The following is an 89325-nucleotide window of genomic DNA, read 5'->3' as shown; positions in this document are numbered from 1 at the left end:
GGCAATAGCGCGGTGGTCCCACCTGACCCCATGCCGAACTCAGCAGTGAAACGCCGTAGCGCCGATGGTAGTGTGGGGTCTCCCCATGTGAGAGTAGGGCACTGCCAGACATTCAATGCGTCAGGAAAGCCTCCCGTCCCCGGGGGGCTTTTTTGTGTTGGGGATTTCATATCAGCTTATTACTTTATTCTTCTTAATTATCTTCTTTATTACTCTTTTCTATTTCATAAAATAAAATGAAATAATTTCATTTTTAGTTCAATTACTCGACTTCCACCTTTCCTTTTGGTTAAATTTAGCTATCTAGAAGTCTAAATTTTTCAACTAAAATGATTGAGGTTTCGAGCAATGCCAATTCGTGTACCAGATGAATTACCTGCGGTGAACATTCTCCGCAATGAAAACATCTTCGTTATGACGTCAACACGGGCTAATATTCAGAATATTCGTCCATTGAAGGTATTGTTACTTAACCTAATGCCAAAGAAAATAGAAACAGAAAATCAGTTTATTCGGCTATTATCTAACACACCACTTCAAATCGATATTCAATTACTACGTATTGATAGTCGCCAATGTAAAAATACCCCTGCTGAGCATTTAGATACTTTTTATTGTGATTTTGATTCAATAAAAGATCAAAACTTCGATGGCTTAATAGTAACAGGTGCCCCTTTGGGACTTGTTGAATTTGAAGATGTAATTTATTGGGACGAAGTTGAAAGAGTCGTAGCTTGGGCAAAAAAACATGTTACCTCGACACTTTTTGTTTGCTGGGCGGTTCAGGCTGCATTGAAAGTTCTTTACCATCTTCCTAAACATACCCGAAAAAATAAACTATCAGGTGTTTATCCTCATTCAACTTTAGATCCTTTGGCATTATTAACACGCGGATTTGACGAAACATTTTTTGCACCTCACTCGCGTTTTGCTGATTTTCCTGAGTGGCTAATTCGGGAACATACGGATTTAGATATTTTGGCCTGTTCAGCAGAGGCAGGAGCCTATTTATTTGCCAGTAAAGACAAAAGATTAGTATTTGTGACAGGGCATCCTGAATATGATGTAGGTACATTAGCCGCAGAATACACGCGTGATTGTGTCGCAGGTTTAGAACCGGAATTGCCTGTCAATTACTTTCTGAATAACGATCCTGAGAATAAACCTATTGCAGCCTGGCGTAGTCATGGTCATTTACTATTTTCAAATTGGTTAAATTATTATGTCTATCAAATTACACCATATGATCTGGCTTTTATGAACCCTTCTTTAGATTGAGTCCAATTTGAATTTTAGATAGAAAAATGAGAGATTGCTGAAGCGAGCCATTTCTCATTTTGTTAATTTTCCTTTCATAACTGTTGTTCAATAGTCATCCATTATTTCTCATGCATAACAAAAACTTAATATTAATGAATGTAGTTTTTTAGAATTTATTTCCCCATTTTTTTTGCTTTTAAATATCTTTAATTATTTGATTTTTATTAGTTAATTATAAATTTCAAAAATAATGGAAATGGGTTTTGATTTATTTTTTTAATTGGTTAACCTTAATCAGGTGATTGTTTAAAAGTGAGAATGAGTGTTTAAAAGTAAACAGTGGGGAGATTATGCAGCAGGTATCAACAACCAAACTAACCTTTGTTAGGCCTTTTGGAGAGGAAGAAAATCAGGTGTTATCTTCTGAATCTATTGAATTTTTAGAAGATCTAACCATCGAATTTTCTGACAGACGTACAAAATTATTAAATGAGCGTGTGCATTGGCAGAAAAAAATAGATAACGGATTATTACCTGATTTTATTTCAGAAACCACTTCCATTAGAAGTGGTAATTGGAAAATCCAAGGGATACCTGACGACTTAAAAGATCGTCGAGTTGAAATAACAGGCCCCGTAGAACGTAAAATGGTCATCAACGCCCTAAATGCAAATGTAAAAGTATTTATGGCAGATTTTGAAGACTCATTGGCGCCTGAATGGGATAAAGTCATTAATGGGCAAATTAACTTATGGGATGCTGTCAACGGCACGATCTCATACACTAATGAGCAGGGTAAACGCTATGAGTTGAAAGCAGACCCCGCAGTATTGATTGCTCGGGTTAGGGGATTACATTTGTCGGAAAAACACGTCCTCTACAAGAATGAACCAATTTCTGGGGGATTGTTTGATTTTGCACTCTATTTCTACTTGAATTATAAGAAATTACTGCAAAAAGGCAGTGGGCCTTATTTTTACCTGCCAAAAATACAGAGCTACTATGAAGCACAATGGTGGAGTGATATTTTCAGTTTTACTGAGTCACGCTTTAATTTGCCAAAAGGCACGATTAAAGCAACGGTTTTGATTGAAACATTACCCGCCGTATTCCAGATGGACGAAATTCTGTATCACTTACGCCATCACATCGTTGGTTTAAATTGTGGTCGCTGGGATTATATTTTCAGTTATATCAAGACATTGAAAAACCATGCTGATTGTATTTTACCGGATCGTCAATCAGTGACGATGACACAACCTTTTTTGAATGCCTATTCTCGCTTGCTGATTAAAACCTGTCATAAACGTGGTGCGTTTGCGATGGGAGGAATGTCGGCATTTATTCCTAGTAAAGATCCTGTGCAAAATCAGCAAGTAGTGGACAAAGTCAGAGCGGATAAAGAACTGGAAGCAAATAATGGTCACGATGGGACATGGGTCGCACATCCAGGGCTTGCAGATATTGCCATGACAGTTTTTGACACAAAGCTGGGAGAGCATCAAAACCAATTGACGGTTTTGCGTGAAGAAGATGAAGAGATTACAGCTGAACAATTGCTCGCACCGTGTTCGGGAGAAAGAACAGAAGAGGGTATGCGCGCAAATATTCGTGTTGCAGTCCAGTATATAGAAGCTTGGATTTCTGGGAATGGATGTGTACCGATTTATGGCTTGATGGAAGACGCAGCTACAGCGGAGATTTCCCGTACTTCTATTTGGCAATGGATTCGCCATGAAAAATCACTTTCTAATGGCAAGAAAGTGACAAAAGAGCTGTTCAGGGAAATGTTGAAAGAAGAGCTGGACGTTATTAAACAGGAAGTGGGTGAGCTACGCTTTAATCAAGGGCGGTTTATGGAAGCGTCTAATTTGATGGAAAGAATTACTACTCAGGACGACTTGATAGATTTCCTGACGCTACCTGGTTATCAGTTACTAGACTAATTAAAAAAATAATAATGGCAGAAATATCCGATTAATTAAGAATAGGAAGTAGAACATCATGACCATTTCCCGGAAACAACAAATTGCTCAATTGGAACAAGAATGGCAACAACCACGTTGGAAAGGTATTACTCGTCCGTACAATGCTGAAGATGTCGTTAAATTACGCGGTTCAATCAATCCTGAACACACTTTGGCGCAAATAGGGGCAAAAAAGTTGTGGGCATTGCTGAATGGCAGCTCGAAAAAAGGCTATGTGAATGCTCTTGGGGCACTGACAGGAGGTCAGGCACTTCAGCAGGCTAAAGCCGGTATTGAGGCGATTTACCTTTCCGGCTGGCAAGTGGCAGCAGATGCAAATAGCGCATCTAGTATGTATCCAGATCAATCATTATATCCTGTCGATTCTGTTCCTAACGTGATCAAACGTATCAATAACAGCTTTCGTCGTGCAGATCAGATCCAATGGTCAAATGGTATTGATTCAGGCAGTCAGGAATATATTAATTATTTCTTGCCGATTGTCGCAGATGCCGAAGCTGGATTTGGTGGCGTACTCAACGCATTTGAACTGATGAAAGCGATGATTGAAGCTGGTGCTGCCGCAGTTCATTTTGAAGACCAACTGGCTGCGGTGAAAAAATGTGGGCACATGGGTGGCAAAGTATTGGTTCCGACTCAGGAAGCTATTCAGAAGCTGGTAGCTGCACGTCTGGCGGCCGATGTATCTGGAGTGCCAACCTTGTTGATTGCACGCACTGACGCAGATGCAGCCGATCTACTGACATCTGATTGCGATCCTTATGATAAGGAGTTCATTACCGGCAAGCGAACCAGCGAAGGTTTCTATTGCACACGTGCAGGCATTGAACAAGCGATCAGCCGTGGGCTGGCTTATGCTCCTTACGCTGATGTTGTCTGGTGTGAAACCTCTACACCGGATATTGAAGCGGCTCGTCTTTTTGCTGAATCTATACATGCAAAATATCCGGGTAAATTGTTGGCTTATAATTGTTCACCTTCTTTCAATTGGAAAAAGAATCTGGATGATAAAACTATCGCCAATTTCCAAGAGCAGTTATCTGCCATGGGATATAAATTCCAGTTCATCACATTAGCGGGCATACACAGCATGTGGTTTAACATGTTTGATTTGGCCTACGATTATGCACGTGGTGAAGGAATGAAACATTATGTTGAAAAAGTTCAGGAGCAAGAATTCGCTGCCCTTGAGCGTGGTTATACATTCTCTTCACATCAGCAGGAAGTAGGAACGGGATATTTTGATAAAGTGACTACTATTATTCAAGGAGAAGGTTCTTCTGTTACCGCACTGACAGGATCGACAGAAGAGCAACAATTCTAAGTTCATTATATTGATAGAGGCTGAATTATTAGGGGATTCCAAAAGGAATGCCCCTTTACGTGTCGGATAAAGGTGGCCAAAGATGGGAATAGATCTCGCACACTTAATTGCACAAACCATTTTGCAGGGATTTGATGCGCAATATGGTCGATTTCTGGAAGTCACTTTAGGTGCTCAGCAACGTTTTGAACAGGCTGATTGGCATGCTGTACAGCTGGCTATGAAAAAGAGGATTAACCTTTACGATCATCATGTTGGATTAGTGGTGGAACAATTGAAGCACATTCATACTTCATTACAACATGATGAAGATTACATTGCTGAAGTCAAAGCTGTTTATACTCGTTTACTGCCTGACTATCCACGTTTTGAAATTGCAGAAAGTTTTTTTAATTCAGTTTACTGTCGTTTTTTTCAACATCGTAATTTGAAGCCAGAAAATTTATATATCTTTTCTTCTCAACCACCTTCCCGTTTTCGTCATATTTCTCGCCCATTATCACGGGATTTTTTTCCTGATAATAACCTCACATTAATGTTGCGAACTATCTTAAATGATTTGCCATTACGTCTTAAATGGGAGGATTTAGATCGAGATATTGGTTATATCACGCAATATTTACAGAATATATTTTCAGAAGGTGATTTATTACACTCCACATTCCAAATTGCTAATGAATTATTTTACCGAAATAAAGCAGCCTGGCTGGTGGGGAAAATCAGAATGGGAACGACCGTTTATCCATTCTTGTTGCCGATTCATCACAATGAATCAGGAAGAATTTTTATTGATACCTGCTTGACCAGCCACGATGATGCCAGCATTGTTTTTGGTTTTGCCCGCTCTTATTTTATGGTTTATGTCCCCCTGCCTGCGGCTTTAGTTGAATGGTTGCGTGAAATTCTTCCTACGAAATCTACGGCAGAATTATACATGGCAATAGGTTGTCAGAAGCATGGTAAGACAGAATACTACCGTGAATATCTGACATTCATTAATATTACTCAGGAACAGTTTACGATCGCACCGGGCGTGAAAGGCATGGTGATGCTGGTTTTTACTTCTCCTTCATTCGATCGCGTATTTAAAATTATTAAAGATAAATTTGCGCCACAGAAAGAAGTTTCTCAAGAGCGTGTTCAGGAGTGTTACCGTTTGGTAAAAGAGCATGATCGCGTTGGGAGAATGGCTGATACACAAGAATTTGAAAACTTTGTTATTGATAAGCGTCATATCAGTCTTGAGTTAATGGAAGAACTGCAAAAAGAGATATCAGAGAAATTAGAAGATTTGGGAGATAAGATTTTAATAAAGCATCTTTATATGGAACGTAAAATGATGCCGCTGAATATTTATATGGAACGAGTCAATGAAGCGCAATTGAAAGATGTGATTGAAGAATACGGAAATGCCATAAAGCAATTAGCGGCTGCGAATATTTTTCCGGGTGATATGTTGTTTAAAAACTTCGGTGTTACACGTCACGGAAGGGTGATTTTCTACGATTATGATGAAATTTGTTACATGACAGAAGTAAACTTTCGAGAGATTCCTCCGCCACGTTATCCAGAAGATGAGTTGGCTAGTGAACCTTGGTACAGTGTAGCTGGTAACGATGTTTTTCCAGAAGAATTCCGGCATTTTTTATGTACTGACAAGCGTATCAGGTGCTATTTCGAAGAGAGTCACAGTGATCTATTCAAAGCAGATTACTGGCGAGCATTGCAAAATCGCATTAATAACGGACATGTCGAAGATGTTTTTGCTTATCGACGTAGGCAGCGATTCAACCAACGTAATGAATTCAATGGTGAAGCAAATGAAATAAAAAGTTCGATATAGTGCCTATCATAGATAAAAATAATGTTTTATTGAATGATAAATAATAGGGATGACATAGTGCTATTTAAAAATGACTGGCTATTCATTTATTGATTTTCGATGATATGATCTGATGGGTCGCGATGAAATTTGGTTGAATAAATATAGTTATGTAATTTAATAACTATAATATTAAACATTAATGGAGTATCCCCATTCATTTTTTATAATACTTAGGGAGGAAGGAATGGCTAATATCATTTTATACGGTGATATTTTGCATATTAAAAACATGTATGCTAATGGCAGCTACCTTGACACTTGTGGGCATGCAACTTCACTAGGCGAAAAATATAATGTCCTCACTTCTGCTTCTCCGAATCGTGATACAGGCTCCGGTTCATGGCAGATTTTATCCGCAGAAGGTAAAAGTTTAGGCTCAGAAGTTTACAGTGGTGATACTATATTTCTATTGAATTTCTATCAGAATAATGGGGGATATCTGAGAGTCAGTGGTAATGCTCCATCACCTGAACTTTATAATGTTTACACCGCAGACAGGCCCGTACACGCTCTTGATACCGCGATATGGCATCTTTTTTCAGATACGACTCATGAATTTGATGGAAAAGTTCGCGAAGGTAATATCATTCATTTACTGAATAACTTTAACAACGTTCATGGTGGGTTTCTTGATACCTGTGGGCATTCAAATCATCAAGGAACAGCATATAAAGTTTATACTTCGTTGCTATCAAATCGAGACAATAACAGCGGTACATGGACATTATCAAAAGCCATTAGTTAATGGTAATTTTTTAATATTGCTTTATTAACAAATTAATTGTAGTCACATTATCAATTATCTAAATGACTTTTTAAATGGAATTTATTTATTTTTCAGCGCGGAAATTAGCGATTACGTAATTTCCGCGTAAAAAATATTTAAACAATGGAATTATGCTTTTGCATCTGCAATGGCAGTGCGTGCCAGTTCTGTAATCTGGGCATAATCACCTTTGCTTAATGCATCACCCGGTACAAGCCATGAGCCACCAATACACAGAACGCTATTTAATGCCAGATAATCACGATAGTTTTCAGGAGAAATACCACCCGTCGGGCAGAAACGTATTTGCGGGAATGGGCCTGCGATGGCTTTCAGTGCCTTAACCCCACCGTTTGCTTCTGCGGGGAAGAATTTAAAGCATTTCAGGCCATAACTCATCCCCAACATTAATTCAGAAACAGTAGAGATCCCCGGAATAAGAGGTATCGAACCCGCAGTTGCTGCTTTTAACAGCTCATTAGTCAATCCTGGGCTAATGACAAATTGAGCACCGGCTTCAGTGACAGCAGCCAATTGTTCAGGATTAATAACAGTACCTGCGCCGATAATTGCTTCGGGAACTTCTTTAGCGATCAGACGAATGGCTTCCAGCGCATATGCAGTTCTTAATGTCACTTCCAAAACACGAATTCCACCGGCAACCAATGCCTTTGCCAAAGGAACAGCATGTTCAATTTCATTGATAACAATGACAGGGACGACTGGGCCGTCGGTCAGGATATTTTCTGCGGTTGTTTTCCAATTATTCATGAGCAGTTTCTCTCGTTAATTAAGAACACAAGGGATTTAAAATCCTTCACTTATTAAAATGTAATGCAACATAAGGCTTGTGAGTGGAGAGCATATCGTTGTAAGAGGTGATAATGGCGATGTCATTATGCACCATATTTTTCAATATGATTTTTTCATTATTCTGACAGGCGGCAAAACCATAAGCCTGATTACCGCATTCAATTTTTAAAGCTGAAACGTAACGGCTTGTCAACAAATCAGCTTTTAGATGGGGTTTTGTCAAAAATTACTTAATTCCACCGTATTCCCGGCTAACTGCTTTTGCAGCCCGCATAACAAGGGCCCCGAGTTCAGTAACTCGATCATCAGAGATGCGTGATATCGGGCCAGAGATAGAAATAGCGGCAAAAGCTTCATGATGCTCATCATAAATACAGGCAGCAATACAGCGTAATCCCAACGCATGTTCTTCATCATCAAACGAAAATCCTTGCTTACGGATCTGTTCAAGATTTTCTGTCAATGCTGCTGAGGTGGTACAGGTATGTTGTGTATAAGCTCGCATTCCTTTCTTATGCAGTAATTGGAGGCGTTTTTGCTCAGATAACGTAGAAAGTAGTGCTTTGCCCGCTCCGGAAGCATGCATTGGTAATTTTCCACCGATGGGAGCAGACATTCTCATCAACGCATTGCATTGCACTTGATCGACAATTACAGCTTCGTATTCATCAAGATTAAGAATGGCAAGATTGACGGTTTCACCAGAATCCTCCATTAACTGACGCAATATTGGATGAACCAATACCATCAGATTGCGGCTTTGCAGAAAACTACTGCCAACCACAAAAGCATGGGAAGCAATCACCCATAATCCCAGATCACCTATCTGGCGGACAAAACCATGTTGCTGCAAGGTAGTCAGAAGACGATGAGTGGTGGAATTAGGGAGGCCAGCTTGAATTGCCAGATCGGTCAAGGTAACGCCGACAAGTGAATCGGAAATATATTCCAAAAGGGTTAGTCCTCGACTTAAAGATTGAACCTGACCGCTTGCAGCGGCACTGTTTGTCGTTATTTTAGTTTTTTTTGTGCGTTTGCTGGCAACGGCTGTGCTCATAAGATGCCCTCTGAATAATCGTCTGTTTGCAGCAATGGTTGCTGCGATGGATACAAAATGGAATTTATTTTCGTTTTCTTATTATGGATGATAAAGAGGGGAAAAACACATCCGATGTGTTAGATGCTCTCTTTCAGCCGATTTTGCATCGAAAACTTCAGATAGCTTAGTGCTGTTGGTGGGATAAAAGAATGGGCTGGAGTGATAGATGTCAATGTATTGGGTATTGTTAATACTGTTCAGGTCTTCTTACCTGTATGCTTGCCAGATGAACATCAAAATTATATTTCCTCAGAAGAATGGGTGAGGTATACCGCAGATTACATCATCAATGAGATTTATTAAGGAGATGTAACCGGTAGTGCGACGGTTCCTCATCCCGGTTTATAACTGATATAAGGAAAACTAACACTATGTTAAACGGGCTGAAAGGTAAGCGAGTTGTAGTGACAGGTGGAGGCCGAGATTTTGGGCAAGCCATTTCTGTCTGGTTGGCACGTGAAGGTGCTCATGTCGATCTCTGTGCGCGTCAGTTGGAGAGTGCAGAAACCACCTGTGAAATTATTCACAGCGAAGGAGGCATTGCAAGAAGCTACCTATGTGATGTCAGTGATGCACAATCAGTGAGCAGTTTTGCCAATCAATTACTGCAAGACAGCCAACCTATCGACATTCTGATATTGAGTGCGGCACAATGGCTAGAAGGTCATCTGGGCGATGATGATAGTGATGCCGATATTATCAGTACAGTGAATTCAGGCGCGACAGGGGCCATGTTACTGACCAAAGCGTTATTACCGAGCCTGCGTCAGTCACAAGGCGCCGATATTATTGCAATGGTATCTGTCTGTGGTATTCCGAACTTTACGCAATCTGTTGCTCATCCGGCATTTTTTGCTGCCAAACATGCCATGAGTGGTTTTTGCCAAAATATTTCCCATCAGTTAAGCAAAGACAATATCCGTGTAACAGGAATTTATCCGCCTGATTTCGAAGTCAATGGATTTGATGAGGTACTTGATGACCATAAAACAATGGGCCAATAATTACTTAATGGTCGTTCAATATGGGAAACCATACGATTTGTTCTTACTCAACCTCGTAGTTGCCATATGAACGCAATTTATTTCCAAGGCCCGACGCGTGAGGACTTAAAATAATGAATGGCAGCTATGCCACAAAATATCGCGGCAGGGTATTTTCGTACTGATTGCACCTCCAAAGTCTTTTGTGCTCGAATTACGTCGTATCATGCTAGTAAAAACTTATGCTCCATGATTGCACGAAAAGATAGGTTATACACCGCATAAGGATCTAGATATTCATTTGTAATGAATGATATTTATATGCAGGATCTTTGTATTGGTATTGCCGGGCTTGATGCCCGGCTCAATCATTAATACTGTGCTTTGGTTAAATCTTTGGGATAAATAAAGAAGGCAAACCAGAGTTATGTGTCATTGCAACTGATTCTGGCGTGATGGTGAATTTATTTCGTCATACCTCAAATAAACTCCGATGCAATGTCTGAATCACTTGCTCCGCATTTTTACTGGGAACGAGCAGACAGATATTATGGCTGCTTGCACCACAGCTGATCATGCGAATATTAAATGATTCCAGCACCCCAAAAACCCCTTTTCCCAATCCTTTGGCCTGTGAAAGTTCATTGCCAATAATCGCAACTAGCGCCATATCTTCTTCGACTTCCACACGGCATAACGTAGCAAGCTCAGTTAGCAACGCATTGGTCAGCAGGCTGCCATTAGTGCTGGTGGAACCTGTGGTATCCAGCGTCAGGGCGATGCTCACTTCTGATGTGGTAATCAAATCCACCGAAATATTATGACGCGACAGTAGGGTAAAGACTTCCGCCAGAAAGCCCCTTGCATGGAGCATTTTCAGACTATGTAGTGTCAGCAAAGTTTGTTTGCGGCGTAATGCTAATGCGCGAAACAGCGGGGGATTTTCTGTTTTATCACAAACTACTGTCCCGCCCGTATTTGGATCTTTGCTGGAGCCGACAAATACTGGAATACCGCAGCGAACCGCAGGTAACAATGTAGCGGGATGGAGGATTTTGGCACCAAATGTCGCCATTTCTGCCGCTTCATCAAAGGCAATTTTATCAATACGCTTAGCCGTAGGGACAATCCGTGGATCAGTAGTGTAGATACCCGGAACATCAGTCCAAATATCAACGCGCTGTAAGCCAAGAGCTTCACCCAGCAAAGCTGCGGTATAATCACTGCCACCCCGCCCCAGTGTAGTTGTGCGGCCTTTTTCTTCTCTGCCAATAAAACCCTGAGTGATAACAATTGTATTGTTCAGGCGAGAATGAAGATGCTCCATCGCTAAAGTATGGAGCTGAAGAGTATCCGGCTCTGCCCGACCAAAGTTATCATTGGTTCGCATGATCCGGCGGATATCAAACCATTCGGCATCAGTATTGCGTTGGCGCAGTAGCTCCACAAACAATAAAGTAGACATTACTTCACCGTGGCTAACCAATTCATCTGTCAGTGCTTCTGAGGTTGCGAGTGATGCTGCTTCCGATAGCATCTCAATATTTTCCAGCAGACGATCAATTTCTTCGCGAATCACCGCAACTTCGCTCAATCGGTCAATAACGGCATATTGAATGTCACGGATCTGTTTCAGGTAATTCTCCCGCTTGTCGCTATCGCAGCCAGCCGCCAATGCAACCAGCAAATTGGTCACGCCAGCAGACGCTGACAGAACGACCACACGGACATTTGCGTTTGCCAAAATAATATCGGCGCAGTTATTCATGGCATCAAAGTCTGCCACACTAGTGCCACCGAATTTTGCTACAACATACAGCGATTTAGGAGATGAAACAGCACACATGGATGATAACCTTTTGTTCGGAGAATAGACTTTTAGAAATATCGGGTTAGGCGCATTGAGTCAATGCTTGACCATGAAACATAAATAAATTTCATGATGGAAATGAAATTATCGTTTTTGCCTATCTCAATAATTAGGGCTGGAAATTGCTGACTATTTTGACCAATATCAGCAATCACAAGGAAAGGGAGAACAATCACAGAATTAACCCGTTACAATCTGTGTATTCCTATTTGTTTATTGGCATTGTTTATTGACAGTTGATAGAGAGTATTATTCATGAAAAACATCAATCCTAGCCAGACTGAAGCTTGGAAAGCATTGCAACAACATTTTGAGCAAATGAAGAACGTGCATTTGCGGGAACTGTTTGAACAGGACAAAGAACGGTTTACGGTATTTTCTGCGACATTTGATCAACAGATTCTGGTGGATTATTCCAAAAACCGCATTACCGCGGAAACATTGGCAAAGTTACAAACTTTGGCGCAAGAAACTGAGCTGACCGGTGCAATTCGCAGCATGTTTTCTGGTGAGAAAATCAATCGCACTGAAGATCGTGCTGTACTGCATATTGCTTTGCGCAATCGCAGTAATACCCCGATTATGGTGGATGGGGAAGATGTGATGCCGCAAGTTAATGCAGTGCTGGCGAAAATGAAATCATTCAGTGAACGCATTATTGGGGGTGAGTGGAAAGGCTATACAGGCAAAGCCATTACAGATGTCGTCAATATTGGAATTGGTGGCTCTGATCTTGGCCCTTATATGGTGACAGAAGCATTGAAAGCATATAAAAATCACCTGAATATGCATTTTGTTTCCAATATTGACGGAACCCACATCACTGAAACATTAAAAATCTTGAATCCAGAAACAACCTTGTTCCTGATTGCTTCCAAGACTTTTACTACGCAAGAAACGATGACCAATGCACATTCTGCACGTCATTGGTTCCTGCAAAGTGCTGTTGATGAAACGTATGTTGCAAAACATTTTGCGGCATTATCAACCAACGAACAAGAAGTCAGCAAATTTGGTATTGATCCTCAAAACATGTTTGAGTTTTGGGATTGGGTCGGGGGACGTTATTCACTCTGGTCTGCAATTGGCTTATCCATCGCACTTTCCATTGGTTATGAAAATTTTGAACAATTGTTGAGCGGTGCTCATGCGATGGATAAACACTTTGAGCAAACCGCCTTTGAACAGAACATTCCTGTTTTGCTAGCACTGATCGGCATCTGGTACAACAATTTCTTTGGTGCGGAAACTGAAGCGATTCTGCCTTATGATCAATACATGCACCGTTTTGCTGCATACTTCCAACAAGGCAACATGGAATCGAATGGTAAGTACATCGATCGCAATGGCAATCCGGTGAATTACCAGACAGGGCCGATTATCTGGGGTGAACCGGGCACTAATGGTCAGCATGCTTTCTATCAGCTTATCCATCAGGGAACCAAGCTGATCCCTTGTGATTTTATTGCTCCAGCAGTTAGCCATAATCCAGTTAGCGATCATCATAGCAAACTACTATCGAATTTCTTTGCGCAAACTGAAGCGTTGGCATTTGGTAAAACGCAGGTTCAGGTGGAAGATGAATTTGCGCAAGCAGGAAAAAATGCTCAAGATGTGGCGAGTGTTGTGCCATTCAAAGTGTTTGAAGGGAACCGTCCAACCAACTCCATTTTATTGCGCGAAATTACGCCATTCAGTTTGGGCGCGTTAATTGCCATGTATGAGCATAAAATCTTTGCTCAAGGCGCAATTCTGAATATTTTCTCATTTGATCAATGGGGCGTAGAACTGGGTAAACAATTAGCGAACCGTATTCTGCCTGAACTGCACGATGCAGAAGTGGTAAATAGCCATGACAGCTCCACAAATGGTTTGATTAACCGATTCAAAGAATGGCGCTAATCTGAACCGTCATCTTATTTGATCTCTACTCCCCTCAATAAATATTGTTATTGGGGGGAGTTTTTTTATAATTTACATAATTTGTTATCAACTTTTTATTTTATTAGTCTGCAACATGATATCCTCACTCTCCATTCGTTGTGCTGTCGGGGAAATTGATATACCCCCGCAATGGGAAAATGACATGGCAGATGACACTATATTAACTTCAACACCCCACATATTAATTTCACCTTCTATTGACTGGTTATCGGCTGATGAGACCGACCTTCCCGAAGATATTTTAGATTGGCTGATGGAAGTAGGCTCAATGACGTGCCGCTTTGAACAATATTGTCAGCAGGTATCGGTTACCCCTTTTCGGGAGTGTTTTATCACAGCGGAAGAGTTAGGAGATGAAAGTAAGCACTTGCCTTTAAGTGAAAAATATTGGTTGCGTGAAATTGTTCTATATGGAGATAACATCCCTTGGTTGTTGGGGCGTACCGTTATTCCGACAGAAACACTGACTGGACCGGATAGGCAATTGGTTGATGTGGGGACAGCGCCGCTCGGACGCTATCTTTTTAGTGGTAATAATCTAACTCGAGATTATATTCAAATAGGTCGGCAGGAAGATCGTTGGGTACGACGTTCTTTACTGAGATTATCGGGTAAGCCATTGTTGCTCACGGAAGTTTTTCTGCCTGAATCACCTGTATATAAAATAAACAAAATAAAAAGGGAGAAATAGATTGGAGGCCAGCATGATGCAAAGTAAATGGCGTGCGTATTGTCGTTTAATGCGTATTGATAAACCCATTGGTGCGTTATTATTGTTATGGCCAACATATTGGGCATTGTGGATCGCCGCAAAAGGCATGCCGAATTTGCATGTATTGTTAGTCTTTACTATCGGTGTATTTTCCATGCGTGCTGCGGGATGTTGCATTAATGATTTTGCAGACCGAAAATTTGACGGGTATGTGGAGCGGACAAAATCTCGTCCTCTTCCTAGTGGCGACATCACTGAAAAAGAAAGCAAAATCTTGTTTGCCACACTGGTACTCATTTCTTTTGCGATGGTGCTGACACTGAATAAAATGACGATTGCACTGTCGGTCGTTGGTTTAGCATTGGCGTGGGCTTACCCTTTCGTCAAGCGTGTCAGCCATTTGCCACAAGTTGTACTGGGGGCCGCTTATGGCTGGTCAATTCCTATGGCATTTGCCGCAGTAAGTGAGTCCTTACCTTTAGAATGCTGGCTGTTATTTTTGGCTAATGTCATATGGTCTGTGATTTATGATACACAGTATGCCATGGTGGATCGTGATGATGACCTGAAAATCGGTGTGAAATCGACCGCTGTGCTCTTTGGACGCTTTGATAAATTGATTATTGGTATTCTGCAATTCATCATGCTGGGCCTTTTGGTTGTGGTTGGCAATATGGTGAATCTGGAAGGGATATATTATTGGACGATATTGTTGGCAACAGCACTATTCGTTTATCAACAAAAATTGATTGCAGATCGGGAAAGATCATCCTGCTTTCAGGCATTTATGAACAATAACTACGTCGGTTTAATTTTATTCCTCGGTATCTTTTTCAGCTATGTCTAGCATGATATACCTTTGATATAACGGGCGGATTACCGCCCGTTGATTTATTATTTTCCATGACCAGCTTAACGTCGTTATTGCTGCTCTTGTACTACCTGTGCAGGTTCATTTTGTTCTGGTGGCATGCTGACACTTTCAATCGTCAAACGAATTTCAGGTGACATCAGCTCACTTAATACATGATATAGTTCCTGAGCGCAGGTAGTAATTATGTCGCCGCTGTCTTGAATATAGCCTTCTTCGCGCAGCGTATTGACTGAGCTGGCAAAAACCGCCTTGTCAAAGAACTCTGGTGCATTGATACCATGTAGTACAGACAGACGTTGAGCTAACATCCGGCTCTCTTTTTCCAGTACACCACGGCTGATTTCAGGTGTGGCATTCAACAAAGAAAGCGTGATGGCATAACGTTGCAGCGTTTCTCTGATACCTGCCGCCAGTAATTGCAATGGGCGAATGCGTGCAGGATTCAGCACCAGCATTTCTTGCTCTTTGTTACAGATAAGGCATTGATGCGTCAGCTCATCAACCAGAGTACTGACGACATCAGAGAGCGTTTCTTTACTATAACGCATGAAAAGCTCTTGCTTGATCAGCGGATAAATCAACGCTACTTGTCTGAGCAACTCACTGCGACTAATGCGGCGGTGATGCATAACAATACTGGCAATTAGGGATGGCAGGATCAACAAGTGTTGGATATTGTTGCGATAATAAGTCATCAATACCGCGCTTTCACGTGGCAGGATAATAATATCCCCTAGACTATCTTTTTCGACCTCGAACTTATTCATCAGCAAAGCATGATCCAACAACTCTTCCGCTGTTTTGTTTGGCACCGTGATATCGTTAGTGTAAGGCACATTACGCAGTAATTGCAGATAGCAATCCAACTGCTCAATAAGCTGTTCGCGAGTAAGTGCTCTCTGGCGTGATGATAATAATGCCGTGGTGCATAAATTGATAGCATTGGCCGCAGCAGCATTATTGATATTGACCATAATATTGTCAGCCAGTTTACTGACTGTTGGAGCCAGCCATGTTGGACGCTGGGATTCGATTGGGTCAATGGAGTCACGCCATTCTGGAGCATGTTGGTTCAGGTATTGTATCAATGGGATCGGCTCACCAAAGTTCACGTAACCCTGCCCCAGATTACGTAATTTGCGCAGTCCCCGCACCATCTGGAAAAAACCTTCTTTTTCTTTGGTTGCACCACGCAGTTCTTTGGCATATGTCGCCACTTCCATCACATGTTCATATCCGATATAGATAGGCACAATAGTGATTGGTCGAGATTCTCCTCGAAGCATCGCTTGCAATGTCATAGAGAGAGTTCCGGTTTTTGGATCAAGCAAACGACCAGTGCGGGAGCGTCCCCCTTCGACAAAGTATTCAACCGAATAACCACGGGCAAACAGCTCACCGAGATATTCACGAAAGATGGTTGAATAGAGCTTATTGCCTTTAAACGTACGGCGGATGAAAAATGCGCCAAGACGACGGAATATCGGGCCGGCAGGCCAAAAATTCAGGTTAATTCCCGCGGCAATGTGCGGTGGAACCAGCCCTTGGTGATAGAGCACATAAGAGAGTAAAAGATAGTCCATATGGCTGCGGTGGCATGGTACATAAACCAGCTCATGGCCATCCTGCGCCAACTGGCGAACACGTTCGGCATTATGAACATTGATACCTTGATACAAACGGTTCCATGTCCAACTCAAAACTCGGTCGGTCAAGCGTACTGTTTCATAGGAGAAATCCGCAGCAACCTCTTCCAACATATTGATGGCATTCTGTTTTGCCTTTTCTGGAGAGATTTTTTTGCTGCGTGCTTCATCAGCAATCGCTTTTTCTATTGCCTTTGATGCCAGTAACTTATTGAACAGATCCTGTCTGGCAGGCAAGCGAGGCCCAACTGCCGCAAGACGTTGACGGGAGTAGTGTATCCGTGCAACACGGGCAAGTTTATTGGCGATGATATTATCCGTACCATGTTCGTCGGCCATACGGCGTAGAGACACAGGGGTGGAGAAACGCACGAAACTATCACGTCCAAGCCATAGGATTGCAAAAAACTTTTGCACGCCATTTAGTAAACGTAATTGCGGAGCTGTATTCCCTTCTTGCCCTTCGCGCCCTGGAGAACGACCAAACATGACAGAAACAGGCACCATCTGGATATTCAAATCAGGATTATTGCGATGCAAATCCAGGTAAGAATGGAAAATCTTTACAGATTCATATTTTGGAGCATAGCAACGGAACACACGGGGACCGTTATCGATAAAAACACAACTGGGAAGCTGTGTGTCACCAATTTCCAAAGGATTCAACGGATCCGGCAAATCTTGCGCCAGACATTGTTGACGCAAGGTCAATAAGTCTGTTTTTGAGTAGTACGGTAATACGTACAAAATGGGCCGAGTCGTATCAAGACGCAGCTCCGCAATGGGATCCGTAGGGATTAGTTTACTTTTTACTAATAATTTTAGTGGTAAATTCAATAACTTATAGTATATTTTACGCCAGCCTGACATAACTGCTTTAAGCCTCTTGTTAGCAACGCGTCGCAAGGATACCAGAAACAGATTTTGAGATCTGTGGAAATAAGACAATAATAAGAGCTAAAAGTTATATAAACATACAAATATTAAGTTCACTGAAGAAAGTTCTTATGGCAAATCAATCAACAGGTTTGATCCGCATCATTAAAGCGGCTGAGTATTCAGCGAAAGGAATTAAGGCGGCATGGCAGAATGAAGCGGCATTTCGGCAGGAAACAATTGCTGCCATACTTGCGATCATCATTGCATTTTCTTTAGATTTTGGCTTATTCGAGAGGCTCCTTCTCGTTGGCTCTGTTATGCTTGTAGTTATTGTCGAAATCCTCAACAGTGCTATAGAAGCGGTAGTGGATCGTATTGGCAGTGAATATCATGAATTATCGGGTCGGGCGAAAGATATGGGGTCTGCGGCAGTATTGCTTACCATACTTCTGGCGCTGTTTATCTGGGGAATGATCTTTTGGTCATATTTCATGCGTTGAGATGGTGTGTTTTTTCATCAAAGCACGTTATTTAGTTGCTTTTACATGCTGACAGGTTCCCAATTCGAATTTACCTGTATATACTCACAGTCGGACTGTATAAACAAACAGGGGGCGAAATGAAAGCATTAACTGCTAGGCAGCAGCAAGTTTATAACTTGGTGCGTGACCATATTTCGCAAACGGGTATGCCACCAACACGAGCTGAAATTGCAGCACGTCTTGGTTTTCGTTCACCTAACGCAGCAGAAGAGCATTTAAAAGCACTTGCGCGTAAAGGGGTGATAGAGATGATATCTGGTGCATCCAGAGGTATCCGTTTGCTTCTTGAGGAGGAAGATGAAGGTGCGGGATTGCCGCTGATCGGTCGTGTTGCTGCTGGGGAACCACTATTAGCTCAGGAACACATTGAAAGTCATTATAAGGTTGATCCTGAATTATTCAAACCAAGTGCTGATTTTCTGTTGCGTGTGAGTGGGATGTCTATGAAAGATATCGGCATTATGGACGGGGATTTACTGGCTGTGCATAAAACACAGGATGTTCATAATGGGCAAGTCATCGTGGCGCGTATCGAAGATGAAGTCACAGTAAAACGCTTCAAGCAAACAGGAAACAAAATCGAGTTGATTGCTGAGAATCCAGAATTTCAACCAATTGTTGTCGATTTAAGCGAGCAGAGTTTCACTATTGAAGGGTTGGCAGTAGGCGTTATTCGTAACGGGGACTGGGTCTGATTGTAAAAACAGATAATTGTACTTTGCCATTCTCTGGGGCGGTCATCTTCCCCAGTACCCGTTAAACTTGAGTTTAGCGGGTACATTGAAAAATATGTGATTATATTCAGTTATGACCGCCTTATTGCCTAATCCGGCATCAATCGTTCTTTTCTTATTTCTTTTTATTCTCTTCAACTGAATGATTGTGCTGGCATGTATCACGCTCCATGCAAGATTCAATCTCATAGCAGGAAGAACATATACCATGGACTTCTATCACGCTATTTCGCAAATGAAACCCTGTACCTTGAGCTAACTGCTGAATAGCGGACTCAATATCTTTTGCATCTTTCTCGGTTACTGCATTACAAACTTCACAGATAAACATAGCCGAAGTATGGCTGGGTTCTTCAAAATGATGACAAAGAACATAACTGTTTGTAGATTCTATTTTGTGAATAAAACCTTGTTCCAGTAGAAACTCCAATCCACGATAAACCGTTGGAGGCTTTGCTTGTGGTTCTACTTCACGCAATAAATCCAGTAAATCATAAGCGCTTATTGCACCAGGTTGCTCTGTAATTAAGCGAAGAATTTCAAGGCGTTGAGGTGTCAAACGAACCCCTCTTGACAGACAGATTGCTTCAGCCTGTGCCAGTAACTTTTTTTGATTGATAGTTTTCATTACACCTCTCACACCTACATGATGCTAATAACTTTAATGTTACCATTTTTTTGGAGTTGGGAGTGGAATCCATATAATGTTCAGTTCTCTTCTGGTATGTAATATACCTGTAAAGAAGAGTGGTTATCTTGCCATTATGAGACACTTGATTTACAAATACACGTTGATTGGAAATAAAAGTAATTCGTGGATAAGAACAATAAAATGGGCTAAAAAACGGAGAAAATAAAACTGGAAATATTGGATAATATCTGAAGGTTTGAGTTGGTTTATCATGATAATTATATTGGTAGTTAAAATCGTGATTTTTTTAAATATAGCATTCTAATTGTTTCGTTTGGAAAGGACAAAACTTCAGCATTAAAAACATTTGAAATACAGCTTACTTGATTAATGGATTAAAAATGAAAGAATTACTGCAAAACCACCCCAATAATAGAAGGTTTCCTGTTAATGGTTTTCGGATAATCAAAAATATCCTCAAGGAAAGAAAAGGAGTGGCATTCCTCAAGCCTATTCAGGCAGTTGGTTTAACCATTCTTTGGGTTGCAACACTTTTGCTGAGTGTATTATCGCTCGGAATAACGGTATTGATCTTTAATACCCCTAATATATCTTCAGAGGGGTATCTGCTCTGGGCTGGCTTGGTTGGTTTGAATTCACTTGGTATATATCTCTCCATTTGCAGTCTCCAACGCATCAAAAACCTTCCTATTATTGAACAAAAAAGCTATTACTCACAGGCAAAGTGTTCTGTTTTGTCGGAAGAAAAACGTCAGGCATTACGCTTGCATATCGTCAGCTGCTATTACGACGGATTTTGGACAGAAACATTAGAACATTACCCTTTGGAAAGCCGTGTTTCTCACGATAATTATCAATATCGTATTTTACCTCTGTCTGATGCAAAGCCTCATCAATCCGAAGTTTACAAAAGTTGGGGCATTCTTAATGAAAAAGATTATTGGGAAATATTGCATGAATTATGGGCAGGGATGCATTCAGAACGTTTTGCGGTTGATGCGGTTTTTACCGATGGAGAAATGTTCAAGGTGCTTGGTAGTTTGATTGAAGAACAGCCTGAATATGTACAGCAATGTTCTCGTTCAATTGATGGACGTCCTCCCGCTTTACTTTGGGGATTTGATCTTTGGCGAGCAATTGTACTGAGTCGAAACTGTTTTTCTGCCGGTTATATCAGTGAAGAAACAGCGTGGAAAAATATACTTAAAACAGCCGATTATGTTTATGAAATTTTTGGCAGTTTTGATGAATTCCACACAAATTACCGACTAGGAAATGCTTATTGGAGTCGTGATTTTGACACTGTGAAAGAGCGCCTGAAAGAATTTTTGTTTTACAAAGAACATTGTGACTGGCCGATAGCCCAATTACCTTGGTTAAATGCGAAAGGCATTTTTATAGAACAATATATGAAAGACGGTTTTGCTGATGTAGTTAATTCCATATTGCGAGATCAAATGGAAGATTCACTCGATGATGAAATAATGGATGAGGATAGTAGCCATACTGAAATTCGAGTTTTGCACTAATACCCTACAGGGATAGGAATTTACACTATATAGTAAAAGGAAAAACATGATTAATCATGCTTTCACCGTTCGAGACAAATTGACTGAAAGCGAAACTGTCATGAGCTAAATAGCGAATAATACATGTGAATAGGCTATGTTAGGTGATTTTCCTCAAGCCATTGATGATGCAATTTTAAGTAGTAGTGCAACGCACCAAAATCAAATGATACAACGTCTCTCTGACTCAGAAAAAACGCGCCAATTTGCACTGGTAATTTTTGATATGTTGAGTGGGTATAAGGGAACTTAAGTGGCAATATATGAGTTAACACAAGATACGCTAGTAAAAGTTGAGATGACTTCATTTGAAACGGAGAAACTGAAGGAGCGACAAGATATTCAGCGTCTTTTAAAATCACAAATTGAAGCCATTAGCCCTGACACGTTAGTGATCGCAGAAGAATATAGTCATTTTGTTGGTTCCAATCGTCGTCTTGACTTACTTGGTATTGATAAGTCCGCCAATCTCGTCGTTATAGAACTTAAGCGGGATGATGATGGTGGTCACATGGAACTTCAGGCGATTCGTTACGCAGCTATGGTTTCGAATCTAACTTGGGAACAGGCCGTTAGTGCCTATAAGGAATTTTTGAGTCAAGCAAGACAGGATATTGATGCTGAAAGCTCGATGTTAGATTTTTTGGCATGGGATTCTCCACAAAAAGATAATTTTGCTAAAGAGACACGCATTGTTTTAGCTGCTCGTAACTTTTCTAAAGAGATTACGACATCGGTTTTGTGGATGAATGATATAGGAATGGACATAACTTGTGTTCGCCTGCAACCTTTTCGAGTAAGCGAAAAACTTTTATTGAATATTGAGCAAATTATCCCGCTTCCTGAAGAGATGGATTACCAGATAGAGGTACGTTCCAAAAAGCGAGAAAAAAGAGCTGCTCGTAATAGTGAAAAAAATCACTCATCACTTAATCTGTATGTCAATGGGAAACTTTATCGGCAAGGATTTCATAAGTCAGACATTGGTTTTTATACAATTAAAGCACTTGAGGATCATAAACTAATTGATGAATCTGGTTTTCATTATCTCCGAAATAATAAAACTTGTTCGTTTCAGTTACTGAAAAAATATGAAGAAATTAAAGGAGTTGGAGATAAATACAAAAAGTATCGTACTCAGTTAGAACCTGAGTTTGGCTATCAAGGTGAAGGATACTACATTGCTCGAAATTGGAGCTTTTCTAGTACAAACCGATTTATCAATGAAGTTCAAGAGAAATTCTCAGCACTGTGCTTTGAGTGGGACTAATACAAATATTCAGTTTTGGTTGAGTTTGAAGCGATCCTTCTCGCTCTGTATAATCGCCCGCCTTGGATAATTTGGGGGAGTTTGTATTCCCCCTGAGTATTTCCTAATGGCTGAATAAGCCGAAATAGACCAGAATATAAAGCGACGATATCGGCGCTATCTTTTTGATTTTTAAATGAGGTTTGTGATATGCACCCATCATCTCGCTTCTCCGTTGCCCCCATGTTAGATTGGACGGATCGTCATTGCCGTTACTTCCATCGCTTATTAAGCAAGGAAGCTCTGCTTTACACGGAAATGGTCACAACGGGCGCGATTATTCATGGCAAAGGGGATTATCTGGCCTATAACGAACAAGAACATCCATTGGCATTACAATTGGGTGGCAGCGATCCTGAAGCCTTGGCGCAGTGTGCGAAGATTGCGCAGGAACGGGGTTACGATGAAATCAATTTGAATGTTGGTTGCCCTTCTGATCGCGTGCAAAACGGTCGCTTTGGTGCTTGCCTGATGGGAGAAGCGACGCTGGTAGCCGATTGTGTTAAGGCGATGCAGGATGTAGTGGATATTCCGGTTACCGTCAAAACCCGTATCGGAATTGATGAACAGGATAGCTACGAGTTTCTGTGTGATTTCATTGATACTGTCGTAAAAAACAGCGATTGCGATAATTTTGTTATTCATGCGCGCAAAGCATGGTTGTCTGGTTTAAGCCCAAAAGAAAACCGCGAAATTCCGCCTTTGGATTACCCACGAGTTTATCAATTAAAGAAAGATTTTCCGCAACTGACGCTTTCTCTTAACGGTGGTATTAAATCACTGGAAGAAGCAAAGCAGCATTTACAATATGTTGATGGTGTGATGATTGGTCGGGAGGCTTACCAAAACCCATCGATTCTGGCACGTGTGGATTGTGAGTTGTTTGACCAAACAGTTCCTGTGACCAATACGGTTGATGCGGTTAAGTCGCTTTATCCTTATATTGAACAGGAATTGTCTCAAGGTACTTATTTAGGTCATATCACCCGCCATATCTTGGGAATTTTTCAGGGGATTCCCGGTGCACGCCAATGGCGTCGCCATTTGAGTGAAAATGCCCATAAGCAGGGTGCTGATATTATGGTTGTTGAAAAAGCACTGGAAATGGTAACTGAGCGGGTATAGCCCGCTCAGAGAATAGAATTTCAGGACAATAGATATTACGGGATCAATAAGCTGGAACCGTGGGTTGCACGGCTTTCCAGTGTCCGGTGTGCTCTTATTGCTTCGCTCAATGGGAACTTCTGGCTTTCTGGAACATCTACATTGATTTTGCCGCTGGCAATGAAATCAAAGAGTACTTTGCTGGCTTCATTCAATTCATCACGGGTAGTGATATAACCAGACAGAGAAGGACGAGTGAGAAACAGTGAGCCTTTCTGATTGAGGATCCCTAAGTTTATCCCTGTTACAGGCCCTGAAGCATTACCAAAGCTGACCATCAGTCCCCTAGGGTTCAGGCAGTCGAGAGAATCCAGCCACGTTGCTTGACCAACGGAATCGTAAACCACATCTACTTTTTTACCGTCAGTGATATCCAAAACACGCTCTACGATATTCTCGCGATTATAATTGATGGTCTGCCATGCCCCGGCTGCTTTGGCAAGATTGGCTTTTTCATCTGAGCCAACCGTCCCAATCAATTTTGCTCCCAATGCTTTTGCCCATTGGCACGCAATCAAACCAACACCACCAGCCGCTGCATGAAATAGGAAAGATTCCCCTGTTTGGATCTTGTGGGTTTGGTGGAAAAGATAATAGACAGTCAGGCCTTTCAAGAATGATGCGGCGGCTTGTTCGAATGATATAGCATCTGGAAGTATGGTTAATTTGTTTTCTTGTACATTGTGTATTTCACTATAAGCGCCAGAAGCAGATAGGGCATAAACCACACGATCCCCGACCTTAGTGGATGTTACACCTGACCCAATTTTAGTGACGATACCTGCCGCTTCTGTTCCCAGCCCACTGGGTAGATTAGCTGGTGGATATAACCCGCTACGTATGTAGGTATCAATATAATTAATACCAATGGCCTTATTTTCAATTTGTACTTCATCAGCTGTAGGATAAACAGGCGTAAATTCACAATATCGGAGTACTTCTGGGCCGCCAGTGGCGGAAAATTCAATACGTTTTGCCATGGTAACTCTCTCATTATGTTAAAAATATTGGAAACAGCCCCGCACTTTTGCATTGCAATTGATACAAACTGCGTTAATGTGTCCGAAATCATTACAGACTATATATAATTACTCAAGGCTGTTTTCATGGCGTATACTTATGCGCTATTTCGTTTTTTGTTTAGTGGATTAATGCGGTATACATGGCTGGGAAAAAACCAACTAACAACAGTATGGCTGAACCAAAAGATCGCCAAGTGGAAGGGCTGAAACTTCCACCACACTCTTTGGAAGCAGAGCAATCCGTGTTAGGCGGTTTGATGCTGGATAATGAACGTTGGGATAATGTATCCGAGCGGGTTACCAGCAATGACTTTTTCAGCCGACCACACAGGCGTATTTTCTCTGAAATGCAGCGTTTGCTCGAAAGGAGCAAACCTATCGACCTGATCACGTTATCTGAATCTCTCGAACAGAATGGCGATCTCGATAATGTCGGCGGGTTCGCCTATCTTGCTGAGTTGTCAAAAAACACTCCAAGTGCAGCGAATATCAACGCTTATGCTGATATCGTCCGCGAGCGTGCGGTAGTACGCGATATGATCGCAGTGGCAAATGAAATTGCAGATGCAGGCTATGATCCACAAGGCCGAACCAGCGAAGAACTCTTGGATTTGGCAGAATCACGTGTATTCCAGATCGCAGAAAATCGGGCGAATAAAGATGAAGGCCCGAAAAGTATAGAGCAGATCCTGGAAGAAACCGTTGAGCGAATTGAGATGCTCTATCAGCGCCCACATGATGGCGTGACAGGGGTTTCTACGGGCTACCAAGATCTGGATAAGAAGACTGCCGGCTTGCAGAAATCAGATTTAATTATTGTGGCGGCGCGTCCTTCAATGGGTAAAACGACTTTTGCGATGAATCTGTGTGAAAACGCAGCGATGATGCAGGATAAGCCAGTTTTGATTTTCAGCCTTGAGATGCCCGGCAATCAGATCATGATGCGTATGCTGGCATCCCTGTCCCGTGTAGACCAAACACGTATTCGTACCGGCCAGCTTGATGATGAGGATTGGGCGCGAATTTCCAGCACCATGGGGATTTTGCTGGAAAAACGCAATATGTATATTGATGACTCATCCGGTCTGACACCAACAGAAGTGCGCTCCCGTGCGCGGCGGGTTTTCCGCGAACACGGCGGGCTTAGCCTGATTATGATCGATTATCTGCAATTGATGCGGGTACCTTCTTTATCTGACAACAGAACGCTGGAGATTGCGGAAATATCCCGCTCACTGAAAGCATTGGCGAAAGAGCTTCAAGTGCCGGTTGTCGCACTCTCCCAGCTAAACCGTAGCTTGGAACAACGAGCTGATAAGCGGCCGGTTAACTCCGATCTGCGTGAATCAGGCTCTATTGAACAGGATGCTGACTTGATCATGTTTATCTATCGTGACGAGGTTTATCACGACAGCAGTGAACTGAAAGGTGTGGCAGAAATCATCCTTGGTAAACAGCGTAACGGCCCTATCGGTACAGTAAGGCTGACGTTTAATGGCCAATGGTCACGATTTGATAATTATGCTGGGCCAAGTTATAGCGACGAATAAATCTAAGAGTCTATTGCTGATGCTCAAACAGCTTGAATAATCAACATCAAAGATAGTCTGTTATTTATCAAACCTGAGCGAAAAATTATAAAAAGGGGATGAAATGAAAGCGGCAACTGCTGTTATCGACCGCCGTGCTCTGCGACACAACTTGCAACAAGTTAGAGTACAGGCTCCTGACAGTAAACTGATTGCAGTTGTGAAAGCAAACGCCTATGGACATGGTTTATTAGAAACTGCGTACACAATGGAAGATGCTGATTGTTTCGGTGTCGCTCGAATTGGGGAAGCGCTTGCCCTGCGTAGTGGTGGGATCGTCAAACCAATCTTGCTATTGGAAGGTTTTTTTGAAGCGGCGGATCTACCCGTACTGGTCGTCAATCATATTGAAACCGTGGTGCATTGCATTGAGCAGCTTGAAGCATTGGAACAAGCGGATTTGTCCCACCCAGTTAAAGTATGGATGAAACTCGATACTGGTATGCATCGTCTGGGGGTTAGGATTGATGAGGCTGAAGCATTTTATCAACGCCTGAGTCGCTGCCATAATGTTGAACAACCCGTTAATATAGTCAGCCATTTTAGCCGTGCAGATGAACCTACGGTTGATACGACTGAGCAACAAATTGATCGCTTTATGGCATTTATTGCAGATAAAGCTGGCGAAAAATCCATCGCTGCATCGGGAGGGGTTTTATTGTGGCCGCAGGCACATCTGGATTGGGTTCGTCCCGGCATTATGATGTATGGTGCTTCGCCAACAGCGGATAAAACGGCTGCTGACTTCAATTTAAGCCCTGCTATGACCCTGAAATCCAGCTTAATTGCAGTACGTAAGCATAAAGCAGGGGAGTCAGTAGGATACGGCGGTACATGGAGCAGTGAACGTGATACCTGCATTGGTGTCGTGGCGATGGGGTATGGTGATGGTTATCCCCGAAGTGCACCTGCCGGTACACCTGTATTTATCAATGGTCGGGAAGTGCCGCTGGTTGGCCGCGTGTCTATGGATATGATTACTGTAGATCTGGGGCCAATATGTCAGGATAAAGTGGGGGATGAAGTTATCCTTTGGGGCAATGTCCTGCCGGTTGAAAGAATTGCGGAACATTCAGGGATCAGCGCTTACGAGCTGATTACGAAACTGACCTCACGCGTTGCAATGGAATATCTAGACGAATAATCCAGTAAGTTATATTGTTTGCTATTGAATTTTTTATAAACTCGGTAGCAGGGAGTATAACGTAGTGTTCCAGAATGTTGATGCGTATGCAGGCGATCCTATCCTGTCGTTGATGGAAGCATTTAAAAACGATCCCCGTGCAGAAAAAATTAATCTGAGCATCGGGCTGTATTACGATGAGCAGGGTATAACCCCAAAATTGCAGGCTGTTGCTGTCGCTGAAGAACAAATGAGCGCTTTGCCACAGTCTGCTTCCCTTTATCTTCCAATGGAAGGATTGCTTGCCTATCGTGTGGCAATTCAGGAATTGCTATTCGGTAAAGAGCATCCATTGTTAAACCAGAAGCGCATTGCAACTATTCAAACAGTGGGTGGCTCAGGCGCATTGAAAATAGGAGCAGATTTCTTACACCGTTATTTCCCTGACTCTGAAGTATGGTGCAGTGATCCAACTTGGGAAAACCATGCTGCTATTTTTGCCGGATCAGGCGTCAAGGTGAACTATTACCCTTATTTTGATGACAAAACTAAAGGGGTAAAATTTGACGAAATGCTGGCAACATTTAAGCAACTACCTGCAAAAAGTATTATTTTAATGCATCCTTGCTGCCATAACCCAACAGGCTCCGATCTCAGCAGTGATCAATGGGATCTTGTGGTTCAAGTTGCTAAAGAGCGGGAATTACTCCCTTTCCTTGATATTGCTTATCAGGGTTTTGCCGATGGCATGGAAGAAGATGCTTATGCGATCCGTGCAATGGCTAATGCGGATCTACCTTGTCTGGTCAGTAACTCATTCTCGAAAATCTTCTCACTGTATGGTGAGCGGGTCGGTGGATTATCAATTATCTGTGACGATGCAAAATCGGCTGAATGCGTTTTGGGACAATTGAAAGCAGGAGTACGCCGTATTTACTCCAGCCCTCCAAATTTTGGGGCACAAGTTGTTGCCAGGGTATTGAGTAATACAGAATTAAAGAGCCAATGGCTGGAGGAAGTAGAACGGATGCGTTTGCGTATTCTGGAAATGCGAACAGTATTGGTAAATGCATTGAAAAAAGCTCTGCCTGAGAAAAACTTTGACCATTTACTGAAACAGCGCGGCATGTTCAGTTATACCGGATTTAGTCAGGAACAAGTTGATAGATTGCGTGAAGAATTTAGTGTTTATTTGGTAGGTTCTGGCCGCGTTTGTATGGCTGGTGTGAATCATCATAACGTACAGCGCATTGCAGAGACGTTTGCAGCTGTGAGTTAGTGATTTTATATTACTGGTAGAATTTCAAGTTGTGGCCAATAAAGCTGCGACTTGAAAGTGTTGTTTCAAATAAGTATTGTCTCAAATAAGTACTGTTTCAAATTAGAGGATTTTTATAGGGTATTTGTGATTGGAATTTATTCGCTCTGTTAATCTATAACTTCTTCATATATAGTGGTCATCTTAATTAAAAAAACTTTTCACGTTCATATTAAATCCAATCAAATAGTTAACTTAATCCTTTTTTATAAAAGAATTAACTAAATGGAAATAAAGAAAATGTAATACCAACTCTTGAGCTCTTTCATCGGTTATTCAGATGAACATTAGTCTTTAAAGGCGCAATCGCGTTTTTATTGGGATAATTATCATAAGAGTTAAAGCATTATGGATATGCAATCAAGAAAGTATGGTAGAACGTTCCATTATCCGTTCTCGCCAGGCACGACCAGTGACGATCGTATTAATCATCATTGGTGGCACGATATGAAAAAAATCAAGCAGCTTATTCATACCGAAAAGTTGGACGGTGAGAATAACTGTTTGAGTCGCTATGGTGTATTTGCCCGTTCACATGCTGCACCAACGCAATCGGCATGGACTCAACAAATTCGTCAGCGTTGGCAATTGCTCAAAGGTGATTTAGGCGATATCGAGATCTTTGGTGAAAATCTTTATGCCATTCACTCCATTGAATATTTTCATATTGAAGAATATTTCTTTGTGTTTGCAGTGCGAATTAAAGATTGTTGGCTCAGTTGGGAAGAGGTCAAATTTTATGCCGCATTATTTGATTTTCCGACAGTCCCTGAAATAAAGATTCCTGAAACATGGAATGAATCCTCATTTATGCAAAATATTACTGAAACGGCAAGGCAGGGAAGTTCCTTTGCTTCTTGGGACAAACAGACCAAACAGCCGTGCTCAATGGAAGGCATTGTTAGCCGGGATGCAGGAGAATATTTGGTGACTGATTTTCCGCATCATGTTTTTAAATATGTGCGAAAAAACCATGTCAAAACGGATATGCATTGGAAACGTCATTGGCAAAGAGCACCTTTATATTTCGAACGCTTTTCTGGTTCAAATAAAAGCCTTTTTGGTTCAAATAAAAACAGGGCAAAAGGAGAAAGGGAATGAGTTGGGTATTCAGCTACAATAAGTCATGGGATTATTTATCCTCAACTTTCTCTTTTATCGCTGATATGGATGGAGTTCAACAAGATCCTATTTATCATGCAGAAGGTGATGTTGCGATCCACACTCAAATGGTATTAGCTGAGTTAGAGCAATTGCCCGAATATTCATTATTGGCTAAAGAAGAACAGGAAATTCTTTGGACGGCGGCATTGTTGCATGATGTAGAGAAACGTAGTACGACACAGGTAGATTGGGATGGGCGCATTATTTCTCCGGGGCATGCCCGTAAAGGAGAATTAACAGCCAGAACAATTCTGTTTCAGCAAATACCAACACCATTTGCAATACGGGAACAGATTGCCGCGCTTGTGCGTTTCCACGGCTTACCATTGTGGTTAATGGAAAAGCCCAGTCCACAAAAAGCACTATTGGCAGCATCATTACGTGTCGATACTTATTTGCTGACTTTACTGGCAAAAGCTGATGTATTGGGGCGTGTATGTCATGATGCACAGGAACTATTGGGGCGTATTGAACTATTTGAACTTTATTGCCGTGAACAAAATTGCTGGCGGGAACCGAGGATATTCTCGTCTGGCGAAGCCCGTTTCCATTACTTTTTTACGGATAGCGAACAGCCAGATTATCAGCCTTATGATAACTATGGCAGTCAGGTAACCTTATTGTGTGGATTGCCGGGCATGGGTAAAGACCATTTTATCCAATTGCATGGCGAAGGAATGCCCGTGATTAGTTTGGATGCGATACGTCGTGAGCATCAAATTAGCCCGGCAGATAAAGATGCTAATGGTTGGGTTGTTCAGCAGGCAAAGCAGCAAGCCAGAGAGAAAATGCGCAGCGGGCAAAATTTCATTTGGAATGCCACTAATCTGACAAGGCAGATGCGTCAGCAACTCATCAAATTATTTGTGAGTTATGATGCCAGGGTTAGGGTTATTTACATTGAACAAGACTATAAGTGCTGGCGTCAGCAGAACAGTAATCGCCAATATGCTGTACCGGATAAAGTGATGGATCGGATGCTTGGCAAGCTGGAGGTTCCGACCCCGGAAGAAGCACATGAAGTTTGCTATTTTATTGATTCGGAGCTGTTGAAGCGATAATTGCAGAATATATTTCCGGTGATTTCTCAGGCAAGAGTCTGGCTGAAAAGATTTTATTGGAAAAGATAGAAGGCTGCCGGGATTGTGTAGCCTTCTATTTTAATGATTTCAGTGTAAAAGGATTACTTTTTTAGTAACTGATAGAACGTTGGGTTGTCATCGCATTGTCCACTGCCACATTCCAATATGGTAGAAACCAGATTGGCCGCAATTAAAAATGCGAACAAGCCCATAACAATTTTGCCTAATGCTGGTGGTGTGTATTTTGCCGAATCAGTATTACCTGCTTTCAGAGGCATAATAACCGCGATAGCAATGATGGTCAGAATCGACATAACTGCAGCCCAGGTATAAAAATGCAGGCCGAAGAAAGTTGAGCCATATCCCGTATCTCCCGGCAGGATATGGAGAGAAACTTGACGCATGGCAACGAAACCAGTCACAATACAGCCGAGTAATGAGAGGCTGTAATGGGTATTTTTTATACCGAAATAAATATTAAACAAAAAGCCGAAACCAATCATGATGATGCCTACACGCTGCAATAAACATAATGGGCAGGGAAGTTCAAAACGCGCCAATTGATAATAAAACGCGACTATCAAAATTACACTAATACCGAACAGGCCCAAGATATTTAAGGCCATTGCGAGGTTAACATTACGCGATGCTGACATTGTATTATTCATTACGGCCTCCGATTAGAAAGAAAGGTTTAATGCATCAGTTGCATGATATTTAAACCAAAATACCGTGATGATGAATAAAGCAAACCAAAGCGTATATGTCAGTTTTTTCTTGCCGATAATAACAGTGACGATTATAACTAGCGCAATTAAGAACGGTAAAAACATATACATGTTTAATCTCCATTATAAATTTAAAGCATATGTTATGCCATTATGGCATTAATGCGTTGGCAATGTGATCATTAATAATATTAGAACAACAATACAATCCTGATTTACGAAAGTTTGTTTCATGCAAAATGAGCGTAAGAAAAGGCTTTTTTACACATATGAAGGTGAATATTGGTTAACAATTAGATAGAAAATGAATAAAAAAAGCCCCACAAAGTGGGGAATATTGTAGATGATTAAGTTGCAAAATTAGTAAATTAATCTTTATCAAGTATTGGTTTTAAAAAACGAGCTGTGTGAGATTTCTCGCACTGAGCCACTTCCTCTGGCGTTCCTGATACCAATATCTCACCGCCGCCGCTTCCGCCTTCAGGGCCGAGATCGACAATCCAGTCAGCCGTTTTGATAACATCCAGATTATGTTCGATGACGACAATGGTATTCCCTTGATCTCGCAGTTGATGCAAAACGGACAGTAATTGCTGAATATCGGCAAAATGCAGACCAGTTGTTGGCTCGTCAAGAATATACAATGTCTGGCCTGTACCTCGTTTGGATAACTCTCGCGCCAGTTTTACCCGTTGTGCTTCCCCACCTGAAAGTGTCGTAGCGGATTGCCCCAAACGAATATAGGAGAGACCAACATCTATCAAAGTTTGTAGCTTACGTGCGAGGGCTGGAACTGTATCGAAAAACTCACGGGCCTCTTCGATGGTCATATTCAGCACTTCATTAATATTTTTTCCTTTATATTTGATTTCCAACGTTTCACGGTTGTAACGTTTACTTTTGCATTGATCGCAAGGCACATAAACATCAGGCAAGAAGTGCATCTCAACTTTAATTACGCCATCGCCCTGACAGGCTTCGCAGCGCCCGCCTTTAACATTGAAACTGAAACGCCCCAGTGTATAACCACGGGTTCGGGATTCAGGAACGCCGGAAAATAATTCCCTTACAGGCGTGAATACGCCAGTATAAGTGGCAGGATTCGAGCGAGGAGTTCTGCCGATCGGACTTTGGTCGATATCTATCACCTTATCAAAATGCTCAATGCCTTGGATATCGACATAAGGTGCAGGATTAATATTTGTTGCCCCATTTAACTGACGCTGTGCAATAGGGAACAATGTATCGTTGATCAATGTTGATTTGCCGGAGCCAGAAACACCAGTGATACAAGTAAACAGGCCTACAGGCAGTTTTAATGTTACTTTTTTCAGGTTATTGCCTTTTGCGCCAATCAATTTCAGCATTTTGTCTAGATTGGCTGGTACACGTTGCTCTGGAATAGCAATTTTACGTTCACCACTCAGGTATTTTCCTGTGAGGGATTTTGGGTTTCCCATGATATCGACGACAGTTCCCTCGGCAACAATCTCGCCACCATGCACGCCAGCACCCGGCCCGATATCAATAATATGGTCAGCCGCACGAATGGCATCTTCATCATGTTCGACCACGATAACGGTATTGCCTAAATTGCGCAGATGCAGCAACGTTTCCAGCAAACGCTCATTATCCCGTTGATGCAGGCCAATGGAGGGTTCATCCAGCACATACATCACACCAACAAGGCCTGCTCCAATCTGGCTCGCCAAACGGATACGCTGGGCTTCCCCGCCTGAAAGAGTTTCTGCTGAACGAGAAAGAGTCAGATAGTTCAGTCCAACATTAACCAAGAAATTCAGTCGATCGCGGATCTCTTTCAGGACTTTTTCGGCAATTTTGGCCCGTTGTCCACTCAATTTGATATTTTGGAAAAACTCCATCGCATGACCGATACTGAAATCCGAAATTTGCGGTAGCGTGGTATTTTCGATAAAGACATAACGAGCTTCTTTACGCAATCGTGTTCCGCCGCAAGAAATACAAGATCGATTGCTGATACATTTTGCTAATTCTTCCCGTACTGCGATGGATTCCGTCTCTTTATAGCGACGTTCCATATTATGCAAAATGCCTTCGAACGGATGGTGACGAACGGTCACATCGCCACGGTCATTGATGTATTTGAACTCGATGGACTCTTTGTCTGAGCCGTATAGAACCACTTTTTGAATGGCCGGGCTCAGTTGATTAAACGGTGCTTCAATATCGAATTTGTAGTGTGCAGCCAGCGAACTCAACATCTGGAAGTAATAGAAATTACGGCGATCCCAATTTCGGATTGCACCGCCTGCAAGGGAAATATATTCATTCTGAATAACACGCTCAGGATCGAAAAATTGCTGAATACCTAAACCATCACAAGTTGGACAGGCACCTGCGGGATTGTTGAAGGAAAACAGGCGTGGCTCCAGTTCGCTCATACTATAGCCACATACCGAACAGGCAAAATTGGCGGAGAAGACCAGCTCTTCTGCCTGAGTATCATCCATATTGGCAATGACAGCAGTACCACCGGAAAGCTCTAACGCGGTTTCGAATGATTCTGCTAATCGTTGGGCGAGGTCGGCACGTACTTTGAAACGGTCGATGACGACTTCAATGGTGTGTTTTTTTTGTAATTCGAGTTTTGGTGGATCGGAAAGATCACACACTTCACCATCAATACGAGCGCGGATATAGCCCTGTGCAGCGAGATTATCCAGCAATTTGGTATGCTCGCCTTTACGTTCTTTGACGACAGGAGCCAGTAGCATCAGGCGCTGGCCTTCCGGTAATTCCAAAACGTTATCTACCATCTGGCTGACCGTTTGTGCCGCCAGTGTGATATCGTGCTCAGGGCAGCGCGGCTCTCCCACTCGTGCAAATAACAGACGAAGGTAATCGTGGATTTCAGTTATTGTACCGACCGTAGATCGCGGATTGTGGGAAGTAGACTTTTGTTCAATGGAAATGGCCGGGGATAGCCCCTCAATATGATCGACATCCGGTTTTTCCATCAGTGACAAAAACTGGCGTGCATATGCAGAGAGTGATTCAACATAGCGACGTTGACCCTCTGCATACAAGGTATCGAAAGCCAGAGATGATTTACCGGAACCTGATAGCCCAGTAATGACTATCAGCTTGTCGCGGGGAATTATTAAATTAATATTCTTGAGATTATGGGTGCGGGCGCCCCGAACTTCGATGTTATCCATATACCACTTCCCAGATTATTGATAGTGCAAAGCTCTATTAATAGTGCAAAACTCATAAACGCGTCATTATTGCACAAACATTGCTGAATGGATATACAGTATTCAATGGGGAATTATGCTGTAGCCATGACAATGTAAAGTACGATGAGCTTCGCAAAGTATAATATAACGGCTCTATGTTTAAACTTAGTCCTCGCATGGTAGACTACTTCGCTTATAATTAGAGAATTCCGTTTTTTAGCAAAAATTCATTTCATCAGGAGTATTCCCAATGGCCAGCAGAGGCGTAAACAAAGTTATTTTAGTAGGTAATTTGGGGCAGGACCCGGAAGTTCGCTATATGCCGAACGGCGGTGCAGTCGCCAACATTACTCTGGCAACGTCTGAGAGCTGGCGCGATAAGCAAACCGGTGAGATGAGAGAGAAAACTGAATGGCACAGGGTTGTGATATTCGGCAAATTGGCAGAAGTCGCCGGAGAGTACCTGCGTAAAGGTTCTCAGGTTTATATCGAAGGTTCTTTGCAGACTCGTAAATGGCAGGATCAGAGCGGTCAAGACCGTTACTCCACTGAAATCGTGGTAAATGTTGGTGGCACCATGCAGATGCTGGGCGGCCGCGGTGGTGCAGCCAACCAGGATGCACCAGCACAAGGCGGTTGGGGACAACCACAGCAGCCACAACAAGCATCTCAGCAATTCAGCGGCGGCGCTCCATCTCGCCCGGCACAGTCTCCTGCACCACAGAGTAATGAGCCACCAATGGATTTCGATGATGATATTCCGTTTTAGACCATGTTTAATCTAAAACTGTAAAGATAAGTGGCAAAATAAACCATAACCCAGCATTCTAGCTGGGTTTTTTGGTAGTTATGTTGGCCTGTTTTACTCAGTCTTTCGAGACGTCGAGGGTAAAAACATCAATGAGTCCTTTCAACTCTGTGGTTTCAGGTAAGAGAAGTTAAATGCGCGCACGAATCAAAAAGTGCGTTTTGCCTCTAATTCTTTATCATTAGTTTTGTTAGACCAATTAGTTAGAATTTCTTCGCAGTGCTGTGTAATAAGTGCTTATAATATCTTGCGTTTTTTATTTGAGTCACCTTTTGGTATGTTTTTTAATCAAAAGATGTATATAATGCATCCTATAAAAATCATAATTGACGATAATATCAATGTTATTGGTTTATTGATGCTGATCTAAAATTATAAACTCAACATAATTCTCTATCACAAATAAATGATTAACCTTATCAATATGTGGTTAACAGTAGACGTATAGTTAAAAATAGATGTAATGAGAAAATCTACAAAAGAGTGAAATGATCGGAATACTGTAAGGTAATGACATGTTTCTTTACTAGCTATCTATTGCTTACATATAAGGTTATTACTTTGGGGTGTTTGGAGATTTGAAGTATAGAATAATTGCATTTATTTATTTTTTGAGAGGTTTGTCCCTTAATTTCATAGGGATACCATAATAATATTATTAAGTTTTGTAATACTAAAAGTATAAGTGTTGATTGTCAGTAGGTTTTATAGATTTGGAGAAGAAAACATTACTCTCAATAGGGGGAATTATAAGATTTCTTGTGAATGCTATTGGTTAATAATTATCACAATAGAAGAAATAGATTAAGATAATGATCTTTACTTTGTAGTACATCTTAACAAAATATCTTAAATTATTTTAAAAAATAAATATACTGATGGTTTTATATTTTCCGAGATTGAGTGTAATATTAAAAAAAATTAATGCATGAGTATCTGAAAGCGTATGTGGCAGATTAGACTAAACGAAGAACGATTTTTCATTGCCGAACGATTCAAGTAAAGTTTATCAAACATTGGTAGTAGGTTGAAAAATAAGTGAATCGAAAAGCATAACCCTAAACAGATTTGTCCCAATTTGTTGACTTCCCATTTCTTTGCTAAGAACGCCTTAGAAGTGACTCAGAAAATAGATAGTGGATAAAGTAAGCATAAGAAATTATGAAATTAATAATTAAGTATTTATCATTATTAGAACAAAGGATTAATAAAATAGCTGGTGGTGGAATTATAGGCGTAAATTAACAAGGTGATCATGAGGTTATTATTTAATAAATGGATTTTATGATGAGTGATTAATTAATTGAATTTAAAAAATTCAGTGTTTAATACATTGAGTAAATAATTTAATTAAATATGGATTTATTTACTGCCAGAATAACGCAGTTGTATTTATTTATATAAAATTGAGAGTCATTATGTGGTTTGGTGATGTGATTATTTATCGTATGAATAAAATTTTATTGCATTCTGAAAATGCGTGTTAATTATAACTATTAACATAATGAATCTATTTTTTATTGTAATAGTTAATGATTTTTTTATTAAAAGTGGATGAAATATATAGTATGACAATGAGTATTGCGAAAAATTTAGTTAAGTTACTTGAGGATTGTCAGGTTAAAGCAGCGTTTGGTGTTTCTGGGGGCTTTATTGTACCTATATGGCAAGCATTAACAGAATCGGAAAAAATAAAGATATTTCACTGTAGGCATGAGTAGGGTGGGGTCTTTGCTGCATCTGAATTCAGTTTGTGTCAGCAAGTTCCAGCAATTGCTTTTGCCACAGCAGGTCCTGGCATAAGCAATGCTTTAACAGGATTAAAAGCGGCAAAGTTAGATGGAGCAAAGGTTATATTCATATCATCAATCACGTCTGTTGCTCCTTCAGGAAAATGGAGCTTACAGGAGACTACAGTACAAGATATAGAAGGTTTAGTTCTTTCAGATGGATGCGGTTATTTTGATGAAGTTATCATTATAAGTAAAAAAGAAGATTACCATGATGTTGAGAAGAAATTAAGGAAAGGGTTAAATAAGAAAGAAGGTTATATAGTTGGTATATTTTTAACAACAAAAGCGCAGCAAGAAATTATTGATTCTGAAAATGATGAGAAGATCCTGTTGCCTTATGATGACTTAGGTGATCATGTAAAACACTATTCACAGGAAATAGCAGATTTAATTATCAATAAAAATGCTATTTTTTGGGCGGGATTTGGTGCACGGCATGCATCTACGTTATTGACACAGATTGCTGTAAAAACAAATTCGCAAGTAATATCTACCCCAAGGGGGAAAGGGATCTTCGATGAAAAACACCACCTCTATGTCGGAACTAGTGGATTAGGCTCAGATACAGAGAGCATTAATAAGATATTACATTGCCCCTCCTTGTCTGCTGTTATCATTATGGGAACCAGATTGGGGGAGCTAAGTTCATCATATATCCAAAATAGTCTTGATAAAGTTAAGGTTTATTATATAGGTCTAAATGTACAGGAAGTTAAAAAGAATCTACCTCCACACAGTGTATTAATAGATTGCGATATTGAAACATTTATCACTTTGATTAATACCTATGTTTCTGAAAAGTCAATTCCTTCCGATCATATTAAAACTATCTCAACTCTATGTGACAGTAATAAATATTATTCAGATCCGGCAAAGAATGTGTGCCATCCGCTTGATGTAATGCGTGTGATCCAGGAAATAGTTATCGATATGTTCGATTGTTATGTTGCTGTAGAAGCAGGTAACTCCTTTGTTTGGGCTAATCGCTATCTGAAATTTTCTAACCCTTTGAGATATCGCATAAATACAGCTTATGGAGCTATGGGGCATTATGCTTGCGGGCTAATAGGGATTGCTGCATCAAAAGAACGCTGTGCGGTAGGTATCATAGGCGATGGCTCGATGTTGATGTCGAATGAAGTAAGCACTGCTGTCAAATATGGATTACCTGCAATATGGCTTGTAATGAATGACGCTAGTTATAATATGTGCAGGCAGGGGGTGGAGCTATTGGGTAATGCTCAACTCGACTGCGATATCCCTCAAGTTGACTTCGCTCTATTTGGGCAAGCTATTGGAGCGACAGGTTATAACGTAAGAAATATAAAAGAATTACGAGAAGCTCTTTTTCATGCAATTGAAGAAAAGAAACCAGCAGTGATTAATGTGTTTATTGATAAATATGTGCTTCCTCCTCTAAATGATAGAGTTAACACTTTAAAGAGATTAAAGGAGGAGGCACATGGATAATAACATCTCAATTATTGCAGCAGCAGGTATTCTCCCTACGGGAAAAATTATTATTAATCCTGAGGATAATATCTGTAATGAATTCAGCGCACCTGATAGACAGAAGATATCTAAGTCACGTTTTTTATGGCGTTTAAATAATAAAGAAGAATTAATTGAATTAATGAAAGTAAGTTTGTTAGCTGCTATAAAACAGGTGCGGATGGATGTTTTAGATATTGATTATCTGATTATTAGCCAGGTATGGCCTGATAGTATTTTGTGTGATGAAGGCGGGCAATTGTCCAGAGCATTAAAACTATCTTGTCCAGTGGTGTCAGTAAATGCCGGAACAAATGGTGGTGTAATTGCATTGGAACTCGCCACTGCTAAGCTACTTAACGCTGAGTTTCATAACATAGCTGTTATTACTGGCTGTAATTATTCGCATTGGTTTTCAAAAAGCGATCCCGCAAGAACATTATTAAGCGATGGTGCTGCATGTTTAATAATTAGCAGAAAGCAAGGTGTAAAAGTGACTGGTTTCCATACGTTGAATACCGCACATTACGATATATTGAAATTTAATGAAGTATCTGAAAGTTATGTTTGCTATAAGCCTGAAGGAGGGAAATATATATTTAATAACCTAAAGGAAACAATTTATCAGTGTTGTAGTAAAGTATGTCAATCAAACGGGATTGGTCTAAATGATATCAGCGCTTTTTATGTCTATGATCCGACCGAATGGGTTGCTGGCATCACTGCGGAAGCTTTAGGTGTAGAAAAAGATAAGATTGTATCCATTTTTCATAAATACGGAAGTTTAGGGCCAGCGCAGAGCTTTTTTGGTTTTATGGAAATACAAAATAATAAAAATCTGACTGATTTTGACTGGGTGATTGTTATGGGATTTTCACCTTCATCTACTGCTACCGCTGTTTTACTACAGTGGCAGAATATTCCTTGCAGTGTGCATTGTTATGATCATAAAGAGAAATTAAGTAACCTAATGGTGTAGCTGAAAATATTTAATTCTTTGCAAGTTTAGCATGCAAAGCTGGAATGGTATTTCATTATATGGTGTTTATTTTTATTAAAATGTTATCTTATATTCATATGTCAAATTAACGTGAAAGTATAGGGGTGATATTTTTGAGTGAGTGTTGATTTGTAAGTGAGCTAATTCTATGTAGCCTGTCGTTTGATATTAAAATTAATGAATGACCTAGTGGAATATATTGGAAGATGTAGGGTATTTATTGTGTTACATCTTTCATTTTATGAACTTATATTATTACTTTATCGAATTTAAATTAACCTGTGAATTTTAATACGTAATTATTGATTAATGATATTGTATTTATGAAGAAATTAATTAGTTTCTTATAACAAAATCCCTGCTGATGGAACTATTGAGTGTAAATCAAATAATTCCAATAAATATGGGGGATAAATAGGAGTAATTATGACAAGAGTGGCGATTGCATCATTAGGAATTTGGCATCCTTCAACCTCGGTTGATAATAATTGGTTTATAGATCACTATGCTGCCCAAGGTATTGATATTAGCGGTTTATTAAATAAACTGGGGCATAAAAACCGTTATCTGATCCGTGACTCATCGGATACAACCCTCACGATGTCAGTTGCGGCATCTAATGATGCTATTCAACAGCTGGGATGTCAGGCTAAGGATTTAGACCTTATAGTATTTGCTTCACAAACACCAGAATATCTTATTCCTTCAACCGCGCTCAAGATACATCATGCTATTGGAGGTGGAGAAAGGACTCTGGCATTTGATATTAACGCCAATTGTGCGGGGTTATTAGTTGCGGTAGAAATGGTTTCCAGAGCGATGATGGCTCGCCCGTCATGCCAGCTTGCGCTGGTTGTAGGTAGCGATTATCTTGGGGCCATAGTAGTAATGAACCCGTCTACCATTCATGTTTTTCAGAGTCTGCTGTAGCGGTCGTTCTTCATAAGACTGAACAAGGTAATGGTTTTATAGATTCAGAGTTTCACGTGCAAACCTCTGTGATCGACAATTCACTTTTCCCTGCATGTGGATTATCAAACATTCATCGACATGACGTTTCCTCACAAGTCAGATTCACCCCTTTTGATGATGCTATTTGTATCACCACTGCATATGAATCGATCCGATTGCTACTTTCACGAAATAATTTAGTGCCTGCTGATATTAAAGGGTTTATGTTTTCGCAATTTTCTATAGATAACATTCGACTACTTTGTAAAGCACTTGATGTGGATCAGGATAAGGCATTATTTATTGGTGATAAATATGGTTACACTGCGACCAATAGTCCATTTGTCGCATTTTATGAAGCACTAGAAAGAAAAAAAGTTACTCGTGGTGATTTACTAATTTTTTGGTCGGTTGGTGCTGGTTGGCAAAGTACCGCTCTATTAATGAAATATTAAATGGTGTTATAAGTAATTATTGTAATAACTTAAACTCGATCTGTCTGTTACTGGCTTTGTTTCGGTGATTATCAGATTACCCTTTAAGCGAGCTCCTTTTGTTATTTACTTGGATGTGGACAAGTCAGTTATTTTTTGTAGTTACTGGTATTTCTTACTGCTATTAAAAATATAGTTAATTTAACCTGACTGCTGGAGTTTGGGATCAAAATTGCCCCCGCTATTAACGCATAAACGCGGAGGCAATCTATTCGATAGTAAGAATCCTGACGCACCAATTAACAATTTATCTATCAACAACACCTTCAATCATGATGTTGCTCAAGAAAAACCTGCACATACCCATTATTCACTCTGACCGGAAATGAGCAGATAGAGTAAGTTGCATCTTCCAAACAAAATCCATCACTTAACCTAAATCGCTGTTTTTTCAACGGGCTGGCAATCCATAGCACATCATTATGCTCAACAATTAACCCACGCGACAGTACGCTTGCAGAAGCAAAGGGATCGATATTGCTTAATGCAAATAGCTGCTCATCATCAAAAGGCCTAAAAATAGCGACTTGCTGATCCCCAATCAGAGCACAAACACCGGTATCGGGAACAATATTTTCGAGCGGGCAGATGTTTATCCATTGATTCATGCCATTTCCTCCTCGGATTTTATCAACCTGATTGCAATTCTTTCCTGTGGATGTGCAGGCCGATGTTGCGCCCGTTCTGCGACCATCTGAATATTAGGATCTCGCTCAGTGCTATTAATAAAGTGGGAAAAACGGATCAGCGTATGAGGATCATTGACGGTTTGCTGCCATTCGCAGGAGAATTTGGCTCTCAGTTCAGTCATATCATGCTCTAGCTGGTTATTCAGACCGAGTTTGTCATCAATAATAACTGCGCGGAGATAATCTATTCCGCCTTCCATATTTTCCAGCCAAACGGAAGTGCGCTGTAATTTATCGGCAGTTCTGATATAGAACATCATAAAACGGTCAATGTATTGCATGAGAATCTCTTTATCGAGATCAGCCGCTAATAGATCTGCATGTCGGGGTTTCATTCCACCATTACCACAAACATACAGGTTCCAGCCCTTATTTGTCGCAATTATGCCGACATCTTTACCTTGAGCCTCTGAGCATTCACGTGTACAGCCGGAGGCACCGAATTTCATCTTGTGGGGAGTACGGATGCCTTTGTAACGATTTTCCAGCTCAACGCCCAAACCGACACTATCGCCAACGCCAAACCGGCACCAAGTATTGCCGACACAGGTTTTCACCATTCTTAACGCCTTGGCATAGGCATGGCCCGTTTCGAAGCCGGCATCTATCAGACGTTGCCAGATGAGTGGCAGATCATTTTTCTGTGCACCGAACATCGCTATTCGCTGAGAGCCCGTGATTTTGGTATATAGATTAAATTCTTTGGCTATCGCTCCCACTGCTATCAGTCCATCCGGCGTGATCTCTCCACCAGGAGAGCGGGGGATGACAGAATAGGTGCCATCTTTTTGGATGTTAGCTAAGAAGTTATCATTTGTATCCTGCAACGGCACAAGATCATCACTCAAAATATAGTCATTCCAGCAAGAGGCCAGCAGAGAAGCAACCGTCGGTTTACAGATCTCACAACCGTAGCCCTTGCCGTATTTTTTCACCAGTTGTCGGAATGATGTGAGCCGATCCACTTTGATCAGATGATAAAGTTCTTGTCGTGAATAGGCAAAGTGCTCGCATAAATGATGATTGGCCTCAATTCCTTGACGACTCAACTCGGCATTGAGAATCTGATTGATTAACGGTACACATCCTCCACACCCGCTCCCTGCCTTGGTTTCTGTCTTGATGGCATCTGCTGTATGGCAGCCGTTTTGCACAGCCTGAATAATATTGCCTTTTGTTACATCAAAGCAGGAACATATCTGGGCAGTATCAGGTAATGCATTTACTCCCAATAAAGGCTTATCGCTGCCAGCATGTGCAGGTAATATTAATGAGTCTGGATTATCTGGAAGTTTGATGTTATTCAGCATTATTTGCAGGAGGTTGCCGTAATCAGCGGTATCTCCGACTAAAACTGCTCCCAGCAGAGATTTTTTATCCCCGCTGACTATCAGTCTTTTATAAATTTCTTTATTTTCATCTAAATAGATATAGCTGAGACAGTCAGGCTGGCGGCCACGGACATCTCCTATCCCTCCGACATCGACACCCAGCAACTTCAGTTTTGCACTCAGGTCGGCTCCAAGAAAAGTATTGTCCCTTGCCAATATATGATCGGCTGCCACCTGTGCCATCTTATAACCTGGAGCGACCAGGCCATAGACTTTGCCTTGCCATGAAGCACATTCACCAATCGCATAGATATCTTCATCAGATGTCTGGCAATTATCATTAATGACAATACCACCCCGTTCAGCAATGGTAAGTCCACATTGGCGAGCCAGTGTATCCTGAGGGCGAATACCTGTGGAGAATACAATAAAGTCCACTTCTAGCGAATTGCCATCAGCAAACAGCATTGTTTTATTATAACTATGGCCTGAATGAAGGATTTCTAATGTATTTTTATTGGTATGAACCTTGACCCCCATCCGCTCGATTTTCTTTCTGAGCTGTTCACCTCCCATCGGATCAAGCTGTTCGGCCATTAATACAGGTGCAAACTCTATGACATGGGTTTCTATTCCTAAATTTTTCAGTGCGCCGGCGGCTTCCAGCCCAAGCAGGCCACCACCGATAACGGCTCCTCGGCGACTGCGTTTAGCGCAGGCTTCTATCGTGTTCAAGTCCTCAATTGTGCGATAAACAAAGCAGTCAGCACCTTCATGGCCTTTTATTGGAGGTATCCAAGGATAAGAGCCTGTGGCTATTATCAGTTTGTCATATTCCACTATCTTGCCGGTATCGGAATGGATGACTTTTGCATCCCGATTAATCAGGACAGCCCGTTCACCTTGTAACATACGGATATTATGTTTTTCATAATAACCATCTCGGACAAGGGATAATTTTTCAGCGGTATGATGGGAGAAATAAGAGGAGAGATGGACGCGGTCATAAGCTAAGTGCAGCTCTGCACAGAATACTGTAATTTCAAACTGTTCATGTCCGGCTTTATCCATTAAGTCTTCAATGAGGCGGTGACCGACCATTCCATTACCGATAATACAAAGCCTTAATATGCTCATTTGATACCCCAGTAACAGTATGATGTTAACAAAAATACTGGGGTTAGCTTAAGAAGAACAGCATGAAGCACTTTGATGCAAATCAAGAATCACACTTAATATCAGAAAATTCTTTCTCAAAAAACTGATGTATATCATTTCACAAAAATTCACCGAACTCTTCTGCGGTAGGCAGTTTTATAGATTGTTTGAATCCATTTAATCTCACTTCTTGTCGTGAAAGCCGGATATCTGATGGTTGCAGTACCGCATTACCAAAGTTGTAAATAACAGTTTCTTCACCACTGCAGATTGCTCGATCTTGCTCTTCATTTTTGTTCTTGATAATTTCATTGCGTTGATAATATACGCTAATGGCAGAGTTACCGTGTTTTTTGCTCAGCATTTTCATCGTTTGCTGTGGAGATAAAACGACAGCACTTGCGTTATTACCGCCGAATCCTTTTGCATTAATGATGGTGGCTTTCATCTTTGCGCCATATTCGCCAACAAACTTATCTTGCATCAAGATATTCAAATTGGTTGCATGTACGTCTTCAGCTATGTGATCAATCGTTGTAACTCCCGGAATCCAACCATATTGCCACACACCCAAAGCGCAGGTTAATTGATCCCCTGCTGCTGCAGCAATAGAGTGACCAACATGAGCTTTAATGGCGGTAATGTCCCAGTTATGGAGGCCAAACGTTTTAGCTACCTCATTAATAATATGGCTTTCGGTTACTCTGTTTTGTGGTGTTCCTGTCCCGTGTGCCTGAACGTAGGAATATTGCAACTTTCCATCCAGTAAGTGGTTAGCAAGAGAAGCCGCTTTCATCATAGTGATGTAATTGCCGATTCCCGGAGAAGAGATTGACTTTTTGTTTGCATCTGCATTAACAAAAACATCTGGCACAGAACCAAGGATATTTGCGCCGCATTGCAAGGCTAGGTCATCACTCATAAGCAATACAAATTGTGCTGATTCTGCAATAGTAAATCCGATATTGGTTGAAAATGGGCGACAAGCGCGGCGATGGTTAACAATATCAGTTCCATCAAGCTTGCAGAGCTGGTGGTCTTCCGCAAGAGCGCCCATTACTCTGAATCCTTCAATGATTTCTGGAACGATAGGCGCTTCGGCACATCCAACTAAACAGATTTTTGACTTACCTTGCTTGATATCATTGATGCCTTGTTTGAGGTTATATAGAAAACTGGCACAGGCTCCAAGATTGGCCGAAGTTGTACCAAGGTTATTAATAACATAGCTATTAATGAAATCAGCCGGCATATCGGCCATGGAAAGTGGAAGCATTTTGGAACTGGCACGTGAGCCATTCAATGGGTTGCCGATTAATCCAGCCATTGAGAAACGGTCTACCTGACCCAGAGAGCTGCTGGCATAAACGGAAATCTGATCTGGCTCCACCAATGCTGTGATATCTGACCATGCAATTCCAATCGAATTTAACAAATCCGAAGCACCATAGATAGTTAGGCGCAAACCACGTGGATGGTTGTTTGCATTATATAAATCACCAATTTCAAATCCCTCCGGCAATTGTCCTGCGCTGGTAACAGACAGTGATGTATACGTGCTTTTTAATAACCTGTCTGAATGGTTGTCAGTGCTGGTCAGTATTTTGTTTATTTGTACTTTTTGGGGATCGAACTGAGTGATTTTTCTTATCAGTGTACCGTTTTTAGCGTATTCAATGTTGGCGGTTGTAACAGATTCTGAATTTTTGATAATGCCCATCCGATGGCATAAATCAGCCCAGGTATTTTGCATTATTTCATTTTTCAGACTGCCGGACACAATGCGTTTATACCCGTGGAATCCAGAACTTCTTCCTGCGGCATTGATGCCACCCAAACCAACAATTACAGGTAATTTACTCATAATTAACTCCAAAAAATTTTTCTTGAAGTCTATCAGTTAGAGTCAATAATTATCTCTGACATTAATGTCACTAAAACAGAAAATATGGTCACTATATCTATTCTTTGAGCGTTAAATATAGGTATGCACAATATGCGGAGATAGGCATGAAAATAGCTTTTGTTTTATATGATAGGGCACTACAAAGCGGGATAACTTTGGCGTCGGATATGTTAAATAGCGCGAGTAGCTTGCGGAGCCGAAAGCAGCAGAGAGAAGATCCTCTCCATATGTCTGTTGTTGGTGATTGGGAGAATAATCATGAAAAAATACCGCAAATTACGCTAAATACACATCACCAGTTTTCAGATCAGGTTGATTTTGATTTAGTGTTTTTACCTCCCATGTGGGGGAATCCACTTTCCTCTATGGCTGGCAGAGACGATATTCTTGAATGGTTGAATCGGCAAAAAGAAAAGCAAGCTCTTATCGTTGCAACAGGAACAGGAGTATGTTGGTTGGCGAAAGCGGGGTTGCTTGAAGAACAAACAGTGACAACTCATTGGTATTTTTATGACAAATTTGAGCACCATTTTCCAACGCTTGATGTGAATCGTAAAGCAAGCATTACATATTGTGACAATATTTATTGTGTAAGAAGTATTAATTCCCAGACAGAACTACTTGTTTATCTTATCGCTCAGTTTTTCAGTATTCCGATTGCTGAAATTATTGAAAAACACTTTCTGCATGAGGTTTCAAATTTTCAATCAGAACCATTTTTTCAAATTGGGGGCAATACACAATTTGATGAGATGGTTTCGATAGCACAAGACTATATTAAGCAGCATATTGATTCACAAATCACGATTAAGGATATTGCCGCTTATGCTGGGGTATCGGAAAGTACTTTGCTTCGCCGGTTTAAAGGGCAGGTTGGGATCTCACCTCATAAATACATTTTGAATCACCGCTTATTAACTGCCAAAAAGTTGCTGACGGATAATGGTTTAACCTTATTGCACGTTGCTCAATTAGTGGGGTTTAGGGATGCTTATTACTTCAGTCAAGTGTTTGAACAACATTTCAAATTGACTCCAACCGCTTATCGTAAGTTGGTAAGAGCTAAAGTCTTCCAAGCTTAATGTATGGATAATATGCATAATACACTCATGCTAAATATCGCTTATATTTTTCAGCAGAAAATCAAACAAATAAATAGCATGAGTAGATATAAATATATTGAGGTTATTTACCCAATATATTTACCCAATTTCTTTACCCAATGATTGTCGGATATAAGATCCTGCTCCCAATAATCCTGGTTTATCATGGGTAATCAGATACACGGGAATATCCTGCAAATAGTTTGTAAAGCGGCCTTTGCTTTCAAATCCCTGCCTGAATCCTGATTTTTGGAAGAAATCAAGGAAACGAGGGACTATCCCACCCGCAATATACACGCCACCAAATGCACCAATATTCAGTGCTAAGTTTCCGCCAAAGCGCCCTAACGCTGAACAAAAGAGTTCCAACGCTTGTTTGCAGATAGGGCAATTTCCGCTCAGTGCACGGTCGGAAATATCGCGTGGGGTAAGCTCTTCTGCGGGTTGACCGTTCAATTTCATCAAAGCACGATAAATATTCACCAAGCCAGGCCCGGAAAGGACACGTTCGGCAGAGACATGGCCATATTCTTCCCGCAGTACACTCAACATATGATCTTCTTCTACGCTGTCCGGTGCAAAATCAACATGACCACCTTCACCGGGCAGGCTCATCCATTGGTTTCCTGTGTGAATGAGATGGGCAACACCTAACCCAGTACCTGCCCCATAAACCGCGATGGGACGCTTGGCTTGAGGTTGCTTTCCGCCAATCTGAATCACATCATTTGCCCCAAGAACCGGAATGGCGAGGGAAACGGCAGTAAAATCGTTAATTACCTCAAAACGTTCCCATCCCAGAGACGCTTTCATTTGGCTAACGGAAAAACGCCAACTGTGGTTGGTCATGCTGATCACATCATCCGTTACCGGACAGGCAATGGCGATGCAACCATAATTGACTTCACAGTTTTGCTGTTTCAGGTATTGGCGGATAACAATTTCAAGTGAAGCATAATGCGCACAGGGATAGAGTTCGACTGCGCTCAGTTGTCCAGTATCCACATCACATAATGCCAGTCGTGCATTTGTACCGCCGATATCGCCTACCAGGGCATAAGTTGTCATAGTTTATCTCTCCTTAAGTCTTACAAAATGCGCTATACCCTTCGTATTTCAAGTTGCTTCTTTGTTGGCCGCCGCTTACTCACCCCGGTCACTGTTGTTATGAACATAGAGTTATCTATGCTCCCGGGGATTCGCTCCCTTGCCGTCGCGACGCATCTTGAAATTCATTGGGTATATATCCTAATGAACCAGTCAAAAGCCGAATTGAGGGGATTTTACACAAGGTCAGGCGCGAAGGCCGCATAAAAATGTATCGATATTTCAGGGAACCTAACACCGAAAGAGCCATCGGTGCTAGGTTAGCGGCTTAATTCAAGCCAAGACCATGTCGGCCGATAGACGTTAAGTCGGTAGCAGTAAAACGATTTTTCCAGTTTTTTTCATAGTCTTCACGGGGAAAATCAGCCGGAGATGTGCCATCTTCAAGCGATTTTGCCACCTTATGCGCATAAGCAAGATTTCTGTCACACAGAGGTGCAGCAGGGATATACATCACATTTCCCCAGCCTTGCTGATTTTTCACAGGAGCAACAGAATGGATAAGATCACAGTGCCACCAGACAGAATCCCCCGCTTGTAAAGAAGGAATACTGCATAGCCCATTAATGAGGTGAGGGTGCCATTTTTCCAAAGTTGGCAGCGCCTTACCGGGAGCTACACCACACAGTTCATCTTCTGGTACATCATGTAGTAAAGGCCGTAACAATAGATAGGCTATTGCTTCTGGTACGGGAACGACATGTAACAATCCCTGATTGAACGCCATATCTGATAGCGCCGTCCAGCCCTGAAAAGTGCGAAAAACGGAACATCGGGTTACGTTATCCAGCTCGTATTCATTTATCTCTGGACGATATGCGGCATCCCAAGGATCGTATTCTGCAAATTGACTATTGAAAATATGTCTGAACACTTTTTGGTAAGCTGGATGTAACCAACGTTCCAACGCGCCGGAATCAGTATGGGCACCAAGCCCTTTGGATGTCGTACCCGGCGGCCTGCGGCGAATGCGGTCAGGATAAATAATGCTGGTATCAGGATCAAACCAACATTTGTTATCTGATTCGAATTTCCATAGACGATTGAGAAAAGATTGTACCTGCGCAATTTCTTTACTTTGTCGGGCCTGCATCTGTGCATGAGACCAGTAAATGGGATAAATTTCCGGACGAGATGCTTCAAGGCTGCCAAAATAGTTATCGCCAGAGTCTTGATAAATGCTATCAAAGTGGTTTATTTCAAGGTAATCAAGCATGGATCTATCCCACGCAAGTGCAGTATCACGGGGAAAATTTCCTCTGACAACTAAACATCCCCGGCGTTTAATCTTTTGTATCGTGGCTGCTGTGACTCGATTTTTTGCTAAATCATATAAGTGAATTTCAGGCCAAGCGCTGCCTGTATTCTTTTCATCTTCCTGAGCCGCTGCGAGTTCTTGTTCTACTTTGTTGCAAACTTGTTTGAACAAATCTTCAACATCGCCAATTTGTTTACGCATGGATTGTTTCATTTGCCGGATATTCTGGCGGTAATTATCAGGAAAGAGGGTAGAGGTGAAAGATGTATCCATAGCCGACCCCATGTGTTCATTATGTTTGATTTATCATACCTATGATTTTTTCTTTGTCAGAGTACAGGAATTAAACAATTTCTTGATTATTATAGGTCATAAGACTCATTTCATCTGCTGACAAATTCACAGCTTTTCATTTTTGCTGATAACAATCAGGTGATGGCTGTGTACGTCCATATAGAACGCTCTTCAGCCTTTATTATTAAGTATTCTAAAAGAGTAATATAATTTATTTAACAATTCGGTTATAAACACTAAAAATATTAATCTATCGGATGTATCAAAATATGTCAGATATGATTTATTTTAAAAATTTATTACAAATAAAAAATATTTTTTTGATAAATTAGATAGTGTGTTTGTTATTTATTTTCATTAGAAATGAAAATATCTAATTTACATTAGGCGAACAAAATTCCGCATGAATACTCCAGAATCTCCCTGCAAAATTTGTGATTATCGCTTGATTCTTATCCCTGATTCACTGGATAATCGTCCGCCTCAAATTTTTTCACCATTTTTTTGTTTTGAAAGCCAAACGATTGCGCAAACGAGTGGCTTGGCCAACAAGTGCCGTACTGATTTTTGTCATTTTATGACGTAATCGTTTTCGTTGGATGGGAAAAGATGGGCGAGAGATTTCTAATGCGACATATTCAACAGAAGCAGGGGAACAACATGTCTGGTATGCAGGCACTAACTCAATGCAAACTCGATAGGTATTTTAAGATTACTGCACGCGGGTCGACAGTACGTAAGGAAGTTCTCGCTGGATTAACGACATTTTTAGCGATGGTCTATTCCGTTATTGTGGTTCCGGGAATGCTTGGACAAGCCGGATTTCCCCATATTGCTGTGTTTATTTCTGTCTGTTTGGTGACCGGTATTGGTTCGTTATTAATGGGATTGTGGGTGAATTTGCCAATGGCGATTGGCTGTGCGATCTCGTTGACGGCTTTTACCTCTTTCAGCTTGGTATTGGGACAGCAGGTAAGTATTCCTGTAGCACTCGGTGCAGTTTTCCTGATGGGGTGCTTGTTTACAATAATTTCAGTGACGGGTGTGCGGGCGTGGATTTTGCGCAATATGCCAATGGGCATTGCACATGGAACAGGTATTGGTATCGGGTTATTTCTATTGTTGATTGCAGCCAACGGCGTTGGTTTGGTAATTAAAAACCCACACGCAGGCTTACCTGTTTCCTTTGGTTCATTGACAGCATTCCCCGTGGTGATGACTCTATTGGGGCTGGCGGGAATTATCGGGTTGGAACGGAAGAAAGTACCGGGCGGTATTTTGCTGGTGATTATTGCGATTTCTATTATCGGATTGATTTTCGATCCAGCTGTTAAATACCAAGGATTTTTCAAATTCCCTACGTTAGGAAAAGATGGTCTGTCCCTGATGTTCAGCATGGATATTATGGGTGCTTTGCAGCCAATGGTATTACCCAGTGTTCTGGCATTGGTAATGACGGCAGTATTTGACGCGACGGGAACAATTCGGGCTGTAGCTGGGCAGGCGAATTTATTGGATAAGAGAGGCCAAATTATTAATGGTGGCAAGGCACTGACAGCAGATTCTGTCAGCAGTATTTTTGCGGGAGCCATCGGCTCTTCCCCTGCTGCGGTTTATATTGAGTCTGCCGCCGGAACCGCAGCTGGTGGTAAGACGGGATTAACTGCTTCCGTTGTTGGTATTTTGTTCCTGTTGATTTTATTCTTGTCTCCGCTGTCGTATTTAGTTCCTGCCTATGCTACGGCTCCTGCTTTGATGTACGTTGGTTTATTGATGCTGAGTAATGTGCGGAAGCTGAATTTTGATGATTTTGTTGATGCAATGTCAGGTTTGCTGTGTGCGGTATTTATCGTACTGACTTGTAACATTGTGACAGGTATTATGCTGGGATTCAGTACACTGGTTGTTGGACGTGTTTTTTCTGGTGAATGGCGTAAGCTGAATATTGGTACGGTTATTCTTGCCATTGTATTAATTGTATTTTATGCCGGAAATTGGGCCATTTAATTAAAACAGTATGCGCAAGCGATTAGTGTTTGCGCATTTCTTATATTGTCAGTCACATTGTTCGTCATATTGTTAAACACATTCCCAAATACGCTAATTTTTCAGCACACCCCCGCCGATAAGTATAAAATAAACAAATGAGTCTTGGCTCATTGATTCGTAATGTGATTGTTTTTTGATTTTCTTTAATAACTATAATATTTACGGTTATTAGCGCTGTTATTAATGATAAAAAGCAGTCACAATCTCTTCATCGACGGATTTTTGGCAATTTGTAAGGGTAACATGGAAATATTCTTTACTATCTTGATCTTGATTTTGGTGGTGTCAGTTTCTGGTGTTCTTACTAAAATGATTCCATTCCGTGTCCCCTTGCCGATAGTGCAAATAGCAATGGGGGCTCTGTTGGCCTGGCCTCATTTTGGTTTACACGTTACTTTCGATCCTGAACTATTCCTCGTTTTACTTATCCCTCCTTTGTTATTTGTTGATGGTTGGAAAACACCAACCAGAGAATTTTTTCTGCATGGGCGTGAAATCGTCATCTTAGTTTTAGTGTTGGTATTGGTGACGGTTGTTGGTATTGGCTATTTGATCCATTGGTTATTGCCAAGTATTCCTCTTATTGCTGCTTTTGCACTGGCGGCTGTATTGTCACCAACGGATGCGGTGGCATTGTCCTCAATTGTTGGAAAAGGGCGCATTCCTAAAAATATGATGAGCGTACTGGAAGGGGAAGCATTAATGAATGATGCTACTGGTCTGGTGGCTCTGAAATTCGCCGTGGCGATTGCCATGGGAACGATGGCTTTCACGGTCACTGGCGCAACGTTGGAATTTTTCAAGGTTGCGATTGGTGGTTTGGCGTCGGGTATCGCCGTCACATTGTTGTACAGTAAGTCACTGCGACTGATGAGTCGCTGGAGTGGGGATGATCCCGCAACTCAAATCATGTTTATGATGTTGTTGCCGTTTGCCTCCTATATGATTGCTGAACATATCGGTGTATCAGGAATTCTGGCTGCGGTTGCGGCTGGTATGACTATCAGTAAGGCGGGAGTGATCCGCAACGCTCCATTGGATATGCGTCTGCGTGCTGATAACGTATGGGGAATGTTGGCCTTTGTCTTCAATGGCCTTGTATTCATCATGCTGGGGCTGCAATTACCGGGTATTTGGGAAACATCAGTGAATGAGGCTGAGCGTGACCCATCGGTTGATACTTGGATGTTATTCGCTGCTGTTGGGATCATTTATGGTGCGCTGGTATTACTGCGATTCAGCTGGTTATGGCTGATGAAAAATACCAGCAAGGTGCTGATGAAGAATAAACCGCTTGAGTTTACTTCCTATACTACCCGTGAATTATTGTTGGCTTCATTTGCTGGTGTTCGTGGGGCAATTACGCTGGCGGGTGCGCTGTCTGTGCCATTATTCTTGCCAGATGGTGATCCGTTCCCGGCACGTTATATGTTGGTTTTCATTTCTGCGGGCGTGATCCTGCTCTCTCTTTTTGTGGGCGTCGTCTCTTTACCGTTGTTGCTACGTGGCATGACGGTAGGTGATAAGCAGGCAGATCTCAATGAAATCAGAATGGCAAAATCTGCAATGGCTGAAGTTGCTATTGTCAGTATGAATAAGATGGAAGAGCGTTTGTCGGCCAGCACTGAAGAACAGCTGGATGCAGAAGTCATTAGTGAAATTGCTTCTCGAGTCACAGGCTATTTGCGGCGTCGCACTGCGGGAACAGATGAAATTGAGCATAACCTGATGGTTGAAGAGCTGGAACGTCGTTTCCGTTTGACGGCATTAAGGGCTGAACGAGGAGAGCTGTATCACCTGCGTGCAACCCGTAAGGTTAGTAATGAAACACTACAAACGTTGCTGCATGAGCTTGATTTGCTGGAAGCACTTTTAGTGGGTAAAGAACAATAAAAAGGTAAAAGATCAATAAATTATGTGGCTGTTAACGATCACAACATTTTTGTGGGCTGCCTCATTTAGCCTGATTGGCGTTTATCTTGCTGGTCAGGTTGATAGCTGGTTTTCTGTTCTTGTCAGGGTAGTGCTGGCAGCAATGGTATTTTTACCATTTTTGCGCTGGCGGGGGCTATCGCTGAAAATCATTTCACTGTATATGGCTGTCGGTGCCTGCCAGCTTGGTGTGATGTATTTATTTGTATTTCATGCCTATCACTATCTGACAGTGGCAGAATTTTTACTGTTTACTATCATGACGCCGCTCTATGTCACACTGATTTACGATTTGATGGGACGTCAGCGACTACGCTGGGGCTATGCCTTGAGCTCTTTATTGGCAGTGGCTGGCGCAGCGGTTATTCGTTATGACCAATTGAGTGAATCTTTCTGGATTGGCTTGATATTAGTGCAATTGGCAAATATTTTCTTTGCGGTTGGTCAGGTTGGTTATAAGCGCCTGATGGAAATTCATCCGATTCCACAGAAAGTGGCATTTTCATGGTTCTATCTGGGAGCTTGTGTTGTCGCCATTATCGGCTGGCTGATGTTTGGTGATCCGCAAAAATTGCCAACCACTGAGCTACAGTGGGGGGTCTTGATTTGGCTGGGCGTCGGGGCGTCGGGTATTGGCTACTTTATGTGGAACTATGGGGCAACTCAAGTGGATGCCGGAACACTGGCTATCATGAATAATATGCTGGTTCCGGCGGGATTGTTGGTCAATTTTGCAATTTGGCAGCAGCACCCTAATTGGCTGAGTTTTACCATTGGGGGCAGCCTGATTGTTGCATCACTTTGGGTGCATCACCGCTGGATACTGAAACCCGCTTCACAAACGGTAATTTATCCACCGCGTGCTGGCGAGCAGAACGAATAAATGTATCAATAGCGGGTTGACGCTGCTCTCCTTCTCGGTTGGCAGCGTACAATCTGCTCCATAATCCTTCTCCCAACGTTTGGGTTACCACCAGCCCTTGTCTTTCGAATGTCTCCACTGCCCAGTGTGGCAATGCTGCGATACCCAATTGTGCCGCAACCATCTGAATCAATAATAGCGTATTATCGACAGTTTTTAATGTTGGGGTAACTTCTGCTGGCTGGAGAAAGCGTCGCCATATGTCAAAACGTTGTCGCTGTACGGGATAAATCAGTAAAGTTTCAGCAGCAAGATCTTGTGGACGAATATCGCGCTTATTTGCCAGTGGATGATCAGGGGCAATTACCAGCTTAACTTCATAATCAAACAGCGGCGTGTAATGCAGATGACTGTCTGCAATAATGTCAGATGTCAGAACAATATCTAACTCGCGTTTTTGTAGCGCAGGTTGAGGATCAAATGTCACACCAGATTTGAAATCCACATTAACCTGTGGCCAGCTTTCACGGAAACGCTTAAGTGCAGGTGTCAGCCATTGAATACAGCTATGGCACTCAATGGCAATACGTAAATTGGTCTCTTTTGGTTCATTGCATTCACGTAAAGAAGCTGTAATCAAGGGCAAGACTTGATCTGCCAACCTTAATAACACCGCTCCTTGAGGTGTTAGCTTCAAGGGTTGGCTTTTCCGAATGAATAATTTAAATCCCAGCCGATGTTCCAACTCACTGAATTGATGTGAAAGAGCAGATTGCGTCTGATGCAGATGATTTGCTGCTGCCGCTAGTGAGCCACAATGGTTTAGTGCTTGTAGTGTTTTTAAGTGTTTTATTTCGATCATGAAAAACCTTCAAGATGATAATGAATAATTTGCGCTTGTGGTTTATACACTACCTGTTGATTATAGAAGTGTAAACATCTAGACGGCTAAAATTTTACGGGTGACGACATGACGGTTTTGAATCATACATTAGGTTTTCCACGTATCGGATTGAAAAGAGAACTAAAAAAGGCGCAAGAAAACTATTGGGCGGACAAAATTTCCCAACAGGAATTGCTGGAGACAGGTCGTGAATTACGTGCACATCATTGGCAACAACAAAAAGAAGCGGGCGTTGATTTAGTTCCCGTTGGCGATTTTGCCTGGTATGACCAAGTATTGACCACCAGCCTGTTATTAGGCAATGTTCCACCGCGTCATCAAAGTGAAGATGGCAATATTGATCTGGATACTCTGTTCCGTATTGCCCGTGGCAGGGCACCAACAGGTACACCTGCGGCTGCTTCGGAAATGACTAAATGGTTTAACACAAATTATCACTATATCGTGCCTGAATTTCAGGAAGGGCAGGAATTTAAGCTGGGTTGGACTCAGTTGTTGGACGAAGTTGATGAAGCTTTGGCATTGGGGCATAAAGTAAAACCTGTTCTTTTGGGACCAGTGACTTATTTATGGCTTGGTAAGGTAAAAGGCAAAGTTTTTGATCGTCTGTCTCTGTTAAAGGATATTCTTCCGGTATACCAGCAAGTGTTGGCAGAGCTGGCAAAACGTGGCATTGAGTGGGTACAGATTGATGAACCTGCTTTGGTACTGGAACTACCAGAAGATTGGCTGGCGGCATTCTCCACAGCTTACCAATCACTTAAAGGACAAGTGAAATTATTGCTGACGACCTATTTCGATAGCATCGGTCACAATCTGGAGACGATAAAGTCACTGCCAGTACAAGGATTGCACATCGATTTAGTTGCAGGTCAGGATTCTCTGGAGAATCTGCATAAAACTTTGCCTGAAGATTGGTTGCTTTCCTTGGGAGTGATTAATGGCCGCAATGTCTGGCGAGCTGATTTGAGTGAGAAATATCAACTTGTTGCACCACTGGTAAATAAGAGAAATGTGTGGATCGGCACTTCCTGTTCATTGCTGCATAGCCCAATTGATCTGAATGATGAAACAGGGTTGGATGAAGAAGTAAAAAGCTGGTTTGCTTTCGCCTTGCAGAAATGCGCAGAACTTTCCTTGCTGTCACAGGCATTAAATGCACCAGAAGGCCATAAACAGGCTGAGCTTGATGCCTACAGTGCTCCAATCCGCGCTCGCCGCAGTTCTACAAGGGTGAATAATTCATCAGTTGCTGAGCGTATCGCGGCGATTAAGCCAGAGGACAGTGAACGAACTCAGGTATACACTGAACGCGCCAGACTTCAACGTCAACGTTATAACTTACCGTTGTGGCCAACAACAACCATAGGCTCATTCCCGCAAACAACGGAGATTCGCGGTTTGCGCCTCGATTTTAAAAAAGGTCGGGTGGACAGTACACATTATCGAACCAATATCAGTGAACATATCAAGCAGGCGATTCAAGAGCAGGAACTTCTGGGGCTGGATGTACTGGTACATGGTGAAGCTGAACGTAATGACATGGTGGAATATTTCGGTGAGCACTTTGATGGTTATATCTTCACCCAAAATGGTTGGGTACAAAGTTACGGCTCCCGTTGTGTGAAACCACCGGTGATCATTGGTGATATTAGCCGTCCAGAAGCGATAACGGTAGATTGGGCGACATATGCACAATCTTTGACTGATAAACCAGTCAAAGGCATGTTGACCGGGCCGGTGACCATTCTCTGTTGGTCATTCCCAAGGGAAGATGTCAGCCGTGAGACCATAGCTAAACAGATCGCGCTGGCTTTGCGTGATGAAGTTGATGATTTGCAGAAAGCAGGTATTGGCATCATTCAGATTGATGAACCCGCATTGCGTGAAGGTTTACCACTGCGCAGGGAAGAGTGGAAAGAATATCTGGAGTGGGCAGTAGATGCTTTCAAACTAAGTGCCGCAATTGCGAAAGATGACACCCAAATCCATACCCATATGTGTTATTGCGAGTTCAATGACATCATGCCGTCCATTGCAGCACTGGATGCTGATGTGATTACCATTGAAACCTCTCGCTCGGATATGGAGCTGTTGGATTCATTTGAAGATTTCTCATATCCGAATGAGATAGGGCCTGGTGTGTATGATATTCACTCACCAAACGTCCCCAGTGTTGAATGGATTGAGGCCTTGCTACGCAAAGCGGCTGACCGTATTCCGGTTGAGCGTTTGTGGGTGAACCCGGACTGCGGCTTGAAAACCCGTGGTTGGACAGAAACCAGACAAGCGCTGGCAAACATGGTAGAAGCAGCAAAACGCCTGCGTTCTTCAGTAAACAGTTAACTTAGAATCAGTTTAAACTTAAACAGATTGTGGATACCCGCCACAGTGAATGTAATGTGGCGGGTGAAAGATGAGTAAAAAATAATTCATTTTTTTAGCAGCTTATTTTTCAACATCTTCATACCCGCGGATTTTAAATCCAAATTTTCTGGAATTTCACCGTTTGGTGTGGCCTTATCGATAAGGCTAGGTAAATATTCAGAGAGCAAAGAAGAGACTTCATTGGGAGCTATCCCAATTTTTTCCGCTAATTGCTGGATTGCAGAAGAACCAAAAATAGAAGACAGTTGATCTGCATGAATAGGTAAATTCTCGCCAGAGCCAATCCAAGAATGGAATGTCCCCTTTAACCCTTGTTGCGAAAATTTATCAATTAGCCCATTAATTCCTCCCTGATCTTCAACCCAATCCATTATATGTTGGAGCTGCTGATTCTTTCCGCCACTCAGAATATTGGCAATTTGATCAAAAAAGCCCATTGTAGCTCTCTCCCATCTACTGATGGTTTTATCTGCTTTACAAGATAAAACACTTAATTATGTGAGTTTACAAGAATAAAATAGTAGAAATATTATAAGATAAAGATGTATGGCAGATTTAATTATTAAAGTAGCTCAAAATTTTAGATTCACCTGATTTTAGATAATGGAGAGATTTTTATATTGAGTAGTTTTTCTTATGTTATTAACACTGATATGTGAAAACTATTTTTCTGGTTTTTGTTTATAAATGTATTTAATTCAAATTGTTATGCTGTTTTTTCTAGATGAGATATAAATTTCAAATGTGATATTCATCGTTTTTTTGTGAAATGCTATGTGTGAAGATTAAAAGGTAACAAATTGTCGTACAACACCAGGGAACCTCATGAATAATTCAATACAAAAAATAGGGGTTATAGGACTGGGTGCGATGGGAATGGGAATCGCACAGTCCTTAATAAGAGAAGGTATTCCAACCTATGGCTTTGATATAGATGCTAAAGCTTGTGAACAGCTAAAACAAATGGGAGCAATAGATGTAGCTGATAGTGCTGTTCAATGGGGAAAAGAACTAGATGTAATTTTATTGGTTGTGGTTAACAGTGCTCAAATTGAACATATTCTATTTGGTGGAGAAAATCCATTAGTTAAGCAACTTAAGGCAGGAACAGCTATTGTTTTACACAGTACTATTTCCTCTGAACAAGCACAAAGTTTTGCCAATCGTTTATACAAATATAATATTAAAATGCTTGATGCGCCGATTTCTGGTGGGGCATTAAAAGCTATGCAGGGACAATTGACCATTATGGCTTCTGGTCCTTCTGAATTGTTTGAACGGCTCATACCTATTTTCGAGGTTATTGCAGAGCGTCTCTACTATATCGGTAATGAAATAGGTCAGGGTTCAATTGTTAAAATGATCCATCAGTTATTGGCTGGCGTACATATTGCCGTTGCAGCAGAAAGTATGGCGCTTGCTGCTAAGGCTGGTATCCCGTTGGATTTAATGTATGACATTGTAACTCATGCTGCGGGAAACTCATGGATGTTTGAAAATCGAGTTCCTCACATTCTGGCCGGAGACTATACACCGAAATCTTCCGTAGATATTTTTGTTAAGGATTTGGGAATTGTATTGGAAGCGGGCAGAGAGATGAGATTTCCGTTGCCAATGGCAGCAACAGCACATCAGATGTTTTTAACGGCTAGCAACGAAGGGTTGGGGCAGTGGGATGATAGCGCTGTGATTAAAACATACAAAGGAATAACTTTGCCAAAGGAAAAGTCATGACGATCAAATTGGGAGTGATTGCTGATGATTTTACTGGAGCAACAGATATTGCCAGTTCTATGGTGCAAAATGGTTGGCAGGTTGCCCTACTATTAGTTGTACCAAATGAAAAGACATTCATTCCACATGATGTAGACGCCATTGTAATTAGTTTGAAAATCCGAGCTTGCTCTGCTGATGAAGCAATTGAACAATCACTGAAATCTTGTCTATGGCTACGACACAAGGCAGGTTGCCAGCAATTGTTTTTCAAATATTGTTCTACCTTTGATTCCACATTGAAAGGAAATATTGGTCCGGTCATAGATGCTTTGATGGATAAATTTCAAGCTGATATCAGCCTTATTTGCCCAGCACTTCCAGTAAACGGGAGGACTGTAGTGCATGGTCATTTATTTGTTAATGGGCAATTATTGGATGAAAGTGGCATGCAGTATCATCCAGTCACTCCGATGAAAGATGCCAATTTGTTGCGGTTGATAGAACAGCAATCAAAAGGGCGGGCGGGATTAGTTAATCTTGATTGTGTCCGTCAGGGGAAACAGGCTATTCGTCATCATTTGGAGTCATTGCGTCAGCACGGTATTCGTTATGCGATTATTGATGCCATGATGATGGAAGATTTATTGTCTATTGCTCAATCTGTATCGGACATGATTCTAGTGACGGGAGGTTCAGGTCTAGGCGCAGCGCTGGCTGATTATCATACAAGACAGACTCTGGCAACTTCCGCAATTCGAGATATCCCACCAGCTAAAGGCAGGAAAGTAGCTATTCTTTCGGGTAGTTGTTCTGCGATAACAAATCAACAAGTCATTGAATATAAAAAAATTGCCCCAGCCATGGCTTTGAATGTGAAGGAGTGTATCAATAACTTAGAATATGCCAGCTTGTTGTCAGAGTGGATCGTTCAGCAATCGATAGATGGCTTGGCTCCGATGTTATATGCCACGCAACCCCCTGAAATATTAAGTCTGATTCAACAGCAGTACGGAACTATAAAATCCAGTCACGCTGTTGAACAAGTTTTTGCTGAGGTTGTTAGAAAACTGAGGCAGTATGGATTCAATACTTTTGTCGTCGCTGGTGGTGAAACTTCAGCTCAAGTCGTGCAGAGTTTAGGAATTCATCAACTTAGTATTGGTGCTCCTATTGCTCCGGGAGTTCCTTGGGTATATGACCTATATACTGATTGTTGGTTAGCACTGAAATCAGGTAATTTTGGAGAAGTGGATTTCTTTAGGAGTGCATTGGAGATGTTTCATGAATGAGTGTATTACATATGATGACCCTAGTGACATGGGAAATATTCGTGTCAGCTTGTAAGATGATTCATGGCTATGCTAACAAATTCCAGCATTAGTGATTTACAGCCATATTGTTTAGGTAAATTGGGAGCAAGAAAATACTCAGAATTACATTATACGGATGGGGAAGACTGTAATGGAAAGCTTATCTCTAAGAATATGACAGGATTAATCAAAATTTAACGCAGAAGAATTGAAAACGAGTTATCTCAGATAATAACAAGAGTTAGATATGGCTAAATTTGCAGCAAATCTGAGTATGATGTTTAACGATGCTCCTTTTACTGAACGTTTTGCGCGAGCTGCACAGGCTGGTTTTAAAGGTGTTGAATACTTGTTTCCTTATGATGAATCAGTCAAGGAACTCGCTGCATTGTTGAGAAAATATCAATTGACGCAAGTGCTGTTCAATATGCCTGCAGGAGATTGGAGGTCAGGCGATAGGGGAATGGCATGTTTACCAGGGTGTGAGAAAGTTTTTGCTGAGGGAGTGTATAAGGCACTGGAATATGCCCTGACATTGGATTGTAAACAGGTTCATGCAATGGCTGGAAAATTAGATGGACAGTTTACGAAGAAGCAGCAACGTGAATGTTATATCACAAATATTCAATATGCTGCGGATGTGATGGTTGAGCATGATATCAGTGTATTAATTGAACCAATTAATACTCAGGATATACCTGACTATTTTTTGACAACACAGAATCAGGCCGAAGAATTATTAAAAGTTATTGATCGTAAAAATGTTTTTATACAGTTGGATCTTTATCATTGCCAGATTATGGGGGGTAATCTGCTACGGACAATAGAACGGTTATGGGGAAAATTTAGTCATATTCAAATTGCCTCAGTGCCGGAACGTCATGAACCTGATAGCGGTGAGGTTAATTATTTCTGGTTGTTTAGAAAATTGGATGAGATGGGGTATCAAGGGTGGCTTGGATGTGAATATCATCCGGTAGGCCATACGGAGGAAGGGCTTGGATGGCTGCTAAAAGCCCAATCATGATTGTGCGGTAATGTAGCAGGAGAGCTAATGATTCCCTCAGAGCGGAGAGATTTTATTTATCGTCATCTACATGAACATCGGACGGTTTCTATTAGTACATTGGTTGAATTGTTGAATGTTTCGCATATGACAGTGAGACGGGATATTCGCATTTTGGAGGAAGAGGGAAAGGTTATTAGTATCACCGGAGGCACTCAGCTAAATGATGCCTTACGGCAAGAATTACCATGGAGTGAAAAAGCACTTATTAATCACCGTCATAAACGTGCGCTAGGAAAATATGCTGCTTCATTAGTGAAAGATGGACAGGTAGTTTATTTGGATGCGGGTACTACAACGTTTGAAATTGCTCAGGTATTGGCTGAACGTTTTAATTTGACGATTGTTACGAATGACTTTTCGATAACTCAGTATTTAATGAATAAGCCGCAACTGAATTTGTTTCACACTGGGGGACAAGTGGACAAACGTAATTATTCCTGTGTAGGGAATACCGCTGCGATGGTGTTACGTACCTTGAATGTGGATATTGCATTCATTAGCACCAGTTCATGGGATCTTGAGCATGGTGTTTCTACTCCTCATGAAGAAAAAGTTTTTGTGAAACAGATGTTGTTGGAAATTGCTCGCAGGAAGATATTGATTTCTGATAGCAGTAAGTATGGCAAATATGGCATGTTTCGTGTTTGCTCTCTCTCATTTGAATGACATCGTATGTGATGGGCAATTGCCAATATCAGAGCAACAACAATTACGTGAAATAGGAATGAAACTACATATTGTCGATATATAAGAATCATAAAAAGAAGTCCTTACTTATAAAATAATCTTCAAGAGATTATGAAAAGGAATTTTAGATGAAAAGTATCAATCATTATTGATGGCACAAGTTTTCTGGCCAGTAGTTAGCTTTTTTTCTTAAAAATAATTGTAGCTTGAATTTTGATTGATATTCAGTAACTAGTTTATCATTGTCAATAACCGTTTATTCAGCGGCGTAATCCGATCGTTTATCGCCAATGATACACATTGAAATGGAGTTTTATAATGGGATATTACATTCCAATCATTGGACTAGGAGTGGCCGTATTTACGCTGATTTTTTTGGTCTTGCGCACTCGTATTCACGTAATAATTGCTATGTTGATTACTGCGGTAATCGCTGGGATCACTGGTGGTTTAACTATAGGCAATATCGTTGAAGTGATCACTAAAGGATTTGGTTCGACATTAGGTAATATTGGCATTGTGATTGGGCTAGGGATCATGATGGGGCGAATATTGGAGGTATCTGGCGCAACTGAACAAATTGCTTATAGCTTGATTAAATGGTTGGGTAAAAAACGTGAGGAATGGGCTCTGGCAATTACCGGTTATATTATTAGTATCCCTATATTTGTTAATTCAGCTTTCGTGATCCTCTACCCGCTGGTGAAAGCGTTAGCGAAGAAAGGTAAACGTAATATACTGACGTTAGGGGTGGCACTGGCAGGAGGACTAGTGGTGACTCACCATATTGTCCCACCTACACCGGGGCCACTCGGTGTCGCTGGTATATTTGGTGTGGGCATCGGCACAATGATGCTGACAGGTATGATACTGGCCGTGCCATGTGTTATTGGCATTATCTTTTATGCAAAGTGGTTAGAGACTAAATATCCTGAATATCTGTCTGCGGATACAGAAGAAAATTTGCAACAGGTTCATCAGCATTATATGGAAGAAAAAGCAAATAAACCGCTACCAAGCTTATTTCTTTCTCTTCTGCCTATTATCATTCCGATAGCTCTAATTTTTATTAATGTAATTAATGGATTATTGCTGAGAACTGATTCATTAATTGGAAAGGAAAGCCATTTCTATTTTCAAATATTTGATTTTCTTGGTTCACCAATTATCGCGCTGGCAATCAGTGTATTATTGGCGGTTTATACTCTAATGCCAAACGCCAGTAAACACGAAGTGATTGAACATTTGGAAGCTGGGTTACAAATGGTGGGGATTATTCTGTTGATGACCGGGGCTGGTGGCGCATTGGGAGCTGTATTAAACGAAAGTGAAACGGGGCCGATATTGGCGCAATATATTGCCAGTCTGCCAATAACACCTGTCTTGATCCCATTTATCATCGCAACGTTAGTACGTCTGATTCAAGGCTCTGGTACTGTGGCAATGATCACCGCAGCCTCTATTTCAGCCCCTATCATAAGTCCGATACCGGATATTAATATGTTGGCGGCTGCTCAGGCTGCGATGATGGGATCATTATTCTTTGGTTGTTTCAACGACAGTTTGTTCTGGATGGTTAATAGAATGATGGGCATTAAAGATGCGAAGCAACAAATGATCGTCTGGTCAATTCCTACAACAATCGCATGGGGAATCGGGTTGTGTGGCGTCTTGCTTCTCGACCTCGTTATGTAGATCTTGTGATGTAAATAATGAAATTGTGCTCTGCATGATTCCAAGCTAGTTGCAGATCGGTTGTGACTACTGCACCAGAAGAGAGCGGTAAACTCCAATTGCTGTTCACCCCAATGCTGGAACGCAGCGAGTTGCGAGTTGAAAGTATTCGAGTCCAACTTCAGGTGGCTGCCACTACTGCCTGTTTCCGTCATACCACGGCGAGATAATGTGGTGTAATTCAATGAAGCCGTTGGGCCTGCACTCAGGTTTTCGCTCAACGCCCAGCGGTAGCCGCCGCCTGCCATGAATGAACCACTCAATCCTTTCCAGCTGGCATAGTTACTTGCAATGTAGTCATTCACATGCACGTTGCGATCCATCCGCCCGTCTTCAATACCAAACCGACCATTACCGAACATATAAGCGCCAGCCAGTGGATTAACGGCATAGCGCGCTTGTACTCCTAGATTGAAAGCGGTCATTTTACCAGTACCGCTTTCATATTGTATTTGCCGGGCACGTATGCATTACCTTGCGAATTGCGTAGGAAATAGCCATGTCGGTTAATCAAAGTCTGTCCATTGCCATATACTGAGAATCCGAAGAAATTACGCCAATCTATTTGATAACCCATATCTTGCATCGCAGCCAGTTCTGCTTCCATTAAGCTTGTGTAGTTACGGTAAGGTTGGTGGCATTACCATTGCGATCAGATACCATACTTGAAATACCCAATGCATGAGTTGAAGTACTTACCAGATCTGCCTTATTTGTGAGGGGATAATAAGTCGAATGATCACGGTTTAGTCCCCCTAGTTTCCCTATTGTGATATGGCCAGTGAGAGCTTTTTCATATTAGGTATCCTTGTGATTAGTCTTAGAACAGTGATATTTGCTTCGTGTATTGAATATCATCCCTAATATAAACAGTGAATAGATTAAATAATATACAATATAAATAATTAAATGAGTTCATCAATAGCAGTTCCGACACGGGAGATGATCAAAATTGTGACTTTCAGCACTGAATTGCTAACATCCGAATATTGGGAACTGTATTTTGCAGATATGCCCGAACTAGATTGAAATGGGGTTTTATGATGGAGTTTTACGTTCCAATTATCGGGTTGGGAGTGGCGGTATTTACGCTGATTTTTCTGGTTTTACGCACTCGTGTTCACGTACTGATTGCTATGCTGATTGCTGCGATAATCGCTGGTATATCTGGTGGTTTAACGATGAGTAATGTTGTTGAAGTGATCTCCAAAGGATTTGGATCAACATTAGGCAACATTGGTATCGTGATTGGGTTGGGATGCATGATGGGGCGGATATTGGAGGTTTCAGGGGCAACTGAACGAATCGCCTATAGTTTGATTAAATGCTTGGGTAAAAGGCGTGAAGAGTGGGCTCTGGCGATTACCGGTTATATTGTCAGTATCCCTATATTTGTGAATTCAGCTTTTGTGATCCTATACCCACTGGTGAAAGCATTGGCAAAGAAAGGCAAACGAAATGTATTGACGCTAGGGGTATCATTGGCGGGAGGATTGGTGGTGACTCACCATATTGTCCCCCCGACTCCCGGGCCACTTGGTGTAGCAGGGATATTCGGTGTGAGTATCGGTTCAATGATGTTGGCTGGTATGATATTGGCCGTACCATGTGTCATTGGTATTACCTGCTATGCAAAGTGGCTGGAGACTAAATATCCTGAATACCAATTTGATAATACAGAAGAAAATGTAGAAAACTTGCAACAAGTTCATCAGCGTTATATAGAAGAAAAAGAGCAAAAATCGCTACCGAGCCTGTTTCTTTCCTTTTTACCCATTATTGTTCCGATTGTCCTTATTTTGATCGGTGTAATTAATGGGATGTTACTGAAAACTGATGAGTTTACAGGAAAAGGAAATTATTTCTATTTTCAGATTTTTAATTTCCTGGGATCACCAATTATTGCGCTGGCAATCAGTGTATTACTGGCGGTTTATACGCTAATGCCAAACGTCAGTAAACATGAAGTGATTGAACATTTGGAAGCAGGGTTAAAAGCTGTAGGCATTATTTTGTTGGTGTCAGGAGCTGGAGGCGCATTGGGAGCCGTGTTGAACGAAAGTTCAACGGGAACAATACTGGCGCAATATATTGCCAGCCTTCCAATAACACCCGTCTTGATCCCATTTATCATTGCAACGCTAATACGCATAATTCAAGGTTCTGGCACGGTAGCAATGATAACTGCCGCTTCTATCTCTGCACCTGTTATCAAACAGATACCGGATGTTAATATGCTGGTTGCCGCTCAGGCTGCCATGATGGGGACACTGTTTTTTAGTTACTTCAATGATTGTTTTTTCTGGGTAGTTAACCGGATGATGGGTATTAAAAATGCAAGGAAGCAGGTTATCGTCTGGTCTATTCCTACCACAATTGCATGGGGAATTGGATTGTGTGGTGTATTGCTTCTCAATCTTGTCATGTAATTTGCTATGTAAATAATGATGGCGCTCTGTAGAGAGCGCTTTCCCATTTTCAGATTTTGTGACTGTTCTTCAAATATTGTTCCCATTTCAGCATCATGCTTGCTACATTAATCTATTCTTTAAGTGTGATGTTAATCACAAATATATGTATGCGTTTCTTTTAATTTTTAATTAAAGATGATTTAAGTCACTAAAAAATGTCAGAGTATCGAATAAATTTAGGTATCCATATTTTGAATCATGTCTGTTGAGGAGTCTGATATGTCTGATGTATTTCACTTAGGTATCACCAAAAGCGACCTGCAAGGCGCGGCTCTGGCAATTGTGCCAGGCGATCCCAACCGTGTTGAGAAAATTGCGCGACTAATGGATAACCCAGTACATCTGGCTTCCCACCGTGAATTTACAACATGGCGTGCAGAAATTGACGGAAAGGCCGTTATTGTTTGCTCTACAGGTATTGGTGGCCCTTCAACGTCGATTGCTGTAGAAGAGTTGGCACAATTAGGTGTGCGTACTTTCCTACGTATCGGAACAACGGGTGCGATTCAGCCACATATTAATGTGGGGGATGTATTGGTAACGACTGCAGCGGTTCGCTTGGATGGTGCCAGCTTGCACTTTGCTCCAATGGAATTCCCGGCAGTTGCTGATTTTGAGTGTACAAATGCACTATACGCAGCAGCAAAAGCATCAGGTTCTGCTACACATGTTGGTGTTACAGCATCTTCTGATACCTTCTACCCAGGGCAAGAGCGTTACGACACTTATTCCGGCCGTGTTGTGCGTCGTTTCCAGGGTTCCATGCAAGAATGGCAAGAAATGGGCGTAATGAACTTTGAGATGGAATCAGCAACATTGCTGACTATGTGTGCAAGCCAGGGACTGCGTGCTGGCATGGTAGCTGGGGTTATCGTTAACCGTACCCAACAGGAAATACCGGATGTTGAGCTACTGAAAAAAACCGAAAGCAATGCATTGGGAATTGTTGTTGAGGCTGCTCGTTACCTGTTGTAAGGCTTTTCATCAAGGGCCAGAATATTCTGGCCCTATCGTTTATGTGATCTGCACTTCCCTTCATTTCAAAATCTGATAATGTCATAACATTTTGCATTGATAACCAGCTGTATCTGTGCCTAATTATCTGTACTAATCGCTATTAGTCGAATCCAGTAGTATCAAATAATTATCAGTTTCCATAAGTGTTGTGCCTAATAGATTTCAAGTTACGATTAGTAAGACAGTAGCTTGGAAGATAAAAGGTATCTTTTAATTTCAATAAGAGTGACTATGACTACAACATTTCTATCTCATCCTTCACTACTTCCTCTGAATGGCGGTATTAACTTTCGTGATTTAGGTAATAAGACACTAAATAATGGTGCCAAGATCAAGTCAGGATTACTATTTCGTTCCGGCTCACTGGATAGACTGACAGAAAACGATCAGACTTTTTTAACAGAGCAAAAGCTTTTCCAGATTATCGATTATCGTGATAGCTGTGAAATCATGGATAAACCAGATCAAATATGGCATGGAGCATATTATCACCATGCTCCCGCTAATCCCCTTTCCAAAGAAGTGAATGCTAATCTGGATAAGTTGGATAAGGAGATATTGGAGCAATTTGATGCAAAAGTATTTATGTCACGTCTATACGAATTGTTACCCATTAACAATCCAGCTTATAAAACATTAGCGACGTTATTGTTGCAACCAGAAAAAGGTGGAATCGTACAACACTGCGCGGTTGGTAAAGACAGGACGGGGGTCGGCTCTGCACTGGTTTTACTCGCATTGGGTGCTGATCTGGATACGGTAATGGAAGATTATTTACTGACCAATGTTACGCTGGCTCCATATCGAGACTATTTATTGAGTGAACATGCAAAAATCATGAGTGAAAGTGTAGTTGAAAAATTTTCTTATGTTTATTCAGTACGGGAAGAGTTTTTACTGACTGCCCTTAAGAGTATTAATCAACATTATGGCAGCGTAGATATTTGGCTGGAAAAAGATATCGGGCTTAATATTGCTGCGCGTGAAAAGCTGCAAGCCTATTTTCTTGAGTAAAAATAGCAGATTAGAATTGGGTTGATTGTACAGTGCTAACCTATGATGTACTACTGATAACACGGGAAAGACTAATGTGAGCTTGCATGAAATTATCGGACTAGTCACAAATTTTGTAAAAGTCCATGAAGCTTGGGCAATTCCAATCATTTTTATACTTGCATTTGGTGAGTCGTTGGCGTTTATCTCCCTATTGTTGCCTGCAACGATCATCTTATTGGGATTGGGAGCATTGATCGGTGAAAGTGGTTTAACCTTTTGGCCAATATGGATAGCCGCAGCTGCCGGAGCTTTTTTTGGTGACTGGCTTTCTTACTGGTTTGGTTTCCGTTACAAAGAGAATGTCGGCAAGATGTGGCCACTTTCTCGCCACCCTCAAACTTTAGTTCGTGGCCATCGTTTTTTTGAACGATGGGGAGTATGGGGGGTTTTCATTGGGCGTTTTTTTGGTCCATTGAGGGCAGTTGTACCATTGGTAGCTGGGATTTGTGCCATGCAAAAACGCCATTTTCAGCTAGCTAATTTTACTTCTGCATTAATTTGGGCATTCGGTATTTTAGCTCCGGGAGCGTTTGGCCTGCGTTGGTTGGCCGAGTGGATGGGATAAGTGAAAAGGAAATGAAATAAATGAATGGGGTAATTGCGAGCCGCTTTGCAAACTGAAAGAAAGCCCTTGAATACTCTGGACATCTATACAGCGTCTATTTAACTTACATTGAGGCTGGTAAGCCAAAAAAGTTGATCGGAATTTAGCAACAATGGTGTTAGTGAGGGAGTATAGGTGGATATCCAGTGGTTATATATGCTGATTGGTGGCTTAAGTGGATTGCTAGGCGGAGGGATCTTCGTCTGGCTTTCTATTCATGAGAGAATCCAGCAAAAAGAACAGGAACTACGTGAATTATATAGCCAGTTGGCTGTTAACCATGAAAAGCTGGAGCAATCCCATTATTGGCGCACTGAATGCGATCAATTGAACCAAGAGTTGTTGGCTCAACGTGAAATTAATAGTGTACAGGAAGCTGAATTGCGAGAATTAAGTACTCGGCTTGAAGACAGCAGGTTGGCGGCGGAGGAGAAACAGCATTTATTAATCAATAGCGAACAGCGATTGAGTACCCAATTTGAAAATCTTGCCAATCGTATTTTTGAACAAAACCAACACCGCACCAACGAATATAATCGCCAAAATCTCAATAATCTTCTGATACCATTTCGTGAACAACTTGAGGGATTCCGTCGTCAGGTACAAGACAGCTTTGGGCAGGAAGCTCGTGAGCGCCACACTCTAACCCATGAAATTCGTAATCTTCAGCAACTCAATGCACAAATGGCAAACGAGGCCATCAATCTCACAAAGGCCCTGAAAGGGGACAACAAAATGCAAGGAAATTGGGGAGAGATGGTATTGGCCCGAGTTTTGGAGGCTTCTGGCTTGCGTGAGGGGCATGAGTTCAATACACAGGTTAATATTAAAACCGAGAATAGTGAACGTTTTCAACCTGATGTCATTGTGCATCTGCCACAGGGAAAAGATGTTGTTATTGATGCCAAAATGTCGTTGGTCGCTTATGAACGTTATTTCAACAGTGATTGCGAAGAGCAGCAGATACAAGCATTACAGGAACATATTAATTCCATTAAAGGGCACATTCGTGGCCTGAGCCGAAAAGATTATCAACAATTGCCCGGGTTGCGATCGCTGGATTATGTTTTGATGTTTATTCCAGTGGAACCTGCTTATTTGGTTGCACTCAATCAGGCACCAGAGTTACTGGATGAAGCATTGAAACATAATATTATGCTGGTCAGTCCATCAACTTTATTGGTTGCTGTTCGTACGATTAGTAACTTGTGGCGTTATGAATATCAAAGCCAAAATGCACGTCTGATTGCTGATAAAGCAGCCAGAATGTATGACAAAATGCGGCTGTTTGTGGATGATATGCAAGGATTGGGGCAAAGCCTTAACAAAGCACAGTCGAGCTACCATTTTGCAATGAAAAAACTCGTTGAGGGGAGAGGAAACTTGATTAGTCAGGCCGAAGGATTTCGCGATTTAGGCGTGGATGTGAAGCGGCCTATTGACTCACAGCTGATCGATAAATCTTTCCAAACGTTGCAGGTGAATGAGTGAAGTCCGGATAGGGTTTTGTTGGAAAGGCTGGTACACTTGCTATAAATTTTTTGAATAAAAAGCGGACAAATAACATGGCAGATCAATCAAAAGAAACCACTGATTTTGGTTTCCGCACCGTAGCCAAAGAAGAGAAAAAAGAGATGGTGGCAGAGGTGTTCCACTCTGTTGCCTCGAAATATGACTTAATGAATGATTTGATGTCATTTGGCATTCATCGTATCTGGAAACGTTTCACCATTGAGGCAAGTGGTGTTCGCCGTGGTCATAAAGTGCTTGATCTCGCTGGTGGAACCGGTGATCTAACCGCGAAATTCTCCCGAATTGTGGGGGAAAAAGGTCAAGTCGTTCTGGCAGATATTAACGATTCGATGTTGAAAGTCGGACGTGAAAAATTACGAGATATTGGTATCGTAGGCAACGTCAATTATGTTCAAGCTAACGCTGAAGAATTGCCTTTCCCGGATAACCATTTTGACTGTATTACCATTTCTTTCGGCTTGCGCAATGTCACAGATAAAGAAAAAGCCCTGCGTTCCATGTGTCGGGTGCTTAAGCCAGGTGGTCGCCTGTTGGTGCTGGAGTTCTCCAAACCAGTATTGGCTCCGTTGAGCAAGGTTTATGATGCTTACTCATTCCATATTTTACCTCGAATCGGTCAGATGGTTGTGAAGGATGCCGACAGTTACCGTTATCTGACAGAGTCCATTCGTATGCACCCTGACCAGGAAACTTTAAAAGGTATGATGGAAGAGGCGGGTTTTGATCAAGTCTCTTACAGCAATATGACTGGCGGAATCGTTGCACTGCACAAAGGGTTCAAATTCTGAAATGGAAACACCTTCATTAAGCTGTAACGCATTAAACCATAACGAATTAAACCATAATGTAAGTTCTGCGGTATTAAATGATAAGGTGTTGTTCACAATATTAACGGCCTTTCTGGAAACGACTCTGAATCATCTGTTATACCGTGAAACGGTATTAAAACCTGCTCGTTTGAGGCTGGCAGGTAAAATACTGTCTATTGAACTGAAAGAAATCGAAACACCGTTTGTATTGGTATTCAGTGAAAGGCAGGTCGACGTATTAAGCCAATGGTCAGAACCAGCAGATTGCTCAATGAAAGCGACGCTCCCTGCGTTACTTAAGCTACGGGATCGTCAGTGTCTTTCAGCTCTGATTAACAGTGGCGAAATTGTCATTGAAGGGGATATGCAGGTTATTCAGCAATGGTCAGCTTTGCTGGATATGGCAGAATGGGATCCTGCACATTATCTTTCCCCCTATGTCGGTGATATTGTCGCCGAAGGTATCAGTCGGGTAATAAAGAAAAGTTTTGAATTTGCCAGCAATACTATTGCAAGAAAGAAAACGTGCTTCATTGAATCATTAACAGAAGAGTGGCAAATGGCTCCCAATGCTTTGGAGGTGGCCTATTTCAGTGAAGAAGTTAATGCCGTTACCAATGAGATAGCTCAGCTTGAAAAACGGTTGGCGGCACTGGAGGAAAAACATGACACCCAGTGAAATTAAGCGGCTTTACTTTATCATACGAGTCTTTCTTTCCTACGGATTGGATGAACTTATCCCCAATATTCGTTTGACATGGCCGTTGCGTTTTGGGCGTTATTTACTGTTTTGGATACCTAACAGGCATAAGGATAAGCCTCTCGGTGAACGTCTGCGTTTGGCATTACAAGAACTTGGTCCTGTGTGGATCAAATTTGGTCAGATGCTCTCCACGCGTCGTGATTTGTTTCCAATTGCAATCGCAGACCAACTTTCGATGTTGCAAGATCGGGTTGTTTCCTTTGATGGTACAGTGGCGCGAAAATCGATTGAAACTGCATTAGAAGGTTCTTTGGAAACGTGGTTTGAGGGGTTTGATTCACAGCCACTGGCTTCTGCTTCTATTGCTCAGGTACATACTGCCCGGTTGAAGGAGAATGGTAAAGAAGTTGTTCTAAAGGTCATCCGTCCAGATATTCTACCCGTCATTAAAGCTGATGTACGGTTGATGTATCGTTTGGCGAATCTGGCTCCTCTTTTACCAGATGCCCGGCGTCTTCGTCCGCGTGAAGTTGTGCGCGAATATGAGAAAACCCTGCTTGATGAGCTGAATTTATTACGTGAAGCTGCAAATGCCATTCAACTTCGCCGTAATTTCGAAGATAGCCCGATGCTCTACGTTCCAGAAGTATATCCTGATTATTGTCGGGAGAATGTCTTGGTTATGGAGCGCATTTATGGCATTCCGGTGTCAGATGTTGCCGCTCTAGAGGGGCAGAACACCAATATGAAATTATTGGCTGAGCGTGGGGTTCAGGTATTCTTTACCCAAGTATTTCGTGATAGTTTTTTCCATGCAGATATGCATCCCGGTAATATTTTTGTCAGTTATGAAAAGCCGGAAGAACCTACTTATATTGGCATTGATTACGGCATTGTTGGTTCTTTGAATAAAGAGGATAAACGCTATCTGGCCGAAAATTTTATTGCTTTCTTTAACCGTGATTATCGTCGTGTAGCTGAACTGCATGTTGATTCCGGCTGGGTTCCGGCAGACACCAATGTGGAAGATTTCGAATTTGCTATTCGTACTGTTTGTGAGCCGATTTTTGAAAAACCACTGGCTGAAATCTCATTTGGGCATGTTCTGCTGAATCTGTTCAATACCGCCCGTCGTTTTAATATGACAGTTCAGCCCCAGTTAGTCTTGTTGCAAAAAACGCTATTGTATGTAGAAGGCTTGGGACGTCAGCTTTATCCTCAGCTTGATCTGTGGAAAACCGCAAAACCTTTTCTGGAAGATTGGCTGCATGATCAAATTGGGCTACCTGCTATTGTGCGTGCTTTTAAAGAAAAAGCGCCTTCTTGGGCGGAAAAGCTCCCAGAGCTTCCGGAGTTAATATATGGCACGCTCCAACAGCACCGCCGTTTGCAGACCAGCATTGATCAGATATCACAACAATTCAGGGACCAACAGCTTAGGCAACGCAAATCTCTTTATTTATTGGGAATTGGTGCAACTCTCTTTATCTGTGGAAGTTTATTTTTCATCATAGGTCAGAAGCATCTGGCATGGGGAATGATAGGGGCTGGAATAGCATCATGGGGATTGGGCTGGCGTCATTTAAATAAGCGTCAATGGTGATGAACATTAAACATAACTGTAACTATAAGTAATTCAGCTACAATTCTTGATATGATTACGTTATTTCTGAGCACAAAATTTGTGGGTTATAATTAAATCACTAGTAATATTCTGATAAATAGAGGTAGGTCAGTATGGGTGGTATAAGTATTTGGCAATTACTCATTATTGCTGTCATTGTCGTGCTGCTGTTTGGTACTAATAAGCTTCGTACTTTGGGTTCAGATTTGGGGGCATCAATAAAAGGCTTCAAAAAGGCAGTGAGTGATGATGAAAAGCCAGAACAGCCAGGGAAAATGAGTCAGGATGCCGATTTCGAAACGAAAAATCTCACTGAAAAGTCTATGACTGCACAATCTGAAAAATCAGAGAGTAAAAGTAAAGATAAAGAGCAGGTATAAACCGTGTTTGACATTGGTTTTAGTGAACTGCTGTTGGTGATGATCATTGGCTTGGTTGTTCTGGGGCCGGAACGTTTACCTATTGCGGTCAAAACAGTGGCTGGGTGGATTCGGGTATTGCGCTCTCTGGCGGCTAATGTTCAGAATGAACTTGCTCAGGAACTGAAATTGCAAGAACTTAAGGACACGCTGAAAAAAGTGGAAGAGAAAGCTGATCTACAATCACTGTCGCCAGAATTGAAAGCATCAATGGAAGAGCTGAAGGAAGCAGCTGAGTCGTTGAAAAATACGTATCAATTAAAACCGGATGAAATGAAGGAATTGGAGGAAGATGAAACTCATTTTCATTCTTCTATGCCTCAACCCGCTGAAAAGCACTCGAATTCAGAGCAGTTAAGTTCAGAATCGTTAGTTTCAAGACCTGTAATTTCAGAACCAGTTGTGTTAAAGAAATCGAGCGTAATACCAGAACAGCAGAACAAAAAATCCGAACAAGCAAATGGCGAACACTGAAACATGTCTGTGGATGATACTCAACCCCTTATCAGTCATCTGATTGAACTGCGTAAGCGGATTTTAAATAGCTTAATTACTGTGCTGGTAGTGTTTCTGGCATTGGTTTATTTTTCCAATGACATTTATCGGCTTATTGCTGCTCCTTTAATGGAACAATTACCCAAAGGCGCAAATATGATTGCAACAGATGTTGCATCGCCTTTTTTTACACCGATTAAACTAACTATCATGGTGTCTATCTTTGTTTCGGTACCCATGATCCTCTATCAAGTATGGGTATTTATTGCACCGGCATTGTATAAGCATGAACGGCGTTTGATTATGCCCCTACTGTTTTCCAGTAGTGTATTGTTTTATCTGGGAATGCTATTTGCGTATTTTGTTGTCTTTCCCATTGCGTTTGGTTTCTTTATCAAGACGGTACCAGCAGGTGTTGTGATTTCGACAGATATCAGCAATTACCTGAGCTTTGTCATGGCACTCTTTATGGCTTTTGGTGTTTCATTCGAAATACCCATTGCCATTATTCTTCTGTGTTGGAGTGGGGTAGTTACGCCAGAATCTCTGAAAAGAAAACGTCCTTATATTTTAGTCGGGGCGTTTGTGGTTGGTATGCTGTTAACCCCCCCAGATGTTTTCTCACAAACTTTGCTGGCTGTTCCCATGTATTTGTTATTTGAGTTGGGAGTGTTGCTTTCGCAGTTCTATGTTGGAAAATTAGGCAGACGTAAATCCACCAATCCAGAAGATGAATTAGAATTAGATAGTGATACTGATGGTAATTTTAAAAAATAATCTGATTCTAATCATTTATGATTATCGCTAATTGATTGATAGTACTAACTGATTAATAGTACTAACTGATTAATAGTACCAACTGATTGATAGTGCTGACATCATTGTCATAAAGCGATGGCTATTAACCCAGCGTTCTGTCGCTGGGTTTTATATTAGGAGAGCTGTATGAGCTATGTATTTCCGGGGGCATTTCCCGGTCGTCGTATGCGCCGTGTGCGCCGCCATGATTTTTCCCGCCGCTTAGTTGCTGAAAATCAACTTACCGTTAATGACCTGATTTACCCTGTATTTGTTATGGAAGGAACGAATCAGCGTCAGGAAGTGTCTTCAATGCCAGGAGTGTATCGTCTGACAATCGATCTTTTGCTGAAAGAAGCAGAAGAGATTGCCCGACTGGGTATTCCTGTTTTATCTCTGTTTCCGGTTATTGAAGCGGACAAAAAATCATTGGATGCGAAAGAAGCCTATAATCCTGACGGCTTGATTCAACGTTCTGTTCGCGCTTTGAAAGATGCTGTTCCGGAGTTGGGTCTTTTGACGGATGTCGCACTTGATCCATTTACTATCCATGGGCAGGATGGTGTTATTGATCAAGATGGTTATGTTATCAATGACATTACCAAAGATATTTTGGTTAAGCAGGCACTATCTCATGCTGAAGCTGGGGCTGAGATTGTTGCACCAAGCGATATGATGGATGGTCGTGTCGGTGCCATTCGTGAGCAGCTTGAGGTGGATAATTATCTCAATACCCAAATTATGGCTTATTCTGCCAAATACGCTTCTTGTTACTATGGGCCATTTAGGGATGCCATTGGTTCCAGCAGTAATCTGAAAGGCGGTAATAAAATGACCTATCAGATGGATCCTGCAAACAGTGATGAAGCGTTGCAGGAAATTGCACAGGATTTGCAGGAAGGTGCAGATAGCGTCATGGTTAAACCTGGTATGCCATATTTGGATGTAATTCGTCGAGTGAAAGATACTTTTGGTGTGCCAACATTTGCTTATCAGGTTTCTGGTGAATATGCCATGCACATGGCGGCCATTCAAAATGGTTGGTTGAAAGAACAGCCAGCGATTATGGAATCACTATTGTGTTTTAAACGAGCAGGTGCTGATGGAGTCTTGACTTATTTTGCCAAGCGTGTAGCGCAGTGGTTACATGAGCAGAAATACTAAGTTTATTCACGTTATTATTAAAGAGAATCTGCTCCGCTATATAATATAGACAATAAACACTGAAAACGGGCAATTTTGCCCGTTCTCTGATTAAATTTTGATGAAATGCTTATTATCTAATATTTTAGGGACTTCTTTATTAAGAATCTTCAGCAAGATAATGGATCGGGTTTCCCCATCCGGTTCGTTATAAATTGCTTGGATGCCTTCGAAAGCACCTTCAGTAATCAAGACCGTATCACCAGTAATTGGGGTCTCTGGTGCAATATATTCCTGCTCTGTGATAGACATTAACTCATCAATTAATGTTTGTGGAATAATATCTGGTTCTCGAGTGTTAAACTGAATGAAATAATTTACACCGCGTGTTGATTTAATGGTCGTGGTATGGATAACCTCTGCATCAAAGTAAACAAACAGATAATTGGGAAACAGTGGCTCAGTAACAGTGGCTCGCTTGCCCCGTCTGATTTTTTCAATTTTGACTGTCGGTGTCAGGCAAATAACACCTTGCCTTTCTAAATGCTCTATTGCCCGAAAAACTTGCCCTCGTTTACAGTAAAGAAGACGCCACCCCGGTCCCTTTGTTCCCATAATATTTCGACTCCATTGCATAGAATATCTAGCATAACAAAACTAGTACTAAAGGGTCATTAGTAAAGATAGAAGTTATTTTAAGTGTAATCTGTATTTTTCTATAGTCTGCAGTGCTTATTTTCAATTAAAGCCTATATATTACGTTAATGGTGGAAAATCCATCACTAGTGCATGAATGATATAATTATTTGATTTTCACAAAGGAAACGGAAGATGGAAGTATTTTTGCTGAGTAATGGTAAACTCCCCCGGTAATAATAAAACATTTCCTGAGCAATTTGGTACGCAGATTTTAGCTGATTGGGTACCATTCCGTTGCATCTGAAGAATCTGATCCACAAGATTGCACTAAGTCCATTGCTTTTTGGCAAGTTATGAGTTTACCTTGTAACCCTCATGGGAGGGCTTATAATGGCTCTCCCTCCTTAAAAATCGGCACAAATGAACAATATGAAATATCACGATCTAAGAGACTTTCTTTCCTTGTTGGAACAATCAGGTGAATTAAAACGAATTCGTATAGAGGTTGATCCATATCTGGAAATGACTGAAATTGCAGATCGTACTCTTCGTGCCGGTGGTCCTGCTTTATTATTTGAAAATCCGAAGGGATATTCGATGCCTGTGTTGTGCAACTTGTTTGGGACACCTAAACGTGTTGCTATGGGAATGGGGCAGGATAATGTTAAGGCATTACATGATGTTGGTAAATTATTGGCTTTCCTTAAAGAACCTGAGCCACCGAAAGGATTTCGTGATTTGGTAGATAAATTGCCTAAATTTAAACAGGTTTTGAACATGCCAACCAAACGCCTTAGTTCTGCGCCTTGTCAGGAACAAATTTGGGCAGGAGATGAGGTGGATCTTACCCATATTCCAGTTATGCATTGTTGGCCGGAAGATGCCGCCCCATTGATTACATGGGGATTGACGGTGACTAAGGGGCCTAATAAAGAGCGCCAGAATCTGGGTATCTACCGTCAACAGGTATTGGGTAAAAATAAGTTGATTATGCGTTGGTTATCACATCGTGGTGGTGCACTTGATTTTCAGGAGTGGTGTCAGGCCAATCCGGGAGAGCGTTTTCCTGTGTCCGTTGCATTGGGGGCCGATCCTGCCACGATATTGGGGGCGGTTACTCCAATTCCTGATACTTTATCCGAATATGCGTTTGCTGGATTATTGCGTGGGCACAAAACGGAAGTTGTTAAATGTATATCTAATGATCTGGAAGTGCCCGCCAGTGCTGAAATTATCCTTGAGGGTTACATTGAGCCTGATGAAATGGCACCGGAAGGGCCATATGGCGATCATACCGGTTATTACAATGAAGTAGATATGTTCCCGGTATTTACGGTGACACATATTACTCAGCGCAGCGATGCTATCTATCATTCCACTTACACTGGGCGTCCACCGGATGAGCCCGCAGTTCTGGGCGTTGCGTTGAATGAAGTCCTGGTACCAATACTGCAAAAACAATTTCCTGAAATTGTAGATTTTTACTTACCACCAGAAGGCTGCTCCTATCGGCTCGCTATCGTTACAATGAAAAAACAATATGCAGGTCATGCCAAGCGAGTGATGATGGGGGTTTGGTCATATCTGAGGCAATTTATGTACACTAAATTTGTTATCGTTTGTGATGATGATATCAATGCGAGAGATTGGAATGATGTCATCTGGGCGATAACAACGCGAATGGACCCGCAAAGAGATACTGTCTTAATGGAAAATACACCAATTGACTATCTCGATTTTGCATCTCCTGTTTCTGGGCTAGGCTCAAAAATGGGGCTGGATGCAACAAATAAATGGCCAGGAGAGACACAAAGGGAATGGGGGCGTCCGATAGTGATGAGCGATGAGATTCGGACCCGTGTCGATGAAATTTGGGATCAATTAGATATTTTGAAGCAATAAGAGGGAACGCATGACAACATTGAGCTGTAAAGTAACTTCAGTTGACTCCATTACAGATACAGTTTACCGAGTTCGTTTATTGCCTGATTCACCTTTTTCTTTTCGTGCAGGGCAATATTTGATGGTGGTTATGGATGAAAGGGATAAACGCCCTTTCTCCATGGCATCATCACCATCAGAAAAACAGATAATTGAATTGCATATTGGTGCTTCTGAGCTGAATCTTTATGCGATGGCAGTAATGGATAGGATTCTGGATCAGAAAGTCATTGATATTGATATTCCACATGGTCAAGCATGGTTTCGTGAAGGTAGTGAAAATCCTATGTTATTAATTGCTGGCGGAACGGGATTTTCATATACACGTTCTATCTTGTTGGCGGCTTTGGAAGAAAATCCCCATAGAGAAATCTCTATCTATTGGGGAGGACGGGAGTTGCAACACCTGTATGATTTGGATGAGTTACAATCATTGAGTAAAAATCACCCTAATTTGACTGTTGTTCCTGTAGTTGAACAGGTTGATGAACACTGGCGTGGGAGAACGGGGACAGTTCTTAGTGCAGTTTTGGAAGATTTCGGTAATTTGTCAAACCATGATATCTACATTGCAGGTCGCTTTGAGATGGCAAAAATTGCTCGTGAACGGTTTTGTAGTGAACGCGATGCTTCTATCGATCGCATGTATGGAGATGCATTTGAGTTTATTTGAGTTGTTTGTCAGTAAAATAAAACGATAAAAATAAAAAAACCCGCCCCTGACAGGCGGGAAACTACGGCAACAACTTATTTAGAGTGACGCAATAGACAAGACAGACAAGGGAAAAAATTATTAAATTTCAATCGACAGTTACTCTTTCTAGCTGTTTTATACTCTTTCAATAATCGTAGCAATGCCTTGACCTAACCCGATGCACATGGTTGATAGCCCAAACTGGACATCTTTACGTTCCATCAAGTTAAGCAGAGTGGTTGTGATACGAGTACCAGAACATCCTAGTGGGTGGCCAAGAGCAATTGCACCTCCGTTCAGGTTGACTCTGTCATCCATACTATCCAAAACATTCAGTCCTTTCATGCAAGCCAGAGATTGTGCTGCGAATGCTTCGTTCAATTCCATTACGCCAATGTCTGCAAGACTTAATCCGGCTTTTTTCAGGGCCATTTGTGTTGCAGGAACAGGGCCATAACCCATAATAGAAGGATCACAACCGACAACTGCCATTGAACGGATACGAGCGCGAGGTTTTAATCCTAATTCCCTGGCTTTGCTTTCACTCATGATCAGCATTGCAGAAGCACCATCAGACAGCGCTGAAGAGTTTCCCGCTGTAACGCTTCCGGTGACAGGATCAAAAACAGGACGCAGTGCAGCCAAATCTTTTAGATTAGTGTCTGGGCGGATCACTTCATCAAAATCGACGAGTTTTAGATTTCCATCAGCATCATGCCCATATATAGGAACGATTTCGCTGGCGAAAGCTTGTGACTTGGTTGCTTGTGCCGCGCGTTGATGGGAACGCAGGGCAAATTCATCCTGCATTTCGCGGCTAATATTGTGCATTTTGGCCAGCATTTCCGCTGTCAGCCCCATAACACCTGCTGCTTTGGCAACATTACGGCTTAATTTGGAATGAAAATCAACTCCGTGTGCCATGGGAACATGCCCCATATGCTCAACGCCGCCAACCATAACAATATTGGCATCGCCAGTCATAATCATGCGGGCGCCGTCGTGCAGTGATTGCATTGAAGAACCGCAGAGGCGGTTAACTGTTACAGCGGGAACTGAATGGGGAATACCTGCCAGCAAAGCAGAATTGCGTGCAATATTAAACCCTTGTTCAAGTGTTTGTTGCACACATCCCCAAGAGATATCATCAATATCTTCAGGCTTAACAGCGGTATTGCGCTTGAGTATTGATTTCATCAGATGTGCGGAGAGATCTTCGGCACGGACCTGACGGAATACACCACCTTTTGAGCGCCCCATTGGGGTACGGATACCATCAATAATAACTACGTTTTCCATGTTTTCAGACCTCACACTTTTTCACCTGGATTAACAGCAAGTTCTGCTGGTGCAGGGTAATAACTTTCATTGCTTTCGGATTTTGCTTTCAGGCCAGCGGGTACGTGATAAAGTGCGCCCAAATGAGCATAACTTTCTGCCATCTTCACGTAGGCTGCAGTTCCCATTGTATCCAGATAACGGAAAACACCGCCATGGAATGGAGGAAAACCTAAACCATACACTAAGGCCATATCCGCTTCTGCTGGGCTGGCAATAACACCTTCTTCTAAGCAGCGAACAACTTCGTTAATCATTGGGATCATGGTTCGTGCAATGATCTCTTCGCCAGAGAAAGTATGTTTCGGTTTACCGATGCCTGCCAATAACTGATCGGTAGTTTGATCCTGCTCTTTTTTCGGTTTGCCTTTTTTATCTTGGGTATATTTATAGAAACCAACGCCATTTTTTTGACCATAACGTTGATTTTCGAATAATACATCAATGGCATCCCGGTAATCGCGGCTCATACGGTCTGGGAAACCCTGGGCCATGACAGCTTGTGCGTGGTGGGCAGTATCAATGCCGACAACATCAAGGAGATAAGCAGGACCCATTGGCCAGCCAAACTCTTTTTCCATGATTTTATCGATTTGACGGAAATCTCCACCATCACGCAGCAACATGCCAAAACCAGCCAGATATGGGAACAATACACGGTTTACAAAGAAACCTGGGCAGTCGTTGACAACGATGGGTGTTTTACCCATTTTACTGGCATATGCGACAACACTTGAAATAGTCTTGTCTGAAGTTTTTTCTCCGCGGATGATTTCAACCAACGGCATACGATGTACTGGGTTAAAGAAATGCATACCACAGAAGTTTTCTGGGCGTTTTAGCGATTTTGCTAATTCAGTGATTGGGATAGTCGAGGTATTAGAAGCCAGAATGCAGTCATCATTGATGTGTGATTCTGTTTCTACCAGAACTGCAGCTTTAATTTTAGGATTTTCAACAACAGCTTCAACAATGATCTGAGATTGCTCAATGCCAGCATAATTAAGCGTTGGCCGAATGGATGCCAGAATTTTGGCCATCTTCATGGCGTCTAAGCGTCCACGCTCAAATTGTTTATGCAGCAATTTAGCCGCTTCATTGATACCTAAATCCAGCGCTTTTTGATTGATGTCTTTCATCAAGACAGGAACGCCCTTGCGCGCTGATTGATAGGCAATACCTCCACCCATGATCCCTGCACCCAGTACTGCTGCATGTTCAGGTGTTGTGACGGTTTGCAGGTGTTTTTTTGCCAGCCCTTTGACATATTGGTCATTCAGGAAAATGCCTACTAAAGCACGTGCAACGGATGTGTGTGCTAACGATACAAAACTAGCAGATTCCAGTTTCAAGGCTTCATCGCGACCTAGTGTAGCGGCTTTTTCAATGGTTTTTACCGCAGTGATTGGTGCTGGATAATGAGGGCCGGCAACCTTCATGACCATACCTTTTGCTACGGAGAAACTCATGGTACGTTCGATCTCATTGAGATTCAGTGGCATCAGCTTAGGCTGACGAGCCGCCTTCCAATCCAAGTCTCCACAAATGGCCTGTTCTAAAACTGAAATGGCAGAATCAGTCAATTTTTCGGCAGAAACTACGGCATCAATCAAGCCATTTTTCAGTGCTTCCTCTGCATTAATATCTTTTCCTGCAGAAATGATTTCGAGAGCATTATCTGTACCAATCAAACGGGGCAGACGAACAGAACCCCCGAATCCAGGCATAATACCCAGTTTAGTTTCTGGTAAGCCGATGCGGAGCTCTGGGGATGCAACGCGAAAATCTGTTGAAAGTGCCAATTCACATCCACCGCCAAGGGCGTAGCCATTAATAGCGGAAATAGTTGGAACTGGGAGATCTTCTATACGATTGAAAATATTGTTGGCAAGATTCAGCAGTTCATGCAATTTTTCTGCAGGTGCATTGAATAGTGATAAAAATTCTGTAATGTCTGCGCCGACAATAAAGGCTTGTTTTTCAGAGCGTAATACTAACCCTTTCAGTTCAGGCTCTTGCTCAAGAGCAGAAACGGCTTTATCCAATGAGGTAACTGTTTTGGTATCTAATTTATTAATTGCGGCTGGTGCATTGAAGATCAGTTCAGCAATGCCATCTTTCAGCCATTTTACTTGAATAGTTTCACTTAGGTAGAGCATGTCATTCTCCTCAATGAGTGCATACCATCTGGTATGACCAGATGAGGTTGATTGTGATTACTGTGTTAATTTAATGCAAACCAATGATTAACTTTTTGTAGGGCAGATCACAGGTAAGATTTATGACGGGTAGCAATATATTTTGTTATAACCTTGAAAAATATAAATATAGTTGCTTAATTTTAGAGAGGCGGATTTTTACGTCATAGCTCCCATAATAACGAGTTGTGGTAATATTTAAGCTCCCGTCAGTAAATCAAAAGGCTAATTAAGATGGAAAAGTTGGCATCTCTGTACCACGAACACATTAAAACCTTACAAAAACGTGCCTGCGAAATCTTGGCTCGGACTCAGCTTGACGCCCTGCTTATTCACTCAGGTGAATCATTACGTGTTTTTCTTGATGACAGTCATTATCCTTTCAAGGTAAATGCACACTTTAAGGCTTGGGTGCCTGTGACTAAAGTGCCGAATTGCTGGTTATGGATTGATGGTGTTAATAAACCCAAACTTTGGTTTTATTCACCAGTAGATTATTGGCACAGTGTAGAACCACTGCCTAATGGCTACTGGACTGAAGAAATAGAAATGATTCATTTGGCAAATGCTGAAGATATCAGCACAAAACTGAATGGATTATCAAAACAAAATACAGCTTATATTGGTGAACAAACAGAGCGTGCTAGATCTTTGGGAATTATTGATCACAATATCAATCCAAAAGTTGTTTTGGATTATTTAAGCTACCATCGTTCATATAAAACAGATTATGAATTGGCTTGCATGCGTGAGGCTCAGAAAACGGCCGTTAATGGTCATCAGGCAGCCTATGATGCATTTTTGTCTGGTGTGAGTGAATTCGAGATCAATATGTTTTATTTGATGGCAACGGGGCATCGTGATACGGATGTTCCCTATGATAATATTATTGCCTTGAATGAGAATGCGGCTGTTTTACATTACAATAAATTACGACAGAAAGTACCTTCTGAAATTCGTAGTTTTTTGATTGATGCTGGGGCTGAATATAATGGCTATGCAGCGGATATTACTAGAACCTATTCCGCAAAATCTAATAACGATTTCGCCTCATTGATAAAAGCTCTGAATGAAGAACAGCTGGCGATAATCGGTACGATTAAAACGGGAACCAGATATACTGACTACCATATTAAGATGCATCAACGTATAGCCAATGTACTGAAAAAACATGATATTATTCATGGAATCAGTGAAGAAAGTATGGTTGAGAAAGGATTGACAACACCATTTCTTCCGCATGGTCTCGGTCATCCTCTAGGTTTGCAGGTACATGATGCTGCTGGATTTATGCAAAATGATAGTGGAACCCATCTGGCTGCCCCGGAAATGCATCCTTATTTGCGCTGCACCCGTATCTTGGAGCCAAGAATGGTTTTGACCATTGAGCCCGGGATTTATTTCATTGAAACTTTATTAGCACAGTGGCGTGAAAGTGAATATCGTCAGCATTTCGACTGGAAAAAAATCGAAATGCTGAAATCTTATGGTGGTATTCGCATTGAAGATAACATCGTTATTCACGATGGAAAAATTGAAAATATGACCAGAGATTTACACTTATCGTAATGAAGCCTTATTTGATTCCTGCGGCTTCAGTCAGCTTTACTGAAGAAATAAAAAAGAGCCGTTTCATTACCCTGCTGGAGCATACCAGCGGGGTGGATGAAGCTAAGTTATTTATCCAAAGCATAAAAGAGCAATATCCTGATGCTCGCCATCATTGTTGGGCTTTTGTGGCTGGTGCGCCGGATGACTCACAGCAATTGGGGTTTTCTGACGATGGTGAACCTACCGGAACAGCCGGTAAGCCCATGATTGCTCAGTTAATAGGAAGTGGTCTGGGAGAAATTACCTCGGTATCTGTTCGCTATTTTGGTGGCATAAAACTTGGTACAGGAGGATTGGTAAAAGCTTATGGTAATGGCGTGCAGCAAGCTTTGAAATTGTTGCAAACCGAATACAAAGTACCGCAGAAACTGTACCAGTTACAATGTGAATATTCGCATATTTCAATGGTGGAACAATTGCTGCATCAATTCTCCGGACATGTGATTGCCAGTGATTACGCTGAAAATGTCACATTGCAAGTTTCACTGCCAGCTGCTCTTGCTGGGGAGATAGGTGATAAATTACGGAACTTAAGCCGTGGTGCTTTGTTTTTAATACCAAAATCATAGTGATTTGTTATACCTGATTTCTAAGGAACCAAGCCGAATGCATTTTCGCACCATAACCCGTATTGTTGGACTACTTGTCATTCTTTTCTCTGTCACGATGATTATTCCGGGAGTGGTGGCATTAATTTATCGTGATGGTGCAGGTAGAGCATTTAGCCAGACATTCATCTGTGCCCTTGTCATTGGCTTAATATTATGGGCACCCAATCGTGATCAAAAATATGATCTTAAACCTAAAGAAGGTTTTTTGATTGTCGTCCTTTTTTGGACTGTATTGGGAAGTGTAGGGGCATTACCGTTTATCTTCTCTGAAGAACCTAATCTTTCAGTTACAGATGCCTTTTTTGAATCGTTTTCTGGTTTGACGACAACAGGAGCCACGACATTAGTTGGTCTTGATCATCTTCCCAAGGCCATTTTGTTCTACCGACAAATGTTGCAATGGCTGGGAGGCATGGGAATCATCGTTCTGGCTGTAGCAATCTTACCTCTGCTCGGTGTTGGGGGTATGCAGCTTTATCGCGCCGAAATGCCGGGACCACTGAAAGACAATAAAATGCGTCCCCGTATCGCAGAAACAGCAAAAACGCTCTGGCTAATTTATGTCTTATTAACCATATCCTGTGCGGTGGCATTGTGGGCCGCAGGAATGTCGGTATTTGATGCTATTTCTCATAGTTTTTCTACCATCGCAATTGGTGGATTTTCCACTCATGATACCAGTATCGGCTTTTTCAATAGTCCAACCATCAATATTATTATTGCCATTTTTTTATTGATTTCGGGTTGTAATTTTGGCCTGCATTTTGCCGTCCTTTCTGGAAGAAGTTTGAAAGTGTATTGGCGTGATCCAGAGTTTCGGATGTTCATTACAATTCAATTAGCATTATTGGTAATTTGTATGCTGATATTATGGCAGCATTCCGTTTATGAATCAGAATTAGAGGCATTGAATCACGCTTTTTTTCAAGTTGTTTCTATGGCAACAACTGCTGGATTTACAACTGAAAAATTTCAAGGGTGGCCTCTATTTTTACCTTTCCTGTTGTTATGTTCTGCATTTATAGGGGGGTGTGCGGGTTCTACGGGAGGAGGTCTCAAAGTTATCCGTATTTTGTTATTGTTCTTGCAAGGCTCTCGTGAATTAAAACGTTTAGTGCATCCGAATGCGGTGTATACCATTAAATTAGGACAGCGGGCATTACCTGAACGCATTATCGAAGCAGTATGGGGATTCTTTTCAGCCTACGCACTTGTTTTCATTATTGGTATGTTGTCACTGATCGCAACAGGTATTGACGAACGTTCTGCTTTTTCTGCCATAGCTGCAACATTGAATAATTTGGGACCAGGATTAGGAACGGTTGCTGATAACTTTGTAACAGTGAGCCCGGCAGCTAAATGGATATTGGTTGTTACTATGCTATTTGGACGCTTGGAAGTATTCACATTATTAGTTCTATTTACACCAACTTTTTGGCGCGAATAGTGATCTATTGAACCTTTATATGAGAATCGCTGTTTAATAAGGGCGTATCTATGAGCTATTTATTGATCTATTCCACTCAGGATGGACAAACCAAAAAAATTATTACCCGTATAGCAGAGAATCTCCGTCGTGCTGGTATTGAATATGATTTAAGAAATCTTTCTACAGTGAAACAGATAAATTTGATGTCTTACCAAAAAGTAATGATAGGTGCATCGATACGTTATGGGCGTTTCAATTCTGCATTGCATAATTTTGTCATTTGCCATCAAAAACAGTTGAAGCAAATGCCAACAGCTTTCTTTGGCGTCAATTTAACGGCGAGAAAGCCAGAAAAAAGAACACCAGAAACGAATGCTTATGTACGTAAGTTCCTAACTAAAAGTCCATGGCAACCTGATTTATGTGGAGTCTTTGCTGGAGCTCTGTTTTATCCGCGCTATCGCTGGTTAGATCGCATTATGATCCAATTCATTATGCGAATGACTGGAGGAGAAACAGATACAACAAAAGAGATCGAGTACACTGATTGGGAACAGGTAGATTGTTTTTCTGAAGCATTTTTGCAAATATCGTGTGATAAAGAGCCTCAAAAATAGCCTTTTTGCTGATAGTTACGTCATTTTGAGGAAAAAAAACACGAACAGAAAAAAAATCAAAAAAAACTATTGTCACCGCCGTAAAACTCCCTATAATGCGCCACCACTGACCGACGCTGAGCTGAGACACGCCGCGGCGGGCAGCGAAGAAAAGCGAAAATAAGCGCTTGACTTCGGAGGCGAAAAGCGTAAGATACGCAGCCTCGCAACCGGGAAACGAATCATCGGTTGCAATGCTCTTTAACAATTGAATCAGACAATCTGTGTGGGCACTCGCAAGAC

73 protein-coding genes, 1 rRNA gene and 4 pseudogenes are annotated in these 89325 nt (G+C 41.6%); 56 read left to right on the top strand and 22 right to left on the bottom strand.

What is annotated here, in order from left to right:
• The 6 genes from rrf to Xvie_RS25330 all read left to right on the top strand — a co-directional run.
• Window positions 1-110 (top strand): 5S ribosomal RNA (gene rrf / locus Xvie_RS25305); the annotation flags it as partial.
• Window positions 111-348: 238 nt separating this feature from the next.
• Window positions 349-1278 carry a homoserine O-acetyltransferase MetA gene (gene metA / locus Xvie_RS25310; protein ID WP_086108827.1) on the top strand — a complete coding sequence of 310 codons (930 nt, stop codon included), beginning with the start codon at window positions 349-351 and terminating at the stop codon, window positions 1276-1278.
• A 332-nt stretch (window positions 1279-1610) separates the two neighbouring features.
• Window positions 1611-3206 (top strand): malate synthase A, encoded by a 1596-nt coding sequence (aceB, locus tag Xvie_RS25315; protein WP_422645944.1) that lies wholly within the window; start codon window positions 1611-1613, stop codon window positions 3204-3206.
• Between the two features lie 58 nt (window positions 3207-3264).
• Window positions 3265-4572, top strand: a complete 1308-nt coding sequence (gene aceA / locus Xvie_RS25320; RefSeq protein ID WP_086108828.1) for an isocitrate lyase — start codon at window positions 3265-3267, stop codon at window positions 4570-4572.
• A gap of 82 nt (window positions 4573-4654) precedes the next feature.
• Complete coding sequence (gene aceK, locus Xvie_RS25325; RefSeq protein WP_086108829.1) at window positions 4655-6415, top strand: bifunctional isocitrate dehydrogenase kinase/phosphatase; 1761 nt, start codon at window positions 4655-4657, stop codon at window positions 6413-6415.
• Window positions 6416-6641: 226 nt separating this feature from the next.
• Complete coding sequence (locus Xvie_RS25330; RefSeq protein ID WP_086108830.1) at window positions 6642-7202, top strand: hypothetical protein; 561 nt, start codon at window positions 6642-6644, stop codon at window positions 7200-7202.
• Window positions 7203-7352: 150 nt separating this feature from the next.
• On the opposite strand, the gene Xvie_RS25335 is transcribed toward Xvie_RS25330, so the two are convergent.
• The 3 genes from Xvie_RS25335 to iclR are packed head-to-tail and all read right to left on the bottom strand — an operon-like array spanning window position 7353 to window position 9093.
• Window positions 7353-7994 (bottom strand): bifunctional 4-hydroxy-2-oxoglutarate aldolase/2-dehydro-3-deoxy-phosphogluconate aldolase, encoded by a 642-nt coding sequence (locus Xvie_RS25335; RefSeq protein WP_086108831.1) that lies wholly within the window; start codon window positions 7992-7994, stop codon window positions 7353-7355.
• Between the two features lie 46 nt (window positions 7995-8040).
• Complete coding sequence (locus Xvie_RS25340; protein ID WP_139838832.1) at window positions 8041-8259, bottom strand: hypothetical protein; 219 nt, start codon at window positions 8257-8259, stop codon at window positions 8041-8043.
• A gap of 3 nt (window positions 8260-8262) precedes the next feature.
• Window positions 8263-9093: a glyoxylate bypass operon transcriptional repressor IclR gene (gene iclR, locus Xvie_RS25345; RefSeq protein ID WP_086108832.1), complete on the bottom strand. Its 831-nt coding sequence runs from the start codon at window positions 9091-9093 to the stop codon at window positions 8263-8265.
• A gap of 413 nt (window positions 9094-9506) precedes the next feature.
• Between iclR and Xvie_RS25350 the strand changes: the two are divergent.
• Window positions 9507-10253: pseudogene (locus Xvie_RS25350) on the top strand (SDR family oxidoreductase).
• Window positions 10254-10590: 337 nt separating this feature from the next.
• On the opposite strand, the gene lysC reads toward Xvie_RS25350, so the two are convergent.
• Window positions 10591-11964, bottom strand: a complete 1374-nt coding sequence (lysC, locus tag Xvie_RS25355; protein WP_086108833.1) for a lysine-sensitive aspartokinase 3 — start codon at window positions 11962-11964, stop codon at window positions 10591-10593.
• A gap of 279 nt (window positions 11965-12243) precedes the next feature.
• Between lysC and pgi the strand changes: the two genes are divergently transcribed.
• From pgi to ubiA, 3 genes are all read left to right on the top strand, one after another.
• On the top strand, window positions 12244-13890 hold the full coding sequence (pgi, locus tag Xvie_RS25360) for a glucose-6-phosphate isomerase (RefSeq protein WP_086108834.1): 1647 nt from the start codon (window positions 12244-12246) through the stop codon (window positions 13888-13890).
• Window positions 13891-14074: 184 nt separating this feature from the next.
• Complete coding sequence (ubiC, locus tag Xvie_RS25365) at window positions 14075-14623, top strand: chorismate lyase (RefSeq protein WP_086108835.1); 549 nt, start codon at window positions 14075-14077, stop codon at window positions 14621-14623.
• A 13-nt stretch (window positions 14624-14636) separates the two neighbouring features.
• Window positions 14637-15491: a 4-hydroxybenzoate octaprenyltransferase gene (ubiA, locus tag Xvie_RS25370; RefSeq protein WP_208612538.1), complete on the top strand. Its 855-nt coding sequence runs from the start codon at window positions 14637-14639 to the stop codon at window positions 15489-15491.
• Between the two features lie 74 nt (window positions 15492-15565).
• Here ubiA and plsB read toward each other — a convergent pair whose 3' ends face one another.
• Entirely contained in the window at window positions 15566-18034 is a 2469-nt protein-coding gene (plsB, locus tag Xvie_RS25375) for a glycerol-3-phosphate 1-O-acyltransferase PlsB (protein WP_086108837.1), read from the bottom strand.
• Between the two features lie 137 nt (window positions 18035-18171).
• Here plsB and Xvie_RS25380 point away from each other — a divergent pair, with 137 nt between their 5' ends.
• Together Xvie_RS25380 and lexA are read left to right on the top strand one after the other, a co-directional pair.
• On the top strand, window positions 18172-18543 hold the full coding sequence (locus tag Xvie_RS25380; protein WP_086108838.1) for a diacylglycerol kinase: 372 nt from the start codon (window positions 18172-18174) through the stop codon (window positions 18541-18543).
• Between the two features lie 119 nt (window positions 18544-18662).
• Entirely contained in the window at window positions 18663-19280 is a 618-nt protein-coding gene (gene lexA / locus Xvie_RS25385; RefSeq protein WP_086108839.1) for a transcriptional repressor LexA, read from the top strand.
• Between the two features lie 154 nt (window positions 19281-19434).
• Here the strand turns inward: lexA and zur are convergent, their stop codons facing one another.
• Window positions 19435-19947: a zinc uptake transcriptional repressor Zur gene (gene zur / locus Xvie_RS25390; RefSeq protein WP_086108840.1), complete on the bottom strand. Its 513-nt coding sequence runs from the start codon at window positions 19945-19947 to the stop codon at window positions 19435-19437.
• A gap of 404 nt (window positions 19948-20351) precedes the next feature.
• Here zur and Xvie_RS25395 point away from each other — a divergent pair, with 404 nt between their 5' ends.
• The 4 genes from Xvie_RS25395 to dusA all read left to right on the top strand — a co-directional run bounded on the left by Xvie_RS25395 (window position 20352) and on the right by dusA (window position 23973).
• Complete coding sequence (locus tag Xvie_RS25395; RefSeq protein ID WP_086108841.1) at window positions 20352-21500, top strand: DUF1266 domain-containing protein; 1149 nt, start codon at window positions 20352-20354, stop codon at window positions 21498-21500.
• A 136-nt stretch (window positions 21501-21636) separates the two neighbouring features.
• Window positions 21637-21792, top strand: coding sequence for a hypothetical protein (locus Xvie_RS25400; protein ID WP_208612539.1), 156 nt, complete (start codon window positions 21637-21639; stop codon window positions 21790-21792).
• Window positions 21793-22809 (top strand): PDDEXK family nuclease, encoded by a 1017-nt coding sequence (locus Xvie_RS25405; protein WP_086108842.1) that lies wholly within the window; start codon window positions 21793-21795, stop codon window positions 22807-22809. It abuts the gene before it with no gap.
• Between the two features lie 189 nt (window positions 22810-22998).
• Window positions 22999-23973 (top strand): tRNA dihydrouridine(20/20a) synthase DusA, encoded by a 975-nt coding sequence (gene dusA / locus Xvie_RS25410; protein ID WP_086108843.1) that lies wholly within the window; start codon window positions 22999-23001, stop codon window positions 23971-23973.
• 35 nt (window positions 23974-24008) lie between these two features.
• Here dusA and Xvie_RS25415 read toward each other — a convergent pair whose 3' ends face one another.
• Window positions 24009-24992 (bottom strand): quinone oxidoreductase, encoded by a 984-nt coding sequence (locus tag Xvie_RS25415; protein ID WP_086108844.1) that lies wholly within the window; start codon window positions 24990-24992, stop codon window positions 24009-24011.
• Between the two features lie 182 nt (window positions 24993-25174).
• On the opposite strand from Xvie_RS25415, the gene dnaB reads away from it, so the two are divergent.
• From dnaB to Xvie_RS25440, 5 genes are all read left to right on the top strand, one after another.
• Window positions 25175-26584, top strand: a complete 1410-nt coding sequence (gene dnaB / locus Xvie_RS25420; protein WP_086108845.1) for a replicative DNA helicase — start codon at window positions 25175-25177, stop codon at window positions 26582-26584.
• 103 nt (window positions 26585-26687) lie between these two features.
• A complete protein-coding gene (alr, locus tag Xvie_RS25425; protein WP_086108846.1) occupies window positions 26688-27767 on the top strand; it encodes an alanine racemase in 1080 nt (359 codons plus the stop codon).
• A 64-nt stretch (window positions 27768-27831) separates the two neighbouring features.
• Entirely contained in the window at window positions 27832-29025 is a 1194-nt protein-coding gene (locus Xvie_RS25430; protein ID WP_086108847.1) for an amino acid aminotransferase, read from the top strand.
• Window positions 29026-29412: 387 nt separating this feature from the next.
• Window positions 29413-30165, top strand: coding sequence for an RNA ligase family protein (locus tag Xvie_RS25435; protein ID WP_086108848.1), 753 nt, complete (start codon window positions 29413-29415; stop codon window positions 30163-30165).
• Window positions 30162-31289 (top strand): AAA family ATPase, encoded by a 1128-nt coding sequence (locus tag Xvie_RS25440; RefSeq protein WP_086108849.1) that lies wholly within the window; start codon window positions 30162-30164, stop codon window positions 31287-31289. Before Xvie_RS25435 ends, Xvie_RS25440 begins: the two co-directional genes overlap by 4 nt.
• A 122-nt stretch (window positions 31290-31411) precedes the next feature.
• Here Xvie_RS25440 and Xvie_RS25445 read toward each other — a convergent pair whose 3' ends face one another.
• The 3 genes from Xvie_RS25445 to uvrA form a co-directional block, all read right to left on the bottom strand.
• Window positions 31412-31978, bottom strand: coding sequence for a disulfide bond formation protein B (locus Xvie_RS25445; RefSeq protein WP_086108850.1), 567 nt, complete (start codon window positions 31976-31978; stop codon window positions 31412-31414).
• A gap of 12 nt (window positions 31979-31990) precedes the next feature.
• On the bottom strand, window positions 31991-32143 hold the full coding sequence (locus Xvie_RS25450) for a DUF5993 family protein (RefSeq protein ID WP_244175554.1): 153 nt from the start codon (window positions 32141-32143) through the stop codon (window positions 31991-31993).
• Between the two features lie 263 nt (window positions 32144-32406).
• Entirely contained in the window at window positions 32407-35238 is a 2832-nt protein-coding gene (gene uvrA / locus Xvie_RS25455) for an excinuclease ABC subunit UvrA (protein ID WP_086108851.1), read from the bottom strand.
• Window positions 35239-35509: 271 nt separating this feature from the next.
• Here uvrA and ssb1 point away from each other — a divergent pair, with 271 nt between their 5' ends.
• The 6 genes and pseudogenes from ssb1 to Xvie_RS25485 all read left to right on the top strand — a co-directional run bounded on the left by ssb1 (window position 35510) and on the right by Xvie_RS25485 (window position 41757).
• Window positions 35510-36028, top strand: a complete 519-nt coding sequence (gene ssb1, locus Xvie_RS25460; RefSeq protein ID WP_086108852.1) for a single-stranded DNA-binding protein SSB1 — start codon at window positions 35510-35512, stop codon at window positions 36026-36028.
• Window positions 36029-37599: 1571 nt separating this feature from the next.
• Window positions 37600-38619: pseudogene (locus tag Xvie_RS26690) on the top strand (thiamine pyrophosphate-binding protein); the annotation flags it as partial.
• A gap of 141 nt (window positions 38620-38760) precedes the next feature.
• A complete protein-coding gene (locus Xvie_RS26685) occupies window positions 38761-39330 on the top strand; it encodes a thiamine pyrophosphate-dependent enzyme (RefSeq protein WP_339373925.1) in 570 nt (189 codons plus the stop codon).
• Window positions 39323-40330: a 3-oxoacyl-[acyl-carrier-protein] synthase III C-terminal domain-containing protein gene (locus Xvie_RS25475; protein ID WP_086108855.1), complete on the top strand. Its 1008-nt coding sequence runs from the start codon at window positions 39323-39325 to the stop codon at window positions 40328-40330. The genes Xvie_RS26685 and Xvie_RS25475 overlap by 8 nt, the downstream gene beginning before the upstream one ends.
• A 447-nt stretch (window positions 40331-40777) precedes the next feature.
• Window positions 40778-41281 (top strand): beta-ketoacyl-[acyl-carrier-protein] synthase family protein, encoded by a 504-nt coding sequence (locus Xvie_RS25480; RefSeq protein ID WP_208612541.1) that lies wholly within the window; start codon window positions 40778-40780, stop codon window positions 41279-41281.
• 56 nt (window positions 41282-41337) lie between these two features.
• The gene (locus Xvie_RS25485) at window positions 41338-41757 is read left to right on the top strand and encodes a 3-oxoacyl-[acyl-carrier-protein] synthase III C-terminal domain-containing protein (protein WP_208612543.1); all 420 of its coding nucleotides are present in this window, start codon (window positions 41338-41340) and stop codon (window positions 41755-41757) included.
• A gap of 305 nt (window positions 41758-42062) precedes the next feature.
• Here Xvie_RS25485 and nirD read toward each other — a convergent pair whose 3' ends face one another.
• From nirD to Xvie_RS25500, 3 genes are all read right to left on the bottom strand, one after another.
• Entirely contained in the window at window positions 42063-42404 is a 342-nt protein-coding gene (gene nirD / locus Xvie_RS25490) for a nitrite reductase small subunit NirD (protein ID WP_086108856.1), read from the bottom strand.
• Window positions 42401-44953: a nitrite reductase large subunit NirB gene (gene nirB, locus Xvie_RS25495; RefSeq protein WP_086108857.1), complete on the bottom strand. Its 2553-nt coding sequence runs from the start codon at window positions 44951-44953 to the stop codon at window positions 42401-42403. Before nirB ends, nirD begins: the two co-directional genes overlap by 4 nt.
• Before the next feature lie 139 nt (window positions 44954-45092).
• Window positions 45093-46838 carry a beta-ketoacyl synthase gene (locus Xvie_RS25500; RefSeq protein ID WP_086108858.1) on the bottom strand — a complete coding sequence of 582 codons (1746 nt, stop codon included), beginning with the start codon at window positions 46836-46838 and terminating at the stop codon, window positions 45093-45095.
• A 146-nt stretch (window positions 46839-46984) separates the two neighbouring features.
• Here Xvie_RS25500 and Xvie_RS25505 point away from each other — a divergent pair, with 146 nt between their 5' ends.
• Window positions 46985-47962 (top strand): GlxA family transcriptional regulator, encoded by a 978-nt coding sequence (locus Xvie_RS25505; RefSeq protein WP_086108859.1) that lies wholly within the window; start codon window positions 46985-46987, stop codon window positions 47960-47962.
• A gap of 120 nt (window positions 47963-48082) precedes the next feature.
• Here the strand turns inward: Xvie_RS25505 and glk are convergent, their stop codons facing one another.
• Together glk and Xvie_RS25515 are read right to left on the bottom strand one after the other, a co-directional pair.
• Window positions 48083-49051, bottom strand: a complete 969-nt coding sequence (gene glk / locus Xvie_RS25510; protein WP_086108860.1) for a glucokinase — start codon at window positions 49049-49051, stop codon at window positions 48083-48085.
• Window positions 49052-49358: 307 nt separating this feature from the next.
• The gene (locus tag Xvie_RS25515; protein ID WP_086108861.1) at window positions 49359-50621 is read right to left on the bottom strand and encodes a DUF1479 domain-containing protein; all 1263 of its coding nucleotides are present in this window, start codon (window positions 50619-50621) and stop codon (window positions 49359-49361) included.
• A gap of 681 nt (window positions 50622-51302) precedes the next feature.
• On the opposite strand from Xvie_RS25515, the gene Xvie_RS25520 reads away from it, so the two are divergent.
• From Xvie_RS25520 to Xvie_RS25530, 3 genes are all read left to right on the top strand, one after another.
• Window positions 51303-52649: an NCS2 family permease gene (locus Xvie_RS25520; protein WP_086108863.1), complete on the top strand. Its 1347-nt coding sequence runs from the start codon at window positions 51303-51305 to the stop codon at window positions 52647-52649.
• Window positions 52650-52934: 285 nt separating this feature from the next.
• The gene (locus tag Xvie_RS25525) at window positions 52935-54584 is read left to right on the top strand and encodes a Na+/H+ antiporter (protein ID WP_086108864.1); all 1650 of its coding nucleotides are present in this window, start codon (window positions 52935-52937) and stop codon (window positions 54582-54584) included.
• A gap of 22 nt (window positions 54585-54606) precedes the next feature.
• Window positions 54607-55506, top strand: a complete 900-nt coding sequence (locus tag Xvie_RS25530) for a carboxylate/amino acid/amine transporter (protein ID WP_086108865.1) — start codon at window positions 54607-54609, stop codon at window positions 55504-55506.
• Here the strand turns inward: Xvie_RS25530 and metR are convergent.
• Window positions 55391-56347 (bottom strand): HTH-type transcriptional regulator MetR, encoded by a 957-nt coding sequence (gene metR, locus Xvie_RS25535; RefSeq protein WP_139838836.1) that lies wholly within the window; start codon window positions 56345-56347, stop codon window positions 55391-55393. The two genes, Xvie_RS25530 and metR, sit on opposite strands and share 116 nt — an antisense overlap.
• 108 nt (window positions 56348-56455) lie before the next feature.
• On the opposite strand from metR, the gene metE reads away from it, so the two are divergent.
• Complete coding sequence (gene metE / locus Xvie_RS25540; protein ID WP_086108866.1) at window positions 56456-58735, top strand: 5-methyltetrahydropteroyltriglutamate--homocysteine S-methyltransferase; 2280 nt, start codon at window positions 56456-56458, stop codon at window positions 58733-58735.
• 86 nt (window positions 58736-58821) lie between these two features.
• On the opposite strand, the gene Xvie_RS25545 is transcribed toward metE, so the two are convergent.
• Entirely contained in the window at window positions 58822-59214 is a 393-nt protein-coding gene (locus tag Xvie_RS25545; protein WP_086108867.1) for a YidB family protein, read from the bottom strand.
• A gap of 388 nt (window positions 59215-59602) precedes the next feature.
• On the opposite strand from Xvie_RS25545, the gene ltnD reads away from it, so the two are divergent.
• From ltnD to Xvie_RS25575, 6 genes and pseudogenes are all read left to right on the top strand, one after another.
• The gene (gene ltnD / locus Xvie_RS25550) at window positions 59603-60511 is read left to right on the top strand and encodes an L-threonate dehydrogenase (protein WP_086108868.1); all 909 of its coding nucleotides are present in this window, start codon (window positions 59603-59605) and stop codon (window positions 60509-60511) included.
• Window positions 60508-61782, top strand: coding sequence for a 3-oxo-tetronate kinase (gene otnK / locus Xvie_RS25555; RefSeq protein ID WP_086108869.1), 1275 nt, complete (start codon window positions 60508-60510; stop codon window positions 61780-61782). The genes ltnD and otnK overlap by 4 nt, the downstream gene beginning before the upstream one ends.
• Before the next feature lie 268 nt (window positions 61783-62050).
• Window positions 62051-62830 carry a 2-oxo-tetronate isomerase gene (otnI, locus tag Xvie_RS25560; protein ID WP_086108870.1) on the top strand — a complete coding sequence of 260 codons (780 nt, stop codon included), beginning with the start codon at window positions 62051-62053 and terminating at the stop codon, window positions 62828-62830.
• A 27-nt stretch (window positions 62831-62857) separates the two neighbouring features.
• Window positions 62858-63623: pseudogene (locus tag Xvie_RS25565) on the top strand (DeoR/GlpR family DNA-binding transcription regulator).
• A gap of 254 nt (window positions 63624-63877) precedes the next feature.
• Window positions 63878-65254 (top strand): GntP family permease, encoded by a 1377-nt coding sequence (locus tag Xvie_RS25570; protein ID WP_086108871.1) that lies wholly within the window; start codon window positions 63878-63880, stop codon window positions 65252-65254.
• A 62-nt stretch (window positions 65255-65316) separates the two neighbouring features.
• Window positions 65317-65463 (top strand): hypothetical protein, encoded by a 147-nt coding sequence (locus Xvie_RS25575; RefSeq protein WP_244175558.1) that lies wholly within the window; start codon window positions 65317-65319, stop codon window positions 65461-65463.
• On the opposite strand, the pseudogene Xvie_RS25580 reads toward Xvie_RS25575, so the two are convergent.
• Both Xvie_RS25580 and Xvie_RS25585 read right to left on the bottom strand, forming a co-directional pair.
• Window positions 65443-65718 (bottom strand): annotated as a pseudogene (locus Xvie_RS25580) (autotransporter domain-containing protein); the annotation flags it as partial. The gene Xvie_RS25575 and the pseudogene Xvie_RS25580 sit on opposite strands and share 21 nt — an antisense overlap.
• A complete protein-coding gene (locus Xvie_RS25585) occupies window positions 65715-65900 on the bottom strand; it encodes a hypothetical protein (RefSeq protein ID WP_086108872.1) in 186 nt (61 codons plus the stop codon). The pseudogene Xvie_RS25580 and the gene Xvie_RS25585, both read right to left, overlap by 4 nt.
• A gap of 436 nt (window positions 65901-66336) precedes the next feature.
• On the opposite strand from Xvie_RS25585, the gene Xvie_RS25590 reads away from it, so the two are divergent.
• From Xvie_RS25590 to hemB, 12 genes are all read left to right on the top strand, one after another.
• A complete protein-coding gene (locus Xvie_RS25590) occupies window positions 66337-67722 on the top strand; it encodes a GntP family permease (protein ID WP_086108873.1) in 1386 nt (461 codons plus the stop codon).
• 261 nt (window positions 67723-67983) lie between these two features.
• On the top strand, window positions 67984-68739 hold the full coding sequence (gene udp, locus Xvie_RS25595) for a uridine phosphorylase (protein WP_086108874.1): 756 nt from the start codon (window positions 67984-67986) through the stop codon (window positions 68737-68739).
• A 273-nt stretch (window positions 68740-69012) separates the two neighbouring features.
• Window positions 69013-69795, top strand: coding sequence for a tyrosine-protein phosphatase (locus Xvie_RS25600; protein ID WP_086108875.1), 783 nt, complete (start codon window positions 69013-69015; stop codon window positions 69793-69795).
• A 76-nt stretch (window positions 69796-69871) separates the two neighbouring features.
• Entirely contained in the window at window positions 69872-70402 is a 531-nt protein-coding gene (locus Xvie_RS25605) for a DedA family protein (protein WP_086108876.1), read from the top strand.
• A gap of 174 nt (window positions 70403-70576) precedes the next feature.
• Window positions 70577-71932 (top strand): DNA recombination protein RmuC, encoded by a 1356-nt coding sequence (gene rmuC, locus Xvie_RS25610; protein WP_086108877.1) that lies wholly within the window; start codon window positions 70577-70579, stop codon window positions 71930-71932.
• A gap of 74 nt (window positions 71933-72006) precedes the next feature.
• Entirely contained in the window at window positions 72007-72762 is a 756-nt protein-coding gene (gene ubiE / locus Xvie_RS25615) for a bifunctional demethylmenaquinone methyltransferase/2-methoxy-6-polyprenyl-1,4-benzoquinol methylase UbiE (RefSeq protein ID WP_086108878.1), read from the top strand.
• 1 nt (window position 72763) lies between these two features.
• The gene (ubiJ, locus tag Xvie_RS25620) at window positions 72764-73462 is read left to right on the top strand and encodes a ubiquinone biosynthesis protein UbiJ (RefSeq protein WP_086108879.1); all 699 of its coding nucleotides are present in this window, start codon (window positions 72764-72766) and stop codon (window positions 73460-73462) included.
• Window positions 73449-75089 (top strand): ubiquinone biosynthesis regulatory protein kinase UbiB, encoded by a 1641-nt coding sequence (ubiB, locus tag Xvie_RS25625; RefSeq protein WP_086108880.1) that lies wholly within the window; start codon window positions 73449-73451, stop codon window positions 75087-75089. The genes ubiJ and ubiB overlap by 14 nt, the downstream gene beginning before the upstream one ends.
• Window positions 75090-75223: 134 nt before the next feature.
• Complete coding sequence (gene tatA, locus Xvie_RS25630) at window positions 75224-75490, top strand: Sec-independent protein translocase subunit TatA (RefSeq protein ID WP_086108881.1); 267 nt, start codon at window positions 75224-75226, stop codon at window positions 75488-75490.
• Between the two features lie 3 nt (window positions 75491-75493).
• On the top strand, window positions 75494-76003 hold the full coding sequence (gene tatB, locus Xvie_RS25635; protein WP_086108882.1) for a Sec-independent protein translocase protein TatB: 510 nt from the start codon (window positions 75494-75496) through the stop codon (window positions 76001-76003).
• A gap of 3 nt (window positions 76004-76006) precedes the next feature.
• The gene (gene tatC / locus Xvie_RS25640) at window positions 76007-76801 is read left to right on the top strand and encodes a Sec-independent protein translocase subunit TatC (protein WP_086108883.1); all 795 of its coding nucleotides are present in this window, start codon (window positions 76007-76009) and stop codon (window positions 76799-76801) included.
• Window positions 76802-76969: 168 nt separating this feature from the next.
• The gene (gene hemB / locus Xvie_RS25645; protein WP_086108884.1) at window positions 76970-77986 is read left to right on the top strand and encodes a porphobilinogen synthase; all 1017 of its coding nucleotides are present in this window, start codon (window positions 76970-76972) and stop codon (window positions 77984-77986) included.
• A gap of 90 nt (window positions 77987-78076) precedes the next feature.
• Here the strand turns inward: hemB and rfaH are convergent, their stop codons facing one another.
• Complete coding sequence (rfaH, locus tag Xvie_RS25650; RefSeq protein WP_086108885.1) at window positions 78077-78580, bottom strand: transcription/translation regulatory transformer protein RfaH; 504 nt, start codon at window positions 78578-78580, stop codon at window positions 78077-78079.
• A gap of 453 nt (window positions 78581-79033) precedes the next feature.
• Between rfaH and ubiD the strand changes: the two genes are divergently transcribed.
• Window positions 79034-80506, top strand: a complete 1473-nt coding sequence (ubiD, locus tag Xvie_RS25655; protein WP_086108886.1) for a 4-hydroxy-3-polyprenylbenzoate decarboxylase — start codon at window positions 79034-79036, stop codon at window positions 80504-80506.
• Between the two features lie 10 nt (window positions 80507-80516).
• On the top strand, window positions 80517-81218 hold the full coding sequence (gene fre / locus Xvie_RS25660; RefSeq protein WP_086108887.1) for an NAD(P)H-flavin reductase: 702 nt from the start codon (window positions 80517-80519) through the stop codon (window positions 81216-81218).
• Window positions 81219-81374: 156 nt separating this feature from the next.
• On the opposite strand, the gene fadA is transcribed toward fre, so the two are convergent.
• Together fadA and fadB are read right to left on the bottom strand one after the other, a co-directional pair.
• Window positions 81375-82538, bottom strand: a complete 1164-nt coding sequence (gene fadA, locus Xvie_RS25665) for an acetyl-CoA C-acyltransferase FadA (protein WP_086108975.1) — start codon at window positions 82536-82538, stop codon at window positions 81375-81377.
• 11 nt (window positions 82539-82549) lie between these two features.
• On the bottom strand, window positions 82550-84736 hold the full coding sequence (gene fadB / locus Xvie_RS25670) for a fatty acid oxidation complex subunit alpha FadB (RefSeq protein ID WP_086108888.1): 2187 nt from the start codon (window positions 84734-84736) through the stop codon (window positions 82550-82552).
• Window positions 84737-85009: 273 nt separating this feature from the next.
• On the opposite strand from fadB, the gene pepQ reads away from it, so the two are divergent.
• From pepQ to hemG, 4 genes are read left to right on the top strand one after another with little or no spacing between them, the layout of a single operon-like run.
• Window positions 85010-86344, top strand: a complete 1335-nt coding sequence (pepQ, locus tag Xvie_RS25675; protein WP_086108889.1) for a Xaa-Pro dipeptidase — start codon at window positions 85010-85012, stop codon at window positions 86342-86344.
• Window positions 86344-86955, top strand: a complete 612-nt coding sequence (locus tag Xvie_RS25680) for an IMPACT family protein (RefSeq protein WP_086108890.1) — start codon at window positions 86344-86346, stop codon at window positions 86953-86955. Before pepQ ends, Xvie_RS25680 begins: the two co-directional genes overlap by 1 nt.
• A gap of 37 nt (window positions 86956-86992) precedes the next feature.
• Complete coding sequence (trkH, locus tag Xvie_RS25685) at window positions 86993-88444, top strand: Trk system potassium transporter TrkH (protein WP_086108891.1); 1452 nt, start codon at window positions 86993-86995, stop codon at window positions 88442-88444.
• A 50-nt stretch (window positions 88445-88494) separates the two neighbouring features.
• Window positions 88495-89043: a menaquinone-dependent protoporphyrinogen IX dehydrogenase gene (hemG, locus tag Xvie_RS25690; RefSeq protein ID WP_086108892.1), complete on the top strand. Its 549-nt coding sequence runs from the start codon at window positions 88495-88497 to the stop codon at window positions 89041-89043.
• The last annotated feature ends 282 nt before the right edge of the window (window positions 89044-89325 follow it).

Source organism: Xenorhabdus vietnamensis (assembly GCF_002127535.1).
GTDB lineage: Bacteria > Pseudomonadota > Gammaproteobacteria > Enterobacterales > Enterobacteriaceae > Xenorhabdus > Xenorhabdus vietnamensis.
The sequence above is the reverse complement of the archived record's forward strand: the minus strand, read 5'-3'. Positions and strand labels throughout refer to the sequence as shown.

Coding starts and splice junctions, on each gene's coding strand:
- metA (WP_086108827.1), top strand. CDS start 349: ATGCCAATTCGTGTACCAGATGAATTACCTGCGGTGAACATTCTCCGC.
- aceB (WP_422645944.1), top strand. CDS start 1,611: ATGCAGCAGGTATCAACAACCAAACTAACCTTTGTTAGGCCTTTTGGA.
- aceA (WP_086108828.1), top strand. CDS start 3,265: ATGACCATTTCCCGGAAACAACAAATTGCTCAATTGGAACAAGAATGG.
- aceK (WP_086108829.1), top strand. CDS start 4,655: ATGGGAATAGATCTCGCACACTTAATTGCACAAACCATTTTGCAGGGA.
- Xvie_RS25330 (WP_086108830.1), top strand. CDS start 6,642: ATGGCTAATATCATTTTATACGGTGATATTTTGCATATTAAAAACATG.
- Xvie_RS25335 (WP_086108831.1), bottom strand. CDS start 7,994: ATGAATAATTGGAAAACAACCGCAGAAAATATCCTGACCGACGGCCCA.
- iclR (WP_086108832.1), bottom strand. CDS start 9,093: ATGAGCACAGCCGTTGCCAGCAAACGCACAAAAAAAACTAAAATAACG.
- lysC (WP_086108833.1), bottom strand. CDS start 11,964: ATGTGTGCTGTTTCATCTCCTAAATCGCTGTATGTTGTAGCAAAATTC.
- pgi (WP_086108834.1), top strand. CDS start 12,244: ATGAAAAACATCAATCCTAGCCAGACTGAAGCTTGGAAAGCATTGCAA.
- ubiC (WP_086108835.1), top strand. CDS start 14,075: ATGGCAGATGACACTATATTAACTTCAACACCCCACATATTAATTTCA.
- ubiA (WP_208612538.1), top strand. CDS start 14,637: ATGATGCAAAGTAAATGGCGTGCGTATTGTCGTTTAATGCGTATTGAT.
- plsB (WP_086108837.1), bottom strand. CDS start 18,034: ATGTCAGGCTGGCGTAAAATATACTATAAGTTATTGAATTTACCACTA.
- Xvie_RS25380 (WP_086108838.1), top strand. CDS start 18,172: ATGGCAAATCAATCAACAGGTTTGATCCGCATCATTAAAGCGGCTGAG.
- lexA (WP_086108839.1), top strand. CDS start 18,663: ATGAAAGCATTAACTGCTAGGCAGCAGCAAGTTTATAACTTGGTGCGT.
- zur (WP_086108840.1), bottom strand. CDS start 19,947: ATGAAAACTATCAATCAAAAAAAGTTACTGGCACAGGCTGAAGCAATC.
- Xvie_RS25395 (WP_086108841.1), top strand. CDS start 20,352: ATGAAAGAATTACTGCAAAACCACCCCAATAATAGAAGGTTTCCTGTT.
- Xvie_RS25400 (WP_208612539.1), top strand. CDS start 21,637: ATGTTAGGTGATTTTCCTCAAGCCATTGATGATGCAATTTTAAGTAGT.
- dusA (WP_086108843.1), top strand. CDS start 22,999: ATGCACCCATCATCTCGCTTCTCCGTTGCCCCCATGTTAGATTGGACG.
- Xvie_RS25415 (WP_086108844.1), bottom strand. CDS start 24,992: ATGGCAAAACGTATTGAATTTTCCGCCACTGGCGGCCCAGAAGTACTC.
- dnaB (WP_086108845.1), top strand. CDS start 25,175: ATGGCTGGGAAAAAACCAACTAACAACAGTATGGCTGAACCAAAAGAT.
- alr (WP_086108846.1), top strand. CDS start 26,688: ATGAAAGCGGCAACTGCTGTTATCGACCGCCGTGCTCTGCGACACAAC.
- Xvie_RS25435 (WP_086108848.1), top strand. CDS start 29,413: ATGGATATGCAATCAAGAAAGTATGGTAGAACGTTCCATTATCCGTTC.
- Xvie_RS25440 (WP_086108849.1), top strand. CDS start 30,162: ATGAGTTGGGTATTCAGCTACAATAAGTCATGGGATTATTTATCCTCA.
- Xvie_RS25445 (WP_086108850.1), bottom strand. CDS start 31,978: ATGAATAATACAATGTCAGCATCGCGTAATGTTAACCTCGCAATGGCC.
- Xvie_RS25450 (WP_244175554.1), bottom strand. CDS start 32,143: ATGTTTTTACCGTTCTTAATTGCGCTAGTTATAATCGTCACTGTTATT.
- uvrA (WP_086108851.1), bottom strand. CDS start 35,238: ATGGATAACATCGAAGTTCGGGGCGCCCGCACCCATAATCTCAAGAAT.
- ssb1 (WP_086108852.1), top strand. CDS start 35,510: ATGGCCAGCAGAGGCGTAAACAAAGTTATTTTAGTAGGTAATTTGGGG.
- Xvie_RS26685 (WP_339373925.1), top strand. CDS start 38,761: ATGCGTGTGATCCAGGAAATAGTTATCGATATGTTCGATTGTTATGTT.
- Xvie_RS25475 (WP_086108855.1), top strand. CDS start 39,323: ATGGATAATAACATCTCAATTATTGCAGCAGCAGGTATTCTCCCTACG.
- Xvie_RS25480 (WP_208612541.1), top strand. CDS start 40,778: ATGACAAGAGTGGCGATTGCATCATTAGGAATTTGGCATCCTTCAACC.
- nirD (WP_086108856.1), bottom strand. CDS start 42,404: ATGAATCAATGGATAAACATCTGCCCGCTCGAAAATATTGTTCCCGAT.
- nirB (WP_086108857.1), bottom strand. CDS start 44,953: ATGAGCATATTAAGGCTTTGTATTATCGGTAATGGAATGGTCGGTCAC.
- Xvie_RS25500 (WP_086108858.1), bottom strand. CDS start 46,838: ATGAGTAAATTACCTGTAATTGTTGGTTTGGGTGGCATCAATGCCGCA.
- Xvie_RS25505 (WP_086108859.1), top strand. CDS start 46,985: ATGAAAATAGCTTTTGTTTTATATGATAGGGCACTACAAAGCGGGATA.
- glk (WP_086108860.1), bottom strand. CDS start 49,051: ATGACAACTTATGCCCTGGTAGGCGATATCGGCGGTACAAATGCACGA.
- Xvie_RS25515 (WP_086108861.1), bottom strand. CDS start 50,621: ATGGATACATCTTTCACCTCTACCCTCTTTCCTGATAATTACCGCCAG.
- Xvie_RS25520 (WP_086108863.1), top strand. CDS start 51,303: ATGTCTGGTATGCAGGCACTAACTCAATGCAAACTCGATAGGTATTTT.
- Xvie_RS25525 (WP_086108864.1), top strand. CDS start 52,935: ATGGAAATATTCTTTACTATCTTGATCTTGATTTTGGTGGTGTCAGTT.
- Xvie_RS25530 (WP_086108865.1), top strand. CDS start 54,607: ATGTGGCTGTTAACGATCACAACATTTTTGTGGGCTGCCTCATTTAGC.
- metR (WP_139838836.1), bottom strand. CDS start 56,347: ATGATCGAAATAAAACACTTAAAAACACTACAAGCACTAAACCATTGT.
- metE (WP_086108866.1), top strand. CDS start 56,456: ATGACGGTTTTGAATCATACATTAGGTTTTCCACGTATCGGATTGAAA.
- Xvie_RS25545 (WP_086108867.1), bottom strand. CDS start 59,214: ATGGGCTTTTTTGATCAAATTGCCAATATTCTGAGTGGCGGAAAGAAT.
- ltnD (WP_086108868.1), top strand. CDS start 59,603: ATGAATAATTCAATACAAAAAATAGGGGTTATAGGACTGGGTGCGATG.
- otnK (WP_086108869.1), top strand. CDS start 60,508: ATGACGATCAAATTGGGAGTGATTGCTGATGATTTTACTGGAGCAACA.
- otnI (WP_086108870.1), top strand. CDS start 62,051: ATGGCTAAATTTGCAGCAAATCTGAGTATGATGTTTAACGATGCTCCT.
- Xvie_RS25570 (WP_086108871.1), top strand. CDS start 63,878: ATGGGATATTACATTCCAATCATTGGACTAGGAGTGGCCGTATTTACG.
- Xvie_RS25585 (WP_086108872.1), bottom strand. CDS start 65,900: ATGGAAGCAGAACTGGCTGCGATGCAAGATATGGGTTATCAAATAGAT.
- Xvie_RS25590 (WP_086108873.1), top strand. CDS start 66,337: ATGGAGTTTTACGTTCCAATTATCGGGTTGGGAGTGGCGGTATTTACG.
- udp (WP_086108874.1), top strand. CDS start 67,984: ATGTCTGATGTATTTCACTTAGGTATCACCAAAAGCGACCTGCAAGGC.
- Xvie_RS25600 (WP_086108875.1), top strand. CDS start 69,013: ATGACTACAACATTTCTATCTCATCCTTCACTACTTCCTCTGAATGGC.
- ubiE (WP_086108878.1), top strand. CDS start 72,007: ATGGCAGATCAATCAAAAGAAACCACTGATTTTGGTTTCCGCACCGTA.
- ubiJ (WP_086108879.1), top strand. CDS start 72,764: ATGGAAACACCTTCATTAAGCTGTAACGCATTAAACCATAACGAATTA.
- ubiB (WP_086108880.1), top strand. CDS start 73,449: ATGACACCCAGTGAAATTAAGCGGCTTTACTTTATCATACGAGTCTTT.
- tatA (WP_086108881.1), top strand. CDS start 75,224: ATGGGTGGTATAAGTATTTGGCAATTACTCATTATTGCTGTCATTGTC.
- tatC (WP_086108883.1), top strand. CDS start 76,007: ATGTCTGTGGATGATACTCAACCCCTTATCAGTCATCTGATTGAACTG.
- hemB (WP_086108884.1), top strand. CDS start 76,970: ATGAGCTATGTATTTCCGGGGGCATTTCCCGGTCGTCGTATGCGCCGT.
- rfaH (WP_086108885.1), bottom strand. CDS start 78,580: ATGGGAACAAAGGGACCGGGGTGGCGTCTTCTTTACTGTAAACGAGGG.
- ubiD (WP_086108886.1), top strand. CDS start 79,034: ATGAAATATCACGATCTAAGAGACTTTCTTTCCTTGTTGGAACAATCA.
- fre (WP_086108887.1), top strand. CDS start 80,517: ATGACAACATTGAGCTGTAAAGTAACTTCAGTTGACTCCATTACAGAT.
- fadA (WP_086108975.1), bottom strand. CDS start 82,538: ATGGAAAACGTAGTTATTATTGATGGTATCCGTACCCCAATGGGGCGC.
- fadB (WP_086108888.1), bottom strand. CDS start 84,736: ATGCTCTACCTAAGTGAAACTATTCAAGTAAAATGGCTGAAAGATGGC.
- pepQ (WP_086108889.1), top strand. CDS start 85,010: ATGGAAAAGTTGGCATCTCTGTACCACGAACACATTAAAACCTTACAA.
- Xvie_RS25680 (WP_086108890.1), top strand. CDS start 86,344: ATGAAGCCTTATTTGATTCCTGCGGCTTCAGTCAGCTTTACTGAAGAA.
- trkH (WP_086108891.1), top strand. CDS start 86,993: ATGCATTTTCGCACCATAACCCGTATTGTTGGACTACTTGTCATTCTT.
- hemG (WP_086108892.1), top strand. CDS start 88,495: ATGAGCTATTTATTGATCTATTCCACTCAGGATGGACAAACCAAAAAA.